Consider the following 112,375-nt stretch of genomic DNA (forward strand, 5'->3'; position numbering starts at 1 on the left):
AACCATGTAATGTTAAATCATCAAGAATGTGTTTTACTTCATTTAATGTACATCCTTCTTTTCTAATGTAGACATCATAAGAGGTGTTTAGAGTAATTTTTTCACGTTTACCTAGTTTTTCATATTCATGTATCTTTGATTCAAAAGAATTTGGAAAGTGATGTTTTAGTGAATCCTCAATTCCTGATGAATCATGATAAGATACCCCAATAATTGGAATTTGTAATGTGTCAGATAAATTTTTGATATCAATAATATTATACATTGAAACAATTAATCCAGAAATCAAAACATAACTAATGTCAGGCCTATTCAAGTCATCATACATTTTTAGTATTGTATCAGTTGCATCATTTCCTTCCAAAGTTGCACTGCCAAAGACAAATCCATCTATAACAAAATCTCTTCGCATTACAACTCCCGCAAGAACAGATTTTATAGAATTTTGTTTAAAGCTCTCAGCAATTGCTAATCCACGTAAGCCTTTTTTTTCAAGATGAAGAGATCTCATGATTCCTTTTCCTCATATATGCACGATAACTCAAGCCAGTGACAAGCATTAGAATTGCAGTAATTCCAGACCACATAACAAAAGATGAGATTTCAGATTCATCCATGAAAAATAAGAGATTTTTTAACATCTAAAGTTTCGGATCAGGAAGGTAAAAAGAACAAATATTTTGAATGTTTCATTACATCTTAGAAATGCACACAGGTACAATACATCTAAATAGATTTGATACTGACAAAATTCATGCCTGAATGGACATGCCCTGAATGTGGAAAAAGGTCATTTCATGAAAATGAGACCACATTAGAAGTAGAAAAAACAATTCATTCAAAATTCTGTAGAAAAGAAGGAGGAACACATAGTTACATGCACAGAGATCCAGCACATATGCAAACATTTGATTCTGAAAGAGAAAATGATTCAAACGGTGTGCCTGTATTGAAAAAATAATTCCGAATACCTCAAAATTATATCCTAGATGTTATTGATTCAAACCAATTGTCATATACTTTTGATTTAGTTATTGTTGGAGGAGGTCCTGCAGGATCATCAGCTGCACATGCTGCTTCAAAAGAAGGATTGAAAGTAGCACTGATTGAAAAAGAAGAATCAATTGCAGAATCAGTTCGAACCAGTGGAGTTACATGGATTAAAAATATCAAAGAGTTTGGAATCCCAGATGACTGTTACAACCCAGTAAAGAATTTTGAATTTTATTCACCAAATAACAAAGTAAGTATTGGAGATAAGATTGCTCGTTCTGCAGTACTTGATGTCAGAAAAACATATCGATGGTTAGCGACTCAAGCAGAAACAGAAGGCACTAAAATTTTTCTCAATACAGTTGTAAAATCTGCAATCAGAGATGAATCAGGAAAAATAAGTGGAGTAAAAGCAATTCAAAATGAAAATGAAGTAGAATTTTACGGTAAAGTAGTCATTGATGCAAGTGGATTTCAATCAATAGTTGCAAAATCAATGGGATTTGTAGAGCAATGGGAAAGGTTTGGAGCAGGTGCAGAATACGAAGCAAAAGTAGAACATGTTCAATCAGATACATGGTGGTTAATGGTTGGACAAAAATACTCACCTGCAGGATACGCATGGATTTTCCCATTAGGAGATAACATTGCAAGAATTGGTGTAGGCATTGGAAAACCAGATTCTCCAATAGACCCAACTGCCAGACTAAATGAACTCATTGAAAACAAAGAAGGTCCAATTGCAGATTTGGGTAAAATTGAACCAATAGAATTTCATTATGGATTAATTCCAAATGACGGGCTTTCAAGAAAAACAGTTTATGATAATTTGATTTTAGTTGGAGATTCAGCAGGACAAGCAAATCCATTAGTCCTTGAAGGAATACGTTATGCAATAAAATTTGGAAAGATAGCAGGAGAAGTTGCATCAAATGCAATCAAAGGTAACGACACATCAGAGAAGAAACTATCAGAATATGAAAATAATTGGAAAAAAGCAATTGAGTCTAAAATAAAATCAGCAGGTAAAGTACAAGACAGATGGATTGGACTAACAGATGAGGATTGGGACAAGGAGTTAGATATTATCAGTGAATTAAAACCTGAAGAATTCTTAGATTTCATCAAAGCAGACTTTGGATTATCCAATATGCTAAAACTTGCAACTAGTCATCCAAAACTAGCAGTACGACAATTGTTCAACCTAGTCAAAGGTAAGAGTTAATCAAGGCACTTTGAAGAAATCAGTCACTATCAAATCATGATATTGTAATTGAACAACATAAACACCATTTTCAAATGGCTGGGACACCACTTCGTTGAATAGTCCAGTCGGATCATCTCTTAGAGCAATTTCTTTTACACGTTCTCCACGTTGGTTATAGATGTCAATAAAGAGATCTTCACTAAATTGAACGGTCTTGAGAATGCGTCCACTAATAACTAGTTCACCTCCACCATATGCTGCTTCAATTGGAGCATTTGGATTTCGTATTGGAAGATAACGCTCAATGATAGTTCGTAATTCAGCAAGATTGTTACCTACACTTTCAGCATTCTTGTCATCAAATCCAACCTTTATCTCAGTAAGTACAGATGTAAATCTAGAATTATTATCAAAGTTTTCACCACCAAATTTTTGTGCAAATGATTCTAGTTCCTCAAACTCACGTGCCAAATCAACCATATTCAAATCTGAAGAATTGTATGTGTACTCAAATTCTTCTTCAATGTGAACAATTTGGGTGGCTTTGGAATCTTTGTATTGCAACATTACAACATATAGTCCTGGTTCTGCAGGAGCAACCCATTGAGTGTAAAAGTTTCCCTGTCTAGTATCAGTAAATTCCATATTACTGTGAAGAGTGCCATCCATGTTGTATACTGTAACATACAAGTTTTCACGGTAATCAAATCGAGATTTTTCAGTAGCGCCATTTACAATCCAAATGTCTTTTTCATTGTCATATGAGATATCATACATGATGCTAGGAGATTTTAAAACCAGATAATCGCTAAGAAAATCTCCAATTTCAGTTATTTTAGATTCAGCATCTACAAAATTGCCAAGATCAATTAGTTCATAGGCATCTTCCATTAATTGATTATATCCATCAACATGATTTGTAAAGTCATTGTTGTAAAATGTAGAAGTCATATCAGAATAGGTTTTTAGTCTTTCACGAAATTCAATACGTTTGATTTCATCAACATCATATCCAACATCAGAGCCATATGGATCTTCAACATATTTCTGTGAGACAAGTGTCCACTCATCAAATAATATGCGAACTTGTTGGTCTGCTTGTTCAAGATCATTTTGGATAACCAAGTCTCTTACATCATCTATTTTTTCATTAAGTTTGTCGGTAAATTCGATGTATCCAGGTAAGAATTTATTTTTAGTTAGGCTTAGTTCAACTAGATTTTCAAGAGATTTTGCTCTTTGTAAAATATCACTTGCTTTAATCTTAAAAGCATCTTTGTCATAAGAATCTAAATCTTCTTTGATTTGAGGAGCTTTTTCACTTACCCAACTTAGTAAGACTTCAATTCTGTCAATTCTAGTAATAGATGGATTTCCAGATTCCATTTCTTTTGCAGTAGATAATATTTTCAAAGCATTATTAATTAAGAACAAGTTTTGATAGTCAGCTTGTAGTTCTGCTTTTTCTTTCATACTCTTGTATTCAAATTCCAATACTACCAAGGGATTACGTTTTTCTCTAAGTTCAGTCATAGTTGCATCAAATTCAGATACAACTGCTAAGATTTCATCAACAGATTGAGCATTTTCAACTGTTTCTAAAAGAGACTCCCAATCAGATGTTAATGCAGAATTGACATTACTGATTTGAGAAATTTCAATTATCTTGCCCAGTCTAGAAGAAATTTCAATAATCTGAACCATTTGATTTATTTCAGATTCAGATTCTAAGATTTCATCAACAGAGGTTGCTAAAACTAGTTTAGATTCTAAATCATCCCATTCAGGTTTTACCATATTAACAAGATCAGTATTTTCTTCAGAATCTGAAGAGACAAATCTTTCAACATCAGCCATATCCTTTAGGATAATTGCTGCCTGGTGTAATTCAGATACACGATTACTAGACTCAAGTAATTCGGAGATAGATTCTTTTTCAGTAAGGGAAGGTTTTGTAGATTCCCATGCAGTGTTGACAAGCCTATACAAATCACTTTGTTTTCGTGATACAATATCGAGATATCTTGATTTTGAAAGAACGTCAATTAATTCAGTAATTTCATCAGAGTAAATAGGAGCAGTTCCTCGTGCAAAAATAAAACCAATTTCAGTTTTTACAGATTTACTCATAACAGTATCAGATTTTTTCATCAAGTTTAGCAGAGTTTCTTCTAATTCATCAAAAGAGGGAGCACGTGGGGAAACAGTCTTTTCAGGATTTACATTTGTAATATCTACAAAAATATCAGATAGTAAATTTATTGCAGTTGTTTTGTCGTCAATTTCATAATAAAATATTGCTTCAAAAACTGTTCTTTCAATAGATTTTGCAATTTCAAAAGATATCTCATCTTGGTCTAAGAGTTCCTGTACAGAATCCAAAGAATTCATAACAGCAGGTCGTATCAAAGGATTTATCTCAAAAATTAACTCATCAACAAAAAATTCATCCCACAAATCTACATATGTTGATTTTAATTCAGACAAAGTGTTTGGAATCTCAGAAACAGGATTTGGAATGTCAAATGTTTCACCAATCACGGATGCATGTTCAGACACCAAATTTTGTGCTAAGAGAATTTTTTGTTCACTGTTTGATTCAGAATAAAGATCAGACAAGACATTGAATTTGGTAGTTTTTGCATAGTCACCGTAGAATAATTTAATTTCATATTCACCAGGCAGTCCACATATTCTACCCTTTAATGGAATTACATCAGTAAGAAACACACCATTTTGTTGGGGCACCAATTGTTGTATTTGACATAGATCGCCATGAGGGTTTATGATTTGCATTATCAAAAAGGAATCATCAACAAGATTTGCTATTTGCCCATAAACAAATAGAGGCTCTCCATGTTCATAATCTCCAAAGTTATCAAGAATAGTGATTCTATCAGCACTCTGAGCTGAAGCATATACAGGCATCAGTAAAATCACAGACAGACACAAAACAATTGGAATTTGCCTCACAAAATGAAAACCGAGGCTCATGATACTTAAGACTTAGGCAGTAATCATCAGCAACAAATCTTGTATTGATAATCAAGCCATGGCAACTACTCTAGAGCAGCTGGCAGACTTGAAAAAGGACACGGTATTGGTTTGGTTTGTCTCCACAGACACACAAATTGAATGAAATTGCTCAGTAGTACATAAAGCACAATCTTGACAAATCATACCATTAGGTTTCAAACAATGAGTACACTTTGTATATTCTGTTAATTTTCCACCGCATTTTCTACAAGATTCATCAGGCATTTTCTATTCAAACAATGTTTGTGAAATTTGAATATAAGATACACGTAGGAATTATTCATCCAAATCATCAGTAAGACGAAGATTATAATGTAAATTAAAAAAACAAAATTCATGGATGGTGTTAGAAGAACATTTGATAAATGGGCTCAAAATGGTAGAGCAGAATTAATGGAAGTAGAGCATGGAAAAAATGTATCAAAATTTTTAGATAGAATAGAATTTGATGAGCCATTTACTTTTCTTGATGTAGGATGTGGAAATGGTTGGGTCGTAAGAAAGATTGCAAAAGAGAATAATTGTAAAAAAGCAATAGGAATTGACAAAAGTAAAAAAATGATCATACAAGCAAAAAAGAAGATAGATAATAAGAAAGAAGAGTTTGTTCATACAGACATTGAGTCTTGGAGATATAGAGGGAGATTTGATTTTGTTTTTTCAATGGAGACATTATACTATTCAGATTCCATAGAGGATGCATTAAAAAAAATATTCAAGTTACTAAAACCCGGAGGACAGTTTTTTTGTGGTACTGATTTTTACACAGATAACAAAGCAACCGCAAGATGGGCAGATATTATGAAAATCCAAATGCATCTGCATTCAAAAAAAGAATGGAGAGAGTTTTTCAAAAATGTGGGATTCCAAGTGAAAACAAAACACATCAAAGATTTGAAGAGTAGAAAAAAATGGAAGAGAGAATTTGGAACATTATTCATAATAGGCACAAAAATCTAAGGGAATATTCAAATTCAATAAATCAAAAGTGAAGTTATGTGAGCTGGAGCACGACACGCTGCTACGGCAGAGGAAACTCCTCCCTCCATACAGGATATGTGATCTGGAGATAGATAATCAGAGATGATTGGCAACGGAGCAGAAAAAAATCCAATATGGCGCACGATGATGGTGAAAACCTGAGGTTTCCATAAAAGGAATGAAAAAAGCCGACCCACATGGAGCAAAGCCAAACAGAACTGTAAGTTCCTGTACTAAGTTCAGGTAGGCTGCAAAGCGAAATATCGTGAAAACAGAAGGAGGGTTACTCCCAGCACACATTTTTTAATTTTTAATTTCGTAATATTCAACTGGATGCGAAAACTGTCTGTTGTAATCTACTTCTCTCCAAAATTTTTCTTCATCAATATTTTTTCCTTCAGAAATCCAAACGTTCAGAACTTTTTGCATATACATTTGGGTCGTCTCATCAATCTCAGGACGTGTTCCAGTCTCTTTTTCAATTCTATCTCTTTCTTCTTTGAATGTCTTTAGTAATCCTTTGAGAGTTTTACCGTTAATCTGAGCTGTCTTTCTTGCTTTTGCAGATTGTAATTCTTTTCTGAAATTTGATAAAAATCCCATAGTAAAAACTAGAAAAGATTTTTCTAAAAATCTAACTCATTTCACGAGCATTTTCTTTACAGATATCTGCATTACATGGACAACTTGCATCACATAAACAAGATCCTTGCATTTCACAATCACATTCAGAACCCATCTCAGCTGATGCGGCACATCCACATGCTGCTTCTTGAGATGCTGGAGTTGTGGTTTCTGGTTGTGGTGGAGGACTTTGAGTAGTGTTTGAAGAATCCTCATACATACTTCTTGTTTGTTGATAATCAGAACCATCTGCTAACTGGGCTTCACCTCTGTTGGTCTGATAACCACCAGATGAAGAACTGGTTTGATAACCGACTAGTCTATCAGGAGAAATTCCTTGTTGACCAGCCTTTTCATTCTTGAGAGCACGATTACTAAACATAAAGAATGCACCACCTGCAATAGCTGCAATTGCTGCCATTCCATAAATAATCATAACAGGAAAATCACCTGTTGACGTAGTAGCATAATCTTCTGGAGGAGTTGGAGTTACACCTGCAATCTCAACACCATCAAAAACATCTAAAGCACCAAATCCAATTGCATACAAGTTTCCTTGGTCGGATGATTGAACACTTCTAACAACATATAGTTGGTCTGCCATAACTTCGGCTTCAAAGACTCTTTCTACTTGTCTTCCTTCTCTGATACTACTTTCACCCATAGTCCAACTAGAAACAACATAACCTGCAATCTCATCACTTAGACCAAATGTTCCAGCATCAACATTGATACCAGTTGGGTCAAACAAAAAGTGCCAGTTTGTTAATGGTTGTTCTAAGATAAAGTTAGCATCAATAAGGTTTCTTTCTAAAACAGATTCAGCTTCAGTTCCTACAAAAAATGCGGCTGCTTCTGGTTCTTCTTCAAGTAAAATACTAATTGGGAAATTAAGTTCGTGTCCATCAATTACAATATCTTCAGTTGCAGACATTCCTCTCCAACCTAAATCAACCAAGGTTTTTTGAGAGTCTTGAGTAATTACATAGTTTGAAAGAGTTCCTTCAAGAATTACTCTATAATCAACTGAAGTGTTGATGTTTCTTGCTTTAAGGTGAATATCATAAGAGACTGTCAAGTCAGAAATTTGGGCTTGACTGCCATCGGACTTAATTTTTTGATTAAGTTGATTCATTAAATCTTGGACTCCAGGATCTGATGAATCAGCAGTTCCTTCAACAGTCCATTCTTGACCTCTTAGGACATCAAATAGTTCTCCACCATTTGGATATTCAATGAATACTGTTTTTTGGTAATTCATCTTAAATGGAGAAGTCTCATTATTTGGGTTAATTCTTGCATCCATTTGGGCACCGAAAACTGTACCTGTAGAACCTACAACGATAAGACCAGCAAGTAATACGGTTAAAACGACTACCCTAGACACGATCTAGAAAGCAATTATTTGCAGTAATAAACTTATCCAAAACAAAGATCGCAATTTTTTGAAAAAGTAATATGGAGTAAGCGATGCAGACTTTGCAGTTTTAGGAGAAAATGGTATGATTACAGTTTTAGCAGGAGGAACAGGTTCAGTCAAACTAGTCAGAGGATTAGTATCTCAAGAATCTAAAGTCAATGTTGTAAGTAATGTCGGAGATAATTATTGGTTATATGGACTCTATGTATGTCCAGATATAGACACAATCGTATATGGATTAGCAGATTTGCTAGATCCAGAAAAAGGTTGGGGAATTAAGAAAGACACATTCAACTTTTTGCGTCAAATGGAGGTATTTGGAGAAGAGACATGGTTTAGAGTTGGAGACAGGGATGCTGCAACTCATCTGATTAGAACAAACATGTTAAAGAATGGAAAGAATCTCAGCGACATTACAAAATGGATGTGTGAAAAATTTGCAGTTAGTGCAAATATTATTCCAGTAACTGACAACAGTATCGAAACAAGAATCATCACAGACAAAGGTGAATTACACTTGCAAGAATATTGGGTAAAGCATAGAGGAAAAGATCCAGTTGAAGGAATTCAATACATTGGAGCAGATAAAGCCCGTCCAAATCCTGAAGCAGTAAATGCAATTCATGATGCAGACATGGTAATTCTAGCTCCAGGGAACCCACTAACATCAATTGGTCCAATGCTTCAGATTAAAGGAATTAGAAAAGAGTTATCAAAAATCAAGAAAAAGGTAGTGGCAATAAGCCCATTAATTGGAGACAATGCAATTAGTGGTCCTGCAGCAAAATACATGCAGGCTGCAGGCATAGAGTCAAACGCATATGGTTTAGCCAAGATGTATTCAGATGTATGCTCCAACATTATCATAGATACTAAAGATAGAATGCTATCAAAAAAGATTCAAAGTTTAGACATGAAAGTGTTTGAAACAAAAATTACTATGAAAAATAAACTAGCTGAAGATGCATTAGCAAATTTCATCCTAAAACAAGTACACGTATAATTTGAAAATAGCTGCAATAATTCCTGTAAAGACTTTCTCTAATGCAAAAACTCGTTTAGATTTACCTCCACAAAAAATTGAAGATTTATGCAAAGTTATGTTAGAAGAAATTCTACAAACAATTTCAATTTCATCCCAAATAGACAAAGTGGTCATGGTAACAAAAGAAGAAAAAGCAATTGAGATTGGAAAAAAATTCAAAGTTCATACAATAATTGATGAGAAAGAAGAGAGTGTCAATAGTGCAGTCGCACTTGCAGACAAGTATCTATTAGAAAATAATTTTGATGCATCAATGGTATTTCCTCAAGACATACCATACATCAAAACACAAGACATTGATTTTATGTTAAACTACAAAATGCATCCAAATTTTGCAATAATTGTTCCATCAAGAAGATTTGATGGGACCAACGCTCTTGTTCGAATGCCAATTGATTTGATGGAAACACACTATGATGAAGACAGTTACAAGATTCACATGAGTACTGCAAAAGAACATACACTAAATGTTGCAATGGTGTTTGTCAAGAGAATAATGTGGGATATTGACAATGCTGAAGATTTGAAATTCCTTTTAGAACAAAAAGAGAAACCACACATTGCTGAAAAAATTAAACAGATTTTAGAATCACCGTAACAAAATTAAAAAAATACCTAGAAAATAGCCGTTTTTTAGATACGATCACCAGATTCTGTAAAGTTATCGGATCTCAGCACAAAATCTTCTCCCTGTCAAAAATTTGCTCTTATTCATTTCAAATTATCATATTTTTCATGATGATAATGGTTGTTGAGACATTTCCAAGACATTGGTGCTCTTGTGTTTGTTTTCTCACCTTCATTTTTCACAAAAATTTGAGAGATTCTTTCCATTTCAAGACCATATGTTTTACAAATCATGATAATTATTGGTGTTTTTTGTAATTAAATAATACTGATAGAAAATTATGTTAAAGATCTGATAAATAAGTAAATGGAATCAAAATATTATGGCAAATCTAAAAAGTAGAGATGTTCTTCAAGTTAATGCAACTATAATTGCAGGCATTCTGATATTGCTGACAATTTCTTCATTATCTACAAATCCATTAGTTGCCAAATTCATAGAATTTGATGATGAGATATTTTCAAAACAATTGGAACTTGATGGGTACAAACACACATTAATCCAACTAGAAAACAAACTGGGAAAAACAACTAATGTATTTGATAAACAACATATTCAAAAACAGATTGAAGACACACAATATAATATCACTTTGTTGGAAGGACAAATCAGTAAATTGGCAGATAGAATGACAGAATGGCAAAATTCAGAAATAACAAAAACAGCAATTGAGACCGTTAACAATTCTAGAAATATCATAATTGTTTTGATTACTCCTTTTGCCTTATCCGCAGTATTTGAAATATTATACTCGCTATCTAAAGATACTAAAAATTATTGGAGAAGAAGAAAATTAACACGTAAAAAAACCAATACTTTTGCAGATATATTTACATCAGAAAATGAAAACACTGATGATGCAAACGATGTCAGTAAAATTATGCTGATAATTGGTTTTATTATTTTGATAATAGGTGTGTCTTACTTGTTATCTCAACCACTTTTTTGATAATGTAAAAAATTAATCACTTATCTTAGTTAGAAAGAATCCGACAGCGAGCATTATTGCCCCCATAGCAACCTGTGCCACATTTGGTTCTGTGGTTGATGTTATTGAAATAAAACTAGATATGCCCAATATCAACAATAACGCACCAATAAGAGATATGATGATGCCTGCAATTTTTAAAATTGATTCTGCACCCATTATTTATTCAATCCTACTTTAGAGTCTAATTTGGCATTAATAGATCTGTCGGTTATTTTATCATTTAATTTCATTTTTACTCGCATTTTGAATTAACGTAATCCATTTGTTATTTCCTTTAATCTTAATCCCTGCTTTATCTGCTGGTGTCTGATTGTTCAAACTCATGTGTTGTCTGATGTAATTGTGATAGATTTGGTAACCATCAAACATTACTGAATCCATTTTCTTTATTCCTCGCATTACTTTTTCTCTATCTCTAAATTCACCGTTAAATCTTTCTTGTGCATTGTTATTCATGTCGCCTGTAAGGTGAATGTGTCTGATGTGGGTTGTTCTTTGTCCTTTGTCCTGTGCCCAAAATTCTTTTTGACTTGCTATTTGATATGACTGTAATCCGTCAGTAATGAAAACTCGTGGCTTTGTCTGTGTAACTTGTTTTGCTTGTTGTAGTAATCCTCTTGCATCATGTCCCTGTTTTCTGTCTGCAACTTCCTTTGAAATCCAAAACTTTGTTTCATCATCACATAGGGCAAATAGATATTTCAAATCCCCTTTGATTTTTACATAAACCTCGTCTGCTCTCCATTTGTCGCCTACTTGTGGAACTATCTTATCTAGATAGGATTTCATTAATTTTGTGTATTTCTTAATCCAATTATGGATAGTTTGATGTGATACCTCAATTCCTTGCAATCTCAAAAATTTCTGTATTCCTCTTAATGATTCACCTGTAAAATACAACTGCATCGCAGATGTGATTATTTGAGGCGTTGCTCTCATTCTCTCAAAACCGAGATTGAAATTAAACCATTTTTTACAGTCCTTGCAGGCATATCTCTGAATATCACCATGTTTATTGTGTCTGATTCCTTTCTTGATAAAATTAACAGATTCACAGTTAGGACAAGTTGATAATTCGATTTGATCAATGGTTACAGAGTTTTCCTTTCTTACACGTTCACGCATTTTGATTGAAAATTCTACTGCGTGAATATGCTTACAACACAAATGTCTGTACGTGTGGTCTGGACAGTCACAAATCCATCCCTGTTCTGTGGATATGACATTGTAGGTTCTAACATAATTTTGAGATTTTACCTTGTAGGTGCTCTCATCTAGTCTTTTGATTTGGTCTTGTTTCTTTGCTATCTCAATTCCTCTTTGTTCTCTTGGGTTGTTTTCTTTATCCACGTGGATATATAGAATGTATTGGTAAATAAACATTATGTTATCCACGTGGAATAAATAAATACAAGTTTAACAGAAATAGATTATTGCCTAAATGGAAAAAAGATGAGACAGAGTTTCCAGTACATGTAACTAAACATAAAACGAGAGGCTATCAGGCATATGTTCCCAAACCTGTTATGGAAGCATTGGGTGATCCTGATTTTGTTAAATTTGTACTGAAAGGAAAGAAAGTAGAAGTTAAAGCAGATTAAAAAAGAAACTTATGGTGTTTATGTAACACTCCAATAATTCTACCTGTCACGTGTATGATAGTTAGAATTATCAAAATACCAATTATGTGTACAGTGATTTGTAAATCTAAACCAGTTAACAATTCCACTCCACTAATTTCTGAAACTGTTGAGTAAATTGGTTCAAAAATTGACATTACAAAGTCATTAGTTGTTAAACCCAAAAACAATGTTACACCACCTATCGTTTTTGAACCAAACAAAAATGCTATGTATTTATTTTTGGCACGTTTTCTTACATCTCTTATGATAATTAGAATACCTGCAATAGAAAATGGCAACCACACATAGAAACTAATTGAACTTGTTGATGTAAACAACATTGTAATTATTACAGTTCCAATGGTGACAAAAATAGAATACACTGAAAGATACCGTGTTTCTTTGTATGCACCAAACCCCGCAGTAAAAATTCCTGTTGCTATTGATAAATAAATAGATGGTAAAATAGAATCTTCCAACAAACTAGGCAATTATTGATTTTATTTAAATCGGATCTGATCTTTTGATAATTTTTTCTATAGTTATGAAAACTATGCCGAGCACAAATACAAAATAGATAATTTTTTCAATAGTAGATAATGGAATAAAAAATCGTACAAAAATAGATAATCCTAAAATTGCAATAATGAAAATAAATCCATTATCTCTTTTAGAAAAGAGCTAACTTTTGACAGAAAGAGGATTTCTAGTCAAGAGCCACCAACTTTACAGTACCGATCACCAACAGACTTATAAGTAATGATTTAGAAAATGTTAAATATTATCATAAAAGGTTTTGGGAGATATAAAAAATGGTTAAAACGGTAAATCCAAAGGACAGATGTCCAAGATGTGGAAAGGGCACACTAGTAACAGATGCAAACACTGGTGAGAATTTTTGCGGTAAATGTGGATTTGTGATTACAGATAAAGTTGAAGAATCAGGTCCTGAATGGAGATCCTTTTCAAACGAAGGAGAAAACAAAAGCAGAGCAGGAGTTCCAACGTCACTTGCAATGCACGACATGGGATTAGCTACTGTAATTAATCCTCAAAACAGAGATGCTACTGGAAAACCATTAACAGCTTCTATGAAAAGTACCATTGAAAGATTAAGAACTTGGGATAGTAGAAGTCAAGTTCATGAACCAGTAGATAGAAACTTTAGACAAGCATTTAGTGAATTAGATAGACTCAAAGACAAATTAGCAGTAGGTGATGCAGTTATTGAAAAAGCAGCTTACATTTACAGAAAAGCATTAGAGAAAGGATTAGTCAGAGGACGTTCCATTTCAGCTTTAATTGCATCAGCATTGTATGCAGCATGTCGTGATACTGAAACTCCAAGAACATTGAAAGATATTGGACAAGCAAGTAATATCAAAAGAAAAGACATTGCAAGATGTTACAGGTTATTATTAAGAGAATTAAATTTAAAGATGCCAGTAGTGGATCCAATCAAATGTATTTCAAGAATTGCAAGTAAAGCAGGATTATCAGAGAAAACAAAAAGAAAAGCAACAAAGATTTTACAAACTGCAGAAGAGAATAAAATTTCAGCAGGAAAAGATCCGATGGGGTTAGCAGCTGCTGCACTCTATGTTGCATGTGTAACAAATGGTGAAAACAAAACACAGCGAGATGTAGCCGAGGCTGCAGGAGTTACCGAAGTAACTATCAGGAACAGATACAAAGGCTTGAAAGTAGCCTTAAACCTCTAGAGAAGGTTCTTTTTTAGAATAATACCTATGCAAAAACAACATTACTACAGATAGCATTCCTGATGCTAAAAGTAACAATTCCAAAGTAGACATCAATGAATGAGAGAATGCATTCTCAATAGATATCGAGTTAATCTGAGATAGAAAAGATGCATAAGAGAATATGAAATAGTTTGTTGCCCAATGAATCAACAAAGATGCAACAAATCCAAACCTAAGATAGACCCATCCTAAAATAATTCCACCAGCTGTGGCTTGAGCAAATTTTCCTTCAGTCCAAGATTCGGCAAATGCAATATGTGCAAACCCAAACAAGACCCCAACAAAGACAATCAAGAAAATTGCCTTTTTTGAATCATAAATGTCAAGATTTCTAGGAGACCACAAACATCTGAAGAAGTATTTTACTGAAGTTCTTCTAGAATAAAGTGCAAATAAAGGAATTCCAATGAGAATTAAACGGAATCCAATCTCTTCTATTAAAGGTGCAAGTGAAACATAGAAAAATTGCATCAAGTCATTATCATCAAGGGGCGGAACAGTAACAATTCCAAACTGTTCTTGTACAAAATTAATCAATACAGAAACTAAAACTAGAATAGATAACCATTTTGTGACACCGACCATGTAGTTTGAAGTATCATCATACTTTCCAAAAGATATGATAGAAGTAAATGATTTTAAGAATCCAGTTTTAGGTCCCAAGATTGCAATTACAAACAAGACAACATAGAAAATCCACAAAACAACAAAAACATCACCAATACTAACATTAGATGCAGTTTGGTACATTGAAGTTCCTTCAAATAATTCTAAATGAGTTACAGGAAAGTCATAGTTGATATCCCCTCCAATATCACTTTCAAAAATTACAAATATTCCTATTGGAAAAGAGACTAAAAGTAATCCAAAGATTACAGATAGTAGTGCAGTAAAAGGAATACCAACAGTTTGGAGTAGTTTGTTTTGATTTTTCAATTTACTTTAGTGTAACTCAATACTTTCATGAGCAAAGCCTAGATCAGTTAGAGTGTCTTTGATGGTGTCACGATGATCACCTTGTAAGAAAATGTAACCTTCTTTGGCAGTTCCGCCACATGCATACTTGCTTTTGAGTTCTTTTGCAACGGTTTCTAAATTATTTAGTTTAGGATCTAGTCCTTCAATCATAGTACCTTTTTTCTTAAAACGTCTGGTTTCTAATCGAATTATAATTTTGGTACTATCTTTGGCAAGTTCACCGCATGCACACAAATCTTCAGGAAGACCACAAGTATTACAAATTACTGCCATTCGTTCGAATAAATTCAATTATACGCACTATTAAGCCTTGTTTGAAATACGATATTTTTGAAAATAATTGGATTTTTTAAATAGAAAATTCAAGAAAGAGGAGTGTCAAAAGATCTTACAAAAAAAGCAGCAGAAATGTTGTTGCAAGGAGCAACATTACTCAGTGAACCATGTCCATATTGTAAAGGAGTAAGAGTGATGAAAGACGGTCACGCATTATGCATAAGTTGTGGTCGAGAGCCTAAAAAAAAAGAGACCCCAACAGTTAACCAAAATGAAATTAAATCATCACTAACAGAAACATTAGAAAAAAAACTTGCTGTTTTATCAAAAGAACTTGAAGGGGAAAAAGATTACACAAAACAACAAGAAATCCTGAAATCAGTCAATTCATTATTAGAAGCATTGGAGAAAATAAAAAAGAAAAATTTATGAATTATGCTTCAAAAATAAAAGATATGTCATGTAAACTTTGTAATCATACAGAACTTGAAATTTTTAATGGGGGAAAAGTTTTTTCTTGTAAAAACTGTAAATGTTTGTTTGTTGAAAATGTTAAAGAAAATAAACATCCTCAAATTGCAGCTAAAAACAAAATGAAAATAAATATTCAAAAAAAAATTTCCAAACTGCTTAGTCAACATTATATTGAATATCTCAAAAAAAATACAAGTTTTTCTTTTAAAACTTCTTTAGACATAGGTACCGGATATGGGGATTTTGTTTTATTGCTAAAAAAATCAAACGTTGATGCATATGGAATTGAATCAGACAGTCAAACTTGGAAAAATAGAGTTACAAATTCAATTGAAAAAAAATTTTTTGATCAAAATTTTAAATCTGAAAAAAAATTTGATTTGATTTCAATTAATCAGTCATTATATTATTTTGAAGATCCGATAGATATTCTACGTAAGATAGTTTTGATGTTAAAAGATGATGGAATTTTATTTATAGCAACAATTAATCCAGAATCAAACTTTAGAAAAGAACATAAAATTTGGACACAGGGATGTAATGTGTGTATGAGCAGAAAAAATTTTCAAGAATTACAAGAATTAGGCTTAAGTTGTTTAGACGTATCATCGTTTGATGACATAGTTTACAAAAATTTCTATCTTTACAAAAAAGGAGAATTGAGAAAATATTCATTTTACAGCAATTTATTTTCATGTATTTTAGGAATTAAAAAAATGACCATTCCTAAAGACGAGGGAATTCATAATTACATATTATTGAAGAAAACAAGTAAAAAATAATCCAAAAATATGTTAACAGAAGATTAAGTATTTTATAAAAAAATCACAGGATGTATGAACATACAAAGGTTCAAAAATTGATCTTTGATAAGGCAGTTAGTCAACAAAAAAGTATTTATGTCAAAATCCTTGTTTTCGAGTTAGAATGGCAGATAAGAAATCAGCACCACTTCCAGCATCAAGTGGAGGTCTCATGAGATTCTTTGAGGATGAGACAAAAGGATTCAAAATAGATCCAAGAATAGTAGTATCAATTCCTATTAGTTTAATTTCAATTTCATGGGTAATCGATATCTTTTTAGCTCCCTGAATAGGAAATGGAAAAAGAGTCAGACGACGTATCAAATATTCACAATAGGTTTTCCCTTACACTAGTTAATCCATCATCACATTACTTTTCATTATTCGTATCATTAGGAGTTGCAGTAATAATTTCACTTGCAACACTTTTGGGATACTTTGGAAAGAATATTGAGGAAACATGGTATGTAATACCTGCAGTGATTACAGTACTATTTCTAACACAGTTACTAGACACACAATTTACAAAGAAAAAAGAGTACTCAAAGTCATTACATTCTTCATTATTTGCAAACATGTTATGGGCTGCAACTGTGTTGTTAGGACTACTAGCAAGTTTTGTTCTAGCAAAAGAGACATCATTATTCTTTGTAACATTTGGAATGTTTCTCTTTGCAAGTTTTAGAATTGGAATTTACACTACAACACTTGGAGTGAGTCTAAAGAGAGCATGGGCAATCTGCTTTGTTCAGCCATTGGCAATGTTTGCAGTTTTAGTTCCACAAGATTTGTGGGGCACAATGCTTAGTGACCCAATGACATTGTTTTATGGAATTTCATTTATGGTAATTGCAAGTGTGTGGTCAGTTCTAACAGATAGGGCAGGAAGACCGGGAATGGAGAGCACTCATAAAACAATTCAAGCATATCTTGCATCACAGAAAAATGATCATACAGAAGCAGAAGAAATTATGGAACAACGCTCTAGTGAAACCAAAGTTGCAACATCACAAATTAGATTATCTGCAAATAATGGAGGAAAAGAATTCAGAATGGTTTTACCTGAAATTCATCCAGGCCCATATCATCCAGTAGGGGGAAGCAATATACCATATCTGATTTACAAAAATTTATCATCATCCGCCATGGTAATGCACAGTATTTCAGATCATGCACTAAATCTACCATCAAAAAATGAGGTTGAAAATTATCTAAAGAATCTTGAAAACAGCAAAGTCAAAGAAGAGGGTTTGCAATGCACAGAACCAGTAACTGTGCAAATCAACAAAGCAAGAGTGATTGGGTTGCTTTTTGGAAAGAATCCGTTACTATTCTTGTCATTATCACCGCATGGAATGGAAGATATTCCAAATTACATGAAAAATGACATTGAGCAATATGCTAAAAATAGAAATTATTCAAAACCACTAATTGTTGATTGCCACAATGCGATGGGAGAAGAGATTTCAAATGAGGATGGAGAAGATATGCTCAAAGCTGCAAAGTCTTGTTTAGATACTCTAATTACAAAAGATAGTTTTCCAATTGAATTTGGATATGCAAATTCAGATGACATGGATGTGTGGACTGAAGATTTAGGAATGGGAGGGTTAGGAATAGTGTGTCTTAAGATTAATGATAAAAAATACTTTCTAGGATGGGCAGATGCAAACAATATGGAAAATGGAGTCAGAGAAAAGATCATAGACTTGTTTGCAAAAAAAGACCTTCAACTACTTGAAATTTGTACATCAGATACTCATTATGCACCAGTTAAAGCCAGAAACAGAAATGGGTACTACCAACTAGGATTAATTACAAGTGCAGATAAGCTTGCAAAATGGTATTTGGAAATTGCAAATAATGCTGAATCAAACACTACAACTGCAAAATTTGAAATTTTAGAAAATGAAACAGAAGTTAAAGTGATGGGGCAGGGAATTTATGAAGATTATTCAAAGGCATTAGATAATTCATTAAAAATCACCAAGGGATTCCTAATTGGGGGAGTAATATTCTTCATAACTAGTCTTTTTCTATAGTTTTCATCTGATCAATATTTCCATAGAATTCATCAACAAATGAGGAGAACTGAAAGATTGGAACTATAGGTACATTTTCAATAAAATTAACTTTGTCCTGATATAATGTAACTATAACAGGCACAGCAATTGCACCTTCAGTCTTTGCAACATATTGTCTAGTTCTCTCAATTTGTTTTTTGACTACAGATGATAAAGAAGACATATGGTAACGCTTCCAGTGTTTGCAATCAATTAGTATAGCAACACCTAATCTAATCCCCACAACATCAATTTCCATTCGAGGTTTGGTCAAAATCATGTTTTTCATTACAGCAAAATTTTTTGAAGAGAGTATTTCTGCAGTCAACCCTTCAAAGTCTTTCCAATCCAAGGCAATAGAAATTTCATCAATAGGTAATCCTTTTTCAAGTAAAGATATTGCTATCTTCAGTTTGTCCCCGTCTTCAAAATAATAAAAATTATCTTGTTTTGAACCTATATTGTTTTTGATAAATTCATCTAAAATTGATTTTGATTCGTCTATGCTTATTTTGGTCACAGCTGAAAAATCTTTTGTAGAAACACCTCCAGGAATTATTCCTTTTAGTCCAAGAATCATTTTTGAATTTATTTTCAATTTAAATTCATGAATCATGAAAGGAATTTAGGTTTTAAGAAATAAAGAATAGGGCATTATGATATAGGTTTTATTATAAGCCTCTTAAATTATTGATATGAGAAATTTGCTAGTTGTCATACTAGCTCTTTCAATTGTTATTATTGGAACAAATCAAGTATTTGCAGAAAAAAATGTGTTTATGGATTCTATAAAATTTATCCAATATTTGGATGAAAATACAGCATTAGAAGAAGTTCGTAATGGTAATCTCGACATGTATTATTATAGAATTTCTTCAGATAGATTAGAAAATACTCAAGATAGAGAGGGGTTACATGTTTTTGATTCTACAGGAGGATCATATAGCATCCTAGTTAATCCTGCAGAAGCAGAAAAATTTAATCCATTTTCTATAAAAGAAATCAGATTTGCTCTAAATTATTTGGTGGATAGGAAATTGATTGTTAATGAATTGATGGGAGGATACGGCTCACCAATAATTTCCTATTACGGACCTTCTGACCCAGAGTATCTAACAATTTTAAACGAATTGGAGAAATTTAATTTCAAATACAATCCTGCATTGGCTCAAGAAATCATTACAAATGTTCTAAAAGAAAAAGGCGCAATAAAAATAGATGAAAAATGGCACATAGATGAATATCCAATAGAAATTAGGATGTTTATCAGAAGTGACGATCCAGTTAGAAAATCAATTGGAGAAATTTTGGCAGTGGAATTAGAGAAAATTGGATTTTCAGTTAAGAAGGATTTTGGGGATTTGAATAAAGCGTTTGTTGTGGTATATGGTTCAAACCCATCAGATTTGAAATGGAATTTGTATACAGAAGGGTGGGCACGTTCAGCATTTGTAAAATATGATTCAGTAGGACCAAGTCAAATGTATTCTCCATGGTTTTCAAACATGCCAGGATTTAACGATCCATCATATTGGAATTATAAAAATACAAAGATAGATGAACTAACTCAAAAAATATACACTGGTGATTTTGAAACTGCTGAAAACAGATCATTGTTAATTCAAGAAGCAGTTGTGGAAGGAATCAACGAATCTGTGAGAATTTTTTTGGCAAGTAAAATTGATCAGTATGTGGTAAATGAAAAAGTGAGTGGAGTGGTAAATGACTTTGGAGCAGGAGTCCCTAGTAGGTTTACTCCTATTAATGCAAAAAGTCAAAATGAAGAATTAGTGATTGGAGTCAAACAAATCTATCAAGGGGCATGGAATCCAATCATGGGTTTTACTGATAGTTATAGTAGACATATTTGGGGAGTAATATCAGATCCTGGAACATTTAAGCATCCATTTACAGGAGAAACATTTCCAGTTAGAACAAATTGGAAGATAGAAACTGCAGGACCAAATGGAAATCTAACAGTTCCAACAGATGCAATAATATGGAATCCAAGTTCACAACAATGGGAAAACATCAAACCAGATACAGCAGCTAAAAGTAAAGTCATTTTTGATTTTAATTTTGGAAATTGGCATAATGGTCAAAAAATAGACATGAATGATATCATGCATTCTCTATATTTTACAATTGAATGGGGAACACAAACAGATGAAAGTGATCGAACGTTTGATACAGAATTTACACCAAGAGCTGCTCAAAATATTCAAACAATAATTGGAGTAAATCAAATCGATGAAAATACCATCGAAGTTTATGTAGATTATTGGCATTTTGATGAAGGAGAAATAGCTGATTGGGCAGTTATTTGGAATACAATACCTTGGGAAATATCTGCTGCAATGGAAAAAGCAGTTTTAGATGGTAAAGTATCATTTTCTAGATCAGGGGCAACAAGTAAGAATGTAAATTGGTTATCATTAATTATTCCAAATGATGCAAATCTTATCAAAGATTATTTGCAAGAATTCAGAGATTCAAATCACATACCTGTTTCATTAGAAAAAAATAATTCATCTCCAAAATACTTTCAAGAAAGATTTGATTCATCAATAGGTTGGATTGAAGAAAATAATCATGCAATAATTAGTAACGGGCCATTTTATCTAGAATCATATGCACCAGAATCACGAACAATTACAATAAATGCATTTGAAGATGAAATGTATCCGTTTAAGATTGGGAGTTGGTCTGAATTTGAAAATCCTGAATTTCCAATAATTACAGAAATGGGAATGGAAAGTGTAGTCAAGAAAGGAGAAGAATTTCCAATAGTAATCGAGGCTGAAAATACAGACTCAATCTTGTATTTTCTAACAAATAACCAAGGAGAAATGATTTCATCACAATCAATTAGTATGATCGAAGATAAAATTAGCATCAATATCGATTCAGAAATTTCAGAAAAATTACAAACAGGTACAGGCAATGTAAAGATTTTTGCAGTATCAAATTCAGTTCTCAAACCAGATTTTTATGAAACAAGTTTCGTTGTAACAGAAATAAAAACAGAGTTACCAAATAGTTCTTCTGAAGATGTAGAATTTTTTGAAAATCAAACAAGTTATGAAATTTGGATAATCCCAATAGTAATAATTGCAGGAATTATTATTGTGTTAAAGAAACGTCATAATAAGCCATAATCTTTGAGAATTAATTCAATTTGTTCTTCATTTTCTAATTTCAAGTATTCATCAAATAGATTTTGATTTAATTCGTAAAAAGTATGCCCCCACTTGAATTTTTCAAGTAATTCCAACCCTTGTTCTTTTTGTCCTAAAATGAATAAAGACGCAGTCAATGCTTCAACAGTGGTTAATTTATTTAATTTTGCATAATTTACAGGATTTCCTGCAAGTAACGGTGGGAGTTTACGCTTTATTCCATTGAATTTTTTTGAAAATGCTTGATCAGCTAAATTCCAGGAACAGTCAATTCCAACAATAGAATTGACTGATGATTTGTCTTTTGGCATCAAAGTATTTTTTGAGAAAGGATCCAAAACTAATCCTTTAGTACCAATTTTTTTAATACTTTGAGCAAGACCAAACTTTACCATTTTAGCAGCTGTGCATTTTTTTGGATCATCTTGATAAAACATTAAGACTTGAAGTTTCATTTCAAATAATTTCAGAATAAATAGTATTTTGAACTTACTCTATTGTTTTGTAAGTTACCTTATAATAGAATCTGGAAACTTGTTCATCTTTGAGTACTTCAACATTCCAGTCAGAATCAGGCAAGAAAGATTCAGAGGATTCAGGTAAAATACTGAATTTTTCTAGGCGTACATCAGGACCACTATATCTAACATTTAGGCTCATTCCATCTACTTCAACAACATCATAAATTTGTCCAGGTTTTCTAGTAGATTCACTAACAAGACAATCAACATCAGGACCAATTATACAAACACCACTCTCAGAGGAGACTTTGAGATTTACATTAGGGGCTTCATCTTTAATTGGAGTAAGTAATGATCCAGAAAGAACTCGTGGAGAAAAGATCACATCATCTATAGTTTTTTCTGGAGTAGACATAGAAATATTTTTGTCAGGAATTCTGTTTTCTTTTTCAATTACTGTTTCTAATTTTGGAGCAGATGGTTCTTCAACAACATCAAACTGAATAGATTTTGTTTCAAAGTTAGCATCAATTGTTACTTCATAAGTTCCAATAGAAGAAATAGAATCAACAATATTGAATTCATAAGTAAATGAACCAGATGGACTAGGACGAATAGAGGTTATTGTTCCCACATGAGTTCCACAAACAAAAGAGCCGCAAGTAATTTCAGCATCAGATTTTTGAATTACACTTACATCATATGCATCCAAGTAAATCAATTTGTTTGGTTTTCCAGAAACTATAACAGCATCACCTGGATAATATTCAGATTTATCAGTAGATGCTAGCAAGGATACAGGTTCATCAAGACCAAATACAAAATCATTAGCAACACTAAATGTGGATGTTACTTGAGTTTTAGAATAGATAGCTTTTACAGTGTAAAAACCCTCACTAAACACAGTTGCAGGTAATTCAAATAAACTTGAAAATTCTCCACCTTGATTTGGATAAACAGATGCTTCATGGATTAGAGGGTATGGGAAAGTACCATCCAAAACTTTAATGGTGACGCGGTCAGGAACTACTAATCCTTCATCACCTTGTGTACGTGGAATAACATTTCCATTTACTTGTAGTTTTTCTCCAGCCTGATACAGAGATTTATCAGTAGTTACAAAGAGAGGAACAGTGGAGATAGAGTCATTTTCAGGATCTTCAGACACTTTGAATAAGAAATCAGCATTATAGGTGTCACCCTCTACTTTAATTTTATAGATTCCAAAATTAGAATCTGCAACATCACGTTCTCCATCAGATTTTAGAGTTTGATATCTTTCAGAAACAGGAGTAGTCCAAGTCCAAAATAATCTTTGATTGTCAACAGATGTGCCATATATGGTCTTTGTACCATCAGGTCTTGTGACAGAAATAATTACCGAACTATCACTGGTTGGAATAACACCACTTACAATTACTTCTTCACTTAAACCATAAACATCCTTATCAAGTGAAACTTCACTTCCACTTACCAAATCATCTCCAATATCAAAAGAAGTTGTTGCAGATAAATCAAGGTATTGAGCAGTAATCACATAAGTGCCTTCAGAAAATATACCTCTACTAATATCAGCAGTTACAGAAAATGTACCACCAATTTCAGGGATAGCTGTAAATTCATAATTTGCAATAACACTTCCTTCACCACCAGCAGCCCCCTGATTAATACCACCAGGAACACCAATTATTGAAAGTGGTTTTCCATCTTCAGTTTCAAAAGAAATTAAAACAGTTGGAGTTTCAAAACTCGTTCGTTCAACGGGGTTCATTATCTGACCACGAATTACAAGTTCATTATCCAAAGTAAAATCATAAACAAGTTTGTTAGTTGTCACAACTAAGGGATCAGTTATTGGAACAAAATTATCAGGATCTTCTACTACTTTGATACTTTTTGATGCAGAACCTACATCTTTTGCCACTTTAATGTGATAATCCCCTAAGCGTGTATCAGTGTCAGGAATTGTGAACGAGTATTGGAATTTTCCATCACCATCCATTCGGACAACATCTAGGATTTTAAGAACAGAACCGCCTCCAAGTTGATCACCAGTGCCCAATGCCAAGTTTTTTGTTTGAATAATTTCCAAGTCAAGGGATGCAACCCAAACATCGTTTAATCTTCCAGTAATGGTTACAACTTCACCCAAACCATAGATCTCTTTATCGGTCCACAAAGAAATTATGGTATCTTCTTTAACATCTTCTGCAACCTCAAATGTTGTAGTTATTGATTTGTCAGAATATTCTCCAACTATCTCATAAGTACCATAGACTGGACTTACAGTGGACAAGTAAATTTCAGTATTAAATTGACCATTTGTTGGGAATAAATTACCATTATAGACAATATTTCCTGCAGGATCAGTAACAGTGAATTTCATTCCTTGATATTCAATGATTTCAGTTGCAGCACCAATAATAGACACCATCTCTCCAGGAAGATATTGAATTTTGTCAGTAGTTAAAGTCAAAGACCCGTCTTGCTGAACTTGTTCTTCGATTAACTCAAATCCCACAGAAAATGAAGTGTTTGCAACTGCATCAGCATAACTTACACGTACATCATAATTTCCTTCATTAATTCCTAAAACTTGATGTAGATTCAAAGTTGTTTTATAATTTAGGTTCAGATCAGGATACAAAGTTAGAGTTTTATCAAAATTTGGACCAGATATAATTACAATGATTGATTCTGGTTGAAAGAATGGTTTTTCAATAAAAACTTCTTTTGAAACACTTCCTTCAATTACTGCAGTTTCACCAAATAGATATGAAGATTTTGAAGGTGAAACGGTTACAGTAATTTCTTCTGTTTCTTGTATCTCAATTAATTTTCCATTAGAAGAGCCAGATGTGGATGTTACAAATTTCCAATCATCAGAATTATCTAAGTCATAACCATCATAGATTCGTTGCCAAGATGTAAAGTCATTTTGAATGTCTGAAAGTACAGGAGTCTTGTCAATAACAATTCGATTTTCATCTCTTAATTCAACGGATTCATTAATGTCAGTGAACCAAACACTTTGATAAGAAAAAGTCAAGAATTGTCCAGGTTCGATAACAGTTCCAGAGCCAATTGTCATAGTTTTCTTTAGAATAGTTGTTGAAGCAATTTGCCATCCACTCAAATCAATTTCAGAGTCAGTAGGATTGTAAAGTTCAACCCATTCAGAAATAGATTTAGAATCATCCCCAGGAGGATTAATATCAACTTCATTAATTACAACGGTATCTGCAGTTTGGGCATATGCAGGGATAGCAACTCCCATCAATAGAAGTATAGAAAATAATACAGACAGATTACGATTCATTGCTGGTTCCTCATTTTTTTGACTAAAAGAGTCATTTTAGAATGGAATTGAGGAAAAGTTGAGCTTGTTGTTAAAGTCCTATATCTTAAAATCACACAAATTTTGAGGATTTTACTGTTTTAAGCACTGCGTAGGAATTATTCCTGGGGAGAGTCACAATTTGGACATTTCTTTTCACGGATTTTGGCTCCACATTCCAGGCACAATCCTTCACCCACGTCTTGTTCCATCAATTGTCGTCTCTTTGCAACATAGAATTTGATTCCAAAATACATGAGAATTACAATGAGTGCAGCATAAGCAGGACTCATGAACGGAATTAATCCAATCATAAAAAGCAAAAGTCCTGTAATCAAAATAATATCTCGTCTCTCGAATTTCAATAAAACAAGACCTCAAAGAATTGATAAAAACATGCCGGAGCTCAGAGCCATTAGTTTACTTCATATCAAAGTCATTACTCTAACTCTTCCTCATTGCTCGGCAGTATCAGTAAGGAATTGATTTGATAATAAGATAATGGTGGGATCGGCGAGATTTGAACGCGCGACCTCTGCGTCCCAAACGCAGAATCATACCAAGCTAGACCACGATCCCAGTAAATCCTAAAAGTCGCCCAATTTAAGCTTCACAGATAATCATTTTAAAGGCACACAAAGGAGCAAAGACGTGCAAACAGAAGAGTACATCAAAGCAGGAAAGATTGCATCAGAAGTAAGAGAGATGGTCAGAGTCAAAGACTGGGTTGGAAAAACAGTCTATGAAATTTGTGAATGGGTAGAAGATGAAATTAGAAAACGTGGAGCAAAATGTGCATTTCCAGTCAATACTAGTATCAATGAAGTTGCAGCTCACTATACTGCAGAACCAAATGATCCAATTACAATCAAAGATACAGATTTGATAAAAATTGATCTTGGTGCACAAATTAACGGATACATTGCAGATACTGCAGTAACAGTGTGTTACGATCCACAATATGACGGTCTAGTGCAAGCAGCTGAAGAAGGATTAGTAAATGCAATGTCAATGATCAAAGCAGGAGTAAAAGCAAGTGATATTGGCAGAACCATAGAAACTACAATTAAACAAATGGGATACAAACCAATTGCCAATCTTAGTGGTCACTCATTAGAACAATATACAATCCATGCAGGGAAATCCATCCCAAATATCTGGTCAATTGGAGGATTTTCTCTTTCTGAAAATTCTGCATATGCATGTGAACCTTTTGTTACAACATCAGATGGAGGAGGATTTGTTAGAAATGGACAAATAAAAAATATTTTTGCAATAAACTCTAGAAAGAAAACAAAAGATGTTGAGGCAGATAAACTACTTGATTTTATCTGGGAGAATTTTAACATGTTGCCATTTGCATTAAGATGGATTACAAAAGATAGAGAAGAGAAAGAAGCAAGGGATTTGCTAAATGTTCTAGTAAAGAAAAAAGCAGTTCAAGCATATCCAGTTTTAATTGAAGTAAATGAACAAAGAGTAGCACAGGCAGAACATACGTTTATTCCAACAGAAAATGGAGTCACAGTGACTACTAAAGCATAAATTATTGCTCTAGAGTTTCGCCAAATATTTTGTCAATTACAGTCATTCCATCACAGGAATTGCATTTGTATACCTCTGCAAATAAAATGTCACCTTCAGAGAATTTTCGTTTCTTTTGCATGTCACATTTTTCACATTTTTCTATAGTGTAAGCAATGGTGATTTTTTCTTTAGAAAACATTATTGAGGTACCCCCACAGTATTTCCAACACCGATAACTACCACAGATTGACCTTCTTTAGTATTTTCTTTAATCATTTCATAAACTTGTGAGCGTACATCATCTGCTTGGTCTGCAATTTCTTTTGTCATTAAAGTAATGGCTTCTTTTACTGATTGTTTTACTACAATAGAAAATATTGGGATTTGTTTTTCAGTTGCAACTGCTTCAATGTGAAATTTTTCAGTTCCAATACCACCAATTGCTGCACCAAATCCTCTTGCAACAGATGCAGAATCTTCACCTTCCATTTTTAGTGCAGCATCAATCATAATTACGGCATCAATTTTGTTTTCAGAAACAATTGATTGTAATGCATCAGCAGGTCTACCAACAGTTGACCCAGGACCTTCTGCTTTTAATAAATACAAATTTCTGTTTTCAAATGTAGTTTTTGCGAGTGATGTCTGAAATGAAATTGTTTCTTTAGGACTATTTAACATCATTTTTCCAACAACCATTGGACCAATTCCATCACCTACAGGTTGTCCTGTTTTAAATACTGGAATTGCTTCTTTCATTGCTTCTGCTTGCTCCATTATAAAAGGAAGAATCATCTGAAGTGGTAAAATCAATGGATAATTGTTTTGTTTTTTGGCAGTCAAAAACATGTGATTGATAATTTTGTGAATCATTTGTAATGAAGATGCAATTTCAAGTAATGTTTGGACTTTGGATAATTCAGCATCATTAATTTCTGAAAAAAGTGATTTCACATGTTCACGGGTATAATCTTCTCTTGATCTTACGGTATGTTGTACTTTTTCAACAATACCATTAGGGTCCATATCAACTGGCATGATGGTAAAATATTCTAAGAATTGATCAATTTTCTTTTCAGAATTAATTTTTGGATTCAAATGTTTGTTAATGTAAGTAATTAATTCACTTCTGGATTCTTCACGGAATTCATCTAATTTTTTGATTCCTTTTTTTATTTCACCTGATGTGACATACAACTGAATTCGTTGACCATAAAAAATGAAAATGACAATTGGTAGAATCCAAATCAACATCATTAAAGGATTGGAATCATCCTTCATTCCAAACAACTGGTCAATGTCTAAATTTGTAAAATCCACTAAATTCCACGATCGTCAGATCTCAATTAAACCATTCGTCGACCAAGAATATGGTCAAAAAATTGTAAGAACGCCTAATGATATGAAAAATGATGGCGAGTGCTTTTATTATAGTTAAAATACAAAAAAATCGAATATGCCACAAACCAAACCTATCGTAAGTGTGGAAAATGTAGTAGCATCAGCATCGGTGGATCAAAAGATGGACTTGAATGAAATTACAAGAACATTTCCAGATGTTGAATATCATCCTGATCAATTTCCGGGATTAGTTTTCAGATTAAAGAGCCCAAAAACTGCAACATTAATTTTCACTTCAGGTAAAATGGTATGTACTGGTTCTAAATCAGAAGAGATGGCAAGAAAAGCAGTAAAGACTGTTGTTCAAAAACTTCGAAAAGGGGGAATCAAGGTTAAGAAAGACGCAGTTGTAGAAATTCAAAACATTGTTGCATCAATTAACCTAGGTGGAAAAATTCACTTAGAACAAGCTGCAAGAACATTGCCAAGAAGCATGTATGAACCAGAACAATTTCCAGGACTTATTCATAGAATGCTAGATCCTAAAACAGTCATTTTGTTATTTTCCTCAGGAAAACTTGTCTGTACAGGAGCAAAAAAAGAACCAGATGTTTACAGATCAGTGAACAATCTGCATGCATTACTAGAAGAAAAAGATCTAATGATTTATGACTAGTGTCATAAATCAAACATATTTTCATTAATTTTCTAAATTCTAGTTATATAGTAATTCTATTTTTATAGAAATTTTCCAAGGGCATTATCAATTCAGAAAAATAAGGCATCAATGAGTCTACTTAAAAAGAAGGGAGAAAGTTTGGTTATCTTTCTAAAATTATTTAATAGGACTTCCAAGCGGAATGTCTTCTTCAACAGTTAACCAAAATGGTTTATCATCAACATCTGCAGCTAAAAGCATTGCATTGGATTCTACACCAGCCATTTTTTTTGGCTCCAAGTTTGCAAGAGCAATTACAGTTTTTCCAACAATTTCCTCAGGTTGAAAATATTGTGCTCCGCCAATAATTACATCACGTTGATCATCATTTCCTAAATCGATTTTGCCTTTGATGATTCTAGATTTTCCTTCAATAGGTTCTGTTGCAATAATTTTTGCAACTCTAATATCGAGTTTTGCAAAATCATCATATGAAATGTTTGACATAAAGTAACACAAACTTTGCCCGTTAAATGAATTTCGAATTACTGTAATTCTTTTTTATCAATTCCACTAGTTTCAATTTCGTATCGTAGTGCTGCAGGAAGTTCCATGTATTTTTTGTTTACAAGTTCTACAATTTGATCTTCAGGAACGTTAACCTTTTTCAACAGTTTTCCACGTTGATGTGCATATGCATTTTTCCAAAAGCCTACACCATCAAAGGTTCCTATTTTTGGCATGTATTTCGAGGGTTTCATTTTCTTTCAAAGATTAATTGACTGTGACGGAAGAATGGCAAATGCCATTAGAACTGGAGTTACTGTTCTGGATTTTAGGCATGTTGCCCATCACAGTCTATTTGTAATAGAGTTGGAATCTAATATATTTAATGCGGAATGAGTGATGTGTAGCATGGCTACCATAGAAGTTAAAGTCAAAATCAATGCACCAGTTGAAAATGTTTGGGCAATAGTTTCAGATATTGATAATGAACCAAAATTTTGGAAGGGTACAAAAGAAGTTCGAAATATTTCAAAAAATGATAATGTCATTAACAGGGAAGTCATAATTGCATTTCGAGATCAAAAGTGCATGCAAGAAGTCATCATAGATCCGATGAAACAGATTCATGCAAAATTTACTAAAGGAATCATCAACGGTGAAAAAATTGTGTCATTAATTCCAGAAGGAGATGAGACTACACTTCAAACAGTATGGGATATAAAATTGACAGGAATGATGGGAATGTTTACAGGTATGATAAAAAACCACATAAAAAGTGGCACAGAGCAAGCCATGCAAAGCATCAAAGAAGAGATTGAGAGATAGTTTATGGAAATAGCATTTGATGTTTTGAATTATTCATTATCTGCAATTCTAATTGGAATAAGCGGAGCATGGGTATTTTTGATAAAAACAATGATTGATTCGTTTAGATTAACACCATACTTGGACAGATTTGAAAACACATCAAAGACATTTCCCAAAGTATCAATAATTTTGCCTGCAAGAAATGAAGAAAAATTTCTTGGAAAATGTTTGGATTCATTAATTGATCAAGATTACAAAGACTATGAAATCATAGTAATCGATGATTCATCAGAAGATTCTACTGCAAAAATAATTTCAGAATATGCAGAAAAAAATTCCAAAATTGTTCATGTTTCAGCAAGAGAGAAACCTGAAGGATGGATGGGAAAGAATTGGGCATGTATGGAAGGATACAAAAAAGCAACAGGAGATCTATTGCTATTCACAGATGCAGACACTACACACAAATCAAATGTAATATCACTTGCAGTCTCGCATCTTTTGTCATTTGATCTAGATGCATTATCAACCATTCCAAAAATGCTCACATTTGATTTTTGGACAAACATCACACTTCCAATGATTTCTACATTTTTGCATACAAGGTTCTCTGCGCTAAATGTAAACAATCCTTCAAAAAAGACAGGTTATTTTTTTGGGAGTTTTTTCATTTTGAAAAAAAGTACGTATGAACAAGTCGGCATGCATGAAGGAGTCAAACAAGAAATAATTGAAGACGGTGCACTTGGAAAAAAAGTAAAGGAATTAGGTTACAAAATGAAGATGGTAAGAGGAGAACATCTAGTGAAGGCAGTTTGGGCAAGAGATAAGAGTACACTATGGAATGCATTAAAAAGATTGATGGTACCTTTGTATCTTCAAAGTGGAAAAATTGCAATAGGAATATTCTTTGCAGTATTGTTTTTGCTTTTTGTACCATTTCCAATTTTTATAGCATCTATTTTGCTACCAGCAGAAACATTATCATCAAAAATTCTTTGTGTTACATCATTTGTAGCATCATTGTTAATTTACATCGGAGCAGTAATTGAAGCCAAAATAGGACTAGAGATAAAAATTAGTCATGCCTTGTTTGCACCACTTGGAAGTCTTGTAGTAGTTTTAGGATTTTTGAGCGGATTACTGCAAGCCAAAAAAACATCATCAGTCACGTGGAGAGGAAGAAGTTATTCTATGAAAGACCATTCTCAAAGTTCAATTAGTGTATAGCAATCCTTTTACATAGAAAATAGAAAATTACCAAATCATGGATAAATCTGGAATTGTGGTAGGGGGAGCCATAGGAGCAATAAGCGTAATGATAATTTTCACAGTATTCTTTATTTTCCCTCCAGGATCATCTAATGCCGAATCAATAAAACCGATAGCGCCAGAACTAGAAGTTCAAGTAGGAGATGGTCAAAGACCAATAACAGAAACCGCTCCACTTTATTCAAAAAACATATCATTAATTGAGATATTTGAAAAATCAGAACCAGGAGTAGTTAGAGTTAATGTACAGAGAGAAGAAGCATCAGAGGTAGGGGGAGTAGGTTCGGGTTTTGTGTTTGACAAACAAGGACATGTTATAACAAACGAACATGTAATTGATGATGCAAAAAAAATCATCATAACATTTCTTGACGGTAGATCATATAATGCAGAAATTATCGGAACAGATGAATTTACAGATCTTGCAGTAGTCAAAGTAAATGCTGATTTAGCATTATTACATCCATTAACAATTGGAGATTCGTCAAATCTCAAAGTAGGAGAGCCGATTGCAGCAATAGGAAATCCATTTGGATTATCAGGCTCCATGACATCAGGAATAGTTAGTCAACTAGGACGATTACTTCCATCAGGTTCAGGATATTCAATTCCAGATGTCATTCAAACAGATGCTGCTATCAATCCAGGAAATTCTGGAGGTCCATTATTGAATATGAGAGGAGAAATTGTAGGAATCAACACAGCAATTCAATCAGCTACAGGAGAATTTACAGGGGTAGGATTTGCAATTCCATCACAAACAGTTGCAAAGATTGTTCCAACATTGATTGAAGATGGAGAATACGAACATCCATGGATAGGAATTTCTGGAAGAGATATTGATCCTGATTTAGCAAAAGTTCTAGAACTTCCAGATGCAGTAGGCTTTTTGGTTGTAACAGTAATAGAAGACAGTCCAGCATCAAAAGCAGGACTGATTGGTTCAGAGAAAACAATTGATGTTGAGGGAGTAAGTTACCCAATGGGAGGAGATATTATTTTAGCAGTAGATGGAATCGAAGTAAGAAAAATAGATGATATTTTAATTCATCTTCAAAGAGCAAAATCAGTGGGAGATGAGATGGTTTTAGAGGTTTTAAGAGACGGCAGAACCACAAACATCTCAATTATTCTTCAAGAAAGACCAAATGGAAATTAGTTCTATACAAGCATAAATAGTCATAGTCAAGAATCATTTTGTTGAGCAAACTTGTATTAAATTCTGAGAGTTTAAACAATGTTTTAGATAATAAAGAAATCTCTCGTCAGAGTATTTTAGAAATTTACCATAATGCAATAAAAAACCCAAGTGAACTTTTTTCAACAGCACAAGTTCTAAGAAAAAAATACAAGGGGAATTCTGTAACATTTTCAAAAAAAGCATTCTTCAACATTGTTAATCTTTGTAAAGATAGTTGTTCATATTGTACATACAAAGCAGAGCCAGGAGAAGAAAAACTATCTCTAATGTCAAAACAACAAATTACAGAATTATTAGAACTTGCAAAAAAATACAGATGTGTTGAAGCATTATTTGTAACAGGAGAACAGCCTGAACAAAGATATCAAGAAGCAAAAGATTGGCTAAAAGAAAATGGATTTTCATCAACTTCAGAATATCTAATTCATGCATCAGAAATCGCATTGGAAAAAGGACTTTTTCCTCACACTAATGCAGGTAATTTGAATTTTGAAGAGATGAAGGAATTAAAGAAAACAAATGTGTCAATGGGGTTAATGCTTGAGAATATCAGTGAAAGATTAACAGAAAAAGGAATGCCACATTACTTGGCAGCAAGCAAGAGACCAAAATCAAGATTAGATATTTTAGAAAATTCTGGAAAACTACACATTCCAATGACTACAGGAATTCTTGTAGGAATTGGGGAGACAATAGAAGAAATCATTGATTCATTATTAGCAATCAAAGAATTACATCAAAAATACGGAAACATTCAAGAGATAATTTTACAAAATTTCCAACCAAAACAAGACACTAAAATGAAAGATGAGCCATCTGCTGATGAAAAATATTTCAAAACAATTGTTGCCCTATCTAGAATAATCATGCCAGAGATGAATATACAGATTCCACCAAATCTTTCTCCAAAGTCTTATCAGAGTTTTTTGTCTGTAGGGATTAATGATTGGGGAGGAATATCTCCATTAACTCCTGACTTTGTAAATCCCGAATTTTCTTGGCCAGAAATTAACAAAGTAGATGAAAATTCAAAAAATGCAGGATTTGATTTGAAATGTAGATTTCCAATATATCCAGAATTCTTTTCTTTTATTAGTAAAGAGTTACAAGAAAAAATGAAAGAGATTCAAAATGAGGAAGGTCTAGTAAAAGAGGAGTATTGGAGATGACACTAAACATAGATTCACTTTTCAAGAATGCAGATCCAGTTGTTTCAGAGATTCTAAACAGAGCACTTTCAGAAAAAGAGATCACATCAAAAGAAGGACTAGAGTTGTATGACACAGTAGGTATTGATTTTCATCTAGTAGGATTAGTTGCAGACGAGTTAAGAAAGAGAAGAGTTGGGGATATTGTATCTTATGTAGTAAACAGGAACATCAATTTTACAAATGTGTGTATAAAACAATGTGGGTTTTGTGCATTTAGCAGAGACTTTAGAGAAGAAGAAGGGTATTTTCTTCCAACTGAAGAAATTGTACGTAGAACAAAAGAAGCACATCAACTAGGAGCAACAGAAGTCTGTGTCCAAGCAGGTCTTCCACCAGACATGGAAGGAGATGTTTATGAAAATATTTGCAGAGAAATCAAAAAAGAAGTTCCAGATATTCACATTCATGGATTTTCACCAGAAGAAATCCTGTATGGCGCAACGCGTTCAGGAGTAGAGATAGAAGAATTTCTGAAACGAATGAAAGAAGCAGGGGTAGATACACTTCCAGGAACGTCAGCTGAGATTTTAGACCAAGAACTAAGAGACAAAATTTCACCAGGTAGAATAAGCGTAAAAGACTGGGAAAAAGTCATCAAAAACGCCCACAAAATGGGAATAAGCACAACATCAACTATGATGTTTGGACACTTGGAATCACAAGAAGATAGAGTAAAGCACATTGAGAAATTAAGAGATATTCAAAAAGAGACCGGAGGATTTACAGAGTTTGTTCCACTCAATTTTATTCATACAGAAGCGCCAATGTACAAACATCAATTGCATGAAGGAATCAAACAAGGAGGTAGTGGAAATGATGTCTTACTCACACATGCAATTGCGAGAATAATGTTAAACAATCACATCAACAACATACAGATGTCTTGGGTTAAAGAAGGACAAAAAATGTCTCAACTATTATTGATGTGGGGAGCTAATGACTTTGGAGGAACTTTGATCAATGAAAGTATTTCAACTTCTGCAGGTTCAGAACATGGACAATTGTTAAAACCAAAAGAAATTAGACGAATGATAAGAGAAATTAAAAGAACCCCAGCTGAAAGAAACACAAAATACAAAATATTGCGAAAGTTTGAAGATGACACAGAACCCGAAGATGAGTTAGATAAAATCTCAAACACATCACAGTTTGGGTCATATACAGAATTAATTAAAATAAATAAATTCAATTATGAAAATCCAAGGAGAAAATAATTGTCTGCCTTAGAAAAGGCATTACAGCATTCAAGGAAAAAACAAATCGACGAATGTGAAATAGTTTCTGTTAAAAAAAATATTACAACAATAAGAATTACTGATTCAGAGATTGCAGAGATTAAACAAAATTTTGATGAGAGTTTTGGAATAAGAATAATTCATGACAAAAAAATTGCATCCATTCAAACTACAAAAAAAGAAGATATGGAAAAATCAATTGATTTGGCATTTTCAACAATATCAAATCTTAGACCAAGGGAGTTTTGGCAAGGATTACCCACAACCGTATCAAATAGAAATCTAGAGGGAACATATGATGAGAAATTAGATAAAATTTCAGGCTCAGAAATGATGGATATCGCACAATCTATAATAAATTCAGCAAATTCTAAGAAAATTAATACGATTACAGGTTCACTAAACATAGTTTCAGAGTTTTTTGAGATTGAAAATTCCAATGGGCTTTCATTTAATGACAAATCAACATACATTTCAGGAATTATTAATGCTGAATCAGAACACGGGGTTTTGCCAGTATCAGGTATTGGTCATGGTAGTGGCAGAACCTTGGCAAACTTTGCAGAAAAGCAGATTGGCAAAGATGCAAAAAAGATGTGTATCGAGTCAATAAATCCTAAAAAAATTGATTCAGATACTTATGACATAATTTTTGAACCATATTCAGTAGGGGAATTATTAGCATTTGTTGTGTCATCAAATTTTAATTTTAAAACATTTTCAGAAAAAAAGAGTTGTTTTTCAAATGATTTTGATGAAGAGATTGCAGTTAGTGATTTTAACTTAACAGATGATCCATACATTGCCGAAGGAGTAGGAACAAAATCAGTTGATGATGAAGGAATTAGTACACAAAAAAATAATTTAATTGAAAATGGGATTTTCAGAAATACATTCTCAAATTTGTTTGATAGTTATAAAGAAAATGAAAAATCTACAGGGAATGGTTCCAGGATTGGCTCTCCAATGGGTAGAAGTTCAGAACCAATTTCAATTTCAGCACCACATAATCTAAAAGTTGATTCAGGAAAATCTTCACAAGAAGATATGATCAAAGATACAAAACATGGAATATTAGTTGGCAGATTATGGTACACATATGCAGTAAACCCCATCAAAGGAGACTTTTCATGTACTGCAAGAAGTGGGGTTAGAATTATTGAAGATGGAGAAATTAAAAATCCTGGAAAATCAGTTAGAATAATTCACAATCTTCCAACAATGTTGAAAAACATTTCAGATATTGGAAATGATCAACAAAATGTTATCCAATGGGCATCATTACCATCAATTACACCATCAATAAAAACAGAAAAAATCAAAGTAATCTCAATTTAGTGAATGAAAATACAAATCATTTGAAAAATGTCAAGACAAGGTATGTAACATACCCTATTGCCAGGCACACACCCATAACTCTGTTAATTATGCCTGTTTTTAGCCCGATTAGTAATGAAAGGCTAAACAAAATCATAATTGCATAGTCTACATAAACATCATCTGAAATTATAACACCACCAAGAGTAGCACCAACACCCATTATCATCAAAATGTTGTAGATGTTACTACCAATGATGTTTCCTATACCGATATCACTGTGTCCTTTTCTGATTGCAATAATTGATGTAATTAATTCTGGAAGAGAAGTTCCAATTGCAATTACTGTCAACCCAATGATTTTTTCAGATAATCCAAATTCTTTGGCAAGAACTACGGCATTTTCAACTGTCAAAAATGCACCAATATACAAGAGACCAATGCCAAGTCCAATTAATCCAATAGACTTGAGATATACATTCTTGCTACCTTCTGAAACATCATCTTTGGCATCTTCTCGACGTTTCATTGCATCTTTGAAAGTATAAACTCCAAATACACCAAGACCAACAAGTAACAATATTCCATCATAATTTGACAATTCACCATCAATTGAAATTAAAATTAGTAAAACAGAAACACCCAACATGATTGGGATTTCTTTTCGAAGTACAGATTTGTGAATTGCAAGTGGGACAAGGATTGCAGCAATACCAATCACCATACCGACATTTGCAATATTGCTTCCAATGATATTTCCCAAAATAATTGCACTGTGTTCTCCAGCAGCTGCAATACTTGCTGCAAGTTCAGGAGTAGAAGTACCATATGCAACAATAGTCATACCAATTACAAGATTACTGATACGGAATTTTCGTGCAATAGTAACACCGCCGCTAACTAGCCAGTTACCACCAAAACATAACATCGCCAATCCTACAACAGTAAGAACTGCACTGATTACAATTTCCACAAGAAAGTTTTAGGGTTTAGGGGTTTAAAGGGAATCATTCACTAGAATTTTACAATTCAAGCAATTAGAGTTAATTTCTAAACTATCAAATCAGGTTAGGCACAAAATAATGAAAAAATGAGCCTAAAATTCTCTATTTCAGAGCCCGTTTTAATTGAGAATTAAGGACATGTGAGAAACTGATGTGTTTTTGAGATTTTCTAATTTCTTTTGATTGAAGAGTATAGATTTTCTTTACCAATTCATCATCCATTGTAACTGTAATTCGACGTGTTAAATTAATCACCAGTAGAATCTAGTTCAGAACGTACTGCGTCAATTATTTTCAAATAATCTGCACGAGGTTCAGTACTAATCAAAAATAACTCACTAGAGCTTATCGGTACAGTAATCATTGTGACTTTTTCATACTCAGTAATTGATGAAGTCTCATTTCCTATTCGGTATGCCAAGTTGGTATACAAATCTCGTTTTTGTAAAGCATAGTGAATAGACATCTTTACATCATCTTCAGCAAGTAATTTTTCAACATCATCTTTTTGTCCTCCAGCAACTAATTCGCCTTTATTGTTTGCAACACCAGCAAATCTTACTTGAGGGTCTAAAGCAAGAATTTTTTTTGTAAGTTCATCATGATTAATTCCCAAGAAAACACACCAAATCTATTTCTTCTTTCTAAAGATTTCATCTTTTTCTTGTAATGAATCAGTATATGTCTCCATGTCTAACATGAATTCTTCTTCATCAGAATACGCAGACTCCGCATGTTCACTTATGTCAAGACCAACATCTTCAACACGCGCACTAACACGGATTCCAATAAGATGTTTGATTACCTGCATTAGTATCCACGTACCACCAAATCCAATTGCTGCAGCAACTGCAACACCTACTGCTTGAATCCATAGTTGATCAGGATTACCAAACAGCAATCCATCAACACCGCCAGGATTAATCACAGTACTTGCAAAGATACCAATTGCTAGAGAACCTACAATACCTGCAACACCGTGAACTGAGCTGACATCAAGTGCGTCATCTATGTGTAATTTCTCTTTGAATAACACTACACCAGAGTAAGAGATTACACCGATTGCAATTCCAATTACAAACGCATGTTCAGCACTAACAAATCCTGATGCAGGAGTAATACCAGCAAGACCAGCAATTGCACCATTAATAGTAGCAACAACAGATGGCTTTCCTGTTCTTACCCATGAAAGCCCTCCCCAAATTAAAGCTGATACAGAAGAAGCCATGTGAGTTACAATTACAGTGTTACCTGCAACACCACCAGACGCTGCAAGAGCACTACCTGCATTAAATCCGAACCATCCAAGCCATAGCAAGGAAGATCCAAGAACTGCAAGGGGAATACTGTGAGGAATCATAATAGCAGGGCCATAATTTCTTCTTTTTCCCAATACTATGGCAGCAGCTAAAGCAGCCATACCAACACTAGTGTGAATTACAATGCCACCCGCAAAGTCTACAACACCTAATTGGGCTAACCAACCGCCACCCCATACCCAGTGGACAAGAGGATAGTAGATCAACATAGACCATGCAGTAATGAATACAATAAAGGAACTAAACTTCATTCTTTCAGCAATTGTTCCTGTAAGAAGCAATGGAGTAATACATGCAAACATCAACTGGAATTTTACAAACAATACACCAGGAATAGTTGGAGCAAATGGTAACGAATCATCAGATGGAACTCCCTTAAGGAATACCCATTCCATATCTCCAATCAAACCATGTTCTGAAGGACTAAAAGATAAACTAAATCCAAATACAAACCACATGACACTCAAAAGTGCCAATCCGAAAAAGATTTGCATGAAAATTGAAGCTGCATTTTTCTTTCTCAATAAACCAGATTCAAAAAGACCCAATGCAGGGATCATAAGCAATACAAGACTTCCAGCTACAAGCATCCACGCTGTATCTCCAGAATCAAGTACCATTAGCAAAAAAAATTAGTTTTTAATTAATAACAATATCCTAATTTGATTGTCAAATGATAATCATTTGATTTACAAAATCAGAAATTATATTTATCAAGTTGAAATTACAATTATCAAATGCTCAAAATAGAAGCCATTCTTGGTGAAAATGATGTAATGGCAATAAGTGAGGAATTAAAGAAGATAGGAATAGGAGGCCTTACTGTTACTAAAGTAAGAGGAAGAGGAAAGAGACCAGCCCCAGAAATTCACGCATCAAAAGGAAGTGAAATTTTTGTTCCGCAATTTACTGAGAAATACTTCATTACAGCTATTATCCCAGATGCTAGAGAGGATGAAGTAGTAAAGATAATCAAAGATAATGGTAGAATTGGTAAGATTTTTGTCTCACAAGTTTTGCGTGCAGTAGATATTGCAAGTGATGCAGAAGGCGAAGAAACGGTTATGTGATTTAGTATGAATATTCGTAAAAGTAAATTATTCAAAAGAGAAAAGATGCAACCAATTGAACCTAAAGATTATCCTAAAGTGGCTGCAATCATTGGAATAATTGTTATACCACCAATTTTATTATTCTTCATATGAAGACTTCTAGAAAAATATTCATTGCAAAAGTGATCATGGCAGGAGTAGGTCTAACTTTAGTTGGTTTGTGGTTATTTTCAGATTATATTTTCTAGAAATCAAAAATCTCCAAAATTGTTTTCGTAAACAATTGTAGAATTCTTTAGTTGTTTTTCTAATGTTGGGAGATATTTCATAATACAATGATTAACAAAATCACTAAATGATTTTATTCTATAATCAGTACGAAGTGTTTCTTTGTTTTCTTCATAGATTACTTGGAGTTTATGTAAAGTGAATTTTTGTAATGGAACAAATCTACTTCGTTTTGGCAATTGTACTGATGGAGGTTTTTCATCTAAGATAAGTTCAAGATCCTGTGTAGCATCATTTGTTTCCATGTCAACAACTTCTTCCATTTCAGAGACAAAGATTTTCCCACCATGGTTTGCAGTCAATCCAGAATTTTTTGAAATCATTTCAACTACTTTTCTAGCATCTTTGTTAGGTACCACCATTTCGATTTTAGCTAAAGGAATTGATTTGAGTCCAGTAGAGCCAACACGAGAACCTTTTGATTCATCATAGATGTTACTGTCTTCTAAATTTCGTTTATCGATAATGTAACTGCCAAGAATATGCAAATTAGATTTGATTGTTGGAAAATTCTTCCTTCTAATTACAGCCTCTATTTTCTTCACAAATAATTTTCAAAAAAATGGGCTATTTATGACATTAGTCCATTATCACAAATAATAGTAGATCGTATTCAGTTCATACATGATGAATTGATGGACAGTCATCAAATACAGGTGTAAAAAAATCAGCTAGAAAGATCAACAAAGCTCAAGTTAAAGACTAATAAAGTAATGTACCGTACCATACGGTATGATGAGAGCAAGACTAACATACGTACCACTAGAAGTGGCAGAACAATTCGAAGATTTCATAATCAAAAGAGATGAGGAAATCCTAGGAGCAGTAAAAGCAAGAACTAGAGATTACAGCACGTTATCGTTATTGAAATTACTGTATCAGTTAAGAGGAAACCCAATGACGTTTTCAGAATTGTATTCAAAATCAAAGATCAGAATGAAAAAGTCATTTCTGAACTATCTTCACCTATGTGTGGATTACAACTTTGTCAGAAAAGAGGCAGTTGGATCAAACATGATCTATACAATTACAGACAAAGGACATACAATGCTGAATCTCTTTATGCAAAAAAACAACTAAACATCAAGTTTAGGACAAATGATCTGGTGGAATTACAGAAATTGAAAGGGTTTCTGTATGAGATACAAAATCCAAGCTAGTTCCAACAAAAACATCTGCATAAAAATTACCAGAGTTTTGAGGAATCCAAGACAATCCCAAGTTAAGAGATTGATTTGAATCAAGTTGGCCAGTTATCCACTTTAAGGGTTGAACAATTTGGTTTTGTTCATCTTTGATTTCAACTAGATATACAAATTTTTTTGAGACATCATCATGATTTGAAACATCAGAAGTGATCTGGATTAATTGACCAGGTTTTAGTGAATGCATTTTTTCACCAAATGCATTTCTTAAACTGGTGTCATCTATAACAAAATCAAAAACATCATTATCAAAACTAGTATATATCATCAAACTTAAGTCAGATTTTTGTGGGAAATAAGATGCAGAAGGGTAAAAAATGGGATAGTCAGAATTCCAGTCCATCTTGATTTCATCATCAAATTCATAGAGAGATACAAATTCATCTATAGAGGCAATATGTTGATTCTCTAAAATCTTCAACACATTATCTTTTTCATCAAGGGTGTTTTTTTCAAGTACATCAAACTTTTCTCTAATATTGATAATTTGTTGACTGGTCGTATTTTTTGAAGCATCATCAGACAGAAGGGAATTTTCAAGAATTTGTTTTTCTTCAGCCTGCATTTCTAAGGCAATATCAATCAAAAGGGAATCATATTTGGCAATAATTTCTGAAATCTGTTCTTCATAATGATTTTGTATTGATTGGATTTTTGAGTTTAAACTATCTGCTTTTTGTAAAATTCTATCGTTGTTTAACTTCTCTTCAGTCAAAACACCATATGATTTTTCATGAGAATCATCAACAATTTTTCCCATATTGTGTCGCATCCACATCTCAGCTGTGTATTCTGTTGTACAAACATAATCATCTGCATGAGTTCTATAAACTAAAACGTGTCCTGATCTGCATTCAGTACTAGAGCTTGTTCTGCCAAGATCTTCCCAAGAGATTTCATCAAAAGGATTTGCTTCAAAATATGCAGGGTTTGTTCTAAAGTCTCGATAATATTTTCTCAGTTCTTCTCCAGATAATTCATAATTGAATTTACCATCAGATTCAAAGAGTACTTGTTGATTATAGTAAGCATTATTGTGTAGGACATTGTAAAGTGCATTTACAGATACCATTTCAGATCTTGTTATTTTGGCAGCTTTGACAAATGCATCTCTTGCTTCCTCAGGACCTCCACCAACTAAGATGACTTTTTGCAAGGCTTCTCTTCCAGCATCAATCTTTGAAGCAGTAAATTTTAGAGGATGATCATAAATGCTAGAAGTGTCTTTTGCAGGACTATTTTCTAATGCTCTTTCAAGTACATTGTCAAATGTATAGTAACCCCAAAGTTCCTCCCATTTTCTTAAATCATCTTCTAAACTTTGCAAAACTTCAGCACGTTTTTGTTCTAATTCCAATTGTCGTTTAGAATCTTCAAAGTTTCTTTGTTCTATTTTTGCAATCCATTTTTTACTTTGTTCAATTTTTTTAAGAATGTCTTGAGCAACAGGATTGTTTTGAAGATCTCCAGATAAAGTTGTTTGATCTTCCATAGTTTGAGCATATGCAGAATTTAGAAAAATTGTGAAAAATATACCAACTGCAAACATGTATCCTATGCCCCTCATGCACAGAAATTTGGGATTTTGATATTTAGCGGGCACTGATGAATTATTAGTAAAATTTCGAGTTCTACGAACAAAGTAATGGTAAAAGTCAGGTCAAAAATGACCTGACAGAAACGCATGGTCTGGCACAGGTTTGATGAATGACTCCCATCAAGTGTACAAAATAACTAGACATAATTTACATAAAAAAGACACGTAGAAATGATTCATACAAATCATCAGGATATGCTAAATACTATTTTTCTAAAAATACATCATTGGAACTGTCACCAAAAACTAACCGTTTTTGGTCTTAAGTTCTAATTATTACAGAAATATTACTAAATTCTGTCTAACAAAAAGTGTACAAAATACTTAGTCAGTATAGTAATTAGACAGAACAAATCGACGTAAACAGTGCCAAAAGAATTTCCAGAAGCTGAAGTCTTTGAGATAAAAGAAACAGAATTAAAAAGTCCAGTAATTTTTGCAGGATTTGTTGGTGCAGGTCTTGTAGGACCAGTTGCAATCAATCATATAATTGAGAAATTAGATATGGATGAAATTGCAGTGATGAGATCAAAATATCTCCCACCATCAACTGTGTTTATGAGAGGCAGATTACGTCATCCATTTAGATTCTATGCAAACAAAGAAGGAACAGTCTGTGCAATAATTTGTGAAATTACATTAAAAATGGAAGGACTTTATTCGTTAGTTGCGTCAATTTTAGATTGGGCAGCAACAAAAGGATCAAAAGAGATTGTAATTTTAGACGGAGTTGCAAGTACTGAACACGATGATAAAGCATACTGCGCTGCAGAAGAAGATTTGATAAGGACTATGGCAGACAAAGACATCAGTATGATTCCACAAGGATTCATCACAGGGATTCCAGGAGGAATACTAAACGAATGTTTGGTAAGAGAAATCCAAGGATTAACATTATTGGCAAAAGCAAGTAGAGATACAACAGACTCTGCAGCTGCAGTAACTCTGATTGAGGCTCTAAATCGATTCTACGATATGAATATAGATACAACAGATATGCAAGAGGAAAAAGAGAGAATTCATTCAGAATTTAGTGAATTATCTCAAAAATACGTAGAGCACAGAGAAGAAATAGCTGGAATGTATATGTGATCGAAACGAGGGGCAAATTCTTTTATTCACATCAAAAGGGCAACAAACTATGGCTCTAACCTACAAAAAAGCAGGAGTAGACATTTCTAAAATTAAACAAAGCCAGATGGCAATAGGTAAACTGATTTCATCAACTCATAAACTTCAGAAAAAAGCAAAGATAGCTCATGGGTTTGGACATTATGCAGGAATTGTAGAGATTCCAGGGGGGAAATTGTTAGCAACACATACGGATGGCGTTGGAACAAAAGTAGTAATTGCAAACATGATGAAAAAATACAACACAATAGGAATTGACTGTGTTGCAATGAATGTTAATGATATAATCTGTATTGGTGCAACACCAATATCATTTGTAGATTATATTGCTGCAAACAAAAATGACGTGCCAATTTTCAAAAAGATTGTAGAAGGATTAGTTAAAGGTGCAAAGAAATCTGCAATGCCAATTGTAGGTGGAGAAACTGCAATCATGCCAGATGTTATAGAAGGAAAAGGTTTTGCATTTGATTTAGCAGGGATGGTTGTTGGGTTAGTAGAGAAAAAACAAATGGTGCTTGGAAATAAAATCAAATCAGGGGATATAATAATTGGGGCAAACAGCACAGGGATTCACTCAAACGGTTATTCACTTGCAAGAAAAGCATTGTTGAAAAAATATTCAGTTAAAGATAAAGTAAAAGGGGTTGGAACTATAGGAGATGCGCTACTAAAGCCAACTGAAATCTATACAAAACCAGTTTTAGAGATGGTTGAAAAATGCAAGATTAATGGTTTGGCACACATTACTGGAGGCTCATTTACCAAACTATTGCGCCTCAAGAAAATAGGCTATGAGATAGATTCTTTGCCAAAAATCCCACCAATTATGAGCCTCATTGAAGAGCAAGGAGTGAAATCTACAGAAATGTACAAGACATTCAATATGGGAGTAGGGTTTTGTGTAGTGGCACCAAAAGATCAGGCAGTACGAATCAAATCAATATTCAAAAAACACAAGATCACAAGTCAAGAGATAGGTCAGATTGTTTCAAAGAAAGGCGTTTTTGTAAATTTGCAAAAAATTGCTTAATTTAACAATAGTAAAATAATTTTCAACCTAGTATCGCCTTATATTACAGATTTCTCCAGAACAATAAGAGAAAGATGGCTGCAGATGCACATTTTATTGAAACAATCATCGGGATTGGAATACTTCTTTTTGCAGCCAAATTAATGGCAGAACTTTTCTTGAGATTAAAACTTCCAATTGTGTTAGGTGAATTATTAGCAGGAATGATTGTTGGACCATTTGCGTTAGGTCAATTTTTCATTTTAGATGGAAAACAGTTGTTGCATATCAACGATGAGATAAAAATTCTAGGAGAGATGGGGGCAATTGTAATTTTGTTTATGGCAGGATTAGAGATGACACCAAAGGAATTCCTGAAAGGCGGAAAGGCGTCGTTTACTGTTGGAACGCTAGGGGTAGTAGTCCCGTTCTTTGCGGGTTTTATGATTTTCGGATTCTTTGGTTTTGAAGCATTAGAGTCAATGTTGATTGCGACAGCGCTTACAGCTACCAGTATTGCAATTTCTATTCAGGTACTTAGTGAATTTGGCAAGTTAAAGGCGCCGGAAGCTAGATTGATCATCGGTGCAGCAGTAGTTGATGACATTTTAGCAATTGCAGTATTGTCAGTAGTAATTTCAATTACAGGTTCAGATGCAGGAATTGAAAGCATAGTAATCACAGATGTGATGATAACAATTTTGCAAGTATTAGGATTCTTTGCGATCATGTTAGTTGTCGCAGTAATAGTAATTCCCAAAGTCATTACTCCAAGATTATGGAAGGCAAAGGGCAGTGTAGAAGGAATTGCGACAGCGTCGTTCTTTGGTGCTGCAGCGCTTGCAGGCTCAATTGGGTTATCACCGATTGTGGGTGCGTTTGCAGTAGGAATGGCATTATCAACTACCAAAGTGTTTGAAAAGGTTGAAAATTATATTGGAAAGATTGGTTTGATTTTTGCGCCGTTATTCTTTGCAATTATTGGAGCACAAGTAGACCTGCGTGCAGTTGACTTGAATATTTTGATGATTAGTGGAGTAATCATTGCAGTTGCAATTGTTACAAAGTTGTTAGGTTGTGGACTGCCAGCAATGTTCTTCTTGAAAAATAAAGCTCAGGGAATGAGGGTAGGTATTGGAATGATTTCAAGAGGAGAAGTAGGATTAATTGTTGCAGGTGTAGGAGTTACTGCAGGAGTTTTAACGTCAGAAGTATACTCTACAATTGTAATCATGGTTGCAGTTACAACAATAATTACACCAATTTGGTTAAAGATGGAATACAGAAAAGAACAGAGAAGTGGAAGTGGCGAACCAGAACAAAGCATAGAGCAAAAACCAGAATAGTTCAGCAAAGTCTTAAATTCTACAAAAATTCGTGAAAATTAGTAACATGTCAGGTGATACAAACAGTCAACCATTCAAAGAAAGAATGGTTGCAGAGATCAAAAAAATTCAAGATGAGTTAAATGAATTAAAGAATCTTAAAGTAACTATTTCAAGAAAACCAGCTAAAAAGACTGTGAAGAGAAAGACTGCTGCAAAGAAAAAGACAGTGAAGAGAAAACCAGCTAAAAAGACTGTGAAGAGAAAGACTGCTGCAAAGAAAAAGACAGTGAAGAGAAAACCAGCTAAAAAGACTGTGAAGAGAAAGACTGCTGCAAAGAAAAAGACAGTGAAGAGAAAACCAGCTAAAAAGACTGTGAAGAGAAAGACTGCTGCAAAGAAAAAGACAGTGAAGAGAAAACCAGCTAAAAAGACTGTGAAGAGAAAGACTGCTGCAAAGAAAAAGACAGTGAAGAGAAAACCAGCTAAAAAGACTGTGAAGAGAAAGACTGCTGCAAAGAAAAAGACAGTGAAGAGAAAAGTAGTTAGAAAAACATCCAAATCAAAAAAGAAAACTAGGCGACGATAGGCTCAAAATTAGCGAAATTATTTAACGAATTTATGTCCAATTCAGTGTGATTACCCATGAGTAAGTTAGATTCGGTATTCTCAAAGGCATGTAGTGAAATTACTCAAAATCTGCTAACAATTAACGAACCAAGCAAAAAGCAAGTAAAAGAAGAGATAAAGAAAATTTGTGCAAAATACTCACTTGAAAGAATTCCAAGAAATCATGAAATACTTTCAATGGCAAAAGAATCAGAATTTGATAAACTCAGAAAAGTTTTGTTAAAAAAACCAGCAAAAACAGCATCAGGTGTTGCAGTAGTTGCATTAATGCCAAAACCATATGCATGTCCACATGGAAGATGTACATATTGTCCAGGAGGAATTGAATTTAATTCACCAAACAGCTATACAGGAAATGAACCATCAACTCTAAATGCGATTGAAAACGAATATGATCCAAAATTACAAATCACAACAAAAATTGATAAACTAATTGCATTTGGGCATGACCCATCAAAGATGGAGATAGTAATTGTCGGAGGAACATTTCTCTTTATGCCCAGAGATTATCAAGAGAATTTCATCAAATCATGTTATGATGCACTAAATGGTACAGACTCTAAAAATTTGGAAGAAGCAAAATCAAACAATGAACATGCCTTAATAAGAAATGTCGGATTTACAATTGAAACAAAACCAGATTTTTGTAAAAAAGAACATGTAGATTGGATGTTAGATTACGGAATAACAAGAATAGAGATTGGCGTGCAATCACTGCAAGAAAGAGTTTATGATATTGTTAACAGAGGTCACAATTACAATGATGTAGTAGAATCATTTCAAATTTCAAAAGATGCAGGATACAAAATTGTTGCACATATGATGCCAGGATTACCAACAATGACACCAAAAGAAGACATTGAGGATTTTAAGAAACTATTTTCAGATTCACAGTTACGTCCAGATATGCTCAAGATATACCCATCATTAGTTATTGAAAATACTCCAATGTATCAAGAATACAAAGATGGAAAGTATGCCCCATATTCAGATGAAGATATGATTCAAGTTCTAACAGAAGCAAAGAAAAACATCCCAAAATGGGTCAGAATCATGCGTGTTCAAAGAGAAATTTCCCCAAATGAGATTATTGCAGGCCCAAAATCAGGAAATCTAAGACAGATTGTACATCAGAATTTGGCAAAACAAGGAATGAAATGCAAATGTATTAGATGTCGGGAAGCAGGATTAAACAAGAAATCAGAGCCTGAAGATATCAAGTTAAACAGAATTGATTATGATTCTTCAGGGGGGAAAGAAGTGTTCTTGTCTTATGAAGACAAAAATGAGTCAATTTATGGATTTTTGAGATTAAGAAAACCAAGTACAGATGCACATAGAGATGAAGTAAGTAACGATTCATGTATTGTAAGAGAACTCCATGTTTATGGAAAATCATTAAAAATTGGAGAAAAAGAGGAAAAAGAAATTCAGCATTCAGGATTGGGTAAGAATTTGATGAAAGAAGCAGAAAAGATTTCAAAAGAAGAATTTGATGCAAAGAAATTATTGGTAATCAGTGCAGTTGGAACAAGAGAATATTATCAAAAGTTAGGGTATTCGTTATATGTGCCATACATGTCCAAAACGTTGGATTAGTGAGAAGAGATGTCAGAGCAAGAAATTATTGGAAAAGGAACTTGGATTGACAAGTTAGCTTCAGAATTACTTGACCGGGAAAAAGCACTTGGAAGGAATTTAGATCTTCTCAGAGTAGAAAGTGGTTTAGGTGCATCAGGAATTCCCCACATCGGAAGTTTGGGGGATGCAGTTAGAGCATATGGTGTAAAGTTAGCATTAGAAAACTTTGGTTACAAATCAGAACTTATTGCTTATTCAGATGATCTTGATGGTTTACGAAAAATTCCAGAAGGAATGCAAGAATTTGGATTAGAAGAACATTTAGCAAAACCAGTATCACTCATTCCAGACCCATATGGTTGTCATGACTCTTATGGAATGCATATGAGCAGTATTCTTTTGGACGGATTAGATAAAGTTGGAATAAAATATGAATTCCGAAGAGCAGTCGACACTTACAAACAGGGATTACTAAAAGACAACATTCACACCATTTTGCAAAATAGTACAAAGATTGGAAACAAAATATCAGAACTAGTAGGACAAGAGAAATATCAAAAATATTTACCATATTTCCCAGTTTGTGCCAACTGTAATCGTCTCTACACAGCAGAGGCAACAGAGTACATCGCAGATGAAAAGAAGGTCAAATACAAATGCCATGATGCAGAGATTGGCTCACAAATGATCAAAGGTTGTGGCCATGAAGGAGAAGCAGACATTAGAAAAGACCTTGGAAAACTAGCATGGAAAGTAGAATTTGCAGCAAGATGGGCAGCATTTGATATCAGATTTGAAGCATATGGCAAAGACATTATGGATTCAGTCAAAGTAAATGATTGGGTAGCAGATGAAATTTTGAATTTCCCACATCCTCATCATGTAAAATATGAAATGTTCTTAGACAAAGGAGGAAAAAAGATTTCAAAATCATTAGGAAACGTACTAACTGCACAAAGATGGATGGAATTTGGTAGTCCAAAATCAATTCTCCTGTTACTATACAAAAGAATTACAGGTGCACGTGAACTTGGTGTAGAAGACATTCCATCATTGATGAATGAATACAATGAATTGGAAGACATTAACTTTGGACGAATCAAGATAGACAATCAAGCAAAACTTGTAAAATCAAAGGGACTATACGAATACGTTAACCTTCTAAATCCTCCAAAACAAGCAAGTACACATGTAAACTATAGACTGTTGATTGAATTAGCGAAAATATTCAAAGAAAACAGAAATGAAAGAGTAATGAAAAAATTACTAGATTATGGAGTAATAAAAAATCCAGAACCTGAAATTGAAAAGCTTATCGAGCTTGCAGGTAATTTTTCAGATGAATTTGATGAACAAGAAAAAACACATATTGATTTGGATGAAACTGCAAAAAATGCATTAAAGATTTTATCTGAAGCATTAGGAGCAGACGAAGAACCAGAAGATATTCAAAATACAATTTACCAGATTGCAAAGTCAAATGATGTGCAACCAAAAGATTTCTTTAAAATCCTGTATCAGATTATTTTGGGCACATCAAGAGGACCAAAGATAGGCCCATTTATTTCAGATATTGGAAGAAAACAAGTAGCAAAAACACTATCAGAGTATACGTAGAAAATGGTTCATTCTGAGCATAATAAATCAAAAAACAGTGGAGGATTTGCGTTAATCATCTTGGGAGCATTATTACTCATCATAGGCCCACAAGAAGCAATTGTTCCAAAAAGCATGAGTGTAGCAACATGGGTGGCAGGTTTGTTAATTGGAGGACTAGGATTCTACCTCAAATTCATCAGACATAGAACAAAACAACAATAAAGAAAGATTCATCTTTTAGAGGGATACGGTGAGAAATGAAAATGGGACTTTTTGGTAAAAAAGAAGATACAGTATCAGAAAATAGTGAAGAAACGGTTCTAAAAAAAGACTTAGAAACTGAAGTTGAAAGTCTACAAAATAAGTTTAGAGGAAAGCAAGATGAATTAAATGAGATACAACAAAAAATTGATTCAGTCAAAGAAGAATATGAAACATCAGTAAGTAATTTGATGTTAGTCAAAAAAGAACTTAATCAGAAAAAAATGGAATTAGACATAGTTATACGAAAATACAAAGAAACTAAAGAAAAAATTAAAGAGTCAGAGCAAATCAAAGATTCAAAATCAATTGAAGAGTTTTCCAAAACAGAAGATAATTTATCAAAAATAAAACAAGAACTAGAAGAAATCACAAAAGAGTATGAAGAAACTAAAGAAAAAATTACATCAGAACAATCAATGCTATCTCAAATTAGAAAACAGCAAGTTGAAGCAGAAAAAGAATTAGATGAAGCAAATTCACGATTATACAATGCAAAAGAAGAACTAAACAAAAAAGATGAATTTCAAGATACCAGTATTCTTACACCAAAAGAAAAAGAATTCATACAAGGAGATAGCAAAAGTTCGGCAGGAGTAATAGAGGCAGCAAGCGCTGTTGTAGGCTCGTTAAAATCAAAACTAAACACTGCACAAAGAGAATTAGAAGCAATTCAATTACTTTTAGAAAAAGAAAGAGAGGAACACGAAGAAACTAAAAAAGAATTAAACAAACTAAAATCAGAAAATCAAAAATCATAAACTATCAAAATGCTTTTTCCATTTTAATTTGATTTCTTCTTCACTAATCCCCATATCATATAGAGGAGAAATCACTTCTGAAATATCAGTCACATCAACCAATACTATAGAGCCGATTGGACTCTTAATGCCACTATCACGATAATGTCTTAATATTTCATCATAAAGAGGGGAATCTTGAATGATTTTAGCACGACCTTTGAATAAGAATCCCTTTCTCAACAAGGGATCAATTACATTAATTTCCACATTAGGATTAGTCTTTAGATTTTTCATAGTGTCAGGAGAACGAATATCTGCAAATGCTAATTGATTTTTTGACCATCCAATGATAGTTCCTTTTGGAGAAATATTTGGCAGACCGTCAGAAGATGCTGTTGCAACATAACCTAATTTTTGTAAATCCAAAAAGTTCTTGATTTCATCAGTGATCTCAGACAATATTTTTACAAGTTGTTAGGACGTAATTAATTTTTGAGAATTATCGCATAAATTCTGCAGCTTCTATCGAAAAGAAGAAGAATCCTATTCCTCCACCAATAATTCCAATCCAAATAGCGATTTGCTTAATCCTAGACATATGATGAGATTCATTTCAATCTCATTATTGAATCTAATCAAATCACTTAGACAATTATAATTAGAATGACGATAATTAAGCATCATTGGCAAGCATAAAAGATGTAGGTAAGTTTTTTGTATTTATTGTTGGGGGATTAGTAGCCATTATTGTAGGCTCATTTATGATAAGAGGAACCATGCACATGTGGGACAATCCCGAAGATGCCAATGATGAGAAAAAGGACTAAAAAACAAGTGTGCTAAACAAATTACAATTGCTACAAGATTCTACAATAAGAAAATCATTGGATCAGTACATAAAAAATAGAATTTTAGAAATAGAATCAGAGATAAAGCAAACATTTCCAAACATCAAAAAAATTTGGAAGTGTGAAAATGAAATAGATTTTTTGTACGGATATTATATTGGAAAAATCGAAGAAGGTGCATTGCATTACTTACTAAAAGCAACACGTGCATCAGCTGGAGGATATGTAGATTCATTTGAGATAAGAGGGATTATTGAAGAGCATAAAAATGAATTAATTGACACAATAAAATCTGCAATAAATCAGTGAACTAGAAATACTACATCATACATGTAAAATCATGGTAGGACCGCAAGATGGGGGTTTTGGATTTGACCAATCAAAAAAATACACCAGTGTAGAAAATATTGATGAGGTTTGTGTCCAGTGCCAAGCAGGACAACACAAGAATTGCTTGAAGAAAGCAGAAAAACAAGATGTTTGTGAATGCGAACATTGTATGATTTATGGATAAATCAAACCAGAAATCAAGAATTTTTTAAATAATATTATGTTCAAGATTTAGCCTTGTCAAATGAGTACACGTTTCATTGCAAGTTTTGCGGTAAGGATTTTGGAAGTAGTGTAATTGACCTTGCCACACACATCGGCAAAGACCACGATGAATCAAAATAATTTCTATTTGAGGAACTAAAATGAAATGCAGTAACAAAGAGGTTGGATGTTATCATGACAATTCAATTCACATGAATGGGGATGGAAAATGTCTAGTTCGAGGCTGCAAATGTGAAAAATACGAGTTTTAGAGTGAAGATAATTTGTTCTCAAGTTCCGTGATTTCTTTTTGATGAGAATCAGCAATAGTCTTTGCAAATTCCTTGTGTGCAGAAATAATTGTAACAAGCGCATCCTTGTATTCAGGATGACCGTTCTTTAGAACATCACATGACTCTAAGGAAGTTACATGTCCAGTTACTGTTGCTATTGCACCTTTTTGGTTAAATTTTACAATTCCGCCAAATGCTTCAATTAACATGTATGCTGAATCTGCCTTACACTTGTAAGTGACACGACCAGTATCAGTATTGAATAGTTGTGTTATTCCACCAGGTTTTCTTGTAACAGTTACTGTCATGAAATAATTGAAAACAATACAGTATTAATTATTTTAGAAATTTATGCTACAGGGTCTGCGGCAGGAGCTGCTGCATCTGCTGCAAGAATTTTATCAATTTCATTTACTGCAATCTTGTCTCGTCCAATAAGATCAAACTTTTGTAAGATTGTTTCAAACTTTGTTTCTTCTTGAACCTGTTCATTTACAAACCATTCCAAGAATGCATAAGTTGAATGATCTTTTTCTTTTTGTGCAACCTCCACCATTTTGTGAATTGCTTTGGTTACTGTCTGTTCACTCTTTAATGCGGTCTTGATTAATCCTTCTAAAGATTTGTAACTTGCAGTAGGAGCTTTGATTGCAGGAATTGTTGCAGTTGCACCCATATCATTGAGGTAATGAACCACTTTGATCATGTGAGTTCTTTCTTCATCTGACTGAGTATAGAAATATGCTGCACCACCCTGATACCCTGTTACTTCACACCAAGATGCCATTGCCAAGTAACTGTTTGACGCTAATCCTTCAAGTGCCACTTGGTCTTGTAGTGCTTTTTTCATTTTAGCAGAAATTTTCATGATTTTCATAAATAATCAGTCTGCAGTATTAAAAAAACTTGCTAAGGCTAAGCTTATGATCAGATTATGACATGAATTTCGTCACTAGGAAGAATATTGCAAATCCACTAAGGAAGGTAATTCCTGCAAAACTCAAAATTCTCAATAGAGTAGAAGGTTGGGATTCTTTTGGAAGATATTTTCCAGTCACTAATCTGAAATTAAATATTGCAATAACTGGTGCGACTACAAAAGACAAAACAGTAGCAAAATCAACTAATTCTTTTAGATTCCCTGCAAATTGAAAAATCACAATCAAAGAGCCAACAGAGAGAACTATCAAAAAAATAACATAAAATGTCTTGAATTTTGTGCGTATTGTTTCTTCGTTTTTAGAAAAAATTAACTCTACTGTTCTTTGTAAAGAGCGAGAATATCCATCAAACAATGCAATTATGGTTCCAAACATTACAGAAAATGCTGAAGCCGCAATAACGACATAACTCCATTCACCAATAGTCTGAGTGTATAATGTTACAACTTTGTGTGCAAAACTAGAATTACTATTTGGTAATTCCTCACCTGACCCATAAAAGATGAAAGTACCTAAAACAACAAACATGACTGCCAAAATACCAGTTATCAGATAAGCCAGTCTAAATTCCAGTAGTGTTTCTTTTAATTTTGGTCGATAACTGGTTTGCTTTGATCTTTCAAGCGTCCATAGACTATTCCAGCTAGAAAGGTCAAGTGGAGCAGGCATCCAACCCATTAATGCAAGTAAGAAAAAGATTCCAGTCAGATTCCAAAGTTCCTTTGGAGAAAATCCAGGAACTTCTTCTATTGGACCATTATACAGTGCCAACAGAAATGCAGAAACAGTTGAAACAAGTAAAACAATTGCAATAATCTTAATCAAACTATCAAGAACATTGTATTTTCCAACAGCCAAAATCCCAACACAAATTGCAAATAAAATAACTACAGTAAACTCTTCAAGAAAGTCAATTCCAAATAAATTCTCAAAAAATCCAGCAGTTACAAATCCAACTGCACCAGTTACAAAAAACATTGAACAGATTGTAATTATGAAATACATCCATAATGCAGGTTTTCCAAGTTTTTTGTAGCCATCAATGATACTTGTTTGAGTAGAGTTTGCATAACGAGAACCAAATTCAAAGAAAGGGTATTTGAGCACAGTTGCAAGCACAACAAACCCCAAGATCATTAAACCAAAGTCAGCCCCCGCACGGGTTGATTGGATTAAGTGAGATACCCCTATTGCAGTACAAGCAAACAAGATTCCAGGTCCAGCAGTTTTTGAAAAATGAGAAAGTTTTGAATCCATTATTCTATAACACGTTGATATTCCAAGTATCATCAACCCAAACGCCGATAACTTTAGCACCAGTATTCCAAGATGAAATTACTTCAACACCTTTTTTGATTTGTGATTTGTGTTCATCATCTGAAACTGGATTACCAGCACAGTCATAGTGGCCAGATACTACAATTAATTCGGATTTGTGTGCATTAATTGAAATTCCAACTTTGGTCTTTATGGATTCAAGATCAGCATTGTCTGCAACCTTTTTGTCAACACCTGGTTCTGTGATTGCATCAACGTAATCAACAGAATAGTTTTCTTTAATCCATTTTGCAAGAGGTAGTTGTATTCTACCATCCATACAAGTCACAGATGTCGCAAATGTTCCTTCTGCCATGATTTGTCAAGATTATAGGAGAATAAAATTATTTTCCATGCAAAAAGCACCCAGTCGTGTGGTCATTGACCATTCCTATTGCCTGCATTAATGCATAGCATATTGTAGGCCCAACAAAACTAAATCCACGTTTTTTGAGATCTTTGCTGAGTTTTTCAGAGATATCAGTTGATGAAGGCAAATCAGATAGTTTTTTGAATTTATTTTTGATTGGTTTGCCATTAACAAAACTCCACAAATATTTGTCAAAAGAACCAAACTCTTCTTGGACTTTGAGAAACTGTTTTGCATTATTTATTGCAGAATGGATTTTGAGTTTATTTCGAATTATTGACTCATCTTGCAATAATTTTGAGATGCGCTTTTGAGAGTATTTTGAAACTTTGAGTGCATCAAAATTAGAAAATGCCTTTTTGTACCCACTTCTACGTTTAAGAATAGTCACCCATGAAAGACCAGCCTGAGCACCCTCCAATATGAGAAATTCAAATAACTTTTGGTCATCATGTTGAGGTCTGCCCCATTCTTCATCATGATAAGTAATGTTTGGTTCTTCTATAGCCCATTTACATCGTTTCATGTTTTACCCAAAACTCTAACAAAATATTAGTTATCAAATTTTAAAAAAAATATGAAGTTAAATCAGCAGTTACTTAGAATTAACCGAAATTTTCTCATTTGTTTTGCAATCTCGGCATCACTTTCTGCAGCATTTGCTCAAATGTTATCAGGATATGACAATTATCTAAACACAACATTTACCATAATTTTTGGATATGTTATTTACTTTGGAATCTTTTCAGGATTATTTTATTGGGGTAACAAAGATCGCTACAAATCTATGAAAAGAGAATTAATCAGAAGAGAAATACTAGCACTAGTTTCATCATTTGGGGTAGGAGAGATTGTTTATCTTGGAATAAGATGGCCAACTTTCTATTATTTTCTAGAAATTGGAATAGAACCATTTCTAGCATCATTAATTTCTGAAGTAATTGCTACTGCATGCTACATGGCATCAGTTACATTATTTCTAAGAAAGACAAAAACGTACTAGTTACTTTGCTAGTTGATTAACTAAATCAGTAGAAGTGATAATTCCAGTAATGTTACCATTATCAGATACTGCAAGTTTTCTTATTTTTTTGCTAGCCATAGTTTCTGCAGCAATAGAGATTGGTTCTCCCTGATTAATTGTGATTAATGGAGAAGACATTATTTTTTCAACACTTGTATCAAAAGGAAGGTTATTTGCAGCAATCTTTGTGGCATAATCCCTGTCAGTAACAATACCAACAAGATCATCACCATCTTTTACAATGACTGCGCCTATTCCCCCTTGCTCCATCATTTTTGCTACCTGTAATGCAGTAGTATTAGGATTAACGGTGATTAGTGCACGCGTCATAATGTCTTGAACTTTGATTGATGAATAGTTGAAATCTTCGCGACTCACCATTGTCGTATTATGTTATAATATTTAAGATAATGATATAGTAAGAATTGATGAGCCTAAATTGCAGCCTTGACATACAGTTGACTGGTAGCAGTAGAGATTTTTCTCTTAAATGAAACTCTATAGAAAAACAAAATTCCCAACAACTCCAAATATTCTACAAATCCTACAGTGTAAAAATGCATTAACCACCCATCAAAGGATTGATCAATAGAGGCAATTGCAGCACTCATTTTAGGAAATTCTGTCAATAGTGCTGAAGGTGCCAACAAAAATCCAACAATCCAATCAGTAGGAGTCATCTCATTTGTCATTTCTAAAACTTGCTCTGAAGAAGTGACTATTGGAATATTCTCAGAATTTTGCAACATGTATTGAGAATGAATTGAGCTGCCTTGATCAATTGCCACAATCATAGTACCCAAAATCAAAAGTAAGAATACAGACTCGCCAAATACTGCAATCCCTCGTTTTCCTTTTTGAAATTTGTAGATTTGTCTCTCAAGCATAGGACCAAAAAATCCTAATTTTTGTTTCTTTGCTAAAATTATGACAGACATTGAGATAGCAGTAATAACTCCAAAGGAACCTAACCAATCATCAGAAACAAATTCAACAAAAAGTAGTCTTGCTGGCAATAACAAACCAGTCATCATACCAAATACAATTAGTGATTCAAATACTCCTCGCAAATACAGGTCCCCTTTGAAGTGTATATCTTCATACTATAAAAAATGCAGAATTGCTTTTAACTAAATTAGAAAAAAGTTTCTAGTGCCAACAATAGATAAAAAATAGATTTTAAAATTTAGATAAAAAACAAAATTGATAATCTTACATCAATATGATGCAGGAGTCGCTTTTCCAGTGATGAAATTGACATCTCTATCCTTAGACAGTTCTTCAACAAGAGGTACTGTCATTTGACCAACTAGAGTTAATCCATGTTCACCAGCATTCATTGGGAACCCATATTTTGCCCGAATTGCTTCTTGTTTGTCTTGGATATTTGTGCCAGAATTATATTCAATTAGTAGTTCGACCATAGGAGGAGCATCAGGGAGTTTTCTTTCAAGATACATCATCTTGATCAAGAGGTCAACATCAACATTTGAGAGAGTTTGGGTAATTGCATTGGTGAATTCATTGTATTGTGCTTCTATTTGAGACATTGAAGGGGTTTACTGAAAATTTGATTTAACTAGTAGGACTGCACTGTCTTGCACATCTAATTTTCTATGAATCTATCAACAAACACATGGCCAAGAATGCAAGGAACATCATTAACAGGAACCTCAATAGGAATTGGAGACACTTTAGATAACCAGTCGTTTAAAATAATCTTTCACGTGTGGCTGCCACATGTAATACAAAACAATAGCGCCAACAATTGCAAATAGAAAAACAGGATGTTCAACTTTTAAAAATCCTACCAGAGATGAACCCCCATATGCAATGATCAGTACTCTTGCATAGTCTTTCTGGGAAAACAATGCAACTGATGCCGTTAATGCAAAGATGCCGGGCACTAAAAGAGACAATATAGGATAAAACAAAAATTCTTCAAGAGAAGGAAGGTCTACCAGATATTTTCCAGACTGTATATCAGAAACAAACATTGTAATGCCAATAAATGCTGTAAGACAAATGGCACTCATACCAATAAGAAAAATAGACAATCCTCTCAACCCAATTGGAATTTCATTAGAACTAAGAATTGTCACAATGATATTATGTAGGTTGAAGTATTAAGAGATTTGTAAAAATCGCCTTATTTCGGAGTACAAACAGATGGCAATTCATCCCTTCAGATCTTAGTTGATGCAGAACTTGAAAAAGACAACACCAAGATTAGCAAAAATTTTGAGTAATGTACACCTTATCATCAGAAGAAATTTCCACACCGATGCCTTCTTTGTCATATGTAGAAGTCAAAATATTCTCTCTATGACCTGGAGAGGCCATCCAACCATCCACTGTTGATGTAGCAATGGCATCCAAGTCATTCCATTCATAGGATGTCGGAATTCCATTGATGTACCAGACTTTATCATATAGATTATTTTGAAATATGTTTTCTGCAATTCCGCTGTAAATTAGATTGTCAACTATCTTTTCACAATCATATCCTTGAGAAACACCCCTATCAGTAGGACTTTTTCCTTCAAGAGTATCATGGGAAAAATAATTTCTTGAGGCCATGTCCACACTATGATGTCTTGCCACGTTTGCCAAATCATCATCCCAATCCAGTGATGAAAGACCATGATCAACACGGTATTGATTTGTAAGAAAATGAACTTGGTGCTCAAGTTGTAGTTTATCAATTTCTGGTTTTTCGTTAACAATAGTATTTTCCGGAATTAGTTGTGTGATGTTTTGAATGTCATCAACTGGAATGTTAATTGGTTTCATTTTTGCATCATCAAGCTGTTTGTTCAAGGTGTCTCTTAGAATCACATTAGTGTCACTAGCATAATTTTTTGCAGTTTTGCCAACATTTTGAATTCCTTGAGGTATGTTTTGAAGTGATTTGTCTAAATTAGTCTGATTAATCTCAAAGATTCCATTAGAGTATGCAAATACTCCAATTCCAACAAAAATCAACGGAATTACTATCAAAACCCATCCCATAGGCATAATTTTTCAGAGGAAATTCATAAAGTGTTCTACTGATTGTTTTCAAAATAATTATCTACGGACCCGACCGGATTCGAACCGGCGACCTAACGCTCCGCAAGCGTTCGCACTATCCAAGCTATGCAACGAGTCCGAAAACTTTGGTAAATCTACGCTTAATTTGGATTGCGATTACAAAGATTCAGCAAAAAGGTATGGTGTTTCATCAGTTTCATGAAACGTCCAAACGGTCGGTAGAGAAATTGTTTGTATCTTGTGAAGTTTGTTGTTTTCAATTAAGGTTCCCCAACCAGCCTCATTTTTAGGGTCTGGGGCGTATTTTTGAGAATATGTACCTGCAAAAACCCATCCAGTTTTTTTCCAAAAATCTTGAGACATAATCTTGTCAATAACACCAGTTGCCAAAACAACACCTCCCATTTGAGCAAGCCCCCCAATGAAAAATACAGGGTTGTTCAAATTCAAAGATGCATAATCAAATGTTATAGCATCAGAACAAAAGGGGTGAAAGTCAAGTGTAGTGACAAGTGTTTTTTGAAGGTCTACTAGTTGTTCATCGAGTTCAACACTGTATGCTTCCATGTCCAACACTTTGGCACAAAAAGCAATTCTGCCATCACCTGAACCAATATCAATTACTTCAGAATATCCAAGATCTTTTGCCATCAATACTGCAATATACGCAGACATTATCCAAGTTGGAAAAAAAGGAGCGTTACTAGAACCGTGTTGAATGCTATTCAGCCAATACTTGTTGATGTCACCTTCATAGACAATGCATTTTGTGTTATCAATAGTATCCTCATACGAGTTGTAATAGATAGGGTTCTTTGTAGCAAATTGATGCAGTAATTCTAAATCTTGTTGTTTGATTAAAAATAGTTCAGAAGTAGAAACCGGTATGACTTCTTGCATCTGGCTTTTTCCAGAATATGTTTTTTCAAATTCTTTTTTTAGAGAAACAAGATTTTTTGCTAGTTGTTCAATCATGCCAATCCTTTGTCATATTGTTCAACAAACTCTTTGGTACTCATTTTTTTTCTTAGTTCTTCAAACATTTGAGATTCATTTTCAATTTCTTCTTTGGTTTTTTCACCAGAGTTTGACTGGAGTTTAGTGGTTGTTTCTTGAATAGAATTTGAAAGGTTTTCTAAAATTTTGGGATGTAGTGTAGTGTTAAATTTTTCTGAAATGAGTTGTTCAGTTTTATCAATTTGTGCTAGTAAAGCCTTGTGAGTAACAGAATCTAACTGTTGTTTAAGCATGGAAGTCATGGAAGATACATTCATGACCTGATAGTATGTCTCTACGATTTCATGAATTCCCATCTCATCAGATACGTTTGAGATGAGATTCTCAAGTTTTTGAGATTCGGTATCAAGCATTGAAGAAATTTCATCAGTAGAACTCATACTGTAAAAAGGATTTCAAATTTTTAAAAACGTTGGGATTATGCTTCTTTTTCTGCTTTGTTGACATAGATGTAATTCATTATCAACCCAGCAATAATACCGCCGACTATTGGACCAACCCAATAAAGCCATTGAACTTCCCACAATCCAGCATCTCCAGAAAGTAATGTAGGAGACAAAGATCTTGCAGGGTTCATAGATGCACCAGTCAAAGGAACACCTACTAAGTGAAGTAGGAAAACCATTCCACCAATTACTGCACCATAAACACTCTTTGGAGCTTTCTTGTGAACTGCAGTCATAAAGATTACAACAACTAAGAAGAATGTCATAATCATTTCAAGTACTAATCCAGACATCAAACTACCACCAAGTAAATCACTTGGACCGCCATGGGCACCCCAGAAAACGGGTTTTCCAATTTCAGGGAATAAAGCAATTAAAGTACCAGTTGCAATAACTGCACCAATTATTTGAAATACAATATATCCAATTCCATCTGCGATTCCAATTTTTCTTGTAATCATCATAGGAATGGTGACAGCAGGGTTGATGTGAGCGCCAGAAATATGTCCAAATGCATATACCATAAATGCAATTGCAGCACCATGGCCCAAAGATATCATAATAATTCCTTCAATGGTCAGTCCTTCACCAAAAACTGCTGCAGCCAAAATTACAGACAATGGACCAAAGAAGACCAATGCAAATGTAGAAATTGCTTCTGCAAGCCAATTTCGTGGCGATACCATATGCAACAGCCCCGCCAATTACCATATAAAAGATTCGGACTAGAGTAGTGATCATACCAGGTCAAAAAGTAATTAATTATAGAAAATCAGATCATAGAACATGATCGAAGAAGGAGAAAAGGTTCCAAAATTTCAAGTCAATGATTCAAATGGAAATAAAGTAAAATCATCAGATTTTAAAGGTAAGAAACATGTCATCTATTTTTACCCCAAAGATTTCACTCCAGGATGTACAACTGAAGCAGATGAGTTTGCAAAAGATTACAAAAAATTTCAAAAAGAAGGGATCGAAATTGTTGGTGTTAGTCCAGACGATGTAGAGTCACATAAAAAATTCTGTGATAAAATGGAAATTAAATTTCCACTTTTAGCAGATGTAGACAAAGAAATTTCAAAATCATTTGGAGTTTGGGGTTTGAAAAAATTCATGGGCAGAGAGTACATGGGAGTTATGAGAAGCACTTTCCTAGTAGATGAAAAGGGAAAGATTTTCAAAATATATCCAAAAGTAAAGCCTGCAGGACATGCCAAACAAGTGTTTGAAGATTTTAAAAATTTAGAATAAAATAAAGTAAAAAGGTGAAAGGTCAGAAACCTTTTGGAAGTGTACCTTTTGGTTTTGCAGGTTCTGGTTCTGGTTCCGGTGCGGGTTCAAAACCTTTTGGCAAGCTACCACGTGTTTGTTTAGCTCTTGATTCAACTTCTGCTTCAAGTGCTTCTTGGTAAGCTTGTTCACGTTCTGCTTTTTCTTGTTCAATTCTTTGCAAGTAATCTTTTTCGTAGTCTTCTAGTTGTTCTTGTCTTGATTTTCCATCTCCACTACTTGTAGTAGTTTGTGGTTGAGGTGCATCACCCATTCCTTTTGGAAGTGTGCCTTTTGGTTTTGCAGGTTCTGGAGGTGGTGGCGGAGGTGCTTGTTGTGTTTGTTCTTTAATTTCAACACCATCAAAACTCATGTTTACTCCACTAAAAGATCCAAATCTTTTGTCAGCAGGATGATATGCCAATCTTGCTCTTGTTGCATAGTATTGGTTTGAACATGCTGTGTATCCAGTAACTGAGGCTTTTTGTTGATTCCAATCAGATGTTGGAACTTTACCAACAGGAGCAGTCATTCTAACAAAGTATCTGTTAGGAGCTGGAGAATAACCTGTTACTTTTGCTCTGTACTGATGGAAATCAGTCATTGGAGCATCATAATATGCAGATTCTAGAGCTTCGTTAGGAGTTGCTGGAGGTTGTGCTGTTGTCTCAGCTGGTTTTGGAGCTTCCTGTGGTTTAGGAGCTTCTGCTGGTTTTTCTGCTGTACCTTTTGGCAAGGTTGGTTTTGGTTTTGCTGTTTCAGCAGGTTTGGTCTCAGCTGGTTTCACTTCAGCTGGTTTTGTCTCAGCAGGTTTAGTTTCTGCTGGTTTTGCTGTCTCAGCTGGTTTGGCATCAATTTCTGATGAGAGTTTAGATAGTTTTGCTTCGAGTTCGGCGATCTTTGCTTCAAGATCTTTCTTTGTACTTGCTTTTCGCTTTGCTGCCATTTCTTACAATAGATAATACATTGTTTATTTACATTTTGTTCATGAGCCAGTCGTTGATGAAAAAAATTCGTAAAATCAATTGATAATGTGTAAAAATTATAATTTTAAAAAATCAATTTTTCATCTAATCGGGTTCCCAAAATTGCATTACATACATGCAATTATTACATCTCCAAATTCTCACATGAGTTCCATTTTCAGTATCAGCAGCATATTGTCCATTATCCAATTTTATCACTCTTGGAAGATAACCTAGTTCTTGATTTTCAAGCCATTCGTTTTGTTTACAATTAGGACAGACAGTTTTTGGAGGCATGTAAAGTATAGAATATGATCAAAGAAAAATATTATTATTAAAAATAGAAAATAAAAGATGTTTTTGAATTAGAATCCTTTTGGAAGGGTACCTTTTGGTTTTGCAGGTTCTGGTGTTGGTGCTTGTTCTGCTTGTGCAGTAACGCCATCAAAACTCATGTTTACTCCACTAAAGGCTCCAAATCTTTTGTCAGCAGGATGATATGCCAATCTTGCTCTTGTTGCATAGTATTGGTTTGAACATGCTGTGTATCCAGTAACTGAGGCTTTTTGTTGATTCCAATCAGATGTTGGAACTTTACCAACAGGAGCAGTCATTCTAACAAAGTATCTGTTAGGAGCTGGAGAATAACCTGTTACTTTTGCTCTGTACTGATGGAAATCAGTCATTGGAGCATCATAATATGCGGCCTCTAAAGCATCCTGTACTGTTGCTGGAGGTTGTGCTGTTGTCTCAGCTGGTTTTGGAGCTTCCTGTGGTTTAGGAGCTTCTGCTGGTTTTTCTTCCATACCTTTTGGTAAGGTTGGTTTTGGTTTTGCTGTTTCAGCAGGTTTGGTCTCAGCTGGTTTCACTTGAGCTGGTTTTTCTGCTGTACCTTTTGGTAAGGTTGGTTTTGGTTTTGCTGTTTCAGCAGGTTTGGTCTCAGCTGGTTTCACTTCAGCTGGTTTTGTCTCAGCAGGTTTAGTTTCTGCTGGTTTTGAAAGCTGAGATGAAAGTGAGTTTAGCTTTGCTTCTAATTCGGCAATCTTGGCTTCAAGATCTTTTTTAGTTTGCTTTTTAGCAGCTGCCATAAACTGGATGGATAATCCGGGGTTTATGAGCATTTGGGTTATTACCATAGACAAGTTTGATCAAGTTTTATAAGCACAAATTGCTAATGGATCACATGGACGACTTTGAGAAAGAGTTTCCGGACTTTGACTGGAAAAACACACCTGCATACAAACACCCAGGTGGAAAAGACTGCCCATGCCCAAAACATGAATACATTCGAGAACAGATCAATTTTACAAAACAAGTAAACGAGAAGAGTAAAGAACCGGCCAAAGTTACGCTCAAGTTTTGTCCCGATCATTACAGAGTATACATGGATGAAGTAATTCCAGCAATGCCACTAAAGTACAAAATTCTTACAAAAATTGCACTAAAACTTGGCGCAATCCAAGTTGAGCAACTAAAGTACATGGAATCAGAGTTATGCTTCTATTGCAAATTTGGTTCTGGCGGACATGATAAAAAGAAAGAATTACCTCCAATGTAAAAGAGATTTTCCATAGATATTTTGTCCAATTGTAATCTAAGAAATATTGCTATGGAAAAGGGACAATGAAATTTAAAATGATTTTAAGAATTTGGATGTATTGGGATTGAGAAATAAAAAGCAGTTCCTAGAAAAGAAACACTTTCAATCCAAATTTTACCACCCATGTCTTGAACTATTTCTTTAGTAGTCATCAATCCCAAAGGACCATCATCTTCATCAAACACTTTTTCTTGTTCTTCTTTTGAAATTCCATTTCCGTTATCTTTAACAAAAAATGTAATATCCTCATCATCATTGACACCAATCTCAATTTGACCATAAGATCCAACCAAATGATGAGAAGCACGAATTAAATTTGAAAAAATTTCTAAAATCGGTTTTTCATTAGATACAAACTTTACGTTTTTGATTGATGAATCTGAGAAATCAATTTCTTTATCAGTCATAAGTGTTGAATGTGTTTGAATACATTTTTGGAGAATTTCCTTAGACGATAATAGTTTGACAGCGTTTTTGGGTTCAACTGGTTCCGGTGTTGGTTCAGGTTCTGGTTCTGGTGTTGGTTCAGGTTCTGGTTCTGGTGTTGGTTCAGGTTCTGGTTCCGGTGTTGGTTCAGGTTCTGGTTCCGGTGTTGGTTCAGGTTCTGGTTCCGGTGTTGGTTCAGGTTCTGGTTCCGGTGTTGGTTCAGGTTCAATTTTTTGAATATGAACAGAGTTCTTCAACTTTATTGATAGAGTTCGAAGTTTCCAAATGGTAAATCCCGCTATTGCAGATACTCCAATAATCAAAGCAATTAACAAGTTTACAAGAATAGATAGTTCATCATCTGCGACAGATGTTTGGGTTATAGGAATCTCATCATCTGTAATAGATGTTTGTTCTATTGGAATCTCATTATCGTCGATAGGGGCCGATTTTTCCAAAATAGTTTCTTCAGTAGCCAATTCTTCTAAATCAGTTTCAACAAGTTCGATTAGTCCAGATTCCATATTTTTTGCATAATTGCCTTTGTACCAAACACCATCCACAATAGACCAAATAGCATAATTATCAGAGACTAAATCACCAGCGTCGTTTAATTCTAATTTCCCCAGAGCACCATTGTAAGAAGTAATAGTAGATGGAATTTCTAATGCTAAATCATTTGGATTAGTGCTTGCGGCATTTAACATACTCAAGCCCAATATCCATACAGCATCATATGCAGTAAATGCATAAGTGTCTGGCAAGTGTCCTAGTTTTCCAAAAATTTTTGTTTCAATTTCTTGATAAGCAGTACTTTCAGTGTCAGTTGAAAACTGAAGTGCTCTAAATGAAACATTCTGTGCAAATTCAACGGCTTTTTCATTTTCAATTATTTTTTTCTCATTTGCATTAGAATCAGTTCCAAACCATCGAACATCATCAAGTATATCAAATTGAGTTGCACGAGATAAAAATTCAGCAGATTCACCAAACCCAATCATACCAACTCTAACATCTGAGGGATTCATTTCTGAGGGATTCATTTCTGCGGCAATTGATTCAGATAATTGTTGTAAAGTTTGCTCATAGAGAGGAGATACTGGATCATAACGTATCATAAAAACATCTCCAGAATAAGATTCATCAAAAGCATTTGCAAATTCATTACCCCACGTATCATCACGAACTAAAAGAAATACAGTAGGACTACCGGCAGATTCTGCAAGAAGAGCAAGTAATCGAGTCTGATGTGTATCATCAGGAACAAGTCGGAAAATATTATCTTCTATTGCCAAAGATGGGGCAGTTGAAGATGTGCTAATAACCAATAATCCCTCAGAATCAACATAAGATTTCATAAATTCAAGTTCTGCACTTGTTTCAGGTCCAATGAAAACATCTACTCCATCAAGATGCATTTTTTTTACTTGTTCCAGAGTATGTTCAGGATCAGTTTGGAGAGAAACAACTTCAGGAATTAAGAGTGTTTGTTCATTTTCAATGTATTTCAAATATTCATTGAAATCATCAATAGCCATTAGTGCAGCATGTTGACTTTCAGTACCATATGTTGAATAATCACCAGAAGTTGAAAATAGTAATCCAACACGTAGATTTTCTTGTGTTGTAGTAGGAAGTGTATATCCTCTTTTAAGAAAATTCTCAACACTTGAAGATTTCACACATATCGAAGAATCACCAGAAGGTTTGAAGACTAGTTCATAATCTTCAGAGCACACAACAATTTCAGAAGATGATTCATTATCAGATTGCCCATATACATCAACAAGAGTAAAAGACATTGTAAAAAATATCAAAAAACTCAGCAAGACAACATTTTTCATATAATTTCTCAGACATGGAATCTATTATGTACTTTGAGAGGATTATTTAATAAAAAAATAAAAACAATTCAAGAGTTTATTCCTAAAATCCAGTTAAGCTTATACTTGAACTGGATTCAGAATTAATGTGCCAATAGAAGACATTCAAGAGTTTATTTCAGAACTTGAAAAAAATGGAGAATTAAAGAGAGTCAAGACACAAGTTGACTCGAATTTAGAAATTGCAGAAATCATGAGAAGAGAGATGTATTCAGACGGACCTGCAATTCTTTTTGAAAATGTAAAAGATTTTGATATGCCAGTTTTAGGAAATGCGTTTGGTTCTATTAAAAGATTAGAGATAGGACTTGAAATGACAGACTTTACTGAAATCGGACAACGTATTGCAGACATGACAAAGATGGATGTTCCATCAGGTTTGCTAAACAAAATTAAAAAACTTCCAGAATTATCAAAGATGACAGCATCGTTTCCTAAATCAGAAGTTAGTGGACCGGTAACTGAAATCACATCCACTGATGCATCATTTGAGGATTTGCCAATATTGAAATCTTGGCCAAATGATGCAGGACGATTCATCACATTAGGATTAGTTGCAACAAAACATCCAGAAACAGGAGTTAGAAATCTAGGAGTCTACAGAATGCAGATTGTAGATAAGACACACGCATTAATGCATTGGCAAAAACACAAGAGAGGAGCTCATCACGGAGACATTTCAAAGGACAGGGGGGAGAAAATTCCAACTGCCATAATTATTGGTGGAGATCCTGCAACAGTATTTTCATCAATTGCTCCAGTGCCAGAAGGACTTGACAAATACTTGTTTGCAGGAATTACAAGAAAAGAAGGCATCAAAACTGTAAAATGTAAAACAATTGATTTGGATGTTCCAGCAAATGCAGAAATTGTTTTAGAAGGATATGTTGATCCTGCAGATATTAGAGATGAAGGTCCATTTGGAGACCATACAGGATACTATACCCCAGTTGAACAATACCCAACATTCACATTAACAGGAATTATGAGAAGAAAGAGTCCAATCTATGTTACAACAGTGGTTGGAAAACCAATTCTTGAGGATGCATATATTGGAAAAGTAATTGAGCGGTCATTCTTACCACTAATTCAGATGTTCCATCCAGAAGTAGTTGATTTCAGTATGCCGGCTGCTGGCTGGTTCCAAGGATTTGCAATAATTTCAATCAAAAAGAGATACCCAGGTCAAGCAAAAAAAGTGATGATGGGGTTATGGGGAATGGGACAGTTATCACTAACAAAGATGTTCGTGGTAGTTGATGAAGACATCAATGTTCATGACATCAATGATGTGATTTGGGCAATTACAACAAGAGCAGATGCGGCAAGAGACACTACAATAATCAATAATGCCCCAACTGACACACTAGATCCAGCATCACCACTTGTCAATCTTGGTTCTAAAATGGGAATTGATGCAACACAGAAAACAAAAGAAGAAGGATACGAAAGAGAGATTCAACAACAAGTAAAAGTTGATGAAGAAACAAAGAATCTAGTTGATTCTAAATGGTCTGATTATGGACTATGATATAGATACAGGGTTGTAGAAATTATCTCTCTCTTCAACAGAATAACCAATTTGATGAATTGCATCTATGATTATTTTATCAGTAAGTTCAGTGGAGCGGGCACCAGTACATGAAACTACTTCTTCTCCAATCAAGGTACCGCCAAAGTCATCAGCACCATACTGTAAAGCTAGTTGAGCCATACCAATGCCATTTGTCAACCATGATGATTGGATGTGAGGGATGAGTCCATCAAAGATTAATCTAGAGATTGCAATCATTTTCAAGAGTTGAATTCCACCAGTACCATATTCAACTAATCCCTCTTCATGCATCAAAGTGTTATTTGGCTCAAAGTTCCAAGGGATAAATGCCATGAATCCTTTAGTTTTTTCTTGTAGTTTTACAAGTTTGAAAAAGTGTTCAACAATGTCATTTTTGTTTTCTACATGCCCATACATCATTGTAGCAGAAGATGGAATTCCAAGTGAATGAGATTCATCCATGATTCGAATCCAATCATCACTAGAGATTTTCTTTGGACTAATAATTTCTTTAACAGAATCAGTCAAAATTTCAGCTCCAGCACCAGGCATTGACTGCAAACCTGCATCTTTGAGTCTTGACAAAATTTCCTTTGTGGATGATTTTTCAACTCTTGCAATCATGTCAATTTCTGATGTTGATAATCCATGTACACCGACTTTAGGGAATTTCTCCCTAATCATTCTAAATGCATCTTCATAATATTCAATTTTCAGATTTGGGTTATGGCCACCTTGAATCAAGACTTGTCTGATCTTAAACATATCCCATGCAGTTTTTACACGAGATTCAATTTGATCCAAAGTTAAAGTGTAAGAATCATCAGCTCCAGGGGATCTGTAAAATGCACAAAACTTGCAGTCAGTGATACAGACATTAGTATAATTCAAAATAATATTATTTACAAATGATGCTTTCTTTCCAAATTGTTTTCTTGTCAAATGACCAGATACAAGTCCCATGAGATGAACATCATCAGATTCTAATAATCGCATACAGTCTTCAGGACCAGGTCTTTTTCCATTAAGAGAATTTTCTAAAATATCTTTAATGTCACTTTTTTGTAGTTGCTCAGTTGTCTGACTCAATTGTCTTTCATCCTTTGGAATTTCTATTTAATCCTTGATAGAAAAAACAATTGAGGTTTTGTGCTCAAAACTTAATGAATTTGAGATTAATGGTTCACGTTATTTTTAAGTAGGGCACAAAAAGCAGATCCACTCATGGTATCAGGTAACCAAATTAGACTTAATCGAATTCTTAGAAAAGGAAGAATGTTATGCATTCCAATGGATCATGGGATTTCAAATGGTCCTATTGAGGGTCTTGAGGACCCAGCATCAACAATTTACAAATGTGAAGGCCACGGCCTTACAAGTGTAATAATCAACAAAGGAATTATCAAATCATTACCAAAACCACCCAAAGTCGGAGTTTTAGTTCATTTTTCAAGTAGTACAGCATTATCATTATCACCAAATCGAAAAATGCTCACAGGTACTGTAAAAGAAGCAGTGGCATTAGGGGCAGACGGAGTTTCATTACACATCAACATTGGAGGAAAAGAAGAACCTGAGATGTTAGAACAGTTAGGATTAACTGCAGACCAATGTCATAGATGGGGAATGCCACTCTTAGCAATGATGTATCCAAGAGGAGAAAACATCAAAGACCCACATGATCCTGAAGTTGTTGCACATGTTGCAAGAATAGGAGCAGAGTGTGGAGCAGATATTGTTAAGACATTATACACAGGAGACATTGATTCATTTTCAAAAGTTGTAAAGAGTACACCAGTTCCAATTGTAATTGCAGGTGGACCAAAAGCAAAAACAGATTTAGATATTCTTCAAATGACGGAAGATGCCATAGCAGCAGGAGCAAAGGGTGTCACATATGGAAGAAACATCTTTGCACACAAAGCACCTGAAAAAATGGTAGAAGCATTAGCTGAAATAATTTTCAGAAAAGGTACAGCAAAGGAAGCAATGAAGAAAATTGAGTAAGAGTAGAGAATTAATCATATCCCCTAAAGGCTCACAGGCACAATTATCCAAACTTTTACCACAGTTAGAAGAAGAAGGAATCAAAATGATTTATCTTGATCCAAAAAAACTAGGAAAGAAAAAAACAAAGTTGCAAACGGTTTACCCTTCAAACAATGCCAATTATGTTGTTCTTGAAAAAGAAAACGCTACAAAACCAAAGGGCAAAAAAGTTGGAAGAAGATTCCAAGTATTATCAAATACAGATATTGAAAATATCTTAACTATTGCAAAAAAAGGCCTAGATTTTGTAGTTGTAGAAGTCAAAGACTGGAAGATAATTCCGTTAGAGAATATTATTGCAAAACTTCACAAGATACATACCAAAATTTTTGCAGTAGCAAGAACACCTGAAGAGGTCAGAAAGATGTTTTCAATTCTAGAAGTAGGAGTGGACGGAGTGATTTTCAATACATCATCAATTAACGAAGTAAGAGAAGCCATGGTTTACTTGGGAACCAGAAGTTTTGATATGAAACCTGCAAAAATTATTGATATCAAAGAAGTGGGAGACGGTGAAAGAGTTTGTGTGGATACTGCATCAATGCTTCACAAAGGAGAAGGAATGTTAATTGGAAGTAGATCAAACTTTTTGTTTTTAGTTCACAATGAATCAGTTGGATCATCATTTACATCACCAAGACCATTTAGAGTCAATGCTGGTGCAGTACACTGTTACACATTATCTCCAGATGGAACAACCAATTATTTGTCAGAGGTAGAAACAGGCTCAGAAGTATTAATTCTAAATTCTAAAGGAAAGGCAAGAAGAGTCACTGTAGGAAGATCAAAGATTGAAAGAAGACCAATGTTGATGATTAAGGCAAAAGCTGGAGGAGAAATAGGTGGAATAATTGCACAAGATGCAGAGACAATTCGTTTTGTAAAGCCAAATGGGCAATTAGTATCAGTTACACATCTTAAGAAAGGAGATACAGTTATGGTCCACTCAAAACCTGCAACAGGCAGACATTTTGGTATGGAAGTTTCAGATGAATATATTTTAGAAAAATAAAATGAAGTACAAAACTTGTGTATCCATTGCAGAAAAAACACCTAACAAAGTCAAACAGACATTAAAAATTGCTTTAAAAAAATCAGATTTTGTTGAGATAAGGTTTGATTTTCTAAAAATTGAACAAATCCCACAAACATTAGAACTGGTCAAAAAAGATTTGAAAAAATCAGTATGCACATTAAGACCAAAAACTGAAGGAGGTCAATTTACAGGAAATGAAAAAGAAAGAATTGCAATAATAAAACTGATTGCAGAATATAATCCATATTTACTAGACGTAGAGTTTAACACTCTGAAAAAAAATTCATCACTAATAAAATATCTAAAATCAACAAAAACAAAACTATTAGTTTCTTGGCATGACTTTAAGAAAACTCCAAGTTCTACAGAATTAAAAAAGAAAATGAGTCAAATGAGTAAATTCTCAAATTTTGTAAAAATTGTCAGTACAGCAAAATCTACGGATGATTCAACAAGAATGCTTGAGTTATACAGTAAGAGAGGAAAAAACAACCTAATTTCATTTGCAATGGGAGATTTTGGTAGAATTTCAAGGATTTTGTGCCTATATTTGGGAAGTCCATACACATATGTCTCTCTAGGAAAACCAGTTGCCCCAGGTCAGTTTAGTGTTGATGAAGTAAATAAAATCACTAACTTGAAAAAATAATCATCCTACTAATTGAGAGTTTAAATCAATCATATTACTCGGAGATATTATGGGAAAGACATTTGCAGTAATTGGAGATCCAATTGATCATTCTTTATCTCCAAACATTCACAGTGCGGCATTTAGAGAATTAAATCTAGATTGCTCATACATTGCATATAGAATTCCAAAAGATGAGTTGGGTGACGGAATTGAAGGCTTGAAGAAAATCAAAATTGCAGGATTCAATGTTACCATCCCCCATAAAGTTGAGATGATGAAATATCTAGATAAGATTGACGAGTCTTGTAGTTTGATTGGAGCAGTAAATACAGTTGTAAGTAATGATGGAGTGTTAAAGGGGTACAATACAGACATGGATGGTTTTCTAGAACCATTAAAGAAACGAAACATAGACATCAAAAATTCCAATGTACTTTTGCTAGGTGCAGGAGGAGCTGCAAGAGCAATTGTTGCAGGTTTTGCAAAAGAAAAAGCAAAAAGCATTACAATTGCAAATAGAACAATTGAGAAAGCAGGTAACCTAGTAGAATTTGCAAAAAAAATTGGTCTTGATGCAAATGCCATAACAATTGACAAAGTTGGAGAATCTGCAAAAAATTATAACATTATTGTAAATGCAACATCAATAGGATTACAAAATGAAGCCAGCCCAATATCGTTTGAGGAGATTAATGAAAAAACAGTTGTATACGACATTGTTTACATGCCAATGAACACAGATTTTCTAAAAAAAGCAAAAGAAAAAAACGCCATTGTAATTTTTGGATATGAGATGTTATTGGGTCAAGCCATCAGAGCATTTGAGATTTGGCACGGTATGGAAGCACCTTATAATGCCATGAAAAAAGCATTGTTAGGAGGATTTTGATGGCAAAAGCAAAAGCAATAGTTCATGGGGCAGTTTCAATAGTAAACGCAATTGCAAACCAAAAAGGAGCAACGTTAGGAATAGACCTAAAGGTTGAGGCCATAGTAGAAACATCACCTGGAAAAGGCATAGTTATTCAATCAGAAAACAAAACACTCAGTTCTCGATTAATCAACAAAACAGTTGAAAAAATTGTTTCAAAAAAAGACCTTGAACAAAACAAGATAACCATTACATTGGAATCAGAAATCCCTACAGGATACGGATTGAAAAGTTCTAGTGCAATATCATCAGCAGTTGCATTAGGATGTGCAAAAATTTTCAAATCTAAATTTACTGATCAGCAAATTCTACTTGCAGGAGTTGATGCATCAATTGAATCCAAAGTAAGCATCACAGGAGCATATGATGATGCATGTTCATGTTATTATGGAGGATTCAATGTCACAGATAATGCAAAGAAAAAGAGAATGGGTTTTGAGAAAGGTCCATCAAATCTAATTGCAGTAATATTTATTCCAAAAAATAGAAAACGTGGAAATCTAAAAAAACTCAAAGTGTTATCATCAGTTTTTGATCATGCTTGGAATTTAGCAAAGAAAACAAACTATTGGGAAGCAATGATAATTAACGGATTGGCTACAGCATCAATTCTTAGTTCAAATCCAGATGTAATAACAGGATTAATTGAAAGAGGAGCATTAGGTGCATCGGTTTCAGGAAATGGTCCAGCAATTGCAGCAATCACAAAGAAGGAAAATGAATCTAGTATCAAAAAAGCATTTTCATCATTAGAAGGGAAGATCATAGTTTCAAAGATCAGTAACAAAAAGGCTGAAGTACATGAAGTGTAAAGTAGAAAAATCAAGAATCACAGGAGAAATAATTTGTCCTCCAAACAAGAGTTATACTCACAGAGCAATATTTCTTGCATCACTTGCAGGAAATAACAGCAAGGTGGAAAATGTTTTGTTATCAGCAGATACCATTGCAACAGTTGAAGCATGTAAAAAATTTGGAGCAGATATCGAGACTGAAAATTCATCAATAATGGTGAAAAATCCCATAAAATTTGATAGAATCGTGCCTGAAATCAATACTGAAAATTCAGGAACAACAATTAGAATAGCCTCAGGAATTGCAAGTTTGTTTTCAGAAGAAATTACTTTGACAGGAGATGAGAGCCTCAAAAAAAGACCCATGCAACCACTCTTAGATGCACTATCAAGTATCGGAGCACAATGTAAATCAACTGACGGAAAACCACCAATCAAGATAAAAGGAAAGATTTCAGGAGGAGATGTTACAATTCCAGGAAACTTTACTAGTCAGTTTATTTCTGCATTATTAATTAGTGCCCCATTAACTGAAAATGGAATCAATCTTTCAATTAAAGACAATCTAGTATCAAAACCATATCTTGATGCTACAATTGCAACAATGAGAAAATTTGGAGTTAGTGTACAAACATTAATCCCATACAAGAGATACAACGTTTCACCCCAAATTTACAACGCAACAACATTTTCAGTTCCAATTGATTTCTCTAGTCTTGCATTATTGTTATCAGCAGCAGTGCTTAATGGAGATGAAACTGTTATCAAAGGAAACATTGGAAATTTACCACAAGGAGACGAAGTATTTATCGACATATTAGAACAATTAGGGGTTTCAGTAAATATTGAAGAAGATGAAATCAAAATAAAATCTCCTGAAAAACTAAAAGGAGGAAGGTTTGATTTGAGTAACTCACCAGATCTTTTGCCACCACTAACAATACTTGTATTAAATTCAGAAAATCCAATTGAGATTGTCAATGTAAAACATGCAAGATTAAAAGAAACAGATAGGATTGCAATAACAGCTAGAGAATTAATCAAATTAGGGATTAAAATTCAAGAAAATGAAGATGGGTTAATTTTAGAATCAACAGAAAATCTTACAGGTGCAGAATTAAATTCTGAAAATGATCACAGACTTTTCATGGCATTTTGTATTGCAGGGATGTATGTTGGAAATTGTGTTGTAACGGATCCTAAATCAGTTCAAGTTTCTTATCCAGATTTTATCGAAGAGATGAACAGGATTGGGGCAAAAATTCAACCAGAATAATTTTTCAAAAAAATCAACTAAAAGGGGTAAAAGGCGCGACCTTGTATAGGGTGAAAAGCATTCTCCACACCCTCAACGCTTTTGCGTAGATAACATGTCTTTTTCGCAAGGTCGCGCAAATTATGCAGTAAAATTTGCACGTTTTTCCATATATTCTATGTGTTATTATTATATTTAAGAATATATTAGAAATATTTCATAAAATTATCCTATATTTTATAAATTTCAATTATGCCTAAGATTTATCAAAAAAATAATCAAAAACAATGCCAAAATTTTACAAAATTCAGAATGAGGAATTATAAGCATCATTTAGCTTTGATAGTGTGTTGCCGGGAAGTTCTATTGGTCAGCGTCTTGTGTTGACAAGTTTTGGAGAAAGTCATGGAAAATCTATCGGGGCAGTTTTAGACGGATGTCCTGCAGGATTAGAGATTGATGAAAAAGATATCCAAAAAATGTTAGACCAAAGAAAACCAGGTCAGAATTTAATCTCAACACAAAGAAAAGAAGGAGACATAGTAGAAATCATCTCAGGAGTATTTCGAGGACATACAACAGGATCTCCAATAACAATGGTGATTTGGAACAGTGATCAAAAATCAAAAGATTATGAAAATTTGAAAACAAAACTAAGACCAGGGCATTCAGATTATCCTGCCATGGTAAAATACAATCAATATAATGACCATAGAGGAGGAGGGCGATTTTCAGGAAGATTAACTGCAACGCATGTGATGGGAGGAGCAATTGCAAGAAAACTTCTCAAAGTTACATTAGGCATTGAAACAAATTCCTACACATCTCAAATTGGAAAGATGAAGATGGAAAGACAATTTAATGAAAAAATGATAAACTCAATTTACAAAAATGAAGTAAGGTGTCCTGAAACAAAAACAGCAAAGATGATGAGAGCAAGTATTTTAGATGCAAGAAAAAAAGGAGATTCCCTAGGTGGAATAATCGAGTCAGTTACAACAAATGTACCAGTTGGTTTAGGCGAACCAATTTTCAGTTCATTAGAATCAGATTTGAGTAAAGCTATGTTTTCCATTCCATCAGTAAAAGGAGTAGAGTTTGGTTCAGGATTCAGAGGTTCAGAGCTTTTCGGTTCTGAAAATAATGATTTGTACACAGTAAAAAGAGGGAAAATTGTCACAAAGACAAACAATTCAGGCGGCATATTGGGAGGAATTTCAAATGGCATGCCAATTACTATGAGAATAGCATTCAAACCAGCATCATCAATTTCCCAAAAACAAAGTACTGTAGATATTAAGACCAAAAAAGAAACCACACTGCAAGTGAAAGGAAGGCACGATCCATGTGTTGTTCCAAGAGCACCACCAGTAGTTGATTCTCTTGTAGCATTAACTATTGCAGATCATGCACTAATTTCGGGTCAAATCAAGCCTGTTTTGTAAGAAAATGTCAGATATTAACGACTTACGAAATAAGATGGATGAAGTAACACTCCAAATGATAAAGTTACTCAAAGAAAGAACCGACATTGCAAAGGAGATTGGAGAAGTAAAGAAAAACATTGGCAAAGGAGTAACTGATGAAACACGAGAAGACAATCTCAGAGGAAAAGTAATTTCATTATGTCAAGAGATTGGATTAGATGAAAAAATTGCTACAAAATTTTTGAATTTTCTATTAAATGAATCAATCATAGTACAATCATCAAACAAACAAACTCATCTTTCAATATTTCTTAAAGCAAAAGAATTGGAACAACAAGGCAAAAATATTATCCATATGGAAGTAGGAGAGCCTGACTTTTTACCACCAACAATTGTAAAAGATGCATTAGAAGAAGTTTATGACAAAGGATATCTAAAATATGGTCAAGCAAAAGGGATGCCAGTTTTTAGAGAAGAGTTAGCAAAACATGTAAATAAAAAATTCAATGCAAGTGTATCACAAGAAAATATCATAGTTAGTCCGGGTGCAAGATTTTCAATATTTACAGCAATCACTACACTTCTAAATCCAGGAGACGAAATGGTTGTAATTGAGCCTGCATGGCCTGCCTACAAAGATTGTGCATTAAACTCTGGAATCAAAGTCAGGACAGTTAACACATCATTTGAAAATAAATGGGAGCCTTCAATAGAACAAATTGAAAATACAATTAATTCAAACACAAAAATGATTGTGTTGAATTATCCAAACAATCCAACAGGGAAAATTCTTCCAGAAAAATTGCAAGATCAGATTATTGAAATTGCTAAAAAGAACAATCTCTATGTATTAAGTGATGAAATTTACTCAGAATATGTAAAGTCAAGTTGGAAGAGTGTCTTGAGTTATAATTATGAAAAAAGCATTGTAACACAATCATTTTCAAAATCTCATGCCATGACAGGATTTAGAATTGGATATGCAATTGCTGATGCAAGTATTATTGAAAAGATGGCAAAATTAGAAGCATTATGTCTAACAAATGTATCAGAACCAATTCAATACATTGCCATGAAGGCATTAGAAGCAGACACATCCAACAATAATAAAACAGTCCAAAGTAGATTGGATGTATTGATTCAAAAAGCAAATGAGATGGGATTAGACATCATCATACCAGACGGGGCTATGTACATCTTTGCTCGAGTTAACAAAGAAGGATTTGACGGAGTAGAATTTGCAAATAGCACATTGGAAAAAGGTCTAGCAGTAGCTCCAGGGGAAGGATTTGGAAATTACAAAAATTTCATCAGAATTTCTGCATGCCAAGACGAGAAGACACTAATTGAAGGAATGAATATACTAAAGGAGATTATGAGTGAAGATCAATGAAGAAAGTTACAGTAATTGGTGCAGGAGGGCAAATGGGACAATGGTTTGCCAAATATTTTGCAGATAAAGGGTTTGAAGTAACAGGTTTTGATTCAGAAAATAAGGTTCCAGGCAAGGGAATTATACAATCAGACTCCCTGGTAGGGGCAATTCTCAAAGCAGATTATGTAGTATTATGTACACCTACAAGAAGAACTCCAGAAATTATCAGACTAATTGCAAAAGAAATGAAGCGTGGAACATATCTTATAGAGATTTCATCTGAAAAATCCAAAGTTGTTTCATCATTATCAAAAATGCCTGCAAAAATTAATCCAATTTGTATACATCCAATGTTTGGACCAGGTGTTAAAACAATCAAAGGTCAAAACATAATTTCAGTTCCAATAAAAGATGCAAAAAAAGAATTGACTGTAACAAAATCACTATTTGAAGGGGCAAATTTTGTTACAATAGATGCAGTAGAGCATGACAAAAAGATTGCAGTTATTTTAGGATTAACTCATTTGATGAATTTAGTTTTTGCAAACATTGTTTCAAAAGATGAAAAGATGTTACTCACAGAAAAAATGTCAGGTACAACTTTCAGAGTTCAAAAAACATTAGCAGAAAGTATAATGACAGAATCTCCAGAATTAATTGAAACAATCATCGCAAATCCAGAAATCCGTAGAGTAGCAGAAGAACTTTGGAAAGATATTGGAAGATTGTTAACTGCGGTTCAAGAATCAAAAACAGAAGAAGTAGTAAATTACATTAAAGATTGCCAAGATAGATTGGCCAAACATACAGACATCAATGATTCTTACAAAAAGCTAGCAAAGATGGTCAAAGCCGTTGAAAAATAACGGGTATGCGCTCAACAAAGATTGTTACTTCTTTTATCAAGGATAATGAGAAATTACTAATTCTAAAACGAAGTAATGACGTTAAAACCATGAAAGGTTTGTGGGCAGGCATAAGCGGAATCATAGAAAAAAATGAAGAGCCACTCACAAGAGCAAAAATTGAGATTTTTGAAGAAGCAGGAATTACAGAAGATAAAATAACTTTACTAAAATCAGCTGAAGGGATGAGAGTTAATTCACCACAATATCAAAATCACGAATGGGAGATTTTTCCATTTTTGTTTGAAGCAAAAAATCCAACTGTAAAACTCAATTGGGAAAATTCTGATTTTAAATGGATCAATGTAGATGAATTAAAAAATTATGAAACAGTTCCCAGTCTTGACAAAGTACTATTCAATTTGTTGTAGATTTTTGTTTTCTTTTTCATATTTTTTTTGTTGAGGCAACATCATGTAAACACATGCACCTCCACACATAGTACAAGGAACATTATTGCCAGGATGTTGACCAGTTCTACTGTGAATTTTAGCAGCTTCTTCAGGATCAATAGATAATGCAAGTTGTTTTTCCCAATCTAGTGTACGTCGAGCTTCAGTCATCTCCATATCCCATTTGATCGCTTTATCACGAATTTTTACAAGATCACCTGCATGTGCTGCAATTCTATATGCAATTAATCCAGCCTTTACTTCTTCAGCATTTGGCAATGCAAGATGTTCTGAAGGAGTAAGATAGCACAAAAGATCAACACCTTCACTTGCAGATACAGCAGCACCAATTGCACTGGCAATATGATCATGCCCAGATGCAACATCAGTTACTAATGGACCTAGAACATAGTATGGAACATCACCAATCAAAGATTTTGCCAGTCTAACATTAGCTGCAACTTCATTTAATGGAACATGTCCAGGACCTTCAACCATTACTTGGACGTCTTGTTCATGTGCACGTTTAGTTAGTTGAGAGATGTTAATCATTTCTTGTACTTGTAATTCATCATGAGAGTCTAAAATTGAGCCAGGTCTAAGGGCATCTCCAAGGCTAAAAGTTACATCATATTTTTTGGCCATCTCCATGAGGTAATCATAATGGGTAAGGTATGGGTTTTCTTTATCATGTTTTAACATCCATGCAGCAGTAATTGTTCCACCTTTACTGACAACACCGCCATATCTTTGAACTTTTAGGATTCTTTTTGCAATATCTTTTGTAATTCCACAATGTATTGTAGTGTAATCAACACCATCTTTTGCATTATTTTCAAATGCATTTAGATAATCATCTTCGGTTAAATTCAAAGGGTTTTTGTGCACTTCAACACCATAGTTATATGCTTCATAAATTGGAACAGTTCCAAAAGTTATTGGGGCAGTTTCTAATAGAGTCTTTCGTATATGTTTTACATCACCACCATCACTAAGATCCATCATAGTGTCTGCATGATATTTTACAGCAACCTTTGCTTTTTCAATCTCTTCTTCAAGATTTACATTTAATGTAGAAGTTCCAATGTTTACATTTACTTTAGTTTTCAAATCTTTACCAATTCCAACATTATGAATTTTTTGAGGTCTGCAATTATTACTTGGAATAATTATAGAGCCCTTTGCAATTTTTGGAATTAACCAATCAAGAGTAACGTCTTCGTCTTTTGCAACTTGTTTCATCTCATCAGTTGCAACACCACGTCTTGCAGCAGTCATTTGAGTAGCCATAAAATGTTCTAGGCTTTTGCCTGATTTAAACAATCATAAAGTTACTGAAATTTATTGATCGCTTGAAATTTTATTGCCACTATATTATGAAAATAGATCGCCTTTAAATGCAATAATGCTGTATGGATCTCGTGAGAACAATTAGAGAATGCATACATTGTGGAAAGGAGTTTTACAGTATGAAAGATGAATTCTGTTCTTTTGATTGTGTAACTCAATCATCAGAATAACTAGTTTAGATTTAATTCATTATGGAGTAATGATTTCTCAGAGTGAATTTTAGAAATTCTGTCTAAAATAGGCTTGATTATACGCTCAGAATCAGGAGAATTTGCAAAATTTTGTTTTATCTCATAAACTCTTTGAGATAATTCAATCTCTGCAGTAATCAATGAAATGTATTGACGAAGTTTTTGATTTTCAGATTTTACAGAATCAAGTTCAGTCATTATCTTGGAGGACTCCAGCTTTCTTCTACAGAGTCATCAACATTATCAGATACAAGGTATTGTTTTCCACACTTGAAACATTGCCACAAAAACTTTCCATCTTTTTTTGTTTGATACTGCATTGGGAGTAGACATGTAGTACAACGTAATTCTTCAGGAGGAGAATCATTAATTATCGGAATTTCAGTCACAAATGTGAAATAAACTTCAAACTATAAAACAAATATCATATTGTAGAATTCAAACTAGAAAAGAAAAATAGATTAGTGTTCAAAATATGAAAACAGTGTGAATATTCTTTCTATTGGTGGTTCTGATCCTTCATCAGGAGCAGGAATTCAAAGTGATATCAGAGTATTTTCAACATTAGGGGCACATACATTAACTGTAATAACAGCAATTACAAGTCAGAATACTTCGAAATTTGGAATTGTTGAACCAGTTTCTCCTAAAATATTACAAAAACAATTAGAATTAGTATTTTCAGATTTTAAAATTGATGGAATTAAAATTGGAATGGTATACAATTCAAAAATCATCAAAGTGATACACCAGCAATTAAAAAAATTAAAAATTCCAATTGTAGTTGATCCAGTAATAAGATCAACCACGGGGGGAAGTTTAATAGAAAATAGTGCAAAAAAAGATTTTCAAAAATACATCATTCCTCTTGCGACAATAATTACACCAAACAAAAGAGAAGCAGAATTACTAACAAAAATAAAAATTTCAACAAAAAATACGCCTGAAAAAGTGGCAGAAGAGATTCAAAATATGGGAGCACAAAATGTCATAATTACAGGAATTGAAGAAAAAAAGAAAGTGTTAGACTTTGTTCTAGAAAAAAATTCAAAATACATCATTTCAGGCGAAAAAATCCCAAAAATTAATCATGGTAGTGGGTGCACCCATTCAGCTGCAATAGTATATTCACTTGCAAAAAAGAAAACCATCAAAGACTCACTGTATTTTGCAAAGAAATTCACATTCAATTCAATAAAAAATGCAAAAAAAATTGGAAAGGGTATTGTGATTACGGATGTACAAAGTAAAAATGGAATTGAAGAACAATTATCATCAGCGATAACTAAATTTACAAAAATAAAAGGAATTTACAAAAACATTCCAGAGTGCCAAACAAATTTTGTATTCTCAAAACAAAAACCAAAATCTACAAAAGATGTTTTGGGTATTTCAGGAAGAATTGTAAAAGCTGGAAAAAATATTCTTGTAGCAGGGGATTTGAAGTACGGAGGTTCAAAACATGTAGCAACTGCATTGTTATCAATGAATAAAAAATATCCAGAAATTTGTTCTGCAATTAATTTAAAATATCAAAGTACAACATTATCCAAAATTAAAAAATCAAAACTAAAAGTTAGCAGTTATGATCGTAGTAAAGAACCTAAACATGTAAAAATTCAAGGCTCTACAATTAGATGGGGAATAAATTCTGCAATTAAAAATTCTAAAAAAATTCCAGATATCATTTTTCATAAAGGAGATTTTGGAAAAGAACCAATGATTATTGTTTTTGGGAAAACTCCTGAAAATGTTTTAGAAAAAATATCAAAAATTATAGAATAAGATTTTAGAATAAAATCATCCTTGAACATAAATACTCACACACAAAATGATATTTGTGAAGGCAGTAATTTTAGCAGGGGGTTTAGGTACAAGATTGCGCCCACTAACACTAAAAACTCCAAAACCAATGTTGCCATTAGGTAAAAAACCAATTCTAGAACACCTAATAGACTGGAACAAAAAAAATGGTGTAAAGTCAATAGTTTTGTGTGTAAGTTATCGTAAGGAAAAGATTCAAGATTATTTTAAAGATGGAAAAAAGTTCGGAGTCAGCATCGAATATGCAATTTCAAAGAAACCACTAGCTACTGCAGGCCAACTTAAAACCGCAGAAGAATTTATCGATGATGCTTTTGTTTGTGTATATGGGGATTCTATTTTTGATTTTAGTCTTAGAAATATGATAAAACAACACAAAACAAAGAAAGCATTTACAACCATGAGTCTGTATGAATACAAAACTAATTTGCAATATGGAGTCATCAACACATCAAATACAGGTAAAGTAATGAATTGGAAAGAAAAACCAGAAATTAGAGCAAACATCAACATGGGATGTTATGTTATGGAGCCAGGTATTTTCAAATACATTCCAAAAAACAAACCATATGGAATGGATGATGTAATCAAAAAAGCAATGAATGGTAAAAAATTGGTTAGTGGTTTTGTTACAAAAAAAGGCTTTATGGATATTGGAAACAAGGAATCATACAAACAAGCAAATGAAGAATTTGCAAAAAAATCTAAAAAGAGGAAAAAATGAGCAACCCCACAATAAGAAAACTACGAATCGATGACTTGGAAAAGGGTTTTCTTACGTCACTTGATTCATTAAGAAAAGCAAGTGATATTGATAAAAATAAAGCAAAAGAGATTTTCAAAAAAATTGATTCAAATCCAGATTATATCATAGCAGTAGCAGAAATTGATGGGAAAGTAGTGGGTTCCACCACTCTTCTAATTGAACAAAAATTCATCCATCAAGGTGGACTAGTAGGACATATTGAAGATGTGGTTGTGGACAAAAATTTCCAAGGCCAAAAAATCGGTGAAAAAATTATGAGATACCTTCTTGAAATTGCTAAAAATCAAGGCTGCTACAAGACAATTTTGGATTGTACTGATGATGTAAAACAATTTTATGAAAAATTAGGATTCAAGCAAGTTGCAAATGAACTAAGGTTTGATCACATTTAGAAATATTCTTTTTTTGGACGAGGTTTTCTGACTTTCATCAAACGTACTCCAAAATAGAAAACAGGTGCAGATAACACCATAAACAATGGAGGTAAAATCAGAACAGTGTCTGTAATGAATGGTTCAGCTATATCGTCAATAAGAGTTTGAGAAAATGCCATTCCAGCAAGTAAGATGATTCCATCGATGATGAGCATGGCACCAATTTTTTTGGAACCATAATACTTTGACAAAATGAATGCAACTGCAGCCAAAATTCCTCCAGGTGCAATAGTAATTGATATGAATTGTAAAAGTTTTGGATTTGCAAAGTTGTCAGGATCAATTGGAAGATCAGAAGTGTTTGGATCATCAAACATGAAAAAGTAAAGTGAACTTACTACCAGGACAAATAGTACAAAAAATGCAATACTGCCTAGTCCTAACCAATTTTCAAGTTGCATGATTCATCAAAGATATTAGTTGAATAATAAACTATTCAAAAATCATACAATTCCAACTAGATTAGCTAGTTCTTTTCTACAAGCTGCGCCCAATTTTTCTGCAGCTTCTTCAGGAGAGATATCATTTAGGAAAATTCCGTATCCGCGTTCCAAGCCAGACCAAGGTTTTGTAACAGGATAGATTTCAATATGCCAATGGATCTGTCTACTGTTCTTTTTCTCAGGAGAAAGATGGAAAACTAGATTATAGGAGACGTTTTTGATAGTTTGTGATAGTCCTCCAAGAGTTGCCCTTAGAATCAAGGACAAGTCATTGATTTCTTTTTGAGTAATCTTAGAGAAACTGGTAGTGTGTTTCTTTGGGGCAATCCAGAATTCATACGGATATGATGGAGACCAAGGGCAAAATGCAATAAAGCCTTCAGTTTGAAGAACCTGTCTAGGGCCACTGATTTCTTCATTAACAGTCTGACACATTGGGCATACACCCTTTTCATTTAGAATTTTGTGAGATGCTTCTGCTTCCTCTTCAATGATTGGAGGAATTGTTGAAAAAGTCAGGATGTTGAGATGAGGGTGAGGATTTGTACTACCAGAGAGTTCTCCCTGATCAGCATAAATTGAAACATATGTAACACCTTTTTGAGTGTAAAGCCATCTTAATCGGTCTTGAACAACTACCAAGAGGTTAGACCATTGTTCAGTGTCAATTGTTGCAAAAGTATCCTTTGGATTTGGAGATGCAACAACAATGTAATGATATCCATATGCAGGTTCACTGTAAAACGGTCTATCACTGTAAGAATTTTCAGTCTCAACTGAGACTATAGGATTTTTGCTTTCAAAAACTCTGATAGACCAACCTTCAACAAATTCATCATCACTATCTTGCAGTCTTTGCAGCATTCCATCTTTTGCAACAAGAGATAATACAGAAGGATTTGTCATAGATTCATTTCCAGGAGCAAAAGGAGATTTTTTTGGATCTTTAACTTTGTCTTCTTTTTTTGAGACAATCATAAAACGCTCAGATACATAGTCTTTGCGCATATCTCCCATAATGGTAATTGGCAGTAAATGTCTGTTAAAACGTTTACTAAGATCCAATGAGATTACAATTTGAAAAATATTTTGTAAAGATTTTGCGAAAAATAATAAAATACGAATTTCATCAAAAAATATTTCATCATAGAAATGAAAACTAGAAAGTTCATTGTTATTTGATCGGAAAAGATGTTGCAAGCTTTAAAGGAGAGCATCAGATCTTGGATAAACAGGGGAAGATCTTGGATAATTCAGATGTTCACATGATTTACGTTCTTTTAGATGGTGTAGGAGACCTTCCACATCCAGATTTAGAGGGAAAAACACCATTAGAGGCTGCAAATACTCCAATTTTAGACAAAATTGCCAGCAATGGAGCAATAGGAGAAGTAATTTCAGTTGGAAAAGGTATTGCTCCAGAATCAGATATTGCAGTTTTCAACATGTTAGGATACAAATTCAAACATGAAGACTATGCAGGAAGAGGGGTAATTGAGGCAATAGGAATTGGTATTGATTTTAAAGATGGAGATCTTGCATTAAGAGGAAACTATTCTACACTAGATGATCAAGAAGTCATCATAGATAGAAGAGCAGGGCGACATATTGAAAAAGAAGATGCAGACGGAATAGCAAAAGAGATTGAAGAAAAAATAAAGTTCTCAAATCCAAATACATCTGTTGTAGTATCACCAACAATTGGTCACAGAGTGACTGTCAGAATTAGAAACAATGCAGAAAAATTATCATCAAAAATTACAAACACTGATCCAGCATATAGCAACATTGGAGGTATGGGAGTGGCAAAAGCAGTTGGAGATTATTTGAAAATTGAAAAATGTTTACCTTTAGAAGACAACGAAGATGCAAAATCTACTGCAAATACAGTAAACGAATTCTCAGAACAAACAATCAATATTTGTAAAGAAAGTCAAATTAACAAAAATAGAGAAGCGCAAGAAAAAAAGAAACTTAGTTGTATTTTGCTTAGAGATGCAGGAAACAAGTATCCAGATGTGATACCAATCAATGAAAAATATGGTATGAATTTTTCATGTATTGTAGATATGCCAGTAGAATTGGGAATTTCTGAAGTACTAAAGATGAAAGCCTTTGAAGCTGGGGGATTAACAGATTATGAAGAAAAAGCAAAAGTTGCTGCAAAGGCAATGGAAACTCAAAATTCAATCTATGTTCACCTTAAAGGTCCAGATGAATTTGGACATGATGGGGACGCCATCGGTAAAATGAAAAACATAGAGGAGATTGACCAAAGATTCTTCAAAACACTTGTGGAGAACATTGACACCAACAAAGTAGCAATAGTAATTTCTGCAGACCATTCAACTCCATGCATCAATAAGGGACATAGTGATGATCCAGTACCAGTATTGGTATCAGGAGATTTTATCAAAAAAGATGGAACAACAAGAATGACTGAGGAACAAGCAAAGAAAGGAAGTATAGGTCTTCTTCAAGGTGCAGATGTGGTTACAAAATCTTTAGAATTAATTAAATCTCAAACGTAGTTAGTTTATTTTCTTGTTGCATTTCAATTGCTTTAGTTCTAATCATATCTACATCAATGGAATGATATGTGGAAGGAGACGTTCCTAATTTCTCTAAAACTCTTCGAAGCATTCCAATCCCAATACTTAGTTCATCTTTTTGAGCATGTGCAAAAGCAACAGCCATCAAAATAATTCCTTGGACAACTTCTTTTTCTCGTCCAAAGCATTTTTTCCAAACACCTTCAAATGCTTCGTGACTTTCCCAAAATCTTTCATTGTTAAAATAGAAAATTCCGTCTGTAATCCCTTTCTCTTTATCTATTTCTTCCTCAAAGACGTGACGAATATTTTCAATAGGACCAATTGGAGAAAGTTTTTCAATTAATTTATCAAGATCATCTTTTTCAACTGAAACATCTAATTCGACAAATTTTTTGGCAATTCGGGCAACTCGGATTGATGCGTTCATGTCAGATGCAAGATCTCTTGCTTTGTAAACAACCTCCCGAGAATTCTCAGGCCCATATCTAGTATTTTTCAAATGCAGCATATATCGGTCCATAGTTAGATTTACCCAAGATTTTCTTAAATTTCTTATCTATTTCAATCAAGGTTTATATGAAATATCTAAAGGATTTTGGATACATGTCCATAATTGAGACCATTACAGACGTCGATAATACCTTCCTATCCAGAAGAGAGCTCACATGCAATTTTGCAGGATTGGCAGGAAAACTCAAAAAACTTGAAGCAGTCGACATGATTACTAAAGAATTCAAACTTGACGGTAAAGTGGTAATTCCAATGAGGTTACAAACTCATGTTGGAAAACCAATTGTAACAGGAACTTTCTTTGTTTATGAAGATGAAGGATTAGCAAAAAAACATGTCAACCCAACAATTTTCTCAAGATTAGAAAAATCAAAAGCAAAGCTTGCAGAAGCCGAAGCAGCAGCACAAGAAGCTCCTGCTGAAGAAAAAGCAGTAGAAGATCCTGCTGAAGAAAAAGCAGTAGAAGATCCTGCTGAAGAATCTAAAGAAGAGGAGAAGTCTGAATAATGGCAGGTAAAAAAGGGTCTAGCCCAAATGTCTATAGTTATTTCAAAGTAGATGGAGACAAAGTATCAAGAATCAAAAAAATCTGTTCTAGATGTGGTAAAGGAGTCTTTATGTCAGAACACAAAGATAGACACACATGTGGAAAATGTGGTTTAACAGAATTTAAACAATAAAATATTTTAAAATCAATACAATTTCTTTTTACGAATTTTAGAACTCTTCTCTTCTAATTGTTCAATTTTAGAAACAAATGAAGGGTCAAGTTTAATTTTTGATAGAGCATCTGCAGATAACTTTACGGTGTTTGAATCCAAAGAGATGTTTGTTTTAGGGAGATTTTTGTCAATCCAAAATTTTGTCACCTTATCTTCAAGTTTATAGTCACGAAATCCAGCAGGGAATTTTTTTGTAATATGGTTTAACAATGTACGATCTTTGAAAACAACTCGAGGTTCAAACAATCTAGTTTCATCACTGTAAACATTTTCAAACAAGTTTCCAGAGATTTCATCTGAAAGTAATTCCATCTTTGAAATTTTTCGTATAAGTTCTAGAAAATGTAAAAATTCATGTGCCAAAATTGCATGGATGGTACCTTTAAGACCATATGCTACTAAAGGTGCAGAAATTTGGATTACAACCTGGAATTTATCTTCAAACATTACAGGAATTGTTCTTGCAAATAAAATTCCATATTCATAAGAATTAGGGGTAGGGGCAGATATTACTAGTGATGGCTCTACATATGCAACAGGATATCGTATTCCTGATGCTTTTTCAATTCTGTTTATTCCTGCAACAGTAATTGGAAAACGTTTGATTGTAAGATCATATACATTATCAGGAATTATTCCTTTAGAATGTGCATCTTTGAAACGTACTAGTGGATCCAATATCATCCCTCGACAATTTTGAATGTAAAAAGGTTGATTTGATTATGAACTAGGTTTTCCAGCTTTTGCCTTCTTTTTTCGTCTTGTTTCTGCTCTTTGATCAGCATGTCTTTGATGTTTACCCTTTTTTCTTATTGGCATGACATTTTGAAATATTCAGAGCTAGTTAATTGTTATCATTTTACTTCAACATCATGAAAATCAAACTCCAGGCATTTACATGAAACATCAAGAATTTGGCTTATTCCAGGAGAAACATCATTTCCAGTAACAAAACGTTTTACAGGTAAGCCACCTTCAAACTTGAAAAATAATGTAAAAGAAGTATCATCAGATTTCTTGTATTTTATAGAAAGTACTCGTTTCTCAGATCGTTTTCCAGATTTTTCATAAATTGCAATTGGTTTTTTAGTAAGATTTTTCAATTTTCGTAAAAGTTTTGAGTCAATATTTGAAGATGTAGAAATTTTTGCTTCGACCAGGGAATTAAACTTCAATGGTTTTTTTGGAGAATCTGTAACAATTTGGAAATTATTGACTTGAACATGTTCCAAATTTACAGATTTTACTCTCAGATTTCTTTTGTGAGGATTCTGAATCTTAACAAAAAACGGTCTTCCCGTGCCTAAAATTAAGCTTGATTTATCTTCACCACCAATCCAGGTAAATTTAGCAGTTGTACCTCCCAATTTTTTAAAAAGAAATTGAGAAATTTCTCCTTCAACACTGTCATATTCTTGGATGCCATGAAAATCACAAATTCTACAACCCTTACCAGAACAGTTTAAACAAGATTTTTGTTTTTGTAAGAAACCTCGTATGGGTTTAACATATCTGCCTGAAAGAGTTAATGATTTAGATCTAATTTCACAAAATTCATCTTTTAGATTTACAGTAAAAACAACCTCAGGATCTAAAGTATCAAATTTTTTCTTTGTTTTTTTGGAAAATGATTTTCCCAATTCTTTTGTGATATCAGTCTTTATTCCATCAATCCCTTTTAGTTTGTATCTAGAGCGAATTGTATCATCTCTGTCAATTATTGAAGGTTTTATTGTTGCACCAAGACCAAATGAAGAATAAGAGTAAGGAGATGCAACATCAATCATCATACTCAAAAAATAATTTAAATTCTCAAAGAGGTTTTTACAGATATAACATCTTTGAGCAGATTTTGAGTTTTTCTTTAATTTTTTTCCAAGAAGTTTATTTGATGAAAGATAAAGTTGTTTTGAGAAAAGTCGTCCAAGACAGTGATCACATAAATCATATTTTTTTAATATTTCATTTGCAACGGGAATAATTTTCTGATAAGTAGTCATTTTAGATGTGAATTTATTTGGGATACTAACCTAATCCCATTCTTCTAAGAGTGCCTTGCATTTGTCTACCTTTTGAGGCCTTCATCATACTCTTAGAATTTTTGTAATTTTTCATCAATTCTTTAACTTCACCCTCAGGCCAGCCCGAACCACGTGCAATTCTTTTGATTCTAGATGAATTCAACAATCCTTCAGGGTCTGCCTTTTCTTGAGTAGTCATACTTTGGATAATGTATCGCCATTTTGTAACTCTGTCTTCCATTTGATTTACTTGATCATCTTTTACCATTCCAGAGAGACCAGGCATACTTTCAAGAATTCCTTGTAATGAACCCATTTTAGTAACTTCTTCTAACTGAGAAAGGAAATCTTCCATGTTCATTTTTCCACTAGAAATTCTTTTCATTCGGTCATCATCACTTTCACTTTCCAAACGTTTTGCCAAATCCAATACAGCTTGAACATCACCCATTCCTAACAAACGTCCAACAAATCTTGTTGGAGAGAATTTTTCTAGATCATCAATTCGTTCACCAGTACCAATGTACATAATTTGTGCACCTGTTGCAGCAGATGCAGCTAATGCACCACCTCCCTTTGCAGAACTGTCTAATTTTGTAATTATAACACCACCCACAGGAATCGTTTTATGAAATGCCTCAGCTTGATTGAAGCATTGTTGTCCGATTGTCCCATCAATTACAAGTAATGCCAAATCAGGATCAGCAACTTTATTGATTCTGTCCATCTCATCAAGCAAGTCTTGTTCTTCTTTATGACGTCCAGCAGTATCAATTAAGATGATATCTAAGGATTGATCTTCAAAATATTTTAACCCATTTTTTACAATACTAGGAGAATCTTTGTTGTTTTCTTCACCATATACTTCAACGTTAGATTTTTCACACATTGTCTTGAGTTGCACCAATGCACCAGGTCTGTAGGTATCTGCACCAACAACACCAACTTTGTATCCTTGTCCAGTTAGAAATTTAGCAAGTTTTGATGCAACTGTAGTTTTACCACTTCCTTGAATTCCAAGTAAGATAATTTTATTTTGTTTTCCAGGTTTAAAATCAAACTCAGATTCATTTCCAAGCAGATTTGAAAGTTCATCATATAGGATTTTCACGATGTGATTTTTTCTAGATAGACCAGGAGGAGGGGTTTCATTGAGCGCACGTTCTTCCAAGTGTTTTGTGATTTCAAGTACTAATCTCACATTAACATCAGATTGTAATAATGCTCTCTGAACGTCCTTTGATAGTTCCTTGATTAGTTCCTCATCTATTCCCGATGATTTTACAATCTTTTTGATTGCATCACCCAAACTACTCTTAAGTCCATCAAGCATTGTAATTCAATTCCGCATCCACTATTTCAAACCTTCCTCTATACCCATCCCATTTTTTTTCACTTTGATTAATCTTGATCGAATTGGAGAACAAAGGACAACCAATAACAAATGTTTCAGATTCACCACCTTCAAAATTTAAATTAAATCCAAATTTATCAGAAAGTTTTTTCAAAGTTTTAATTTCAAAATCTCCAATTGTTTTTCCCAACCAAGAATCATCTAAACCATCAGAAGATACAGTGATCATAATAAAAATAAAATTTGCTTGCAATAAATCATTCATGTATTGTTCAGGTTCTAAATTCCACAAGGGTGCAACTACAGTTAACCCATACTTTGAGCAAGCTTGTTCAAATTTGTCTTTTTGAAAATTACTTTTGATACCGCCATGGACTAATCCTTCAATTCCATAATCATCTTTTGCAGTTTTTAGTAAATTTTCTAATAAGGAAAGTTCATCTTTTGTATCATCAGAGTGAGAGTTAATGATAATTTGTGGAATTTGCATTGATTCTGCTTGTAGTTTTGTCCATTGTATGTTTGGATGATGAAGTAAGTGACTTTCATCAGATTTTGTAAAGATGCTTAGAAGACATTTAATTTCATGTCCTTGTTTTTTTGCCAGATATGTAGCATAAGTACTGTCTTTTCCACCTGAAAAGAGAGAAGCAAGTTTCATTTTATTAAAAAATCAATCCAACAATTGTTAAAGTTTATTCAAAGGACGCTTCAACACTCATAATCGTCATCATAAATCAGACGGCTTTTCCGATAATCATCAGCATCCGCACTATGTCTTAATGCGCATGATTTTAGTTTTATCCATTACAACCCAGTATTCTACATTTTGTCCGTTTTCTAATTTACCTTGAACTTCATCATCAATTAATGTAACATCAATTGTTTCAAAAGTTTCAGAATCCATCAACTGAACAGTGTCACCAGTCATGGAGATAATTTGTCCTACTTTTTTGTTAATCATAGGTACATGAATTTGCATACTAACAGGTCCTACATGAGGTCTTTTTTGACCATCAAAAATTCCTTCAGCAACAATTCTTGCTTTTGCTGCACCGTGTTTTCCTGGTTTTGATGTATCATATTCTACAATTCTACATGGTTCACCACTTGGTTGATCTGAATGTGGCAATAGAATGTAAGAACCAATTTTTAATGAACCAAGATCAGAAGGTTTGCTCATGCAAAAACAGTTTTTGGTCGAATATTTAACTTTTCTACTTTAGTTGTTCTAAAATTGAAAGGCTCATCAAATTGGTTAATGTTAGTCCCTTTCTGTTTGCATCACGTCTTGTTTGATCACAGTACTTTTTGACACTTTGATGACTCTTTTCACTTGCAACCTCAATTACAACAATGTTTTCAGAGTATGGGAATGTGAATTTAGAAGGATTTGAACAAAAAGTTTCCATATTACCCATTCCAGCAGTTCCAATTTGATCTTTTTTTACCAATAATTGAGCAATTTCAGACACATCTTCATCTTCACCATATTCCATGTAATATACAGAAACAAAATTTACTTCGCCTTGAACTTCATGATGAAATAGATCATCTTTTACATTAAAGACAAAGGATGTTTTTTCCTGATTGTGTTTAACAAGATCGTTTGTGATTTTTTCACTATCTTTGAATTTGGCTAAAATATAGTGATTTGTTGAATCTGCAAAGTAGGGTTTACTATCAGATGAAAATGTACCAGTCACAAAGTATAATCTTTCAATGTTTTTTGATGTTGTCCATAACTCTTTGAGTTCAATTGATTCATGATTATGAAGGTAAGGTGCACAAACATAACCAGAATAAGACAGTTTAAGCTCAGACATTGATCAATGAACCACGTTAGAGACTATTTATGCTTATATCGGTCAGTCGATCAAAGCTCTACGATAGTTTTTTAATAGCAGGAAACTTCGTTTTTCTTGTCCCGTGGTAGCTCAGCCTGGTAGAGCTTCCGGCTGTAGTTGTTGGCTTTAGATGGCTGACCGAATAACAGCATATCAGGCATACAGAAACCGGGTTGTCGGTGGTTCAACTCCGCCCCGCGGGACCACAAATCTTTGATTAAAAATAATTGTAAAAATAATAAAAAGATAGACTAGGTTAAGAAAACATAAGATGAAATCTTAAATTAAAAATTCATTGTCTACTCTGTTTTTTTGACTTTTTGTGCTGCTGGGCCTTTTTTGCCTTCACCGATTTCAAACTCGACTTTATCGCCTTCGTTGATGAATCCGTCAACATCTGTTTTGTGAACAAATAGATCGTCTCCACCTTCTCTTTCAATAAAACCAAAGCCCTTAGTACGGTTAAACCATTTTACGGTACCTTGTTCCATTTGGTTTTGAAATAATTTATTCACTATATTAACTAAGGTATTAATCAGAAATCTTTTGGAATGTGCTCATTTGCCTTCAGCCATTCAACTTGAGGAAGTGTGAATCTCCAAACAATGTCTCCTTTTTCATCTGCGTTAAAGTCCCAAGGGGCAATAATTACAATGTCATTATCCCTAATCCAAACTCTTCTCTTTAATTTTCCTCGAATTCTACCTCGTCTTGTGACATTGTCAGTACATTTGATTAAGACGTTTTCACCGCCAAGCATCTTGAGAACTCGACCAAAGAGTTCACCCTCTTCAGGAAGACGAATTTCTTTTAGTGCACTTTCACTTTTTACTTGGCGCTTACCCATGAAAGTAATTCACATTATGAGCATATAACTGATAGGTTTTTTATTTTTCATAATGAGTTTTATGCGTTAAAATCAGAAAGAAGTTGTGGAATTCAGGTGTATTGATGAGTGTTCCCAATGCTGTATTGAAAGGGAATACTATCCAAGTAAAAAATTTGGAAAGATTGGAGTTTTGATATTACCTGATGAAAAAGAAAGAATTGAAAAATTAGCAAAGAAAAACAATCTAGATGTTAAAATTTTACCAAGGATAGGAATTTCAAATGATAGAGATGTAATTCCAACTAAAGTTTTAGCATATCAAATGATGGGAGTTGAAAAGAATGGAAACACATGTCCTTTCTTAGATATAGAAAGTGGAAACAAATCTCCACACAATGGATTTCCATGTAAAATTTACAAAGACAGACCTCTTGCATGTAGAACATATCCACTAATAGAATCAAACCCAATTACACTTGATGAGAAATGTAAATTTTGTAAAGAAAACAAAACAGCAGATGAAAATCTAGATTCTGAAATAGAATCACTATTAAAAATTAAAGAGCAAATGTATACAGAATACCAATTCATTTGGAGATTTGCAACAGAAATCGGCGAAGTGGAAGATAGTGATATTTTTGAATCAGGTTGGATACTTGAAGAATAGTTAGTTATGGATTGATAACTGCACGTCCAATAATTTTACGGTCTTTAAGATCTTGTAATGCAGTGTTTGCTTCATCAAGAGAATATCTTTTTGATATGACTGGATTAATTGTTCCTTTTCTTGCAAGTCCAAGTAATTCCACCATGTCATTGTAGTTTCCAGTATATGCACCTTGAATTGTAATTGATTTGAGAGGGATTGTAACAAGAGACAATTCTAAAGAGCCACCAAACAATCCAACTAGAACAAGATTTCCTCTTTTTCTTAACACTGCTAAACCAGTTTTTACAGTAGGAGGGGCATTAACAAAATCAACAACACTATCTGCACCTTTATCATTACATATTGACATAATTTTTTGAACAGTATCAGGGTTTTTGGAATTTACAGTAAAGTGTGCACCCATTTCTTTTGCAGTTTCTAATTTTGCATCATCCAAATCCACACAAATAATTTTTGCATCAGTAATCTCGCTAGCAATTTGAACACCCATAAGTCCCAATCCACCAGCTCCAACAATTACAATAAATTCCGGAGAGTTTTGATTTGCTTTTTTGATGGCAGTGTATGCAGTAAGTCCAGAACATGCAAGGGATGTTGCAGAATCTGGATCAACCCCATCAAGTTTTGCTAAGTATTTGGAATTAGGAACTAGAACATAATCAGCATAACCGCCATTTTGAAATAGTCCCATTGATTTTGGAGTATCACATAGATTTTCATTTCCAACTTTACATGCAGGACATTCACCACATCCCATCCATGGAAAAACTAGTACATCATCACCTACAGATACATTAGAAACATTTTCACCAACTTCTTCAATAGTTCCAACAATTTCATGACCAGGAGTTACAGGATATTTTACGCCACGATCAGTAACTTTCAAAAATTGACCATCTCCAAGATCATATCCACCTTCCCACAGATGCAAATCACTATGACAAACACCTTCAGATTTTACCTTTAGTAAAACCTGAGTCCCAGAAGGTTTTGGATTTTCAGATTCAGATATTGTTAGAGGTTCATTTGGACTCGGAATTTTGGCGGATTTCATAAATGGATTTTTGATACTAACAATATAAGAGTTGACTGGATATGAGAAAAAAATAGAGCCCTTAGATATTATTGAATAGGAAGAAAATATTCGTGTGAGTGAGTCATCTACACCTAACAGTATTTCTCAAGAACCAGTAAACATTCTGTTTAGTCCTCAATCAGTTGTTAAAAAAGACGTATGGGAGATTGATCTAATCCAAATTTTGGATTTGTTGATAAAAATTCTAGAAAAATCAGGTAAGAAAGACCTCAAAGTAGCAGGGATGGCAGCGCTATCATCATCACTGATTTACAGAATGAAAGTTGAAAGTATTTTTGCATTACAAAGAGCAGCAATGCAGAAAAAACCAATGCATCAAAGAACAGATGTAGATATTGACTTAATCGATATGCCATACAGACATGAATCTACGTATCCAGTTTCATTAGATGATTTGTTAGGATTACTTCAAAATCTCATCGGTACAATTGCAAACCCTCAATCAAGAAGAAATAGACAAGTTGAGATCGAGCCAATCGAGGCACCTGACTTTCAAGAATATTTCATTTCACTTGAAAGCATAATTGGAAAATATGAAGACTTGGTTATGAAAAAAATTGCTAATGCAGGACACGGATTACTTCAAAACATAATTGCAGAATTAGACCCAGTTGATTCAATTAGATGTTTCTTTGCAGTGCTATTTTTGGCAAGAGACCAAAAAGTAGATTTAGAACAGGTTGAAGATGATATCAAAATTACAATAATAAAAGAAGAATTAACAAACTGATCAAAAATGAAGAAAGGATTTCTTTAACTATATTTTAGAGGAATGGATGATAATTGGTTAAAATTGAAAATATCAATGAAGCAACAGCAAGAGTAGAGGCTGCGCTTTATTCAGCAGGCAGACCATTACGAATAGAAGATATTATCAGAGCTTCAGGCACGGAATCAAGGACAAAGACGTTAGAAATTCTTCAAAACATTATGAAAAAGACAAAGTCTACCTTCAAAGCACTCGAAGTAGTCATACTTCCAGATGGATCATATGTAATGCAATTAAAACCAGAATACAGTGCCACAGTCAAAAGATATGCTTCAAAGCCAGTTCTTCCAAATGCTACTCTTAAGACATTATCATACATTGCATATCAGCAACCAATATCATCAAAGCAGCTTGTAGAAGTGAGAGGTTCTGGGGTTTATGCACATTTGAAAGAACTCAGACAATTAGATTACATTAGTCATCAAAATGTTGGAAGAATCAAAATTTACACTACAACAGAAAAATTCCAAAAGTATTTTGGAATTCAAGGAGATGTAGAAGATCTAAAACAAAGATTATTCTCAAAAGTCAGAAAAACTGCAAGTACAAGACATACAAATCCTGTACCTCAAATGACAACAGAAGTAAACTAAGCAAATTTTTTACTTTAAGGCTAATTTTTTGCGTTTTGTATAAATTAGAGTGATTCAGACAAGTTTTCGTGAGAAAATCAGTAGAGAATTTAGCAACCAGTAAGACAACTGGAGGAAGAAGACATCCACTTAGAATTAGACGAAAGTATGAAACTGATAGATATCCAAATGAAGCTGTAACAGGAGCTCAAGTGACAGTAACAAGAACAGTTCGCGGAAAGAATAGAAAAACAGCTGTTAAGACAATTGATTTTGTTAATCTTGCAACAGGTGATGCAAAAGTAAAGAAAGCAAAAATTCTCAAAGTATTAGACAATGCAACAAACAATGATTACAAAAGAAGAGGCATTATTACAAAAGGTGCAATTCTTGAAACACAAGAAGGTAAATGTAGAGTAGTTTCAAAACCAGGACAAAACGGAATCGTTAACGCAGTTTTAGTTAAGGAATAAAATGAAAGATTACGAACACATCGTAATCTGGTTGGATTATTTCAACAAGAATTTAAAAAAATCAAAAGGTAGAAGATTAGGATTAGAGAAATGTGTTTTCGATCCGTCATTAAAAGAATTAATGGATGCAACAAAAGCTGCAGGATTTGAAATTACAGAGTCAGACGACAAAGTAAGATTTCCTAAAAGACCATTTGTTAGGTCAGGATATGTTGTTTTACCAAAAGGATCCTCCAAGACAATAATTCTTAACAAAATTTCCGAAAAACTTGTTGCAAAAAGGTCCAAACAATCAAAATAAAATCAAATCTAGCTCTTAGCTAAAGTAAAGTTGACAGAAGTCTATGATAAGAATATCATGATTAGTGTTTTTAATTGCAGGAGGTAGGCGAAATAATGCACCTAGCCGGTAGTGGTAGGGTAATCATTCAACTATCTAACAAATTAGTTGAAGGACAAATACTCTGCGACGAGAAGGGAACTAGAGTTGCAAAAGTAATGGAATTGATTGGTCCAGTAAGGAGACCATTTGCATCCGCAACTCCGTTAACAAACAACATCAAAAAATACATTGGCAAAAGTGTTTTCGCAACAGAACATTCTCCTGACAATTCAAAGAAAAAATTTAGGAGAAGAAGAAAATGAACATACTAGAAAAACAAAACTGTCCTGAATGTCAAGCAACAGTAGTTAATGACATGCAGAACGGCGAAATAATCTGCTCTGGTTGTGGCCTAGTGGTCGATGATCAAGTAGCAGATTATGGTCCAGAAACAATTAGTTCGAATCTTGAAGACAAGATGAAATTAGCAAGAGCAACCGGACAAACAACATATTCCCAACATGATTTGGGAATTACAACGGAGATAGCAATTAGTACAAAGGACTTTAGTGGAAAAACAATCAACCACGAAGTTGCAAACCAAATGCACAATCTCAGAAAGTGGCAACAAAGAGTAAGAGTATCCTCACCAAAAGAGAGACGACTTGCAAATGTTTTAACAAAAATGGGAGAAACATGTGACGGTCTAGGTCTTTCAAAAAATGTGTTGGAGACCGCTTCTATGATATACAGAAACTTGGATGGACATGTTGATGTGAAGGGAAAATCAGTAGTAAGCATTACAGCAGCTACAATTTACATGGCATGCAAACAATGTGATGTAGTTAGATCACTAGAAGAAATTATTCGTGGAATTTGTCCACCAAAAGACGTAAAATCAAAAACAAAACTTGCAGCAAGATACTACAGAACCATGGTAATGGAAATGGGACAATTAACTGCCCCAGTAGTAACTATGGACAAATACATCTCAAAGATAGCAAACATGACACAAACTGAGGTCAGAGTTGAAAGACTAGCCTTGGAAATTGCAGAAAAAACAAAAGACAGCAGTATTGCCGATGGAAAAGCTCCAAATGGAATTGCTGCAGCATATCTGTATGTGTCATCAGTCCTGCTTGGTCAAAACGTACTCCAAAGAGACGTTTCAAGTATTGCAGGAGTAACTGAAGTTACTATCAGAAACAGATGTAAAGAGATTCTAACAAATTACAAACTCAAAATTACTTTGAGACCATCTCTGGCCAAATATTAACACCCCCCCCCTCTTTTCATTTTATTATCAAAAGCACACGTTAGGATCAGCTAAATTTCGTCGGTATTATATATAGAAACAAAACATTGCGCAACATGGCAGTTCTTGAGATTAAAGATCTTCATGTAACAAGAGAAGGAAAAGAAATTCTCAAAGGAGTTAATTTGAAAACAGGGCCTGGAGAAGTTCATGCCATTATGGGACCTAACGGTTCAGGAAAAAGTACACTAGCTTACACATTACTTGCACATCCAAAATACGAAGTAACAAAAGGAGATATTTTGTTAGATGGTGAAAGCATTTTAGAATTAACTGCAGATGAAAGAGCAAAGAAAGGATTGTTCTTAGGATTCCAATATCCAACAGAAGTTTCTGGAGTGGGATTTTCTCATTTTCTTAGAACAGCTTACAATTCTCTAAGTAAAGCACTGGAGGGAGACGATAGAGAAGTATTCATCACAGTAAGAGAATTTCAAAAATATCTAAAAGAGAATTTAGAAAAAGTTGGACTAAAAGAAGAATTCCTTTCAAGATATCTTAACGAGGGTTTCTCTGGAGGAGAGAAAAAGAGGGCAGAAGTTTTACAGATGGCAGTACTAAAACCAAAAATTTCAATTTTAGATGAACCAGATTCTGGTTTAGATATTGATGCAGTTCAAGCAGTTGCAAAAGCAATCAGCCAAGTTTCAGGTAAAGATGCAACAGTAATTGTCATTACTCACTATGCAAGAATTCTAAAATTCTTAGACAAACTAGACTATGTTCATGTATTTGCAAGAGGTCAAGTTCTTAAAACAGGAGATGCATCCCTTGCAGACAAACTCGAATCAGAAGGATATGATTGGGTTTTACAACAAACTGCATAATCAAATTTTTAGAAATTTCACAATAGAAAATCTAGTTTTTGTTTAAATAGGGTTTTCAAATGGTACAGAACATGTCAGAGAATAATGAACAATATTATTTCAATTTCTCATTTTTCAAAGTTGATCCAAAGTGGAGATGGATGGCAGATTTAGCAAAAGAGGAATCTGCAAAAGAAGTAGAAAACATTTTGAAAAATTCAGGAATAAGATATAGAGCATATTCCAATTTAGGATTAAGAGATGATGCAGACTTTCTATTGTGGTTTGTTGGAAATTCATTAGAAGAAATTCAAAAAGCCATAGAAAAATTATACAAAACTGTTTTTGGAAAATACATTATTCCATCTAGAACATATCTATCATGCTCAAGACCATCAATCTACGTTAAAGGTGATGGAAAAGAACACGGATTCGTCACAGGGATGGATCCAAAGAAACATGTTATTGTTTATCCATTTACAAAAACTCGAGAATGGTATCTCTTACCTCAAGAAAAAAGACAAGAGATAATGGATGAGCATATTGAAGTGAGTAAAAAATATCCACAAGTAATCCTAAACACAACATACTCTTTTGGAATTCACGACGAAGACTTTATGCTAGCATTTGAGGTGGATAATGTTAGAGACTTTCAAGATTTGATTATGGATTTGAGAGAAACTCAAGTATCAACATACGTGAAAAATGATATTCCCATGATTGTATGTATCAAAAAGGACATTGTACCATTAATTTCCAGTTTAGGATAGAATTTCAAAGGTGCAAATCTCGGATAAACATAAATGAAGAAATTTCAAATATCTCTTAAAATCAAGGTGTAAAAGATGAAATACAAAAAACTAGGCAAAAGTGGAATCGAAGTTTCTGAAATAGGTTTTGGTGCATGGAGTATTGCCTTAGATTGGTGGGGGAAAAAAGTTGAAGAAGACGAAGCAAAAAGGATGTTAAAAAAAGCATATGATTTAGGAATTAATTATTTTGAAACTGCAGACATGTATGGTAAAGGAAAAAGTGAGAGACTAATTGGTGAAGTATTCAAAGGAATGAGAGATGAGGTTGTTATTTCAACAAAATATGGTTATGATTTTTCAGATGTTGAACAAATTGGACATGCGGAATTACCACAAAACTATAGTCAAAAATATACAAGAAAAGCAGTTGATGCATGTTTAGAAAGATTACAAACAGATTATCTTGATTCACTAGGACTGCACAATCCAAAATTACATCACATTAGAAATGATGAGACGTTTAACACTATTGATGAATTAATGGGTGAAGGAAAAATTAGAGCAGCTCAAGTTGCACTTGGTCCAGCAATTGGATGGACACAAGAAGGACTAGAAGCAATGGATAGAAAAAGCATATCATCAATTCAAACAGTTTACAATATCTTAGAACAAACTCCAGGAAACGAGTTAATTCAAAAAGCAGAGAAAGAAGATGTCGGAATTCTTGTCAGAGTTCCAGATGCATCTGGAATTCTAACTGGAAAAGTAAAAGCAGATACGGTAATTCCGGCAAATGATCATAGAAAAGATAGAAAAATAGAATGGAGAAAATCAGCATTAGAAAAAGTAGAGCAATTTAGACCAATCGCAGAACGTAATGGATTAAACATTACGGAATTTGCAATCAAATTTATCTTATCAAAAAATAAGATTGCATCAGTATTACCTACTGTTGTTAGCGAAGAGGAAATCGAAATGTTTGCAACAATTTCTGATGGAAAGTATTTGAGCTCTTCAGATATGAAAGAAATTGATGAGTTGTACAATACATGGCCAGAGTACGAATTAAAAGCAACACCACAAACAAGCTAGTTTACAAATGAATTTTTCAATAGATTCTCAAAAAACTCTAGAAGTTATTGAACGAATGAAACTTGCCAAGATAGGCGAATACAAGAAATGGGAATCAATTATTAAAAAAATAAAAAATGATGTTCCACTAAACCAAGGAGAACTAGAATACTATACCAACCTAACAAGAATTTACAAAGATTCTACAATTACAAGTAGAAGCAAAATTTACCACACTAAACTATCAGAACAGGATGAAAAACCACCATGCAAGGAATGTGGAAAAGATTCATCATTTTATTGTAACATGAATGACCAGTATTTTTGCACAATTCATGTCGTAGGACATGATGAAAATGAGATTTAGGAAGCAGGAACTGTTTCTTCTAAAGAAAAAGAACTTTCTACAAAATATTCAACACGAGTCTTTTTGAATTCACGAGAACTAAAGAGAATTCTATAATCATCAACATTGATTTGATCCTGGATAGTTTTTGCCATTTCATTTGCCTCATCATGAGTTTTACAATGAATCATAGAAAATACATTGTAAGGCCAATCAGGATATGTAGGTCTCTCGTAGCAATGACTTACTTGAGGGAATGCACCAAGTTGTGCTCCAACATCAGTAATTTTATCTTCAGGGACCTTCCATACAATCATTCCATTTGCAGTGAATCCAACTTGTCTATGTCTCAAGATAGCAGCAAATCTTCTCATCACACCAATCTCTTCATAGTGTTTCATCTTTTCAAATAATTCATTTTCAGTCATTCCAAGATTGTTTGCAGCTTTGACAAAGGGTTCATCAATGATATCCATGTCTTTTTGTAATTCACGGATGAAGTTTTTGTCTTCTTTAGTTGGTTCAAAGTTTACATTCTTGATTTCTTTTTTTTCTTCAGTTGGGGCAACATCATGTTTTTTTCCATCAACCATGTCAAGTTTTACACCAATTTTGAATAATTGTAAAGTAGGAAGCATACGTACTTTTTTAATTCCTTTTAGTACATTGAATTTGTCAAGTTCTGTTTTCAAATCAGAACCTGGAGGAACAGCTAGAGTAAACCAAAGATTGAATTGATGATCACGTTCGTAGTTATGACTAACACCAGGATGACGATTAATTTGACTTGCAACATATTCTAACCTGTCATGTTCAATCTCCATTGCAACCAATGAACTAGTATATCCAAGTTTTCTAGTATCAAAAATTGCGCTAAGTTGTCTTAAAACACCAATTTCTTTTAGTTGATTAAGACGTTCTTTTACAATTTCAGGAGTACTATTGAATTTTTTTGCAATCGCATCAAAAGGTCTAGTGACTAGAGGAAATGTCCATTGAATTTCATTTAGAAGTTCTTTGTCTAATTCATCCATAGAGGTCATATGACAAAGACCCTTCCATTCAATTAAAAATGTAGCTGGATGCACAAACAGAATTTTAATACATAAATAGAAATCGAAGGGTTTTTGATCGATGATAGTAGACTTGAACCTTCAAGGAAAATCAGTGGTTGTGATTGGGGGCGGAAACGAAGCACAAAAGAGAATCAATTCTCTGATAAAAGAAAAGTGCAACATTACAGTGATTAGCAATAAAGTTACTCCACAAATTAACAAGTTTGCAAAATCAAATAAAATTCAATTAAAAAAACAAAATATTCAAGACACAAAATTCATTTCTAAATTCAAACCAGACATCATAATTACAACTACTAATGACAAAAGACTCAATCAAAAAATTATCAATTCAGGAAAAAAGAAAAGAATCATCACATACAGTTCAGATAATCCAGATGAAAGTGATTTTTCAAATCCAGCTGTAATTGATTTTGAAAAAATGATTCAGATTGCAATTTTTACTGGAGGTAAAAGTCCTGCAATGTCAAAGAAACTTAAAAGAAAATCAGAAGAGTTGTTTAGAAAAATTATCACAAAAGAAGACATTGGTCAAATTAAAATTCAAAAGATCGCAAGAGATGCTGCAAAAGAGCGAATTCCAACTCCAATAGAAAGAAAAGCATGTCTTCGCAGTATCATGGCTGATAATGAGATTGATCAGTTAATAAAAGACAGTCAAATGAAAAAAGCTGAAAAGAGAGCCATTACAATAGTGAGGAATTGGAAATGAGTCAAAATATCATTAACGCACGTGTAACTTTTCGTAATTCACCAATCCATATTTTAGAACAATTTACAATAAAAGATGTTGAAGAGGCATATGATCAATTCAAAAAACATTCAGGATTAGACGAATGTGTTATAATTCAAACATGTAACCGAATCGAATTATTTGGAAAATCAACGAATCAAGAAGTAGATAAAATAAAGAAGACATGGGCATCATTAGCAGGATTAGAAGAGCAAGTTTTTGAGGAAAACATGGAAGTTGAAGAGAATCAAAATGCATTACATCATTTATTGAAACTAACATCAGGTTTGGATTCTATGGTACTAGGGGAAGAACAAATTTTGGGTCAAATTAAAAATTCCATCACATCTGCAAGAGAAAGAAAAGCATCAGGTCAGCATCTTAACACGTTATTTGATAAAGCAATTAGAATAGGAACTAGAATCAGAAACAATAGCGGAATTGGTAAAGGAGGAATTTCAGTTGGCTCAATGGCAGTAAAGCTTGCAGAAGAAAATATCGATGAATTAAAAACAAAAAAGACATTACTGATTGGAACTGGCGAAGTATCCACACTAGTTGCAAAATCATTAGAGAGAAGAGATTATGCATTTGATGTTACCAGTAGAACACTTGGCAGATCAGAAACGTTTTGTGAAACAATGGGAGGAACTCCAGTTAAATTTGAAGAAGTTCTTTCAGGATTTGACAATTATGATGTAATATTTGTTGCAACGACTGCACCATATTTTCTTGTAACATATGAACGAATTACAGAAGCAATGAAAGACAAAGACAAAGGCATGATGATTTTAGATTTATCAAATCCAAGAACAGTGGATGAGAAAGTTGCAACCATTGGAGGGATAAAACTGATGAATCTTGATCAAATTGCAGAAATGGTTGAAAAGAACATGAATGCCAGATTAAACAAGGTAAAAACAGTTGAAAATATAATTAACGAAGAAGTATCTGTATTAGAAGCCTCAATGAAAAGATTAGAAGCAGAACCACTGGTAAAAGACGTATTCAAGAATATTGAATCACTCAGAGCAAAAGAATTGCAAAAAGCACTTCAAATGCTAGATGAAAAAGATGAGAAAAGAATCAAAATTATTGATGAATTAACCAAGGCAGTAGTAGAGAGTATTGTTTCAACACCAATGAATAACATCAGAAAAGCATCAGAACAAGGTAATCCCGATGTAGTCGACTTGGCAAGCAAGCTCTTTGACTATAAAAAACAAGAACAGGCTGACTAGGATTATATTTTAGCAAAAGAGAATTTCTAACATGTCATTTCCAACTAGGCGTCTACGTAGATTAAGAACATCAGATAAAATGAGAGAGTTAGTACAACAAACAACACTTTCTCCAAAAGATTTCATTTGTCCAGTATTTGTTCAAGAGGATCTAAAGACTAGAACCAAAATAGAATCAATGACAGCAATGGAAAGACTTCCATTAGATGATGTAAATGATGAAGTTGGAACAATTAGTGACTTGGGAATTCCTGCAATCATGTTATTTGGAATTCCAACTCAAAAAGATGAAGCAGGAACATCTGCATTTGATGATAATGGAATTGTTCAAAAAGCAATTTCCCAGATTAGAGAAAACTTTGGAGACAAGATGGTGATAATGGCAGATGTATGTCTATGTCAATTTACATCCACAGGGCATTGTGGGATTATTCATGAAAATAAAATTGATAATGATACCAGTTTAGATACACTTGCAAAAATTGCAGTGAGTCAAGCAAAGGCAGGAGTAGATACAGTTTCACCTTCTGCAATGATGGATGGGCAAGTTGCATCTATTAGAAAAGCACTTGATGATGAAGGTTTTTCAGATGTTTCAATAATGTCTCATTCAGCAAAACATCGTTCAAACTTTTATGCACCATTTAGAGATGCTGCAGAATGTGCACCAAAATTCGGAGACAGAAAAACATACCAAGTGCCATACACAAATGCAAGAGAAGCAATGATGGAAGTAGAAACTGACATCAATGAAGGAGTAGACATTGTTATGATAAAACCTGCATTATCATATTTGGATTTGATTGCAGAGACTAGAAGAAGATTCAATGTTCCAGTTTCAGCATATAGTGTTTCTGGAGAATATGCATTGGTAAAAGCAGCATCACAGTTAGGATACGTCAATGAGAAAGACATGACTGAGGAAATACTATATTCAATAAAGAGAGCAGGAGCAGACATGATTGTTACTTATTTTGCAAAATCTGCTGCAAAATTTCTTCAAGAATCATGAGAAACGACGAGCGTTACGAGATTCAAAGGGCATTTGATTTACTTCCACACGTAATTGGTGCAAGTTGGGCATCAGTTGAGTTTAGAATGAAAGGTATCAAAAAACCAACAAGAGAAGAATTTCGTGAGAAAACCCTAGAATATCTAAAGATGGTAGAACCAGTCTTTGAATCATATCCTAAAGATGAAGAGTTTGATGCAATCTGCAAGTATATTGATTTTAGAAAAAACGAAGAATATGAAAAGATAATTACAGGATTAAATAAAGAAATTGAGAAGAGATATGACAGATATGTGGATTATGGATAGGAGTAATTTTTGATAGCAAAAATCGGAATCATTGTTTTTATGGTAATTGTAGGGGTTTGGTTTTTTTACACAAATGATCAGTTCTTGAAAGAAAAAGAATCTGAAAAGATAGTATTGGAAGTAAATGAAATAGAAGAAGAAATCATTGTAGAAGAAATTGATGAGGCAGAAACGGTTGTCAAAGAAAAAACAAACCCTACACCCGTAAAAAGTGATGGAGAAAAAATGGGTTCAGTAGAATGTATGCAAAGGGCTAGTGAAGTAGCACAAGGTAATATTGATGAATATAGAAAAGCATTAGCAAAATGCCAATAGTCTAAAGTTCTTTCTTTAGTTGATTTAGATAGTCTTTGAGAATTCTAGTTCGCCTTTTTGCTTCAATTTTTCCTGTTTTGGTATTCATGAGAGATTCGAGTTTCAGTAATTTTTTGTAAAAATGATCAACAGTCCATGTTTTGTCATCAGGGTTACGTGTTTTGCAAAAAGGATCATCAATATTGTAAAATGATCGTTTTAGTGAACCTCCAGTAGCAAAAACTCGGGCAATTCCAATTGCCCCTATAGCATCCAACCTATCAGAATCTTGTAGAATTTTACCCTCAAGGGTTTTTGGAATTTTCTTTTGAGAAAAGCTATGATCACGAATAGCATCTGAAATTATAGTAATCTCATGTTCATCAAAATCATATTTTTGTAGAATTTTTTTTGATTTTTTTGCACTCTCAATAGAAGACATTTTGGAACGTTTGTCAGATTTAGGGTAAGAAACAATATCATGTAGTAATGCAGCACTCAAAACAAGTTTTTCATTTGCATGTTCTTTTTTACAAATTTTTTGAGCATTTTTGTAAACTCTCATAATATGTTCAAAGTCATGAGCAGAGTCATTTTCCATTAGTTTTTTTACATCTTTTTTGAGTAATTCTAGAACTTTCATTTAGAATCTCCATATTTTTGGCTTGACGAATTTAATTTTCCTTTGAGTAATTAATACTGTCCAATTAATAGATGCAAAGAGAACAATAATACCAATTCCTACACCATCAATTAGTAAAATTCCAGTCAGACGATCCTCAAAAATTTCTAAGAATGGTTGTAAAACGGCATTTCCAAAATAGATCATTATGATGTAAGAGATTGTCCTACCAAACCAAAATCCAATATAGATTCCAATACTTTTTGCACGCATCAACCCATATGTGATGAATAACATATTGCTTGGGAGGGGAGTTGCACCAAAAAGAAATGATGCAATCAAGTAACCAAATTTTTTATCATTAAGATAACCACCAATTATGTCAAGATTTGATTTTTGTTCTTCTCCAACAAATTTTCTAAATAATCCACTGATTTTTTTGAGAAAAAATCTGCCAATAGTGGCACCAGTTGCACCAACCATGGCAAGAATTACAATATTCAAGTTAGGATCAAGAAGATAAAACGATGTTAAAACAATCCAACTTGGCGGCATCAAGATTGGAGATGCATTTACAAGAATCAGTACAAGGAAAATTCCAAAATATGAAAATTCTGCAAAAAATTCGAAAATATCTACCATCTTTCAAAGAATATGCGGGTTTTTTTGCTTCTAAACCCTTGGATCATAGTTTAGTCACAAAAAAATTCTATTCTGATCTAAAAAATTAAAAAAATTACATCTTTTCTAAAACAATGATCAGGTATTGTAACAAATTGGATCAATCATGCAATATCTTTATAAGCAAATTATGCTTAATATAGGCATGTCCGAGATGGTTTGGAAGTGTTTTAGATGCAATCTGTCTTTTAAGGACGAAAGTGTAGCAGAAATGCACAAACAAATTTCAGAGCATTCTGTAAGCAAAGTCAAAACATTAGTTGCTTAATTTCAAAAATTTACAATTTTATGGAAAATTTAGTGCAGAGAGTGGGATTTGAACCCACGAACTCCTGAGAGAAGGGATTTCCTATTTGGAGATCTTGAGTCCCTCTCGGTTGACCGGGCTTCGATATCTCTGCAATAGGAGTGGATAAAAAGCAGTATTTTTCGATTACTATTTTGAAAAATTTCAAAAATGATCTGTTAGTTTGAAGAAATTTTAACAAAGCTTATAATCGTGCGTAATGGATTCAAAAATACATGGCAGAATTCATACCAATTTCACAAGTAAAGAAAATGCGAAGTGGAATAAATGCTAAAGCAGAAGTAAAAAGCAAAGGAGACCCAAGAACTGTAAATCTGAAAAGCGGAGGAACAGTGGATGTCTGTGATGCAGTCATTGCTGATGGTGAAACTGAAGATGACCAAATGAAATTGACATTGTGGGGAGATGATATCAAAGCAGTAAATGTTGGAGATGTTGTTGTAATCACAAATGGATATACCAATGAATTCAAAGGTGAAGTATCCTTAACAAAAGGTAAATTTGGTCAGATGGAAGTAAATCCTCAATAATTTCTTTTATTATCATAATTATTTTTTAGATCTACAAATAGTACAATAACACCAATTATTGAAACAGTGATTCCCAAAACAAGCAAAATACCAGAAACCATCAAAGGTATAACCAGACTCATGACAGGCGAATCAGGATTTGTGAAGGATTCAGAATTTTCAGGATCTTCAGAAAACACAGTAATTACTGTAACATCACGTTCACCTAAATTTGTAATTTCAAGATTTAATGTGTCAGATTGAGATATTTGTAAGACTTCAAAAAGTATTGGTTCATTTTGAGTGAATGTTCCATATTCATCGCCAAAAATATTTGAAATTGTTATGGATAATTCATCACCAGTCTGATAATCAATAATTTGAACACCCCACAAAAGAGGAACGTTAGAAGAATATGTTGTGTAAGAGAAATGAGCAGAGTTATCAGGCATGATTTGAATCTCATTAGAAATTTCATCAAACATATCTTCAAACAATGAAGATACAAAAAAATCACTAGGTCCAGTAATGTTTGTTGGAATTGCAGTTGCAGCAATTGAAAGAGAAATTATCACAAAAACAATTCCAGATATTGTGATTATTGGCCCTCGTTTTTTCATCATAAAAACTCACAAAAAACCTACTTTAAGGTTATAGGAAAGCAGAGAGAAATTATTTTTCTTTAACGTCTAGTTTTCTTTCTTGCTGATTTCTTTTTAGCTGCAGTCTTTCTTGCTGGTTTCTTTTTAGCTGCAGTCTTTCTTGCTGGTTTCTTTTTAGCTGCAGTCTTTCTTGCTGGTTTCTTTTTAGCTGCAGTCTTTCTTGCTGGTTTCTTTTTAGCTGCAGTCTTTCTTGCTGGTTTCTTTTTAGCTGCAGTCTTTCTTGCTGGTTTCTTTTTAGCTGCAGTCTTTCTTGCTGGTTTCTTTTTAGCTGCAGTCTTTCTTGCTGGTTTCTTTTTAGCTGCAGTCTTTCTTGCTGGTTTCTTTTTAGCTGCAGTCTTTCTTGCTGGTTTCTTTTTAGCTGCAGTCTTTCTTGCTGGTTTCTTTTTAGCTGCAGTCTTTCTTGCTGGTTTCTTTCTCTTAGCTAAAAGTTCTTTTAATTTAGAAGATGCTTTCTCTAATGCTTTCTTTGCAGATTCTTCAGACTTTGTTCTTCTTTCCACTTCTTTGACAAATTTTTCTGCTGCTTTCTTACTAGAAATCATTGTCTCACGCAAGGAGGGTTTTGATTTAGTTTGTTTTTGAATTTTAGTTGAAATTTTAGATTTTATGCTATCAAATTTGGCAACATCTTCTGCAATTTTTTTGGCAGTTTTTTGTCGGCTTTTAATTTCATTAGTTAATTCTTCGACATGGTCTTTTAATGAGCGTAATCTGGATTCTGCATATTGTTTTTCTTCAGGGTTTTCAGAAAATTCGATTTCCTGTTCAGTTTGTTCAATAGTCTCCTTTTCTCGAGATAAACGCTCCTCAGCAGCCTGAACTAATCTTTCAATACTTGCCAACTGAGAATTTTTTTGATTCAAAACGCCAGAAACATCTGTGGCATCTTCTCTCTCAGATTCGATTTTTCGGTCAATAGAATTAAGACCAGATGTAGAACGTCTCTGAGCTGAAACAACGTCTTTGAGTTGTTTTTCTGCTCTTTTTCTTAGCTTGGTTGCTTCTTGTTGTTTTTTACGTAGTTGCAAAACTGTTTTTTCTAAGGATGCCAATAAGTCAAACAAATGAAAAGAGTCGATTAAGTTGTTAATATAACCATGATTTGACTTACCAGTTAAGAAAATTAACTAATATTGATCGCAAAGATCACTTTTTTAAAAAATATTAGTCAAGATATATGACAATTATCATGGATTTTCATCCCAAAGACTTGCCAGTTTCAAAAACATATGATCTCAAAGATGAAAAAGATGCATCAAATGCAGTTGATGATATGGTAAGTGTTGGATTTCAAGGAAAAAAGGAAGGATTTAGAGTTTTAATGCCAAAAGAACCAAAAATTGCAAAAAGAATCGGATACACTGTTACTACAGGAGTAACTCACGGATTAAGACAGAAAAATGAAATTCGAGATGTAAGGTATTGGACATATCATCATGATGATGAACATTATGCAATAGTTTTGATTAGTAATTCTACATTAACAGAATTAGGTTTTTGATTTATCAAAAATTTTGTAAAGTTTTGTTCTGTTTGCCATTACACCTGCTAGCATAATTCCAATAACTGTTCCACCTATTACATCCATAGGATAGTGTTGTAAGACGTAGATTCTACTCAATGAAATCATTACAGGATACAAGAGCATCAAGTAAGCACCACGAGGGAACCGCTCAGATAGAGCATATCCCAAAATAATTCCGAATATCATGGCCCTAGCAGCGTGACCAGATGGGTAAGATGCATCAAATCCACCCTCACAAAATAGGGCAAATGTGTCACGGCTAATTTCTACAGGAAATTCTACACCTTCATAATCAAAATCAGGCCTATCACGGTCAATTCCACATTTTATGTATCCAGTCAGAAGTG

Annotated in this window: 138 protein-coding genes, 4 tRNA genes and 1 other RNA gene (2 of these 143 only partly in view); 76 read left to right on the forward strand and 67 right to left on the reverse strand. The window is 33.7% G+C overall.

Features of this window, described 5'->3' with window-relative positions; genetic code table 11:
- On the reverse strand, positions 1–511 hold the 5' portion of the coding sequence (locus tag ACQY22_RS09445) for a DUF99 family protein (RefSeq protein WP_428324435.1). The gene continues 71 nt to the left of window position 1, outside the view; the window shows 511 of its 582 coding nt (coding positions 1–511); the start codon lies at positions 509–511; its stop codon lies beyond the left edge, outside the window.
- A complete protein-coding gene (locus ACQY22_RS09450) occupies positions 492–617 on the reverse strand; it encodes a hypothetical protein (protein ID WP_428324436.1) in 126 nt (41 codons plus the stop codon). The genes ACQY22_RS09445 and ACQY22_RS09450 overlap by 20 nt, the downstream gene beginning before the upstream one ends.
- A 137-nt stretch (positions 618–754) precedes the next feature.
- On the opposite strand from ACQY22_RS09450, the gene ACQY22_RS09455 reads away from it, so the two are divergent.
- Both ACQY22_RS09455 and ACQY22_RS09460 read left to right on the forward strand, forming a co-directional pair.
- Entirely contained in the window at positions 755–961 is a 207-nt protein-coding gene (locus ACQY22_RS09455) for a hypothetical protein (protein ID WP_428324437.1), read from the forward strand.
- Positions 962–1,009: 48 nt separating this feature from the next.
- Positions 1,010–2,218 carry an NAD(P)/FAD-dependent oxidoreductase gene (locus ACQY22_RS09460; RefSeq protein WP_428324438.1) on the forward strand — a complete coding sequence of 403 codons (1,209 nt, stop codon included), beginning with the start codon at positions 1,010–1,012 and terminating at the stop codon, positions 2,216–2,218.
- Here the strand turns inward: ACQY22_RS09460 and ACQY22_RS09465 are convergent, their stop codons facing one another.
- Positions 2,219–5,128 carry a hypothetical protein gene (locus ACQY22_RS09465; protein WP_428324439.1) on the reverse strand — a complete coding sequence of 970 codons (2,910 nt, stop codon included), beginning with the start codon at positions 5,126–5,128 and terminating at the stop codon, positions 2,219–2,221.
- Positions 5,129–5,572: 444 nt separating this feature from the next.
- Here ACQY22_RS09465 and ACQY22_RS09470 point away from each other — a divergent pair, with 444 nt between their 5' ends.
- Both ACQY22_RS09470 and rnpB read left to right on the forward strand, forming a co-directional pair.
- Positions 5,573–6,196 carry a class I SAM-dependent methyltransferase gene (locus ACQY22_RS09470; RefSeq protein WP_428324440.1) on the forward strand — a complete coding sequence of 208 codons (624 nt, stop codon included), beginning with the start codon at positions 5,573–5,575 and terminating at the stop codon, positions 6,194–6,196.
- A gap of 38 nt (positions 6,197–6,234) precedes the next feature.
- Positions 6,235–6,515: RNase P RNA component (rnpB, locus tag ACQY22_RS09475), an RNA gene on the forward strand.
- Positions 6,516–6,520: 5 nt separating this feature from the next.
- On the opposite strand, the gene ACQY22_RS09480 is transcribed toward rnpB, so the two are convergent.
- Together ACQY22_RS09480 and ACQY22_RS09485 are read right to left on the reverse strand one after the other, a co-directional pair.
- Positions 6,521–6,820, reverse strand: a complete 300-nt coding sequence (locus tag ACQY22_RS09480) for a hypothetical protein (RefSeq protein WP_428324441.1) — start codon at positions 6,818–6,820, stop codon at positions 6,521–6,523.
- Positions 6,821–6,851: 31 nt separating this feature from the next.
- Positions 6,852–8,228: a hypothetical protein gene (locus ACQY22_RS09485; protein WP_428324442.1), complete on the reverse strand. Its 1,377-nt coding sequence runs from the start codon at positions 8,226–8,228 to the stop codon at positions 6,852–6,854.
- Between the two features lie 115 nt (positions 8,229–8,343).
- On the opposite strand from ACQY22_RS09485, the gene cofD reads away from it, so the two are divergent.
- Together cofD and cofC are read left to right on the forward strand one after the other, a co-directional pair.
- Positions 8,344–9,264, forward strand: coding sequence for a 2-phospho-L-lactate transferase (gene cofD / locus ACQY22_RS09490; protein WP_428324443.1), 921 nt, complete (start codon positions 8,344–8,346; stop codon positions 9,262–9,264).
- 1 nt (position 9,265) lies between these two features.
- Positions 9,266–9,904 (forward strand): 2-phospho-L-lactate guanylyltransferase, encoded by a 639-nt coding sequence (cofC, locus tag ACQY22_RS09495; protein ID WP_428324444.1) that lies wholly within the window; start codon positions 9,266–9,268, stop codon positions 9,902–9,904.
- Positions 9,905–10,017: 113 nt separating this feature from the next.
- On the opposite strand, the gene ACQY22_RS09500 is transcribed toward cofC, so the two are convergent.
- Positions 10,018–10,167, reverse strand: coding sequence for a hypothetical protein (locus ACQY22_RS09500; RefSeq protein WP_428324445.1), 150 nt, complete (start codon positions 10,165–10,167; stop codon positions 10,018–10,020).
- An 89-nt stretch (positions 10,168–10,256) separates the two neighbouring features.
- On the opposite strand from ACQY22_RS09500, the gene ACQY22_RS09505 reads away from it, so the two are divergent.
- Positions 10,257–10,883 carry a hypothetical protein gene (locus tag ACQY22_RS09505; RefSeq protein WP_428324446.1) on the forward strand — a complete coding sequence of 209 codons (627 nt, stop codon included), beginning with the start codon at positions 10,257–10,259 and terminating at the stop codon, positions 10,881–10,883.
- A 12-nt stretch (positions 10,884–10,895) separates the two neighbouring features.
- Here the strand turns inward: ACQY22_RS09505 and ACQY22_RS09510 are convergent, their stop codons facing one another.
- The gene (locus ACQY22_RS09510) at positions 10,896–11,081 is read right to left on the reverse strand and encodes a hypothetical protein (RefSeq protein WP_428324447.1); all 186 of its coding nucleotides are present in this window, start codon (positions 11,079–11,081) and stop codon (positions 10,896–10,898) included.
- A 60-nt stretch (positions 11,082–11,141) separates the two neighbouring features.
- Positions 11,142–12,275: an IS6 family transposase gene (locus tag ACQY22_RS09515; protein ID WP_428324448.1), complete on the reverse strand. Its 1,134-nt coding sequence runs from the start codon at positions 12,273–12,275 to the stop codon at positions 11,142–11,144.
- Positions 12,276–12,358: 83 nt separating this feature from the next.
- Between ACQY22_RS09515 and ACQY22_RS09520 the strand changes: the two genes are divergently transcribed.
- The gene (locus ACQY22_RS09520; RefSeq protein ID WP_428324449.1) at positions 12,359–12,526 is read left to right on the forward strand and encodes a hypothetical protein; all 168 of its coding nucleotides are present in this window, start codon (positions 12,359–12,361) and stop codon (positions 12,524–12,526) included.
- Here ACQY22_RS09520 and ACQY22_RS09525 read toward each other — a convergent pair.
- A complete protein-coding gene (locus ACQY22_RS09525) occupies positions 12,523–13,026 on the reverse strand; it encodes a hypothetical protein (RefSeq protein ID WP_428324450.1) in 504 nt (167 codons plus the stop codon). The two genes, ACQY22_RS09520 and ACQY22_RS09525, sit on opposite strands and share 4 nt — an antisense overlap.
- A 333-nt stretch (positions 13,027–13,359) precedes the next feature.
- Here ACQY22_RS09525 and ACQY22_RS09530 point away from each other — a divergent pair, with 333 nt between their 5' ends.
- The gene (locus tag ACQY22_RS09530) at positions 13,360–14,268 is read left to right on the forward strand and encodes a transcription initiation factor IIB (protein WP_014962921.1); all 909 of its coding nucleotides are present in this window, start codon (positions 13,360–13,362) and stop codon (positions 14,266–14,268) included.
- Here the strand turns inward: ACQY22_RS09530 and ACQY22_RS09535 are convergent.
- Together ACQY22_RS09535 and yciH are read right to left on the reverse strand one after the other, a co-directional pair.
- Complete coding sequence (locus tag ACQY22_RS09535; protein ID WP_428324451.1) at positions 14,257–15,246, reverse strand: CPBP family intramembrane glutamic endopeptidase; 990 nt, start codon at positions 15,244–15,246, stop codon at positions 14,257–14,259. The two genes, ACQY22_RS09530 and ACQY22_RS09535, sit on opposite strands and share 12 nt — an antisense overlap.
- A gap of 6 nt (positions 15,247–15,252) precedes the next feature.
- Positions 15,253–15,561 (reverse strand): stress response translation initiation inhibitor YciH, encoded by a 309-nt coding sequence (yciH, locus tag ACQY22_RS09540; RefSeq protein ID WP_428324452.1) that lies wholly within the window; start codon positions 15,559–15,561, stop codon positions 15,253–15,255.
- A 102-nt stretch (positions 15,562–15,663) separates the two neighbouring features.
- Between yciH and ACQY22_RS09545 the strand changes: the two genes are divergently transcribed.
- The 4 genes from ACQY22_RS09545 to ACQY22_RS09560 all read left to right on the forward strand — a co-directional run bounded on the left by ACQY22_RS09545 (position 15,664) and on the right by ACQY22_RS09560 (position 18,883).
- The gene (locus ACQY22_RS09545) at positions 15,664–15,996 is read left to right on the forward strand and encodes an Sjogren's syndrome/scleroderma autoantigen 1 family protein (protein WP_428324453.1); all 333 of its coding nucleotides are present in this window, start codon (positions 15,664–15,666) and stop codon (positions 15,994–15,996) included.
- A 23-nt stretch (positions 15,997–16,019) separates the two neighbouring features.
- Positions 16,020–16,820, forward strand: coding sequence for a class I SAM-dependent methyltransferase (locus ACQY22_RS09550; protein WP_428324454.1), 801 nt, complete (start codon positions 16,020–16,022; stop codon positions 16,818–16,820).
- A gap of 145 nt (positions 16,821–16,965) precedes the next feature.
- Complete coding sequence (locus ACQY22_RS09555; RefSeq protein ID WP_428324455.1) at positions 16,966–17,130, forward strand: preprotein translocase subunit Sec61beta; 165 nt, start codon at positions 16,966–16,968, stop codon at positions 17,128–17,130.
- Positions 17,131–17,137: 7 nt separating this feature from the next.
- Positions 17,138–18,883: a DUF2070 family protein gene (locus tag ACQY22_RS09560; RefSeq protein ID WP_428324456.1), complete on the forward strand. Its 1,746-nt coding sequence runs from the start codon at positions 17,138–17,140 to the stop codon at positions 18,881–18,883.
- On the opposite strand, the gene ACQY22_RS09565 is transcribed toward ACQY22_RS09560, so the two are convergent.
- Positions 18,867–19,520, reverse strand: a complete 654-nt coding sequence (locus ACQY22_RS09565) for a hypothetical protein (protein WP_428324457.1) — start codon at positions 19,518–19,520, stop codon at positions 18,867–18,869. The genes ACQY22_RS09560 and ACQY22_RS09565 overlap by 17 nt on opposite strands.
- 79 nt (positions 19,521–19,599) lie before the next feature.
- On the opposite strand from ACQY22_RS09565, the gene ACQY22_RS09570 reads away from it, so the two are divergent.
- Positions 19,600–22,062, forward strand: a complete 2,463-nt coding sequence (locus ACQY22_RS09570; RefSeq protein WP_428324458.1) for an ABC transporter substrate-binding protein — start codon at positions 19,600–19,602, stop codon at positions 22,060–22,062.
- Here the strand turns inward: ACQY22_RS09570 and ACQY22_RS09575 are convergent.
- The 4 genes from ACQY22_RS09575 to ACQY22_RS09590 all read right to left on the reverse strand — a co-directional run bounded on the left by ACQY22_RS09575 (position 22,047) and on the right by ACQY22_RS09590 (position 26,460).
- Complete coding sequence (locus ACQY22_RS09575; RefSeq protein WP_428324459.1) at positions 22,047–22,538, reverse strand: DUF367 family protein; 492 nt, start codon at positions 22,536–22,538, stop codon at positions 22,047–22,049. The genes ACQY22_RS09570 and ACQY22_RS09575 overlap by 16 nt on opposite strands.
- A 34-nt stretch (positions 22,539–22,572) precedes the next feature.
- Positions 22,573–25,863 (reverse strand): lamin tail domain-containing protein, encoded by a 3,291-nt coding sequence (locus ACQY22_RS09580; protein WP_428324460.1) that lies wholly within the window; start codon positions 25,861–25,863, stop codon positions 22,573–22,575.
- Positions 25,864–26,000: 137 nt separating this feature from the next.
- On the reverse strand, positions 26,001–26,246 hold the full coding sequence (locus tag ACQY22_RS09585) for a hypothetical protein (protein WP_428324461.1): 246 nt from the start codon (positions 26,244–26,246) through the stop codon (positions 26,001–26,003).
- A 137-nt stretch (positions 26,247–26,383) separates the two neighbouring features.
- Positions 26,384–26,460: transfer RNA gene (locus ACQY22_RS09590), tRNA-Pro, on the reverse strand.
- 72 nt (positions 26,461–26,532) lie between these two features.
- Here ACQY22_RS09590 and map point away from each other — a divergent pair.
- On the forward strand, positions 26,533–27,426 hold the full coding sequence (gene map / locus ACQY22_RS09595) for a type II methionyl aminopeptidase (protein ID WP_428324462.1): 894 nt from the start codon (positions 26,533–26,535) through the stop codon (positions 27,424–27,426).
- Position 27,427: 1 nt separating this feature from the next.
- Here the strand turns inward: map and ACQY22_RS09600 are convergent, their stop codons facing one another.
- Positions 27,428–27,607, reverse strand: coding sequence for a hypothetical protein (locus ACQY22_RS09600; RefSeq protein WP_428324463.1), 180 nt, complete (start codon positions 27,605–27,607; stop codon positions 27,428–27,430).
- Positions 27,607–28,728: a DUF1512 domain-containing protein gene (locus tag ACQY22_RS09605; RefSeq protein WP_428324464.1), complete on the reverse strand. Its 1,122-nt coding sequence runs from the start codon at positions 28,726–28,728 to the stop codon at positions 27,607–27,609. Before ACQY22_RS09605 ends, ACQY22_RS09600 begins: the two co-directional genes overlap by 1 nt.
- A gap of 136 nt (positions 28,729–28,864) precedes the next feature.
- Between ACQY22_RS09605 and ACQY22_RS09610 the strand changes: the two genes are divergently transcribed.
- Positions 28,865–29,425, forward strand: a complete 561-nt coding sequence (locus ACQY22_RS09610) for a TATA-box-binding protein (RefSeq protein ID WP_012214981.1) — start codon at positions 28,865–28,867, stop codon at positions 29,423–29,425.
- A gap of 159 nt (positions 29,426–29,584) precedes the next feature.
- On the opposite strand, the gene ACQY22_RS09615 is transcribed toward ACQY22_RS09610, so the two are convergent.
- Together ACQY22_RS09615 and ACQY22_RS09620 are read right to left on the reverse strand one after the other, a co-directional pair.
- Positions 29,585–29,914, reverse strand: a complete 330-nt coding sequence (locus ACQY22_RS09615; RefSeq protein WP_428324465.1) for a tRNA-binding protein — start codon at positions 29,912–29,914, stop codon at positions 29,585–29,587.
- Positions 29,915–29,952: 38 nt separating this feature from the next.
- Positions 29,953–30,150: a hypothetical protein gene (locus ACQY22_RS09620; RefSeq protein ID WP_428324466.1), complete on the reverse strand. Its 198-nt coding sequence runs from the start codon at positions 30,148–30,150 to the stop codon at positions 29,953–29,955.
- 172 nt (positions 30,151–30,322) lie between these two features.
- Here ACQY22_RS09620 and ACQY22_RS09625 point away from each other — a divergent pair, with 172 nt between their 5' ends.
- Genes ACQY22_RS09625 through ACQY22_RS09650 form a run of 6 tightly spaced genes read left to right on the forward strand, consistent with a single transcriptional unit; the run spans position 30,323 to position 36,978 of the window.
- A complete protein-coding gene (locus ACQY22_RS09625) occupies positions 30,323–30,739 on the forward strand; it encodes a type II toxin-antitoxin system RatA family toxin (protein WP_428324467.1) in 417 nt (138 codons plus the stop codon).
- Between the two features lie 3 nt (positions 30,740–30,742).
- Positions 30,743–31,951: a glycosyltransferase gene (locus tag ACQY22_RS09630; protein WP_428324468.1), complete on the forward strand. Its 1,209-nt coding sequence runs from the start codon at positions 30,743–30,745 to the stop codon at positions 31,949–31,951.
- Between the two features lie 37 nt (positions 31,952–31,988).
- Positions 31,989–33,152 (forward strand): S1C family serine protease, encoded by a 1,164-nt coding sequence (locus tag ACQY22_RS09635; protein WP_428324469.1) that lies wholly within the window; start codon positions 31,989–31,991, stop codon positions 33,150–33,152.
- 41 nt (positions 33,153–33,193) lie between these two features.
- Positions 33,194–34,363 (forward strand): 7,8-didemethyl-8-hydroxy-5-deazariboflavin synthase subunit CofG, encoded by a 1,170-nt coding sequence (gene cofG / locus ACQY22_RS09640; protein ID WP_428324470.1) that lies wholly within the window; start codon positions 33,194–33,196, stop codon positions 34,361–34,363.
- Positions 34,360–35,619 carry a 5-amino-6-(D-ribitylamino)uracil--L-tyrosine 4-hydroxyphenyl transferase CofH gene (gene cofH / locus ACQY22_RS09645; RefSeq protein ID WP_428324471.1) on the forward strand — a complete coding sequence of 420 codons (1,260 nt, stop codon included), beginning with the start codon at positions 34,360–34,362 and terminating at the stop codon, positions 35,617–35,619. The genes cofG and cofH overlap by 4 nt, the downstream gene beginning before the upstream one ends.
- Entirely contained in the window at positions 35,620–36,978 is a 1,359-nt protein-coding gene (locus ACQY22_RS09650) for a TldD/PmbA family protein (RefSeq protein ID WP_428324472.1), read from the forward strand.
- 16 nt (positions 36,979–36,994) lie between these two features.
- Here the strand turns inward: ACQY22_RS09650 and ACQY22_RS09655 are convergent, their stop codons facing one another.
- The 3 genes from ACQY22_RS09655 to ACQY22_RS09665 form a co-directional block, all read right to left on the reverse strand.
- Positions 36,995–37,930: a calcium/sodium antiporter gene (locus tag ACQY22_RS09655; RefSeq protein WP_428324473.1), complete on the reverse strand. Its 936-nt coding sequence runs from the start codon at positions 37,928–37,930 to the stop codon at positions 36,995–36,997.
- A 278-nt stretch (positions 37,931–38,208) separates the two neighbouring features.
- Positions 38,209–38,577, reverse strand: coding sequence for a DUF6659 family protein (locus ACQY22_RS09660; protein WP_428324474.1), 369 nt, complete (start codon positions 38,575–38,577; stop codon positions 38,209–38,211).
- Between the two features lie 15 nt (positions 38,578–38,592).
- On the reverse strand, positions 38,593–39,900 hold the full coding sequence (locus ACQY22_RS09665; RefSeq protein WP_428324475.1) for an ammonium transporter: 1,308 nt from the start codon (positions 39,898–39,900) through the stop codon (positions 38,593–38,595).
- Positions 39,901–40,017: 117 nt separating this feature from the next.
- Between ACQY22_RS09665 and ACQY22_RS09670 the strand changes: the two genes are divergently transcribed.
- Both ACQY22_RS09670 and ACQY22_RS09675 read left to right on the forward strand, forming a co-directional pair.
- Entirely contained in the window at positions 40,018–40,350 is a 333-nt protein-coding gene (locus ACQY22_RS09670; protein ID WP_428324476.1) for a P-II family nitrogen regulator, read from the forward strand.
- Between the two features lie 6 nt (positions 40,351–40,356).
- The gene (locus ACQY22_RS09675) at positions 40,357–40,485 is read left to right on the forward strand and encodes a hypothetical protein (protein WP_428324477.1); all 129 of its coding nucleotides are present in this window, start codon (positions 40,357–40,359) and stop codon (positions 40,483–40,485) included.
- 98 nt (positions 40,486–40,583) lie between these two features.
- On the opposite strand, the gene ACQY22_RS09680 is transcribed toward ACQY22_RS09675, so the two are convergent.
- Positions 40,584–41,165, reverse strand: a complete 582-nt coding sequence (locus ACQY22_RS09680; protein WP_428324478.1) for a P-II family nitrogen regulator — start codon at positions 41,163–41,165, stop codon at positions 40,584–40,586.
- 187 nt (positions 41,166–41,352) lie between these two features.
- On the opposite strand from ACQY22_RS09680, the gene ACQY22_RS09685 reads away from it, so the two are divergent.
- Positions 41,353–41,700 carry a hypothetical protein gene (locus ACQY22_RS09685; RefSeq protein WP_428324479.1) on the forward strand — a complete coding sequence of 116 codons (348 nt, stop codon included), beginning with the start codon at positions 41,353–41,355 and terminating at the stop codon, positions 41,698–41,700.
- Between the two features lie 9 nt (positions 41,701–41,709).
- Here the strand turns inward: ACQY22_RS09685 and ACQY22_RS09690 are convergent, their stop codons facing one another.
- Entirely contained in the window at positions 41,710–43,392 is a 1,683-nt protein-coding gene (locus ACQY22_RS09690) for a hypothetical protein (protein ID WP_428324480.1), read from the reverse strand.
- Between the two features lie 396 nt (positions 43,393–43,788).
- On the opposite strand from ACQY22_RS09690, the gene ACQY22_RS09695 reads away from it, so the two are divergent.
- From ACQY22_RS09695 to ACQY22_RS09730, 8 genes are all read left to right on the forward strand, one after another.
- Entirely contained in the window at positions 43,789–44,514 is a 726-nt protein-coding gene (locus ACQY22_RS09695; protein ID WP_428324481.1) for a proteasome assembly chaperone family protein, read from the forward strand.
- Positions 44,515–44,563: 49 nt separating this feature from the next.
- Positions 44,564–45,586 carry a phosphoribosylformylglycinamidine cyclo-ligase gene (purM, locus tag ACQY22_RS09700; RefSeq protein ID WP_428324482.1) on the forward strand — a complete coding sequence of 341 codons (1,023 nt, stop codon included), beginning with the start codon at positions 44,564–44,566 and terminating at the stop codon, positions 45,584–45,586.
- Between the two features lie 74 nt (positions 45,587–45,660).
- Positions 45,661–46,911 carry a cation:proton antiporter gene (locus ACQY22_RS09705; RefSeq protein ID WP_428324483.1) on the forward strand — a complete coding sequence of 417 codons (1,251 nt, stop codon included), beginning with the start codon at positions 45,661–45,663 and terminating at the stop codon, positions 46,909–46,911.
- 46 nt (positions 46,912–46,957) lie between these two features.
- Entirely contained in the window at positions 46,958–47,479 is a 522-nt protein-coding gene (locus ACQY22_RS09710; RefSeq protein WP_428324484.1) for a hypothetical protein, read from the forward strand.
- 56 nt (positions 47,480–47,535) lie between these two features.
- The gene (locus ACQY22_RS09715) at positions 47,536–49,119 is read left to right on the forward strand and encodes an elongator complex protein 3 (RefSeq protein ID WP_428324485.1); all 1,584 of its coding nucleotides are present in this window, start codon (positions 47,536–47,538) and stop codon (positions 49,117–49,119) included.
- 9 nt (positions 49,120–49,128) lie between these two features.
- A complete protein-coding gene (lysS, locus tag ACQY22_RS09720) occupies positions 49,129–50,718 on the forward strand; it encodes a lysine--tRNA ligase (protein ID WP_428324486.1) in 1,590 nt (529 codons plus the stop codon).
- Positions 50,719–50,721: 3 nt separating this feature from the next.
- Entirely contained in the window at positions 50,722–50,922 is a 201-nt protein-coding gene (locus ACQY22_RS09725; RefSeq protein WP_428324487.1) for a hypothetical protein, read from the forward strand.
- Between the two features lie 41 nt (positions 50,923–50,963).
- Positions 50,964–51,722 (forward strand): DNA repair protein, encoded by a 759-nt coding sequence (locus tag ACQY22_RS09730; protein ID WP_428324488.1) that lies wholly within the window; start codon positions 50,964–50,966, stop codon positions 51,720–51,722.
- Here the strand turns inward: ACQY22_RS09730 and ACQY22_RS09735 are convergent.
- Positions 51,717–52,163, reverse strand: coding sequence for a pyridoxamine 5'-phosphate oxidase family protein (locus ACQY22_RS09735; RefSeq protein WP_428324489.1), 447 nt, complete (start codon positions 52,161–52,163; stop codon positions 51,717–51,719). The genes ACQY22_RS09730 and ACQY22_RS09735 overlap by 6 nt on opposite strands.
- 224 nt (positions 52,164–52,387) lie before the next feature.
- Here ACQY22_RS09735 and ACQY22_RS09740 point away from each other — a divergent pair, with 224 nt between their 5' ends.
- Genes ACQY22_RS09740 through ACQY22_RS09750 form a run of 3 tightly spaced genes read left to right on the forward strand, consistent with a single transcriptional unit; the run spans position 52,388 to position 53,066 of the window.
- Positions 52,388–52,531, forward strand: coding sequence for a hypothetical protein (locus ACQY22_RS09740; RefSeq protein WP_187146557.1), 144 nt, complete (start codon positions 52,388–52,390; stop codon positions 52,529–52,531).
- A gap of 27 nt (positions 52,532–52,558) precedes the next feature.
- Positions 52,559–52,861, forward strand: coding sequence for a hypothetical protein (locus ACQY22_RS09745; RefSeq protein WP_428324490.1), 303 nt, complete (start codon positions 52,559–52,561; stop codon positions 52,859–52,861).
- Positions 52,862–52,892: 31 nt separating this feature from the next.
- The gene (locus ACQY22_RS09750; RefSeq protein ID WP_428324491.1) at positions 52,893–53,066 is read left to right on the forward strand and encodes a hypothetical protein; all 174 of its coding nucleotides are present in this window, start codon (positions 52,893–52,895) and stop codon (positions 53,064–53,066) included.
- Between the two features lie 288 nt (positions 53,067–53,354).
- Here the strand turns inward: ACQY22_RS09750 and ACQY22_RS09755 are convergent, their stop codons facing one another.
- The 5 genes from ACQY22_RS09755 to ACQY22_RS09775 form a co-directional block, all read right to left on the reverse strand.
- Complete coding sequence (locus ACQY22_RS09755) at positions 53,355–53,687, reverse strand: hypothetical protein (protein WP_428324492.1); 333 nt, start codon at positions 53,685–53,687, stop codon at positions 53,355–53,357.
- 41 nt (positions 53,688–53,728) lie between these two features.
- Positions 53,729–54,247: a ferritin gene (locus ACQY22_RS09760; protein WP_428325548.1), complete on the reverse strand. Its 519-nt coding sequence runs from the start codon at positions 54,245–54,247 to the stop codon at positions 53,729–53,731.
- 64 nt (positions 54,248–54,311) lie between these two features.
- Positions 54,312–55,577, reverse strand: coding sequence for an NRAMP family divalent metal transporter (locus ACQY22_RS09765; RefSeq protein WP_428324493.1), 1,266 nt, complete (start codon positions 55,575–55,577; stop codon positions 54,312–54,314).
- 4 nt (positions 55,578–55,581) lie between these two features.
- Positions 55,582–55,953 carry a carbonic anhydrase gene (locus ACQY22_RS09770; RefSeq protein WP_428324494.1) on the reverse strand — a complete coding sequence of 124 codons (372 nt, stop codon included), beginning with the start codon at positions 55,951–55,953 and terminating at the stop codon, positions 55,582–55,584.
- Positions 55,954–55,981: 28 nt separating this feature from the next.
- Positions 55,982–56,533 (reverse strand): DNA-3-methyladenine glycosylase I, encoded by a 552-nt coding sequence (locus tag ACQY22_RS09775; RefSeq protein ID WP_428324495.1) that lies wholly within the window; start codon positions 56,531–56,533, stop codon positions 55,982–55,984.
- Positions 56,534–56,584: 51 nt separating this feature from the next.
- Between ACQY22_RS09775 and ACQY22_RS09780 the strand changes: the two genes are divergently transcribed.
- Entirely contained in the window at positions 56,585–57,010 is a 426-nt protein-coding gene (locus tag ACQY22_RS09780) for a hypothetical protein (RefSeq protein WP_428324496.1), read from the forward strand.
- Here the strand turns inward: ACQY22_RS09780 and ACQY22_RS09785 are convergent, their stop codons facing one another.
- The 9 genes from ACQY22_RS09785 to ACQY22_RS09825 all read right to left on the reverse strand — a co-directional run bounded on the left by ACQY22_RS09785 (position 57,011) and on the right by ACQY22_RS09825 (position 62,213).
- Positions 57,011–57,412, reverse strand: a complete 402-nt coding sequence (locus tag ACQY22_RS09785; protein WP_428324497.1) for a CBS domain-containing protein — start codon at positions 57,410–57,412, stop codon at positions 57,011–57,013. It lies immediately after the preceding gene.
- A 53-nt stretch (positions 57,413–57,465) separates the two neighbouring features.
- Complete coding sequence (locus tag ACQY22_RS09790) at positions 57,466–58,101, reverse strand: hypothetical protein (RefSeq protein ID WP_428324499.1); 636 nt, start codon at positions 58,099–58,101, stop codon at positions 57,466–57,468.
- A gap of 147 nt (positions 58,102–58,248) precedes the next feature.
- The gene (locus ACQY22_RS09795; protein ID WP_428324500.1) at positions 58,249–58,581 is read right to left on the reverse strand and encodes a hypothetical protein; all 333 of its coding nucleotides are present in this window, start codon (positions 58,579–58,581) and stop codon (positions 58,249–58,251) included.
- Between the two features lie 144 nt (positions 58,582–58,725).
- The gene (locus ACQY22_RS09800) at positions 58,726–59,133 is read right to left on the reverse strand and encodes a hypothetical protein (RefSeq protein ID WP_428324501.1); all 408 of its coding nucleotides are present in this window, start codon (positions 59,131–59,133) and stop codon (positions 58,726–58,728) included.
- A 127-nt stretch (positions 59,134–59,260) separates the two neighbouring features.
- Complete coding sequence (locus ACQY22_RS09805) at positions 59,261–60,043, reverse strand: CAP domain-containing protein (protein ID WP_428324502.1); 783 nt, start codon at positions 60,041–60,043, stop codon at positions 59,261–59,263.
- A 64-nt stretch (positions 60,044–60,107) separates the two neighbouring features.
- Positions 60,108–60,182, reverse strand: a tRNA-Arg gene (locus ACQY22_RS09810).
- A 38-nt stretch (positions 60,183–60,220) separates the two neighbouring features.
- Positions 60,221–61,039: a hypothetical protein gene (locus ACQY22_RS09815; RefSeq protein WP_428324503.1), complete on the reverse strand. Its 819-nt coding sequence runs from the start codon at positions 61,037–61,039 to the stop codon at positions 60,221–60,223.
- Positions 61,036–61,461, reverse strand: a complete 426-nt coding sequence (locus tag ACQY22_RS09820; RefSeq protein WP_428324504.1) for a hypothetical protein — start codon at positions 61,459–61,461, stop codon at positions 61,036–61,038. Before ACQY22_RS09820 ends, ACQY22_RS09815 begins: the two co-directional genes overlap by 4 nt.
- Before the next feature lie 38 nt (positions 61,462–61,499).
- Positions 61,500–62,213, reverse strand: coding sequence for an MIP/aquaporin family protein (locus tag ACQY22_RS09825; protein ID WP_428324505.1), 714 nt, complete (start codon positions 62,211–62,213; stop codon positions 61,500–61,502).
- 100 nt (positions 62,214–62,313) lie between these two features.
- On the opposite strand from ACQY22_RS09825, the gene bcp reads away from it, so the two are divergent.
- Positions 62,314–62,778: a thioredoxin-dependent thiol peroxidase gene (gene bcp, locus ACQY22_RS09830; RefSeq protein ID WP_428324506.1), complete on the forward strand. Its 465-nt coding sequence runs from the start codon at positions 62,314–62,316 to the stop codon at positions 62,776–62,778.
- A gap of 22 nt (positions 62,779–62,800) precedes the next feature.
- Here bcp and ACQY22_RS09835 read toward each other — a convergent pair whose 3' ends face one another.
- The 3 genes from ACQY22_RS09835 to ACQY22_RS09845 all read right to left on the reverse strand — a co-directional run bounded on the left by ACQY22_RS09835 (position 62,801) and on the right by ACQY22_RS09845 (position 64,849).
- The gene (locus tag ACQY22_RS09835) at positions 62,801–63,742 is read right to left on the reverse strand and encodes a trans-sialidase (RefSeq protein WP_428324507.1); all 942 of its coding nucleotides are present in this window, start codon (positions 63,740–63,742) and stop codon (positions 62,801–62,803) included.
- A 124-nt stretch (positions 63,743–63,866) separates the two neighbouring features.
- Positions 63,867–64,058, reverse strand: coding sequence for a hypothetical protein (locus tag ACQY22_RS09840; protein ID WP_428324508.1), 192 nt, complete (start codon positions 64,056–64,058; stop codon positions 63,867–63,869).
- Between the two features lie 68 nt (positions 64,059–64,126).
- Complete coding sequence (locus ACQY22_RS09845; RefSeq protein ID WP_428324509.1) at positions 64,127–64,849, reverse strand: trans-sialidase; 723 nt, start codon at positions 64,847–64,849, stop codon at positions 64,127–64,129.
- Between the two features lie 95 nt (positions 64,850–64,944).
- Between ACQY22_RS09845 and ACQY22_RS09850 the strand changes: the two genes are divergently transcribed.
- Positions 64,945–65,319: a hypothetical protein gene (locus ACQY22_RS09850; protein WP_428324510.1), complete on the forward strand. Its 375-nt coding sequence runs from the start codon at positions 64,945–64,947 to the stop codon at positions 65,317–65,319.
- A gap of 83 nt (positions 65,320–65,402) precedes the next feature.
- Here the strand turns inward: ACQY22_RS09850 and ACQY22_RS09855 are convergent, their stop codons facing one another.
- Entirely contained in the window at positions 65,403–67,589 is a 2,187-nt protein-coding gene (locus tag ACQY22_RS09855) for an ABC transporter substrate-binding protein (RefSeq protein ID WP_428324511.1), read from the reverse strand.
- Between the two features lie 169 nt (positions 67,590–67,758).
- Between ACQY22_RS09855 and ACQY22_RS09860 the strand changes: the two genes are divergently transcribed.
- Positions 67,759–69,201 carry a menaquinone biosynthesis decarboxylase gene (locus tag ACQY22_RS09860; protein ID WP_428324512.1) on the forward strand — a complete coding sequence of 481 codons (1,443 nt, stop codon included), beginning with the start codon at positions 67,759–67,761 and terminating at the stop codon, positions 69,199–69,201.
- Here the strand turns inward: ACQY22_RS09860 and ACQY22_RS09865 are convergent.
- Positions 69,196–70,314, reverse strand: coding sequence for a radical SAM protein (locus ACQY22_RS09865; protein ID WP_428324513.1), 1,119 nt, complete (start codon positions 70,312–70,314; stop codon positions 69,196–69,198). The genes ACQY22_RS09860 and ACQY22_RS09865 overlap by 6 nt on opposite strands.
- Positions 70,315–70,449: 135 nt before the next feature.
- On the opposite strand from ACQY22_RS09865, the gene ACQY22_RS09870 reads away from it, so the two are divergent.
- From ACQY22_RS09870 to ACQY22_RS09915, 10 genes are all read left to right on the forward strand, one after another.
- On the forward strand, positions 70,450–71,232 hold the full coding sequence (locus tag ACQY22_RS09870; RefSeq protein ID WP_428324514.1) for a 2-amino-3,7-dideoxy-D-threo-hept-6-ulosonate synthase: 783 nt from the start codon (positions 70,450–70,452) through the stop codon (positions 71,230–71,232).
- Positions 71,225–72,286, forward strand: coding sequence for a 3-dehydroquinate synthase II (locus tag ACQY22_RS09875; RefSeq protein WP_428324515.1), 1,062 nt, complete (start codon positions 71,225–71,227; stop codon positions 72,284–72,286). The genes ACQY22_RS09870 and ACQY22_RS09875 overlap by 8 nt, the downstream gene beginning before the upstream one ends.
- A gap of 1 nt (position 72,287) precedes the next feature.
- Positions 72,288–72,959 (forward strand): type I 3-dehydroquinate dehydratase, encoded by a 672-nt coding sequence (gene aroD / locus ACQY22_RS09880; protein WP_428324516.1) that lies wholly within the window; start codon positions 72,288–72,290, stop codon positions 72,957–72,959.
- 49 nt (positions 72,960–73,008) lie between these two features.
- On the forward strand, positions 73,009–73,830 hold the full coding sequence (gene aroE, locus ACQY22_RS09885) for a shikimate dehydrogenase (protein WP_428324517.1): 822 nt from the start codon (positions 73,009–73,011) through the stop codon (positions 73,828–73,830).
- Complete coding sequence (locus ACQY22_RS09890; RefSeq protein ID WP_428324518.1) at positions 73,830–74,684, forward strand: shikimate kinase; 855 nt, start codon at positions 73,830–73,832, stop codon at positions 74,682–74,684. The genes aroE and ACQY22_RS09890 overlap by 1 nt, the downstream gene beginning before the upstream one ends.
- Positions 74,674–75,942: a 3-phosphoshikimate 1-carboxyvinyltransferase gene (aroA, locus tag ACQY22_RS09895; RefSeq protein ID WP_428324519.1), complete on the forward strand. Its 1,269-nt coding sequence runs from the start codon at positions 74,674–74,676 to the stop codon at positions 75,940–75,942. The genes ACQY22_RS09890 and aroA overlap by 11 nt, the downstream gene beginning before the upstream one ends.
- A gap of 326 nt (positions 75,943–76,268) precedes the next feature.
- Positions 76,269–77,366, forward strand: a complete 1,098-nt coding sequence (gene aroC, locus ACQY22_RS09900; RefSeq protein ID WP_428324520.1) for a chorismate synthase — start codon at positions 76,269–76,271, stop codon at positions 77,364–77,366.
- Between the two features lie 4 nt (positions 77,367–77,370).
- The gene (locus ACQY22_RS09905) at positions 77,371–78,741 is read left to right on the forward strand and encodes an aminotransferase class I/II-fold pyridoxal phosphate-dependent enzyme (protein WP_428324521.1); all 1,371 of its coding nucleotides are present in this window, start codon (positions 77,371–77,373) and stop codon (positions 78,739–78,741) included.
- Complete coding sequence (locus tag ACQY22_RS09910) at positions 78,738–79,589, forward strand: prephenate dehydrogenase/arogenate dehydrogenase family protein (RefSeq protein ID WP_428324522.1); 852 nt, start codon at positions 78,738–78,740, stop codon at positions 79,587–79,589. Before ACQY22_RS09905 ends, ACQY22_RS09910 begins: the two co-directional genes overlap by 4 nt.
- Positions 79,590–79,594: 5 nt before the next feature.
- Positions 79,595–79,999 carry an NUDIX domain-containing protein gene (locus ACQY22_RS09915; RefSeq protein WP_428324523.1) on the forward strand — a complete coding sequence of 135 codons (405 nt, stop codon included), beginning with the start codon at positions 79,595–79,597 and terminating at the stop codon, positions 79,997–79,999.
- On the opposite strand, the gene thiC is transcribed toward ACQY22_RS09915, so the two are convergent.
- The 3 genes from thiC to ACQY22_RS09930 all read right to left on the reverse strand — a co-directional run bounded on the left by thiC (position 79,982) and on the right by ACQY22_RS09930 (position 81,950).
- Positions 79,982–81,310, reverse strand: a complete 1,329-nt coding sequence (gene thiC, locus ACQY22_RS09920) for a phosphomethylpyrimidine synthase ThiC (RefSeq protein ID WP_428324524.1) — start codon at positions 81,308–81,310, stop codon at positions 79,982–79,984. The genes ACQY22_RS09915 and thiC overlap by 18 nt on opposite strands.
- A 230-nt stretch (positions 81,311–81,540) precedes the next feature.
- A complete protein-coding gene (locus ACQY22_RS09925; RefSeq protein WP_428324525.1) occupies positions 81,541–81,759 on the reverse strand; it encodes a hypothetical protein in 219 nt (72 codons plus the stop codon).
- Positions 81,759–81,950 (reverse strand): hypothetical protein, encoded by a 192-nt coding sequence (locus ACQY22_RS09930; protein ID WP_428324526.1) that lies wholly within the window; start codon positions 81,948–81,950, stop codon positions 81,759–81,761. Before ACQY22_RS09930 ends, ACQY22_RS09925 begins: the two co-directional genes overlap by 1 nt.
- Before the next feature lie 97 nt (positions 81,951–82,047).
- Here ACQY22_RS09930 and thiD point away from each other — a divergent pair, with 97 nt between their 5' ends.
- Genes thiD through ACQY22_RS09945 form a run of 3 tightly spaced genes read left to right on the forward strand, consistent with a single transcriptional unit; the run spans position 82,048 to position 84,543 of the window.
- Positions 82,048–83,346, forward strand: coding sequence for a bifunctional hydroxymethylpyrimidine kinase/phosphomethylpyrimidine kinase (gene thiD, locus ACQY22_RS09935; protein WP_428324527.1), 1,299 nt, complete (start codon positions 82,048–82,050; stop codon positions 83,344–83,346).
- A 55-nt stretch (positions 83,347–83,401) separates the two neighbouring features.
- Positions 83,402–84,109: a nucleotidyltransferase family protein gene (locus ACQY22_RS09940; protein ID WP_428324528.1), complete on the forward strand. Its 708-nt coding sequence runs from the start codon at positions 83,402–83,404 to the stop codon at positions 84,107–84,109.
- Complete coding sequence (locus tag ACQY22_RS09945) at positions 84,106–84,543, forward strand: GNAT family N-acetyltransferase (protein WP_428324529.1); 438 nt, start codon at positions 84,106–84,108, stop codon at positions 84,541–84,543. The genes ACQY22_RS09940 and ACQY22_RS09945 overlap by 4 nt, the downstream gene beginning before the upstream one ends.
- Here ACQY22_RS09945 and ACQY22_RS09950 read toward each other — a convergent pair.
- Both ACQY22_RS09950 and ACQY22_RS09955 read right to left on the reverse strand, forming a co-directional pair.
- Positions 84,540–84,986, reverse strand: coding sequence for a hypothetical protein (locus ACQY22_RS09950; RefSeq protein ID WP_428324530.1), 447 nt, complete (start codon positions 84,984–84,986; stop codon positions 84,540–84,542). The two genes, ACQY22_RS09945 and ACQY22_RS09950, sit on opposite strands and share 4 nt — an antisense overlap.
- Before the next feature lie 42 nt (positions 84,987–85,028).
- Complete coding sequence (locus tag ACQY22_RS09955; RefSeq protein ID WP_428324531.1) at positions 85,029–86,045, reverse strand: galactose-1-phosphate uridylyltransferase; 1,017 nt, start codon at positions 86,043–86,045, stop codon at positions 85,029–85,031.
- Between the two features lie 206 nt (positions 86,046–86,251).
- Between ACQY22_RS09955 and ACQY22_RS09960 the strand changes: the two genes are divergently transcribed.
- A complete protein-coding gene (locus ACQY22_RS09960) occupies positions 86,252–87,559 on the forward strand; it encodes an alkaline phosphatase family protein (protein WP_428324532.1) in 1,308 nt (435 codons plus the stop codon).
- Here ACQY22_RS09960 and ACQY22_RS09965 read toward each other — a convergent pair.
- A complete protein-coding gene (locus ACQY22_RS09965) occupies positions 87,543–88,103 on the reverse strand; it encodes a DUF309 domain-containing protein (protein ID WP_428324533.1) in 561 nt (186 codons plus the stop codon). The genes ACQY22_RS09960 and ACQY22_RS09965 overlap by 17 nt on opposite strands.
- Before the next feature lie 83 nt (positions 88,104–88,186).
- On the opposite strand from ACQY22_RS09965, the gene ACQY22_RS09970 reads away from it, so the two are divergent.
- Positions 88,187–88,600 carry a hypothetical protein gene (locus tag ACQY22_RS09970; RefSeq protein ID WP_428324534.1) on the forward strand — a complete coding sequence of 138 codons (414 nt, stop codon included), beginning with the start codon at positions 88,187–88,189 and terminating at the stop codon, positions 88,598–88,600.
- On the forward strand, positions 88,600–88,773 hold the full coding sequence (locus ACQY22_RS09975; RefSeq protein ID WP_428324535.1) for a 30S ribosomal protein S27ae: 174 nt from the start codon (positions 88,600–88,602) through the stop codon (positions 88,771–88,773). Before ACQY22_RS09970 ends, ACQY22_RS09975 begins: the two co-directional genes overlap by 1 nt.
- 12 nt (positions 88,774–88,785) lie before the next feature.
- Here the strand turns inward: ACQY22_RS09975 and ACQY22_RS09980 are convergent, their stop codons facing one another.
- The 6 genes from ACQY22_RS09980 to ACQY22_RS10005 all read right to left on the reverse strand — a co-directional run bounded on the left by ACQY22_RS09980 (position 88,786) and on the right by ACQY22_RS10005 (position 94,016).
- The gene (locus ACQY22_RS09980) at positions 88,786–89,499 is read right to left on the reverse strand and encodes a hypothetical protein (protein ID WP_428324536.1); all 714 of its coding nucleotides are present in this window, start codon (positions 89,497–89,499) and stop codon (positions 88,786–88,788) included.
- Positions 89,500–89,669: 170 nt separating this feature from the next.
- On the reverse strand, positions 89,670–90,815 hold the full coding sequence (locus ACQY22_RS09985) for a tRNA pseudouridine(54/55) synthase Pus10 (RefSeq protein WP_428324537.1): 1,146 nt from the start codon (positions 90,813–90,815) through the stop codon (positions 89,670–89,672).
- Between the two features lie 25 nt (positions 90,816–90,840).
- Complete coding sequence (locus tag ACQY22_RS09990; protein ID WP_428324538.1) at positions 90,841–92,169, reverse strand: signal recognition particle receptor subunit alpha; 1,329 nt, start codon at positions 92,167–92,169, stop codon at positions 90,841–90,843.
- A complete protein-coding gene (locus tag ACQY22_RS09995; protein ID WP_428324539.1) occupies positions 92,162–92,851 on the reverse strand; it encodes a diphthine--ammonia ligase in 690 nt (229 codons plus the stop codon). Before ACQY22_RS09995 ends, ACQY22_RS09990 begins: the two co-directional genes overlap by 8 nt.
- A gap of 111 nt (positions 92,852–92,962) precedes the next feature.
- Positions 92,963–93,373: a translation initiation factor IF-5A gene (locus ACQY22_RS10000; RefSeq protein ID WP_012214912.1), complete on the reverse strand. Its 411-nt coding sequence runs from the start codon at positions 93,371–93,373 to the stop codon at positions 92,963–92,965.
- A gap of 34 nt (positions 93,374–93,407) precedes the next feature.
- Positions 93,408–94,016, reverse strand: a complete 609-nt coding sequence (locus ACQY22_RS10005) for a hypothetical protein (protein ID WP_428324540.1) — start codon at positions 94,014–94,016, stop codon at positions 93,408–93,410.
- Positions 94,017–94,116: 100 nt separating this feature from the next.
- On the opposite strand from ACQY22_RS10005, the gene ACQY22_RS10010 reads away from it, so the two are divergent.
- Positions 94,117–94,243: transfer RNA gene (locus ACQY22_RS10010), tRNA-Tyr, on the forward strand.
- A 93-nt stretch (positions 94,244–94,336) separates the two neighbouring features.
- On the opposite strand, the gene ACQY22_RS10015 is transcribed toward ACQY22_RS10010, so the two are convergent.
- A complete protein-coding gene (locus ACQY22_RS10015; protein ID WP_014962828.1) occupies positions 94,337–94,528 on the reverse strand; it encodes a cold-shock protein in 192 nt (63 codons plus the stop codon).
- 44 nt (positions 94,529–94,572) lie between these two features.
- Positions 94,573–94,884 carry a translation initiation factor eIF-1A gene (locus tag ACQY22_RS10020; protein WP_428324541.1) on the reverse strand — a complete coding sequence of 104 codons (312 nt, stop codon included), beginning with the start codon at positions 94,882–94,884 and terminating at the stop codon, positions 94,573–94,575.
- Between the two features lie 85 nt (positions 94,885–94,969).
- On the opposite strand from ACQY22_RS10020, the gene ACQY22_RS10025 reads away from it, so the two are divergent.
- Positions 94,970–95,533, forward strand: a complete 564-nt coding sequence (locus ACQY22_RS10025) for a YkgJ family cysteine cluster protein (protein ID WP_428324542.1) — start codon at positions 94,970–94,972, stop codon at positions 95,531–95,533.
- A gap of 4 nt (positions 95,534–95,537) precedes the next feature.
- On the opposite strand, the gene ACQY22_RS10030 is transcribed toward ACQY22_RS10025, so the two are convergent.
- Positions 95,538–96,590, reverse strand: coding sequence for an alcohol dehydrogenase (locus tag ACQY22_RS10030; protein WP_428324543.1), 1,053 nt, complete (start codon positions 96,588–96,590; stop codon positions 95,538–95,540).
- A 94-nt stretch (positions 96,591–96,684) separates the two neighbouring features.
- Between ACQY22_RS10030 and ACQY22_RS10035 the strand changes: the two genes are divergently transcribed.
- The 10 genes from ACQY22_RS10035 to ACQY22_RS10080 all read left to right on the forward strand — a co-directional run bounded on the left by ACQY22_RS10035 (position 96,685) and on the right by ACQY22_RS10080 (position 103,079).
- Positions 96,685–97,362 carry a chromosome segregation protein ScpA gene (locus tag ACQY22_RS10035; RefSeq protein ID WP_428324544.1) on the forward strand — a complete coding sequence of 226 codons (678 nt, stop codon included), beginning with the start codon at positions 96,685–96,687 and terminating at the stop codon, positions 97,360–97,362.
- Between the two features lie 53 nt (positions 97,363–97,415).
- Positions 97,416–97,994: an SMC-Scp complex subunit ScpB gene (gene scpB, locus ACQY22_RS10040; protein ID WP_428324545.1), complete on the forward strand. Its 579-nt coding sequence runs from the start codon at positions 97,416–97,418 to the stop codon at positions 97,992–97,994.
- Positions 97,995–98,062: 68 nt separating this feature from the next.
- Positions 98,063–98,446, forward strand: coding sequence for a 30S ribosomal protein S8e (locus ACQY22_RS10045; protein ID WP_428324546.1), 384 nt, complete (start codon positions 98,063–98,065; stop codon positions 98,444–98,446).
- Between the two features lies 1 nt (position 98,447).
- Complete coding sequence (locus ACQY22_RS10050; protein ID WP_428324547.1) at positions 98,448–98,747, forward strand: signal recognition particle subunit SRP19/SEC65 family protein; 300 nt, start codon at positions 98,448–98,450, stop codon at positions 98,745–98,747.
- A gap of 74 nt (positions 98,748–98,821) precedes the next feature.
- On the forward strand, positions 98,822–99,091 hold the full coding sequence (locus tag ACQY22_RS10055; protein WP_141976160.1) for an H/ACA ribonucleoprotein complex subunit GAR1: 270 nt from the start codon (positions 98,822–98,824) through the stop codon (positions 99,089–99,091).
- Positions 99,088–100,044: a transcription initiation factor IIB gene (locus ACQY22_RS10060; RefSeq protein WP_428324548.1), complete on the forward strand. Its 957-nt coding sequence runs from the start codon at positions 99,088–99,090 to the stop codon at positions 100,042–100,044. The genes ACQY22_RS10055 and ACQY22_RS10060 overlap by 4 nt, the downstream gene beginning before the upstream one ends.
- A gap of 95 nt (positions 100,045–100,139) precedes the next feature.
- Positions 100,140–100,910 (forward strand): Fe-S cluster assembly ATPase SufC, encoded by a 771-nt coding sequence (sufC, locus tag ACQY22_RS10065; RefSeq protein WP_428324549.1) that lies wholly within the window; start codon positions 100,140–100,142, stop codon positions 100,908–100,910.
- Positions 100,911–100,981: 71 nt separating this feature from the next.
- Positions 100,982–101,659, forward strand: coding sequence for a chlorite dismutase family protein (locus ACQY22_RS10070; protein ID WP_428324550.1), 678 nt, complete (start codon positions 100,982–100,984; stop codon positions 101,657–101,659).
- 75 nt (positions 101,660–101,734) lie between these two features.
- Entirely contained in the window at positions 101,735–102,733 is a 999-nt protein-coding gene (locus tag ACQY22_RS10075) for an aldo/keto reductase (protein WP_428324551.1), read from the forward strand.
- A gap of 7 nt (positions 102,734–102,740) precedes the next feature.
- On the forward strand, positions 102,741–103,079 hold the full coding sequence (locus ACQY22_RS10080) for a hypothetical protein (protein WP_428324552.1): 339 nt from the start codon (positions 102,741–102,743) through the stop codon (positions 103,077–103,079).
- Here the strand turns inward: ACQY22_RS10080 and ACQY22_RS10085 are convergent.
- On the reverse strand, positions 103,076–104,092 hold the full coding sequence (locus ACQY22_RS10085; RefSeq protein WP_428325549.1) for an Lrp/AsnC family transcriptional regulator: 1,017 nt from the start codon (positions 104,090–104,092) through the stop codon (positions 103,076–103,078). The genes ACQY22_RS10080 and ACQY22_RS10085 overlap by 4 nt on opposite strands.
- Positions 104,093–104,192: 100 nt before the next feature.
- Between ACQY22_RS10085 and ACQY22_RS10090 the strand changes: the two genes are divergently transcribed.
- The 5 genes from ACQY22_RS10090 to ACQY22_RS10110 are packed head-to-tail and all read left to right on the forward strand — an operon-like array spanning position 104,193 to position 107,743.
- Entirely contained in the window at positions 104,193–104,846 is a 654-nt protein-coding gene (locus tag ACQY22_RS10090; protein WP_428324553.1) for a precorrin-2 dehydrogenase/sirohydrochlorin ferrochelatase family protein, read from the forward strand.
- Positions 104,843–106,108 carry a glutamyl-tRNA reductase gene (gene hemA / locus ACQY22_RS10095; protein WP_428324554.1) on the forward strand — a complete coding sequence of 422 codons (1,266 nt, stop codon included), beginning with the start codon at positions 104,843–104,845 and terminating at the stop codon, positions 106,106–106,108. The genes ACQY22_RS10090 and hemA overlap by 4 nt, the downstream gene beginning before the upstream one ends.
- Before the next feature lie 31 nt (positions 106,109–106,139).
- Entirely contained in the window at positions 106,140–107,120 is a 981-nt protein-coding gene (gene hemB, locus ACQY22_RS10100; RefSeq protein WP_428324555.1) for a porphobilinogen synthase, read from the forward strand.
- Positions 107,117–107,428, forward strand: a complete 312-nt coding sequence (locus ACQY22_RS10105; RefSeq protein WP_428324556.1) for a hypothetical protein — start codon at positions 107,117–107,119, stop codon at positions 107,426–107,428. Before hemB ends, ACQY22_RS10105 begins: the two co-directional genes overlap by 4 nt.
- Positions 107,429–107,437: 9 nt before the next feature.
- The gene (locus ACQY22_RS10110; protein ID WP_428324557.1) at positions 107,438–107,743 is read left to right on the forward strand and encodes a hypothetical protein; all 306 of its coding nucleotides are present in this window, start codon (positions 107,438–107,440) and stop codon (positions 107,741–107,743) included.
- Position 107,744: 1 nt separating this feature from the next.
- Here ACQY22_RS10110 and ACQY22_RS10115 read toward each other — a convergent pair whose 3' ends face one another.
- Together ACQY22_RS10115 and ACQY22_RS10120 are read right to left on the reverse strand one after the other, a co-directional pair.
- On the reverse strand, positions 107,745–108,365 hold the full coding sequence (locus tag ACQY22_RS10115) for an HD domain-containing protein (protein WP_428324558.1): 621 nt from the start codon (positions 108,363–108,365) through the stop codon (positions 107,745–107,747).
- Positions 108,366–108,986 carry a hypothetical protein gene (locus tag ACQY22_RS10120; RefSeq protein WP_428324559.1) on the reverse strand — a complete coding sequence of 207 codons (621 nt, stop codon included), beginning with the start codon at positions 108,984–108,986 and terminating at the stop codon, positions 108,366–108,368.
- A gap of 184 nt (positions 108,987–109,170) precedes the next feature.
- Between ACQY22_RS10120 and ACQY22_RS10125 the strand changes: the two genes are divergently transcribed.
- On the forward strand, positions 109,171–109,293 hold the full coding sequence (locus ACQY22_RS10125; RefSeq protein ID WP_428324560.1) for a hypothetical protein: 123 nt from the start codon (positions 109,171–109,173) through the stop codon (positions 109,291–109,293).
- A gap of 33 nt (positions 109,294–109,326) precedes the next feature.
- Here the strand turns inward: ACQY22_RS10125 and ACQY22_RS10130 are convergent.
- A tRNA-Leu gene (locus ACQY22_RS10130) sits at positions 109,327–109,426 on the reverse strand.
- Between the two features lie 121 nt (positions 109,427–109,547).
- Between ACQY22_RS10130 and ACQY22_RS10135 the strand changes: the two genes are divergently transcribed.
- Positions 109,548–109,862, forward strand: coding sequence for a DNA-binding protein (locus ACQY22_RS10135; protein WP_012214888.1), 315 nt, complete (start codon positions 109,548–109,550; stop codon positions 109,860–109,862).
- Here ACQY22_RS10135 and ACQY22_RS10140 read toward each other — a convergent pair.
- The gene (locus tag ACQY22_RS10140; protein ID WP_428325550.1) at positions 109,856–110,461 is read right to left on the reverse strand and encodes a hypothetical protein; all 606 of its coding nucleotides are present in this window, start codon (positions 110,459–110,461) and stop codon (positions 109,856–109,858) included. The two genes, ACQY22_RS10135 and ACQY22_RS10140, sit on opposite strands and share 7 nt — an antisense overlap.
- Before the next feature lie 62 nt (positions 110,462–110,523).
- Positions 110,524–111,555: a histone H1-like repetitive region-containing protein gene (locus tag ACQY22_RS10145; RefSeq protein WP_428324561.1), complete on the reverse strand. Its 1,032-nt coding sequence runs from the start codon at positions 111,553–111,555 to the stop codon at positions 110,524–110,526.
- Positions 111,556–111,692: 137 nt separating this feature from the next.
- Here ACQY22_RS10145 and ACQY22_RS10150 point away from each other — a divergent pair, with 137 nt between their 5' ends.
- Positions 111,693–112,004, forward strand: coding sequence for a hypothetical protein (locus ACQY22_RS10150; RefSeq protein WP_428324562.1), 312 nt, complete (start codon positions 111,693–111,695; stop codon positions 112,002–112,004).
- On the opposite strand, the gene ACQY22_RS10155 is transcribed toward ACQY22_RS10150, so the two are convergent.
- On the reverse strand, positions 111,993–112,375 hold the 3' portion of the coding sequence (locus ACQY22_RS10155) for a phosphatase PAP2 family protein (RefSeq protein ID WP_428324563.1). It continues 286 nt past the right edge of the window; the window shows 383 of its 669 coding nt (coding positions 287–669); its start codon lies off the right edge, out of view — the gene reads right to left on this strand; its stop codon occupies positions 111,993–111,995. The two genes, ACQY22_RS10150 and ACQY22_RS10155, sit on opposite strands and share 12 nt — an antisense overlap.

The sequence above is a fragment of the Candidatus Nitrosopumilus sp. genome (assembly GCF_965263415.1).
In the GTDB taxonomy this organism is placed as follows: Archaea; Thermoproteota; Nitrososphaeria; order Nitrososphaerales; family Nitrosopumilaceae; genus Nitrosopumilus.

Coding starts and splice junctions, on each gene's coding strand:
- ACQY22_RS09450 (WP_428324436.1), bottom strand. CDS start 617: ATGGATGAATCTGAAATCTCATCTTTTGTTATGTGGTCTGGAATTACT.
- ACQY22_RS09455 (WP_428324437.1), top strand. CDS start 755: ATGCCTGAATGGACATGCCCTGAATGTGGAAAAAGGTCATTTCATGAA.
- ACQY22_RS09465 (WP_428324439.1), bottom strand. CDS start 5,128: ATGCCTGTATATGCTTCAGCTCAGAGTGCTGATAGAATCACTATTCTT.
- ACQY22_RS09470 (WP_428324440.1), top strand. CDS start 5,573: ATGGATGGTGTTAGAAGAACATTTGATAAATGGGCTCAAAATGGTAGA.
- ACQY22_RS09480 (WP_428324441.1), bottom strand. CDS start 6,820: ATGGGATTTTTATCAAATTTCAGAAAAGAATTACAATCTGCAAAAGCA.
- cofD (WP_428324443.1), top strand. CDS start 8,344: ATGATTACAGTTTTAGCAGGAGGAACAGGTTCAGTCAAACTAGTCAGA.
- ACQY22_RS09500 (WP_428324445.1), bottom strand. CDS start 10,167: ATGATTTGTAAAACATATGGTCTTGAAATGGAAAGAATCTCTCAAATT.
- ACQY22_RS09505 (WP_428324446.1), top strand. CDS start 10,257: ATGGCAAATCTAAAAAGTAGAGATGTTCTTCAAGTTAATGCAACTATA.
- ACQY22_RS09510 (WP_428324447.1), bottom strand. CDS start 11,081: ATGGGTGCAGAATCAATTTTAAAAATTGCAGGCATCATCATATCTCTT.
- ACQY22_RS09530 (WP_014962921.1), top strand. CDS start 13,360: ATGGTTAAAACGGTAAATCCAAAGGACAGATGTCCAAGATGTGGAAAG.
- yciH (WP_428324452.1), bottom strand. CDS start 15,561: ATGGCAGTAATTTGTAATACTTGTGGTCTTCCTGAAGATTTGTGTGCA.
- ACQY22_RS09550 (WP_428324454.1), top strand. CDS start 16,020: ATGTCATGTAAACTTTGTAATCATACAGAACTTGAAATTTTTAATGGG.
- ACQY22_RS09555 (WP_428324455.1), top strand. CDS start 16,966: ATGGCAGATAAGAAATCAGCACCACTTCCAGCATCAAGTGGAGGTCTC.
- ACQY22_RS09560 (WP_428324456.1), top strand. CDS start 17,138: ATGGAAAAAGAGTCAGACGACGTATCAAATATTCACAATAGGTTTTCC.
- ACQY22_RS09565 (WP_428324457.1), bottom strand. CDS start 19,520: ATGATTCATGAATTTAAATTGAAAATAAATTCAAAAATGATTCTTGGA.
- ACQY22_RS09570 (WP_428324458.1), top strand. CDS start 19,600: ATGAGAAATTTGCTAGTTGTCATACTAGCTCTTTCAATTGTTATTATT.
- ACQY22_RS09575 (WP_428324459.1), bottom strand. CDS start 22,538: ATGAAACTTCAAGTCTTAATGTTTTATCAAGATGATCCAAAAAAATGC.
- ACQY22_RS09580 (WP_428324460.1), bottom strand. CDS start 25,863: ATGAATCGTAATCTGTCTGTATTATTTTCTATACTTCTATTGATGGGA.
- ACQY22_RS09600 (WP_428324463.1), bottom strand. CDS start 27,607: ATGTTTTCTAAAGAAAAAATCACCATTGCTTACACTATAGAAAAATGT.
- ACQY22_RS09610 (WP_012214981.1), top strand. CDS start 28,865: ATGCCACAAACCAAACCTATCGTAAGTGTGGAAAATGTAGTAGCATCA.
- ACQY22_RS09615 (WP_428324465.1), bottom strand. CDS start 29,914: ATGTCAAACATTTCATATGATGATTTTGCAAAACTCGATATTAGAGTT.
- ACQY22_RS09620 (WP_428324466.1), bottom strand. CDS start 30,150: ATGCCAAAAATAGGAACCTTTGATGGTGTAGGCTTTTGGAAAAATGCA.
- ACQY22_RS09625 (WP_428324467.1), top strand. CDS start 30,323: ATGGCTACCATAGAAGTTAAAGTCAAAATCAATGCACCAGTTGAAAAT.
- ACQY22_RS09630 (WP_428324468.1), top strand. CDS start 30,743: ATGGAAATAGCATTTGATGTTTTGAATTATTCATTATCTGCAATTCTA.
- ACQY22_RS09635 (WP_428324469.1), top strand. CDS start 31,989: ATGGATAAATCTGGAATTGTGGTAGGGGGAGCCATAGGAGCAATAAGC.
- cofH (WP_428324471.1), top strand. CDS start 34,360: ATGACACTAAACATAGATTCACTTTTCAAGAATGCAGATCCAGTTGTT.
- ACQY22_RS09665 (WP_428324475.1), bottom strand. CDS start 39,900: ATGGTACTTGATTCTGGAGATACAGCGTGGATGCTTGTAGCTGGAAGT.
- ACQY22_RS09670 (WP_428324476.1), top strand. CDS start 40,018: ATGCTCAAAATAGAAGCCATTCTTGGTGAAAATGATGTAATGGCAATA.
- ACQY22_RS09675 (WP_428324477.1), top strand. CDS start 40,357: ATGAATATTCGTAAAAGTAAATTATTCAAAAGAGAAAAGATGCAACCA.
- ACQY22_RS09685 (WP_428324479.1), top strand. CDS start 41,353: ATGATGAGAGCAAGACTAACATACGTACCACTAGAAGTGGCAGAACAA.
- ACQY22_RS09690 (WP_428324480.1), bottom strand. CDS start 43,392: ATGAGGGGCATAGGATACATGTTTGCAGTTGGTATATTTTTCACAATT.
- purM (WP_428324482.1), top strand. CDS start 44,564: ATGGCTCTAACCTACAAAAAAGCAGGAGTAGACATTTCTAAAATTAAA.
- ACQY22_RS09705 (WP_428324483.1), top strand. CDS start 45,661: ATGGCTGCAGATGCACATTTTATTGAAACAATCATCGGGATTGGAATA.
- ACQY22_RS09710 (WP_428324484.1), top strand. CDS start 46,958: ATGTCAGGTGATACAAACAGTCAACCATTCAAAGAAAGAATGGTTGCA.
- ACQY22_RS09715 (WP_428324485.1), top strand. CDS start 47,536: ATGAGTAAGTTAGATTCGGTATTCTCAAAGGCATGTAGTGAAATTACT.
- lysS (WP_428324486.1), top strand. CDS start 49,129: ATGTCAGAGCAAGAAATTATTGGAAAAGGAACTTGGATTGACAAGTTA.
- ACQY22_RS09725 (WP_428324487.1), top strand. CDS start 50,722: ATGGTTCATTCTGAGCATAATAAATCAAAAAACAGTGGAGGATTTGCG.
- ACQY22_RS09730 (WP_428324488.1), top strand. CDS start 50,964: ATGGGACTTTTTGGTAAAAAAGAAGATACAGTATCAGAAAATAGTGAA.
- ACQY22_RS09750 (WP_428324491.1), top strand. CDS start 52,893: ATGGTAGGACCGCAAGATGGGGGTTTTGGATTTGACCAATCAAAAAAA.
- ACQY22_RS09755 (WP_428324492.1), bottom strand. CDS start 53,687: ATGACAGTAACTGTTACAAGAAAACCTGGTGGAATAACACAACTATTC.
- ACQY22_RS09760 (WP_428325548.1), bottom strand. CDS start 54,247: ATGAAAATTTCTGCTAAAATGAAAAAAGCACTACAAGACCAAGTGGCA.
- ACQY22_RS09765 (WP_428324493.1), bottom strand. CDS start 55,577: ATGGATTCAAAACTTTCTCATTTTTCAAAAACTGCTGGACCTGGAATC.
- ACQY22_RS09770 (WP_428324494.1), bottom strand. CDS start 55,953: ATGGCAGAAGGAACATTTGCGACATCTGTGACTTGTATGGATGGTAGA.
- ACQY22_RS09775 (WP_428324495.1), bottom strand. CDS start 56,533: ATGAAACGATGTAAATGGGCTATAGAAGAACCAAACATTACTTATCAT.
- ACQY22_RS09780 (WP_428324496.1), top strand. CDS start 56,585: ATGAAGTTAAATCAGCAGTTACTTAGAATTAACCGAAATTTTCTCATT.
- ACQY22_RS09785 (WP_428324497.1), bottom strand. CDS start 57,412: ATGGTGAGTCGCGAAGATTTCAACTATTCATCAATCAAAGTTCAAGAC.
- ACQY22_RS09795 (WP_428324500.1), bottom strand. CDS start 58,581: ATGTCTCAAATAGAAGCACAATACAATGAATTCACCAATGCAATTACC.
- ACQY22_RS09805 (WP_428324502.1), bottom strand. CDS start 60,043: ATGGGATGGGTTTTGATAGTAATTCCGTTGATTTTTGTTGGAATTGGA.
- ACQY22_RS09815 (WP_428324503.1), bottom strand. CDS start 61,039: ATGATTGAACAACTAGCAAAAAATCTTGTTTCTCTAAAAAAAGAATTT.
- ACQY22_RS09820 (WP_428324504.1), bottom strand. CDS start 61,461: ATGAGTTCTACTGATGAAATTTCTTCAATGCTTGATACCGAATCTCAA.
- ACQY22_RS09825 (WP_428324505.1), bottom strand. CDS start 62,213: ATGGTATCGCCACGAAATTGGCTTGCAGAAGCAATTTCTACATTTGCA.
- bcp (WP_428324506.1), top strand. CDS start 62,314: ATGATCGAAGAAGGAGAAAAGGTTCCAAAATTTCAAGTCAATGATTCA.
- ACQY22_RS09835 (WP_428324507.1), bottom strand. CDS start 63,742: ATGGCAGCAAAGCGAAAAGCAAGTACAAAGAAAGATCTTGAAGCAAAG.
- ACQY22_RS09840 (WP_428324508.1), bottom strand. CDS start 64,058: ATGCCTCCAAAAACTGTCTGTCCTAATTGTAAACAAAACGAATGGCTT.
- ACQY22_RS09845 (WP_428324509.1), bottom strand. CDS start 64,849: ATGGCAGCTGCTAAAAAGCAAACTAAAAAAGATCTTGAAGCCAAGATT.
- ACQY22_RS09850 (WP_428324510.1), top strand. CDS start 64,945: ATGGACGACTTTGAGAAAGAGTTTCCGGACTTTGACTGGAAAAACACA.
- ACQY22_RS09855 (WP_428324511.1), bottom strand. CDS start 67,589: ATGTCTTTTACTCTTGTTGATGTATATGGGCAATCTGATAATGAATCA.
- ACQY22_RS09870 (WP_428324514.1), top strand. CDS start 70,450: ATGGTATCAGGTAACCAAATTAGACTTAATCGAATTCTTAGAAAAGGA.
- aroD (WP_428324516.1), top strand. CDS start 72,288: ATGAAGTACAAAACTTGTGTATCCATTGCAGAAAAAACACCTAACAAA.
- aroE (WP_428324517.1), top strand. CDS start 73,009: ATGGGAAAGACATTTGCAGTAATTGGAGATCCAATTGATCATTCTTTA.
- ACQY22_RS09890 (WP_428324518.1), top strand. CDS start 73,830: ATGGCAAAAGCAAAAGCAATAGTTCATGGGGCAGTTTCAATAGTAAAC.
- aroA (WP_428324519.1), top strand. CDS start 74,674: ATGAAGTGTAAAGTAGAAAAATCAAGAATCACAGGAGAAATAATTTGT.
- ACQY22_RS09905 (WP_428324521.1), top strand. CDS start 77,371: ATGTCAGATATTAACGACTTACGAAATAAGATGGATGAAGTAACACTC.
- ACQY22_RS09910 (WP_428324522.1), top strand. CDS start 78,738: ATGAAGAAAGTTACAGTAATTGGTGCAGGAGGGCAAATGGGACAATGG.
- ACQY22_RS09915 (WP_428324523.1), top strand. CDS start 79,595: ATGCGCTCAACAAAGATTGTTACTTCTTTTATCAAGGATAATGAGAAA.
- thiC (WP_428324524.1), bottom strand. CDS start 81,310: ATGGCTACTCAAATGACTGCTGCAAGACGTGGTGTTGCAACTGATGAG.
- ACQY22_RS09925 (WP_428324525.1), bottom strand. CDS start 81,759: ATGACTGAACTTGATTCTGTAAAATCTGAAAATCAAAAACTTCGTCAA.
- ACQY22_RS09945 (WP_428324529.1), top strand. CDS start 84,106: ATGAGCAACCCCACAATAAGAAAACTACGAATCGATGACTTGGAAAAG.
- ACQY22_RS09950 (WP_428324530.1), bottom strand. CDS start 84,986: ATGCAACTTGAAAATTGGTTAGGACTAGGCAGTATTGCATTTTTTGTA.
- ACQY22_RS09955 (WP_428324531.1), bottom strand. CDS start 86,045: ATGGGAGATATGCGCAAAGACTATGTATCTGAGCGTTTTATGATTGTC.
- ACQY22_RS09965 (WP_428324533.1), bottom strand. CDS start 88,103: ATGGACCGATATATGCTGCATTTGAAAAATACTAGATATGGGCCTGAG.
- ACQY22_RS09970 (WP_428324534.1), top strand. CDS start 88,187: ATGTCCATAATTGAGACCATTACAGACGTCGATAATACCTTCCTATCC.
- ACQY22_RS09975 (WP_428324535.1), top strand. CDS start 88,600: ATGGCAGGTAAAAAAGGGTCTAGCCCAAATGTCTATAGTTATTTCAAA.
- ACQY22_RS09980 (WP_428324536.1), bottom strand. CDS start 89,499: ATGATATTGGATCCACTAGTACGTTTCAAAGATGCACATTCTAAAGGA.
- ACQY22_RS09985 (WP_428324537.1), bottom strand. CDS start 90,815: ATGACTACTTATCAGAAAATTATTCCCGTTGCAAATGAAATATTAAAA.
- ACQY22_RS09990 (WP_428324538.1), bottom strand. CDS start 92,169: ATGCTTGATGGACTTAAGAGTAGTTTGGGTGATGCAATCAAAAAGATT.
- ACQY22_RS09995 (WP_428324539.1), bottom strand. CDS start 92,851: ATGAAACTTGCTTCTCTCTTTTCAGGTGGAAAAGACAGTACTTATGCT.
- ACQY22_RS10000 (WP_012214912.1), bottom strand. CDS start 93,373: ATGAGCAAACCTTCTGATCTTGGTTCATTAAAAATTGGTTCTTACATT.
- ACQY22_RS10005 (WP_428324540.1), bottom strand. CDS start 94,016: ATGTCTGAGCTTAAACTGTCTTATTCTGGTTATGTTTGTGCACCTTAC.
- ACQY22_RS10015 (WP_014962828.1), bottom strand. CDS start 94,528: ATGGAACAAGGTACCGTAAAATGGTTTAACCGTACTAAGGGCTTTGGT.
- ACQY22_RS10020 (WP_428324541.1), bottom strand. CDS start 94,884: ATGGGTAAGCGCCAAGTAAAAAGTGAAAGTGCACTAAAAGAAATTCGT.
- ACQY22_RS10030 (WP_428324543.1), bottom strand. CDS start 96,590: ATGAAATCCGCCAAAATTCCGAGTCCAAATGAACCTCTAACAATATCT.
- ACQY22_RS10050 (WP_428324547.1), top strand. CDS start 98,448: ATGAAAGATTACGAACACATCGTAATCTGGTTGGATTATTTCAACAAG.
- ACQY22_RS10060 (WP_428324548.1), top strand. CDS start 99,088: ATGAACATACTAGAAAAACAAAACTGTCCTGAATGTCAAGCAACAGTA.
- sufC (WP_428324549.1), top strand. CDS start 100,140: ATGGCAGTTCTTGAGATTAAAGATCTTCATGTAACAAGAGAAGGAAAA.
- ACQY22_RS10070 (WP_428324550.1), top strand. CDS start 100,982: ATGTCAGAGAATAATGAACAATATTATTTCAATTTCTCATTTTTCAAA.
- ACQY22_RS10075 (WP_428324551.1), top strand. CDS start 101,735: ATGAAATACAAAAAACTAGGCAAAAGTGGAATCGAAGTTTCTGAAATA.
- ACQY22_RS10080 (WP_428324552.1), top strand. CDS start 102,741: ATGAATTTTTCAATAGATTCTCAAAAAACTCTAGAAGTTATTGAACGA.
- ACQY22_RS10085 (WP_428325549.1), bottom strand. CDS start 104,092: ATGGATGAATTAGACAAAGAACTTCTAAATGAAATTCAATGGACATTT.
- ACQY22_RS10090 (WP_428324553.1), top strand. CDS start 104,193: ATGATAGTAGACTTGAACCTTCAAGGAAAATCAGTGGTTGTGATTGGG.
- hemA (WP_428324554.1), top strand. CDS start 104,843: ATGAGTCAAAATATCATTAACGCACGTGTAACTTTTCGTAATTCACCA.
- hemB (WP_428324555.1), top strand. CDS start 106,140: ATGTCATTTCCAACTAGGCGTCTACGTAGATTAAGAACATCAGATAAA.
- ACQY22_RS10105 (WP_428324556.1), top strand. CDS start 107,117: ATGAGAAACGACGAGCGTTACGAGATTCAAAGGGCATTTGATTTACTT.
- ACQY22_RS10115 (WP_428324558.1), bottom strand. CDS start 108,365: ATGAAAGTTCTAGAATTACTCAAAAAAGATGTAAAAAAACTAATGGAA.
- ACQY22_RS10120 (WP_428324559.1), bottom strand. CDS start 108,986: ATGGTAGATATTTTCGAATTTTTTGCAGAATTTTCATATTTTGGAATT.
- ACQY22_RS10125 (WP_428324560.1), top strand. CDS start 109,171: ATGTCCGAGATGGTTTGGAAGTGTTTTAGATGCAATCTGTCTTTTAAG.
- ACQY22_RS10135 (WP_012214888.1), top strand. CDS start 109,548: ATGGCAGAATTCATACCAATTTCACAAGTAAAGAAAATGCGAAGTGGA.
- ACQY22_RS10140 (WP_428325550.1), bottom strand. CDS start 110,461: ATGAAAAAACGAGGGCCAATAATCACAATATCTGGAATTGTTTTTGTG.
- ACQY22_RS10150 (WP_428324562.1), top strand. CDS start 111,693: ATGGATTTTCATCCCAAAGACTTGCCAGTTTCAAAAACATATGATCTC.